The sequence below is a fragment of the Nocardia sp. NPDC057440 genome, from assembly GCF_042802915.1.
Classification (GTDB): Bacteria; Actinomycetota; Actinomycetes; order Mycobacteriales; family Mycobacteriaceae; genus Nocardia.
Genome location: NZ_JBHVDF010000014.1, coordinates 158,788 through 252,524, shown reverse-complemented (window position 1 = coordinate 252,524; position 93,737 = coordinate 158,788). Strand labels below are relative to the sequence as shown.

Sequence of the window (93,737 nt, the reverse complement as noted above, 5' to 3'; positions counted from 1 at the left end):
CTCAGCCCCTGCGCATCGGGGTGTGCATAATGCCGTCTTCGTCGAACTCTTCGCCGTCGGGCTTGAAACCGAACTTTGTGTACATATCGACCAGATAGGTCTGGGCGCTCAGGCGCACGGTGGCGGAGCCGGCTTCGGCCAGGGCGGCTTGGACCAGCCTGGTGGTGTAACCGTGGCCGCGGGCGGGGACCGCGGTGCAGAGGCGGCCGATACGGAAGGACTTCACGCCATCTTCGTGCTCCTCGAGCAATCGCAGCGTCGAGATGACCTCACCTTCGTCGTCGAGCCAGAAGTGCCGGGTCTCCGGCAGCAGATCCAGGCCGTCCAGTTCCGGATATGCGCACTTCTGCTCGACCACAAAGACTTCTACGCGGAGTTTCAACAGCTGATAAAGGGTGGCGGTGTCGAGATCCTGCGCCCATGACCGTTTCAGTGCAACCGTTGACATCATCGCGTTTTGGTACCACACCTAGGCCGTCGGTGCGACCCGCTCGTACTTCGGCGTGTTGTCCGACACGCCGGTGAGGTTCAACGTCTTGGAGGTCCAGTCCCACACTTCGCGGTACAAAGCCTGGTTCTCCGAGAGCTTCACGCCCAGCGAGGGGACCATTTCCTTCAGCTTCGGCGTCCAGTCCGCGTACTCGCGCGGGAAGCACCGCTCCAGCACATCGACCATGGCGCTCACACAGGTCGACGCGCCGGGCGATGCGCCGAGCAGACCGGCGATGGATCCGTCCTCGGCCGCGATCACGGCGGTGCCGAGTTCGAGCACGCCGCCCGCGCCCTTGCGACGGATGATCTGCACACGCTGCCCCGCGGTGATCAATTCCCAGTCGTGGCCGTCGGCCCGCGGGACGAACTCCTGCAGTGTGTACACCTTGCCCGCCTCGGACTTCAGCAGCTCGCTGACAAGGTACTTGACCAAGCCCAATTCGGTGACGCCGACGCCGAGCATCGAGAACAGGTTGCCCGGGCGCACCGACTTGAACAGATCGGTCAGCTTGCCGTCCTTGAGGAACTTGGGCGTCCAGCCCGCGTACGGGCCGAACAGCAGGCCCGGCCGCCCGTCGATGACGCGAGTATCCAAGTGCGGCACCGACATCGGCGGCGCGCCGACGGCGGCCTTGCCGTACACCTTGGCTTCGTGCTGCTTGATCAGCTCAGGGTTGGTGCAGCGGAAGAACTGGCCGCTCACCGGGAATCCTCCGAAGCCCGCGATCTCCTTGATGCCCGCCTTCTGCAGCAGCGGCAGCGCGCCGCCGCCTGCACCGACGAAGACGAATTTGCTGATGAGCGTGCGCGTTTCGCGGGTCCGCAGGTTGCGCACCCGCACCAGCCAGGTGCCGTCGGACTGCTTGGTCAGGTTGCGCACCTCGTGGCCGAAGGCCAGGTTCGCGCCGGACTTGCCGAGGTAAGCGAGCAATTCCTTGGTGAGCGAACCGAAGTCGATGTCGGTGCCGGCGTCGGTCCAGTTCAGCGCGACCGGGTCGGAGAAGTCGCGGCCCTTGGCCATCAGCGGCAGTCGCCTGCTGAATTCTTCGGGGGTGTCGATGTACTCCATGCCCTCGAACAGCGGGTGGCGCGACAGCGCCTCGTAGCGCTTGCGCAGGTACTGGACGTCGTCGGCGCCGTGCACGAAGCTCACGTGCGGGATGGGGTTGATGAAGCCCGACGGATCACTGAGCAGGCCGTTCTCCACACCGTAGGCCCAGAATTGCCGCGAGACCTGGAAGCGCTCGTTGATGTCGATCGCCTTGGAGACATCGACGGAGCCATCCGGCTTCTGCGGGCTGTAGTTCAACTCACACAGCGCCGAGTGGCCGGTGCCCGCGTTGTTCCACGGGTCGCTGCTCTCCGCTGCGACGGCGTCGAGCCGTTCGAACAGGGAGATCGACCAATCCGGCTGCAGCTGACGAAGCAGCGCGCCGAGGGTGGCACTCATGATGCCGGCACCGATGAGTACCACATCGGTCTTTTCAGTCATGGCAGCGTTCGGCACGGGTAGATCGACTTCCTTGTCACTTCTGCGGCTGCCACCCTCTTGGTGGTTAGCCTTGGCACGGGCGCTATATGGATTTTTACGAGCCTGGCGTGACTCGGCGGTGAGTAGGTTACCCGCCGTTCACCTATTGCCAATTGTGCACCTCACCGGTTCGATCACCGGCAACGAACCTGCCGAATGTGACATAGATTCCTCCCCTGCCCTCGGCGACGCTGGAACTTCAATCCGAAGCAAACGTCGCCTAGATTGGTTGTCGTGACGAACGAAACCTCGCTAGGCGTGTCGGACATCACGACCGGCGCGAAGTGGCTACCGGACGTTCTCGGCGCGGGCTACGAGCAGCGGACCCTGACGTTCGGCCCCGATCCCGACGGCGAGGGTGACGCGGTGGCCACACTGGTCAGGTACACGCCGGATTCCGGCGCCGCGGCCACCGAGCTCGCGGTGCTGTATGTGCACGGCTTCACCGACTATTTCTTCCAGCAGCATCTCGCCGAGCACTTCGCCGGTCGCGGGCACCGGTTCTATGCCCTGGATCTGCGCAAGTGCGGACGTTCGCTCCGCGACGGGCAGACACCGCACTACGTCACCGATCTGGCGCTCTATGACGCCGAGCTCGACGAGTCGCTGCGCATCGTGCGCGAGGAGACCGGTGGCGAGGTGCTGCTCGTCGCGCACTCCACCGGTGGGCTGATCGTGCCGCTGTGGCTGGACCGGCTCAATCGGGCCGCTGGCGTCGTCGCGTCCGGTATCACCGGTTTGGTGCTCAACAGCCCGTGGTTCGACCTGCAGGGCCCCTCGTACTACCGGACCATCGGCACGCCCGTGATCAAGGCGCTCGGCAAGTTCCGGTCGATGATCGAGCTACCCGGCGGGAAGATCAGCTCCTACGGCGACAGCCTGCACCACAGTGTCGCGGGCGAATGGGACTACAACCTCGATTGGAAGCCGCTGAGCGGCTTCCCGGTCCGCTTCGGCTGGTTACGGGCTATTCGCAATGGTCATGCCCAGCTGCAGGCGGGTCTCGATATCGGGGTGCCCGCGTTGATCCTGCGTTCCCGGATCACCAAGTTCGCGCGCAAGTACGGACCCACGGTCGACGTGGCGGACGCGGTGCTCGACGTCAGGCAGATCCAGCGCTGGTCGGGCTGCCTCGGCGATCGCACCAACATCGTCCCGATCGACGGCGCACGGCACGATGTATTCCTGTCCTCGGCCGAGCCGCTGGCGAAGGCGTTCACCGAGCTCGACAACTGGCTGGACTGGTTGGCGATCTACGTGCGCAAGTCCGCCTCACCAGAGGCTGGTGCGTAACACGATCTCGGTCGCCAGCTCGTGGTCGGCCTCGGTCGCCACATTCTCGACGTCGATCTCCACCACCCGGAATTCGCCGTAGACGTAACGTCCGGACGTGTCCGCGACCGCACGCGGCAGGTTCTTGGTCACCAGCACGGTGACGGCGAGCTCGACCGGCCGGCACGCCGCATCCAGCACAGTCCCGTCCGCGGCGGGTACGGCGGGGTGGCCGCGATCGGCGACCACCAGGCTGATGAACCGGCCGAAACCGCCCGCGCACAGCTGCCAGGCCAGTTCCGCGCCCGACCCGCGCCCGGCGACATTCACCCATGGCACGCCGAGCTCGTCGAGAATGCCGTGCACACCGGCGGTGTCCAGGTCCGCTATCGATTCCACCGCGATGGTGCGCAGGTCCGAATTGTGCAGTCGAGCACAGACCTGGTCGTAAACGTCGACCGGATCACCCGCGTCGGGCAGCAGCAGCACACTGTGCCGAGATTCGGGCCCGTCGACCCGCACAGTCCAAGCCCGGTCACCGACCGTGATCCGCCGAGATTTCATGCCGGAGTACGGTACACGGCCCAGTTGAACAGAGCCGCGTGTCGAACCTCACCTGCGGGTCAGACGTGGGGATCGCCACTATCCTCCGATCCGGTGTACAGCTGTCAGCCCAGCTCAGCGGCTTGCCGATCCCGCCACGGCGGTGAGGACGGGGAGATCGCTGGGCGCACCGTCGACGATCAAGCGTTCCAGCTGTGGGAAGTCGAGGTGCTCCTCGACCAGATCGGCGAGCAGATCCAGCTGGGCGGATCTGCGCGCGGCGACCGAAACATCTTCGGCGACAACGAAACCCGCGCGGCCAGCGGCAACGGCGATCTGCCGCAACCACATTCGACGGAACTCGTCGGATTCCAGCAGGCCGTGCAGGTGGGTGCCCCAGACCGCACCATTGACGCTGCCCTCCGGTGTGCCGTCAAGCTCCAGCCAGGCGGGGTCGGTGCTGCGGCGCACCCTTCCGTGGTGAATTTCGTAGCCGTGCAGAGGGATTGCCTCCGCTCCTGACATCAGGCCGCGCCCGGAGACACTGCGCAGCACCTTCACATCGGCGAACTCGATGTCGAGGTCGAGCAGCCCGAGACCGTCGACGACGCCCGCGCCGGATTCGACGGTGTCGCAGATCCGGCGGCCCAGCATCTGGTAGCCGCCGCAGATGCCGAGGATGGGTTTGCCCGCAGCGGCGCGGGCGCTCAACGCGTCGGCGAGTCCGCTGCGACGCAGCCAGGCCAGGTCGTCGACCGTCGCCTTGCTGCCCGGCAGCACCACCAGATCGGCGTCGGACAGCCGGGACGGCTCGCTGACCCAGCGCACCGCGACGCCTGGCTCGCAGGCCAGCGCTTCGACGTCGGTGGAGTTGGAGATGCGCGGCAGCCTGATGGCGGCGACGGTCAGCCATTCGGTGCCGACGGGCGGGCGTGGCCGCCCGACCGGCGCGTCGGCGACCGTACCGAGCGAGTCCTCGGCGTCGATCCAGAGATCCTCGGCGAAGGGAATCACACCGAGCGTCGGCCTGCCCGTGAGTTCGGTGAGTCGTTCGAGGCCAGGGCGAAGCAGTTCCACATCGCCGCGGAACTTGTTGATCACGAAGCCCGAAATCAGTTGCTGGTCTTCGGGATCGAGCACGGCGACGGTACCGAAAAGGTGAGCGAGCACACCGCCGCGATCGATGTCGCCGACAACGAGCACCGGCAGCCGAGCCGCCTGCGCGAGTCCCATATTCGCCAGATCGGTGGTACGCAGGTTGATCTCGGCGGGCGAACCCGCGCCTTCGCAAATGACCACGTCGAATTCCGCACGCAGGGAGGCGAGTTCGGCGGCAACGACTTCCCTCAGTTCCTGTCGGTGGCGGAAATAGTCGCGCGCACCGACCGTGCCGACCGCCCGTCCGCGCACCACCAGCTGGGAGCGGCGGTCACTGCCCGGCTTGAGCAGCACCGGATTGAACCGCACGCTCGGCGCCAACCCGCACGCCTGCGCCTGCAGCGCCTGTGCGCGCCCGATCTCCCCGCCGTCGAGCGTGACGACAGAGTTGTTCGACATGTTCTGCGCCTTGAACGGCGCGACCCGCACGCCGCGCCGCGCCAGCATCCGGCACAGCCCGGCCACCACCACGCTTTTGCCCGCGTCGGACGTGGTGCCCGCGATGAGCAGCGCGCCCTTCACGCGGCCGCCGCCATGCGAAGTACATGCCCACCTGTCACGGCAAGGTCAGGATTTCCGCACCGGTGTCCGTTACTACCCACGAGCGCAAGCCTCGAACTGCGCGGCCCCGATGTCACGGCAAGGTCAGGATTTCGGCACCGGTGTCGGTCACTACGAGGGTGTGCTCGAACTGCGCGGTCCACTTGCGGTCCTTGGTGACCACGGTCCAGTGGTCGTCCCAGATCTCGTAGTCGATGCCGCCGAGATTGATCATCGGCTCGATGGTGAAGGTCATGCCCGGTTCGAGGATCGAGTCGACGGCGGGCTGGTCATAGTGCAGGATGACGAGGCCGCTATGGAAGGTGGGGCCGACGCCGTGGCCGGTGAAGTCACGGACGACGCCGTAGCCGAAGCGGTTGGCGTAGGACTCGATCACCCTGCCGATGACATTGAGGGCGCGGCCGGGACGGACGGCTTTGATGGCCCGCACGGTGGCTTCCTCGGTCCGCTCGACAAGTAGCCGGACCTCCTCGTCTACGTCGCCTGCGAGGAAGGTCTTGTTGGTGTCGCCGTGTACACCGTTGAGGTAGGCGGTGACGTCGATATTCACGATGTCACCGTCCTCGATCACGGTCGAGTCCGGAATCCCGTGGCAGATAACCTCGTTGAGCGAAGTGCAGCACGACTTCGGGAAGCCTTTGTAGCCGAGGGTCGACGGGTATGCCCCGTGGTCGCACATGTACTCGTGTGCGATCCGGTCCAATTCGTCGGTTGTGACGCCGGGCGCGACCGCCTTGCCCGCCTCTTCGAGGGCCTGCGCCGCGATCTTGCCCGCGATCCGCATCTTCTCGATGGTTTCGGCCGTCTGCACCCAGGGCTCGCTGCCCTCGTTGACGGTCTTTTTCCACGCATACTCCGGACGCTCGATCGAGCGCGGAACTTCCCGAGTCGGCGAAAGGGTCCCGGGAACAAGCGGCTGACGGGTGCGCACTGACATGGGAACAAGACTATCTGCACCTCCGATGCCCCACCCTCCGACGTCCACAGGAAGGAATATCACCGGACCGTGGTCCGTTTACGCTGATAGTTGACATCGCCACTACTCATGGACGGGACTCCAGCCGTGGAATTGGGACTTACGACGTTTGCCGAGTTGTACGCGGTCGGCGATCGCCCCGCGCCGAGCGCGGGGGAACGGCTGCGCGAGGTGGTCGAGGAAGCAGTCGCGGCCGAAGCATCGGGCCTCGACGTCTATGGCGTCGGCGAGCATCACCGCAAGGATTTCGCGGCATCCGCACCCGCGGTGGTACTGGCCGCGATCGCCGGGCGGACCGAGCGAATTCAATTGACCAGCGCGGTCACCGTGCTGAGTTCGGATGATCCGGTTCGGGTGTATCAGGATTTCGCGACGCTCGACGGCCTGTCCAATGGCCGCGCCGAGCTGATGGCGGGTCGCGGCTCGTTCACCGAGTCGTTCCCCCTGTTCGGCTACGACCTCGCCGACTACGACGAACTGTTCGAGGAGAAGTTGGCACTGCTGCTGCACCTGCGCGACGAAGCGCCGGTGAACTGGGCGGGCAAGTTCCGCGCTCCGCTGCGCGACACGGTGGTGTATCCGCGCACCGAAAACCGGCCGTTGCCGGTATGGATCGCGGTGGGCGGCAGCCCCGAATCGGTGATCAGGGCCGGACTGCTCGGACTGCCGCTGGCGATCGCGATCATCGGCGGTCAGCCCGCACGGTTCAAGCCACTCGTCGATCTGTACCACCGCGCACTGGAGGAAGGCGGCCACGACAAGCAACCGGTGGCAGTACACGCACACGGCTACCTCGCCGATACCGACGAACAAGCCGTCGCGGACTTCTATGAGCCGTACGCACTCGCGATGAGCACCATCGGCCGCGAACGCGGCTGGGGTCCGATGACACAGGCCCAATTCGACGGACTACGCGCACCAGGCGGCTCACTGTTCGTCGGTACACCGGACTTTGTGGCAGAGAAGGTCGCCGACGTGCGCGACACCCTCGGCCTCGACCGTTTCATGCTGCACACCAGCGTCGGCACGCTGCCGCACGAGAAGGTGCTGCACAACATCGAACTGCTCGGCAATAAGGTCGCGCCCCAGGTTCACTGACGGTTCAGGTCGGAGGGTCCGCATGACAACCGGCCAGCCGGTGTCGCAGCCACCCGGCTATCCACCCAAACCCTGCGATCACGGACACATCGAATGGCTCGGATGAGCTCACAAGTAAGCTCGCAGTCCGTAACAAGTTGCAGGAGAGGACCACTGAATCGCGGGGTCGGTGAACCACATGGTTGCCGGAGACCCAGTAGGTAGGAGAGTCGGATGGCGCCCGAGCCGTTGATCGGGTTGGTGAGGACGCTGCGGGATCTCACGGATCGCCTCCTTCATAAGGCAGTTGGCGGGATAGTCGATGACAACTATCGACCCGCAATCGGCAAAGTGAAATCCTCAGTCGGCAACACTGAAATGGCTGATTGGCGATCCGGTCAGGCTGTGCTGGTTTCAGGCGTGCATAGCGGGCTGCATGACAGCGACATTCCGGAAATTCCTGGCGAGATAATGCTCGGTCCGTGGCCAGGCGAAATTGTGCACACCGAAAATGTGTCATTCGATGTCGATGGCCAACGAGTACCGCTGACCCTCGAGGGTGACGACCTCGGGCGGTGGCGAGTGCAACAACCAGATCGATCGGTCGAACCGCAGCCAACCCTTCATTACAATATGACGTACTACCTCAAATATTTAGTGGAGGACAGTCCGGAACAGTTGGTCCGCGAGATTTCGGCAAAGCTGCCCGCGTTGCCCGACGTACCCGCTGCACGACTCGACCTGGCACGGCTGCTGGAGCAGGCGAGCGCGGCACCCGGTGGTATCAAGTTGGTCGTGGGAGGAGGTCATTCTTTTCGCAGCCCGAAGCCCGGAGAGGTGTTCGTAAACAACGATCCGGGAGCCTTTCCTGACCTACTCGCCGATGTTGGCAATCTTTGGATGATTCCCGATGCGTCAGTGGACCAGGTCTTCTTCGATCGCGTAGGCCCCTACGACGCGCTCGCGAAGGATGAGGCGAGTGCACCTGCTGAGATTTCCCGCATCTTGAAACCCGAGGGACTTCTGACGGTTCGCGGGGGCTTTCCCGCATACAACGCTGCCAAGGAAGTAATCGAAACCAACCTCACAGAGGCTGGTTTGCAGAATGTCAAGCTCCGCCATCCGTGGTCCAATCGTTCAGCAGCGATATTGACTGCGAACAAGCCTATGGACGAAATATAATCGCAGCATTATAAGGAGCACACCGGACGACGCATTACAGGCCGCAGCCACTACCGCGACAGCTGGGCCTCGAAGGCGATCCGGTCACCGCGATAGAGCGACCGAACTCGCTCGATGGGCTGGCCGGCACGGTCGACACTGCGGCGGTTCAGCAGCAAGAGCGGTAGGGCCGTGGTGCATTCGAGCAAGGCGGCTTCACGTGGCGAGGCGAGCACCGTCTCGATACGTTCGGTCGCCTTGCCAAGCTCGACACCCGAGGCCCGCACTGCCGCATACAGCGACGTGGTCGGGTCATAGGTGTCGTAGAGCGCACCGAAGCGGGCGAGCGGCAGGAAGGTGCTCTCCAATCCGATGCGTTCGCCATCGGCGAGCAGCACTCGTTCGAGGTGCATCACCGGAGTACCGAGCGCGAGCGCGAGCACGCCTGCGGTGTCCGCATCGGCGGGCACATCCTCCCAATTGACCAGCAGCCGACCGGGCACGCGGCCGAAGCTGATCGCGCCTTCGGTATAGGACCGCAACGACAGCGGCTGCACCATTTTGGGGCGCGAGACCACAGTGCCGCGGCCCTGTCGCCGAATCCTGCCCTCCACCAACAGATCTCGCAGTGCCTGTCGGACGGTTTCGCGCGCAACCTCGAAGCGGACAGCCAGATCGCGTTCGGAGGGCACGGAATCACCTTCGGACATGCCGCTCAGGATCGCCTCGAGTTCGGTGCGCACCAGATACGACTTCGGCATGCGGCTCGGCTGCGCCGAATCGATACGCCCGCCACGGCTTTCGTCGCCGCCGAACGTCACCGCCGACTCGGCGGTGAGTCCCGCCACCTCCGCTCTGTTCATGCCGACAGCCTACCCGCTATTGGTCTATACCAATTATTAACCTAGCGTTCGCACAGGAAACACCCATCGGTCTAGACCATTGCTCACTATGTGTTCATGCGATTGGTCATCATCGGAGGTGGAATCCTCGGCACCGCTCACGCCCTGACCGCGATCGGCCGTGGGCACGAGGTCGTGCAGTTGGAGCGGGAGCCGGAGGCCCGCGGCGCAACGGTGCGCAATTTCGGTCTGGTGTGGGTCTCCGGCCGCTCGGCGACCGAGCTCGATCTCACGCTGCGCTCCCGGCAGCTGTGGGAGGAGATCGGCGGCCGCGTCCCCGGTGTCGGATTCCGTCCTGCCGGGTCGATCACCCTGGTGCGCACCCCCGCCGAGCTCGCCGTCGCCGCGGCCGCCGCGGCCGACCCGAGCGCGCAGGCCCGCGGCTTCGAACTCCTGGAGCCGGAGCAGGTGCGCGCGGTCAATCCGGCGCTGCGCGGCAAATTCCTTGCCGGACTGCATTGTTCGACCGACGCCGCGGTGGAGTCGCGCCAGGCGCTGCCCGCGCTGCGCGCCTACCTGGCGGCCTCGGGCCGCTACACCTTCCACGCGAGCACCGAGGCCAGGTCGGTCACCGACACCGGTACCGGCGCGACCGTCATCGACGACCGGGGCCGCAGCCACGACGCGGACGTGGTGCTCGACTGCCCGGGCGCGGCGCACACCGGCCTGACCCGCGAGCTGGTCGGGACCATCCCGGTCCGCCGGGTCCGGCTGCAGATGATGCAGACCGCGCCGCTCGGCGAGCCGCTCACCACCGCCATCGCCGACGGCGACAGCTTCAGGTACTACCCCGGCTTCGCGGGCGCCGAAACCGACGCGCTGAACCTGGAACAGTCGCAGACCGCGACCGCCGCCGAGCACAAGATGCAGCTGCTGTGCGTGCAGCGGCTACACGGCGGCCTGACCATCGGCGACACCCATGAATACGAAGAGCCGTTCGCCTTCGATGTGGACGAGGCGCCCTACGAGCACCTCACCGCTGTCACCGAGGAACTACTCGGACGCAAACTGCCGCAGGTCGTTCGGCGCTGGTCCGGGGTCTACAGCCAGAGCATCGACCCGACCGCGATCGTCACCCGCGCCAAGGCCGACGAGCACGTTTGGGTGATCACCGGTCCCGGCGGCCGCGGCATGACCCTCGGCCCCGTCCTCGGCGAGCAGACTGCCGACCTACTCAATCTGTGAGGAACACCGTGTCGGACAAGAACATCCAGCTGGCAGTGCTCGACATGGCCGGAACCACGGTCGCCGACGGCGGACTCGTGCTGCGCGCCTTCGATGCCGCCGCCACCGCCGTCGGCATCGAATCCGAAGGCCCCGAACGCGAGAGGGCCCGTCAGTACGTCCTCGACACCATGGGCCAGTCGAAGATCGCGGTGTTCCGCGCATTGGTCGGTGACGAGGACCGCGCCGAGCAGGCCAACCTGGCCTTCGAAGCCGCCTACGAGGCACTGATCGACGAGGTCGACATCACGCCGATTCCCGGTGCCGCCGAGGCGATCGGCCTGCTGCGTGCCGCGGGCGTCAAGGTCGCGCTCACCACCGGCTTCAGCCGCAGCACCCAGGACCGACTGCTCGATGCCCTGGGCTGGAACGACATTGCCGATCTGACCCTGGCGCCGTCGGATGCCGGACGCGGACGCCCCTATCCCGACATGGTCCTCACCGCGCTGCTGCGCCTCGGCGTCGACGCCGTCGATCAGGTGGCGGTGCTCGGCGATACGACCAGCGATATCGGCACCGGCCGCGCCGCGGGCGCCCGAATCGTGGCGGGAACCCTGACCGGCGCGCACGACGAAAACCAGCTGCGTGCTGCCGGCGCGACCCACGTGGTGGCATCGGTCACCGAATTCGCGGATCTGATCCTCGCCGACCGCACCTGAGCCTCGTCGCCTCGCGGCGGAGATCCCTGACCCCTTCGACACCTCACTCGACACGAACCGAAAGTTGCAGCAATCGTGCGTACTTCGAACACGCGGGGCCGCCTGGCACGCACCGCGCTGATCATCGCGTCCGTCTCCGCCGTCGCGCTCACCGCGGCCTGCGGTGGCACCGGCGCTGATAGCGGCGACGGCAAGACCGTCACCGTCTACTCCGCCGATGGCGTCGGCAGCTGGTACACCAACCAGTTCGCCGAATTCACCAAGCAGACCGGCATTTCGGTCAATCTGGTCGAGGCAGGCTCCGGCGAGGTGGTCAACCGCGTGGACAAGGAACAGTCCAACCCGCAGGCCGATGTGCTCGTCACCTTGCCGCCATTCATCCAGAAGGCGAAAAGCGCTGGGCTGCTGCAGGACAGCGGTGTCGACACCGCCCCAGTCGCGGCCGCTGACAAGGATGCCGACGGCAAGTACGTCACCCTGGCGGGCAACTACCTGAACTTCATCGCCAACCCGTCGGTCGCCGTCACCGGCATCACCTGGGACGACCTGCTGAAGCCGGAGTACAAAGGCAAGCTGCAGTACTCGACCCCCGGCCAGGCGGGCGACGGCACCGCCGTGCTGATCCTGCTGCAGCACCTGCTCGGCAAGCAGGGTGCGCTGGACTACCTCGGCAAGCTACAGGCCAACAATGTCGGCCCGTCGTCGTCCACCGGCAAGCTGCAGGCCAAGGTCGACAAGGGTGAGCTGATCGTCGCCAACGGCGATATCCAGATGAACCTGGCCAATATCAAGGACAAGGGCTCCAAGTTCACCCTGTTCTTCCCCGCCGCCGCCGACGGCAAGCGCTCCACCGTGGCCGTGCCGTACGTGATGGGCATGGCCAAGGGCGCTCCGCACAAGCCGGAGGCCGAGAAGCTGATGGAGTTCCTGTTGTCGGCCGATGCGCAGAAGTCGCTTCCCGACGCGTTCGCGGTGCCCGCCCGCACGGACCTGCGTAATGCTCCGGCGACAGGAGCTGGGCCATCGGCCGCCGCGACGCTCGAGGGTGTCGAGATCGTGCCGGTCGATTGGAACAAGGTGCTTCAGGAACTGGACGGCGACGTTGCCGCCTACCAGAAGGCCACCGGTAGCTAATTCGCCAGAAGTGAGGACCCGCACCATGTCCGACAGTGACGCGCCCCCGAAGTCATCACCGGCGACCACCATTGTCACCGCGACCACACGGGCCACTGTGCCCACCGACATCGAACCCGCCATCGTGTTCGACCGCGTCGGGGTCAGCTACGGCCGCGGCCGCAAAACCACGGTCGCACTATCCGATTTCACGGTGCGCGTCGCTGCCGGGGAGACGGTCGCGCTCCTCGGACCGAGCGGCTCGGGCAAGTCGACCGCGCTCAAGGCACTGGCCGGATTCGTCCGGCCCACCTCGGGTGCGGTGCGACTGTCCGGCCGCGACGTCACCGATCTTTCCCCCGCCAAACGCGGGATCGGCGTCGTAGTGCAGTCCTACGCACTGTTTCCGCATATGAGCGTGCACAGCAATGTCGCCTTCGGCTTGAAGTCACATCGCGTACCGCGCAAAGACATTGACGGGCGGGTCGCCGAGGCGCTCGCCATGGTCGGCATGGCCGCCTACGCCGAGCGCCTGCCCCGTGAGCTGTCCGGTGGCCAGCAGCAGCGCGTCGCGATCGCCCGTGCGCTGGCGATCCGTCCGAAGGTGCTCCTGCTGGACGAACCGCTGGCCGCACTCGACGCCCAGCTACGGCAATCGATGCTCGGCGAGCTCCAGGAGTTGCGAAAAGCATTGCCGGACACGGCGATGCTCTATGTCACCCACGATCAGTCCGAGGCGCTGGCGCTGGCGGATCGGATCGCGGTGATGCGCGAGGCGCGGCTTGTCGATATCGACACCGCCGAAAACCTGTGGCAGCGCCCGCCGACCCGGTTCACCGCCGGCTTCCTCGGCGGCGCAAACCTGGTGCCCTGCACCGTCAATCGAGTGTCCGGCACCTCGGCTCTCGTCACGGTCGGCACACACACGCTGCGCGCCGATGCACCGCAGCCGGGTGTCGGACGCCCCGGTTGGGCAGTGGATTCGGCAGCACTGCTGTGCATCCGGCCGCACACGGTGCAGATCGGCGCGACCTCGGAGCGCAATGCCGTGCGCGGCACCGTGGTTTCCAGCGTCTGGCGCGGTGCGGCCACGCGCGTGAATCTGACGATCGACGGACTCACCGACGAGATCAGCGTCGACGTACCCGGCCACCTCGACACCGCGGCCGGAGCGGTGCTCGGCGTCCGGTTCCCGGACCCCGCCGGCGTGCTGATCCCGCCCACGCTCGGAACCGAATCCGGGAGTGCCGCAACTACTTTCGTTGCGGATGAGCTGGGAGCGCAAGTATGAGGGGCTGTGCGCTCCAGGACCGGCCGGTCGGCGCGCCCGCGTCCGACCCGGCCGGTGCCCCGACTCTCCCAGGACCGAGCTCGGACTCGGGCCGACGCAGTGGACCGGATCTCGGACTCGCGAGCCCTGCCGCCATGACCGGTGTCACCGCGAGCGGCGGGTGGCGACCATGAGCGCCTCCGCGGTCCTCGAATCCCCCGCCGAGACCGTCCCCGTACCGTCGCCCATAGGGCGGCGCACCTGGCAGCCGGTGCTCTGGAGTCTGCCGCCGCTGCTGGTGGTCCTGGTCATCGCGGTCTACCCGATCGCGCGGGTGCTCGCCGAATCCACAGTGACCCAGGAAGGTCGCGGCACGGCCGTCTGGTCGCAGGTGCTCGGCTCGGAGTCGTTCCGTGATGCCCTGTGGCACACCATTTCCATCGCGGTCTCCTCGACGGCAGGGTGCCTGGTCCTGGGCACCTTCCTGGCGATCGTGCTGGCGTTCGTCCCCTTCCCTGGTTCCGCGCTGGTCGGCCGTCTGATCGACACGATCCTGACGATGCCGTCATTCCTCATCACGCTGGCCTTCACCTTCCTGTACGGCACGGCGGGCGCGGTGAACGCACTCGTTACCGAGCTCACCGGCCGCACAACACCGCTGCTGGATTTCCTGAGCACCCCACTCGGGGTGATCCTCGCCGAAATCACCTTCTTCACACCGTTCGTGGTGCGGCCGCTGCTGGCCGGTTTCGCCCAGCTGCCGCGCGAGCAACTGGATGTCGCTGCCAGTCTCGGTGCATCGCCGTGGCGAGTGTTGCGTCAGGTGGTCATGCCCGAGGCGCGGCCGGCGCTGGCCGCTGGCGGCAGCCTCGTACTCCTGCTGACGCTCAACGAGTTCGGCATCGTGCTGTTCACCGGCGCGAAGGGCGTGACAACGCTGCCCGCCTTGATCTACACCCGCGGCATCGTGACCTTCGATCTGCCGAGCGCGGCGGTGCTCGCCACCGTGCAGGTGCTGCTGTCGCTGAGTCTGTACATCGGATATCGGTTGATCTTCGTCCGGGTCGCCGGACCGGTCAGAAAGGAACGCTGACCCATGTTGGTGTGGACACGACGCGGACGGGCCGCGGTGCTCACGGTCTTCGCACTCATCGTGCTCGTGGTGTTCGTCGCCCCGATTGCCACCGTGGTCGCCGCGGCGCTGGCCGGTAGCTGGACCGGTCCGCTGCCCGCTGATCTGGGTCTGTCGAACTTCCGGCAGGCCTTGTCGGGCCAGGAAGCGGCCAGCTTGTCGGTGAGCCTGCAGACCGCACTGCTGGCGGGCGGACTCGCCCTCGTGCTCGGCACCTGGGCGGCACTCGCCGTGCGCGAGGCGCCCGGCTGGTGGCGAAATTTCACCGATGCGGTGTTCCATCTACCGGTCGCGGTGCCCTCTGTCGCCATCGGTCTCGGGGTGCTTATCGCGTTCAACGAGCGGCCGCTGCTGTTGGGTGGCACCAAATGGATTGTCATCGTGGCCCATTCGGTGCTCGTGCTCGCCTATACCTTCAGCGCTGTCACCGCGGCGCTCGACCGCCTCGATCCCGCCTACCGACAGGCCGCGGAGTCGCTCGGCGCGGGACCGTTCCGGGTGCTATCGCTGGTGACGCTGCCCTTGTTGCTCCCGGCCCTCGGCGCGGCGGCCGGTCTGGCAGTCGCCCTGTCCATGGGCGAGCTGGGCGCGACGATCATGGTCTACCCCGCGACCTGGAAGACATTGCCGGTCACCATCTTCGGGCTCACCGACCGCGGCGAAGTATTCGACGCGGCCGCCAGCACCTGTCTGCTCTTGCTGGTGACGCTGGTCGCCCTGGTCACCCTCGGTCGCTTGAAGGGCCGTGCCGCGCTGCGTTGAGTGTGAGCCACAGTGGGTTCTTTCCGAGCTGCACGGCGTCGAGCCCAGACCGGCACGACGTTGTGCGAGAGCTGCGCGGCATCGCGCTCGGGCCGCAGCGACGGCACGTGAGCCCGTAATGCGCAGTGTCGGCCGAGCTGCGCGGCATCGGCCGAGGCTGCGCCGCATCACGCTCGAATCGCCCTACGATGACCAGGTGGAAGCACTTCCTCTGATCTTTACCGCAGGCTGGGCGAGCGGCGTCAATGCCTATGCCGTGGTCTTCCTTTTGGGCATATTCGGCGCAACCGGCCTGTCCGACGACGTGCCGGAGGCGCTGCAGCGGACCGATGTGCTCATCGCCGCGGCTGTCCTGTTCCTCATCGAGGCTGTCGCCGACAAGATCCCGTACCTGGACACCTTCTGGGACGCGGTGCACACCATCGTGCGGCCCGCATCGGGCGCTGTCGTTGCCGCGCTGCTGGCCGGCCAGGACGGCTCGCTCTCCCAGCTCGCCGCGGGCGCGGTGGGTGGAACCACCGCGCTGGTAAGCCATTTGGTCAAGGCAGGCACGCGAATGGCGATCAATACCTCACCGGAGCCCGCGAGCAATATCGTGATGAGCGTGGCCGAGGACACCACCGTCGCCGGCATCATCACCCTCGCCATCTTCTACCCGATCGCGGCTGCTGTCTGTGCGGGCATACTGCTGCTGATCGGCGTGATTCTGGTGGTCTTGCTCGCCAGTCGAATCCGTCGCTACCTCGTTCGCCGCAGGCAACGCCGAGCCGCGAGGCAAGCGGCGGCGGCCTGAGCACAGGTAGCGCCGCGACGAGCGTGGCCGCAGCGGGCGTGCCGCGCCAGTCGACCACGCGGCACGCCGGGCGGGGCGCCCCGTTGCGCCCGCCGTCACCACCGACGACGTAAACATCCGAATGGACGCACTGGTCGGATGAATCGACATCCGGGACGTCGCCTTTATGTCAGTGACGCTGTTGGGGCAGTGTCACCAATTCGCTGTGTCGCAAGAACGAGACCGTTGGTCGCGCGGTTCACTGTTCGGGCAAACGGCGGCGGCCCCCGGCCACGTCGGTCACGAGATCAGTGTACCCGTCAACTAGTTCGGCCAGGTGGTACCACTGTTTATGGGTATTGTCGCTGCGCGCGCCGTCGACATCGATGGCCTGGTTCGCATCCACCCAGCTGCGAGCCATCCTGTCGACCACCGCACCCAGACTCTCGGTATGCAGTGATGCGCCGTTGCGATGCTGCGGGATCTCCTGCGCGATCCAATCATTGATGTCGTCAACGAGTTCGCTTCGACGACAATCGATTTCGAATATCAGATGCTCGTCACGCACTTGCCCGCGCCGCGCGTGCAACTCCGCGAGCGCATGCGCGGAGCGCAGCAATTCACGATCTTGGAAACGGCGCCCTTGGAAGGCACACAATATTTGCGGAGCGGTCGGCAGCACCCCTACCGTCGGCGCGCTCATCCCCATACCCCGAATTCACCCGACACCAACGCGCTTTGTACCAACATAATTGGCTCTCGATTCGGTTATCCCGGTCATCGGATCGGTTGTTCAAAACTAGGCTAGCTGGATCATGCTCTTACAGATGCAAGAACGCAAGAGTGCGTCCTCATTGCTGCGAAGCTTGTGTTCCTACACCCTGTAGATGCCCACTTCCGCAGCGAGACAACGACTTCACCCTCCACGAATGGGGTGTGTGACCAGTGCAGTCAGGCGAAGCGAAACCCCTGGTCTCGCGGCCAGTTACTCCTCAGCGGCTCCAGGCGCCAGCTCGTTCCCCCAGTGGCGATCCCATTATCGGGACCGACCAGTCCGAAAAGTGCACCGAGGTCCGTCGACGACCTCCACGCGCTTGTCGACCGAGGGCGCGTAGTCAATGCGACGCTTGTAGACACCGTGGGATGGGCACCTGGCACGCGAGCGACGGATCACCTTGCGGCAGTCCGAGAACGGTGCGGTGCGGATCGGCACCGACGGGTTCTCGCTTCCCGCGCACGCACGCGATCTCGCCGGACTCACCGTCGGCGGCCAAGTACTACTCGCCGCGGACACCACGCGCGCGTCTTGACGGTGTTCGGCCGCAACACACTCGATGCGTTGGCTCAACGTTTGCTACGCATCCGCCACGACAACCGAAAGGGCTGGGAAGCAATGCCGTTCACCAGCGACGACGAATCGACCGCGATCAGCCAATCCCGTTCCACGTGCTAGAACGCCGGCATACGTCAGACCAACTGAACCGCTACCGCTCGGCCGGGTCGGTGTGGAGATTTGCGGCTCGTGCTCAGGGGCTGTCGGCGATCCTGGTGGTGATCCAGGTCGTGAAGTTGCTGACGCGGGTGAACAACGGGGAGCTCGGATTCGGGGCATCGAGGCCGCAACTGGAGCCGAGGGAGTAGACCCCGACCAACACGCCCTCGACGGCGAGCGGGGAGCCGCTGTCGTCGGGGCAGGCGTCCTTGACGCTCTCGGGGTCCCCGGCGCACATCATATTGCTGGTGAGCTCGGGTTTCATGGTTAGGCACGCGGGGAGGGAGTAAGTGACGATGTGGGCTTGCTGCAGATAGTCGGACAGGGTGTATGCGGAGTCGACAGCGCCGAAGCCGGTGATGACGCCGAGCGTGTCGGCAGCGGGATAGCCGCTGTCGGCAGCGGGGATTGGGATCGGCGCTATCGACGGACCTGCGGTCAGAGCGCTGCTCAGCGTGAGCACGGCGATGTCACTGTCATAAGTGTGCTTGTTGTAATTGGGGTGTACGGAGATCGTGGCCACCTTCGCGGTGACACCCCCGGTGTAGTAGCGGTTGGAACCGGCGTGGACCGTCACCTGGGACGGGAACAACCCGTCGACGCAGGCCGCGGAGGTGACGACGTGCTCGAGGTCGACCAGCGCGCCCCCGCACATGATGCGCGGCAACAGCACGGCCACCATGTAGGGGAACTGCGAGTTGTCCGTCACCGAAGTACCGCCGGTGATTGCCTGCGCCGGTGCTACCGGCAAAGCGACCAGGGTCGTCACCGCGACCGCGCCCGCCCACCGCGATCGCCGAGACCCCGCGGACCCTAGACGATTCCACACTGATTTCATCACCCATACCTCTCATCAGTCAGAACACCCGACCAGCAACGACCTGTGACGCCGCGATATGTCTTGCGTCAACCTCGGCAGGATCTGAACGGCCGCAAGGTAGGCAGCTGGTACAGCGACGAACCATGATCTGGTTCGGGGTAGATCGGCACGATCAAGACGCATAGCGGTTGCCCATCCGCAGAGCTGGTCCAGCCAGTCCGGTTCACCGCTCTTCCCGGTATTCGGACCCATGAGCAGCTCGGATAGGCGGGGTGTCGGGCATAGCCGCCCGGCGCGCCGAACGCATGCTCATGCCGCTGCGCGCGCTGTCCGAATTGGCCAGTTCGGTGGGAGTGGAGCGCTTCGACGTGTGGGGGACGATCGTGACGTCACGATTCGCCGACCAGGGCCGGTGGGCAGACCGCCGTCGGTGAGCCGACGACTCGGCTGGCTATAGCCCCCCGTTGGATGTTCGCGGGTTGCCGCCGAGAATCGGCGGCCAGGGCGGGTGAGCAATCCCGGCTTTCCTGGGCTGGGCTGGATTGTTCACACGCGTTGAAATCGAGTCGCGCCGAGGCGCAGGTGTTCGCGCACCCATTGTTCGAGCTCGCTGGGCAGGTGCCGATGAGGCTCGTCGTGGTAGACCTTGGCGATGAGATCGACCCCGACAGCCATGTGATGGGCAAGGTCACGGACCCCAGAGTCATGGGCAGGGTCGCTTCCGACGGCGGCCAGCAACCCGTAGATCCGCAGCGCGGTAGCGTGAGCGGCTCGGCGCAGCTCGGTGGCGGCGTGATCGTCGAGATCGGTCGGGGTCAGGAATTCATACAGCATCTCGCCACGGTCGGTAATGACATTGACGGTCCGTTCACCGGCGGCGTCGGTCAGCCACATTTCGGCGTCAGCGGTGATTTCGTAGACCAGGTCATGCTCACGAACACAATCGGGTCCGCGCGCTGTGGTGAGCAAGGCCAGGCTGGCTCGCCCGACCGCAAGAAAACCGCTCAGCGCGTGGGCCAGCAACTGCTCAGCAGGACCGGATGATCGGCACGGAAGTCGTTGCCCGACCATGGAAACCCAGCAGGTCAGATACTCGGCGCCAGTGTCTGTCGCCCGGAATGGCGTCATACCCGGCATGCTACCTCTGACCTACACCGCAATCCGGCAGCAAAACGCGCCGATGTTCCAGGATCACCGCTCCCTCGAACGCGGCAATGACGCCCTCCCCTCAGCAGCGGGCTCGCCATCGGCGAACCATTGCGGTGAAAGCCAGTGCCCCCTTGACGAATTCGACCCGCACGCCGGGTCCGCCCGGACGACTCGGGGCCATCGCCGATACGGGTGAGCTCACGCGCCCAGCCGACACCCCCGACGCGCCGATCGCGGCCGGACAGCGAGGCAGAAGGTATTCGTCGACGCCATGAGACTGCGACGCGGCAACTCGCGTGCGCGACCGAATTCGAGGCGATCGTGCGGATGCCGCCGCAACTGGGCCGCCACTCGGTCGCGGTCAGGGAGTCAGAAGGGTGTTCAGTTCGTCAGCGAACAGTAAGGCGGGGTCGAACTCCATTCCGGTGAAGTGGCCGGCGAGTTCGAGTGAGAGGACACCGTGGAGGCGGGTCCAGAAGGACACGGCGCGGTGGAGGGTCGTGGCCGACACCGAGTGGCCGTTGGCCCATCGGCGGTGGTTCTCGAGGTGGGCGTCGAACGGCGTCGCCTGCTTTTCCAGGGACAACGCGGAGAAAGCCTCGATCAGCACCGTCATGATTTCGGATGAGATCTCGGTGGTGTCCTCAGGTGCGCGGTAGCCGGGGACAGGCGTGCCGTAAATGAGGAAGTACCGCTGCGGGTCGTGCAGGGCCCATTCCCGCACCGCGCAGGCCAGCCCTGCCACGTCGGCACCGGAGTCGAGCGCTGCCTGGAGACTGTCAGCAAGGCTTCGGTAGGCGTCGCGGATGAGCTCGGTGATCAACTCGTCGCGACTGGCGAAGTACCGGTACAAGGCAGGGCCACTCATGCCGACGCGTTTGGCGATCGCGTTGAGCGACAGCGCAGATACGCCTGCCGTGGCGATTTGCTCCCACGCGTGCTGCTTGATCTCCTCGCGCACTTGGATCCGATAACGCTCCCGCGAACCCGTCCCCTTGGTTCCCATCGTCAACCGCATCTCCTGCGCCACAGCATCATTGTTAGACCCTATCACTTTCTCTATTGACACTCACGACTATTGGTTATAGCTTCTAACTAAATCGAGCAACCCTAACTAGATGGACAGTCGGCTCGAGGCCCTGAACGAGGAGAGCAACCATGTCGAACCCGAAAATCCGCCGCCGGACCGGCGCGCGCACTGCCCATTTCCTGATCCCGCTGGCCGCGGTCGCGCTAACCGCCACCACCGCGTGCAGCGGCGACAACAACGACATCAGTAGCGGCGGGACCGGTCAGGTCACCACGACCGCCGCCCCCGCCACGGCTTCGCTGACCTGTCAAGGAGCAGGCATCGATGATGCCGCCCAGATCAGGTACCGCACCGAGACCTTGATCAACGCACCGCTGAGCACCATCTGGGAACTGCACACCGACGTGGAGCACTGGCCCTCCTGGCAGCAGCCCGTAACAAGCATCAAGCGCGTGGACCAGGGAGTGCTACGGGAAGGCTCGCAGTTTCAATGGACAACTCCGGCGCCCGCTACGCCCACGACCCCTGCCACCACTCTGGTCATCACTTCCTCCGTCCAGCAACTGCAGCCGAACAATTGCATCCGATGGAGCGGTCCCGCGATCGGCGACGGCTTGCGCATCGACAACGGCGTCCACGTCTGGAACTTCACCGAGGTCGACGGTGGCGTCCTGGTGCGCACCGAAGAGAACTGGACCGGCGCACAGGTCGAGGCCGACATACCCACCTCCACGGCCTTCCTCGGAGCCGGGCTCGAAGCCTGGTTGAAGGACCTGAAGGCCACCGCCGAAGCTGGCCGCTGAAGCCCCGGTACTCCGATGAACCCCTCTGCACGCCACCTTGATCCGACGATTCTGGCCTAGACTGTGGGTGCTCCACAGCAATTCCAGTGCCGAGTCCCTCTATCGCAGAAACGGATTCACCAGGACCAGCAATCGGAAGCAGTGCATCGACCGGCCTGAACAGTTCGAGATCGAGATGTCGCGCGCGCTGGAGCCCGAGACCCCTGAACCACAGCACTGACAACTCAGGAGCGATGCCGAGGCCAGCTCGACTGACCGGGTAGTCCCTCTGGAACCACTCGAGTGGTGATCACTGACCCATGGCCTTCGGGGCGGCATGGTCAACGCCGACGTTCAGCGATCACGCCAAGTGGTGAAGTCGAAATCGAGGTATTGCTCGGCAACGGACGGAATATGGGCGAGTGTCATCGCCGCCAGGTTGCCTTGATCGGTACGCACACAGATCGTGTCGCCCACGTGCAGAGAATACAGATTGGCCAGGGTTTTGGTCCAAGAGCCTGCGGCGATTTCGCGGCACCGGTCGTGCGCGCTGGAACCTGCCGCACGGGTGCCGAGCACAGCGAAACGTGGCGTGCCATTGCTCATGGCATTGAGACCGTCAGCGCTCTTCGACGGGCTTACATCGACCCCGGGCTGGTCTTGGTCATGGATCTGTCCTGTGTCCAGGTCCAGGCCTTGAACGTTTTCCAGCTTCTGACGTCCCTGATTGAGTATCGCTGGCATCAGCGGGACGGTCGATCCGAGAATGGTCGTGCCCGTCGGAGTTTCGGACCTGGCGGGAATCGTTGCCGGGGAAGAGTCCGACGAGCACTGCGTGATTCCGAAGATGACGGTAGCGACGACGCCGAGAGCCCCAGCGGCGCCACCGACTTTCGTCCACGTGCCTTCGCTTCGACTCCCTTCACGCTGGTGATCGTTCTCGTCACGACTAGTGCTGGGACCCGCGTTCTGCATCCGTTCCCCTGTACGTCCGGCGACACTGGCCACTTCGTGAAGAGACTAGCTCGAAATGCACTGGCACATTGGGATGTTGACCGTTCCGCGGAGTACGCTCCTGGCCGCACATCTACTGGCGTGCCCACGAGTCAGTCGATGTCGAGCGACCCCGGGCTCTGGAACGCGATGTCGGCGACAGTTCGGGGTTACCTCTCAATCGGCCACTCATCAGGCTGCCCTGCCGGCAGCCCCCACTGCCGCCGCTGCCCGGCTGAGCCTGCCCCTGCGGCGCACCCAGCACCGATACCGCATAGAGAATCGCCGCCACCGGCACAGCTCGACGAGCAGACACGGCAACACCTTCCCCGCGACAGGGACAGCAACCCGATACGGCCAGGGACGGACGCCGATGACCTCGCGGCGCGCAGTACTGCTGACTTGATCAGCAGTTTAGGCTTTGCTATAGAATTGCCAGATTCGAGAGTAGGCCGAATTGACGGCGATTTCGCGCCCGGTGTGTCGATGGTGCGGCCACTGGTGTGCGGCGGCACGGCGGCCAGACGCAGAACTTCAACACGAGGACGGCGCTCCATGACAGACGTCGACTATTGCGTGGTTGGTGGGGGATTCGCGGGATTGACGGCCGCCCTGCGGCTGAAACAGGCGGGTCGATCGGTGGCGGTGCTGGAAGCCCGGGACCGACTGGGCGGGCGCACGTTCACTGAGGTGCGCGAGGACGGGTCCTGGATCGATCGTGGCGGCGCCTGGATAGGGCCGGGGCAGGACCGGATCTACGCATTGATGAATGAGTTCGGGGTGCCGAGTTACAAGCAGTACACCGACGGTGAGGCCATGATGGTGGTCGATGGCAAGCAGTTCCGCTACACAGGCACGATCCCCTGGACGATGAGCCCCTGGGCAGCGCTGAACCTCGGTGCGGTGTTTCTCGAGCTGGGACATATGTGCAAGTCGATTCCCCTCGAAGCTCCATGGACTGCGAAGAACGCCGACAAGTGGGATCAGATCACCCTGGCGCATTGGCTGGACAGCAACATCCTGTCCAAACCCGCCCATGAGCTGCTCGAGACCGCCATCGCCGGCTGCTACACCTCGGCCGCCTCGGAGGTATCGCTGCTCTTCGTGCTGTACCAGATGGCGTCGGGGGGTGGGCCGAGCTTCGTCCTCGGCGTCAAGGACGCGGCCGAGGATGCTCGACCAGTCGGGGGCATGGGTGCCATCTACCGGCCGATGGCGGCCGAGATCGGCGACTCGATCCACCTATCGCAGCCGGTGCGGGACATCGATCAGGATGCCGACGGGGTGACAGTGCGCTCCGACGAATTGACCGTGCGCGCACGCCGGGCGATCGTGGCGGTTCCCTTGGCGATCGCGAGCCAGATCCGGTACAAGCCGATGCTGCCGGTCGATCGATCGTTCCTGCATCAGCGAATGCCGAGCGGCGCGATCTTCAAGATTGCCGCCGTGTACGACGAGCCGTTCTGGCGTCACGACGGGTTGTCGGGGCAGTCGGCCGCACCGGGATCGCCCGCGACCGTCACCATCGATGCCTGCACCGACACCGGGCGACCCGGGGTCATGTGCGTCATCACCGAGGGGCCCATCGCGCGGCAGATCGGGCAACTCGATGATGCCGAGCGCAGGGCGGCGATCCTCGGCGCCCTCGCCGAGCGGTTCGGCGACAAGGCCCGCTCCCCCGTCGACTACATCGAGCAGAACTGGGGTGGCGAGCGTTATTCCGGTGGCGGGATGCTCAGTCACGCACCAACCGGTGTCCTTACACAGTTCGGTCATGCCCTGCGCGAACCTTGCGGCCGCGTTCACTGGGCCGGAACCGAGAGCTCTGCGGTCATGTGCGGTTGGGTCGACGGAGCCATTCGCTCGGGCGAACGGGCGGCGAGCGAAGTGCTGGAACACGAAACTGTGACCGCGCTCAGAGGCAGGCCAACTCATCTTTGAGCGACCGGTGCGCGACCCGCCTGGCTGACCTCGACCCGAGCACCGGGCAATTCGGCGACAAGTCCGGTCTCGACCGGCGTGTTCGATGCCGCTTCGACTGCGGCGGGCCCCACTGCGTCATACCGGCGATGCGGAAACCGATATCTGGTCGAATTACCTTGCCGCACTGGCGGATCGCGAGTTGTCCGGCATCCTTATCGATGAGCTGCGTGATGCGCTGATCGAGGCCGCCACAGCGCTCGAGCCGGACTGGGACCGGTCCGCCACGACGGGAAGGCGGGCGGAAGACCTTCATCGAGCGGCTGCACGGCGCGTTCGCGGCAATACCCGCCAGCCTGGAACTGTCGGCACGCGGCTAGCAGGATCGGTGGCGGTAAGCTCGGCCGAAATGACCACGTTCTCGGTGTGGATCTGCTGGACTGGGTGGACTCTTACCGATGTGCGAACGCAGTAGTGCGTTCCGTGTAGGACGCCCGGCGAAGGGGTAAATGTCATGGCAGGCAAGCGGACGGTCCTGACCGCGGGACTGCGCCGACTCTCGGTGCTGCTGTTCGACATGCGCGAACAGTCCGGTCTCAGCAAAGAGGAAGTCAGTAGCAAGACCGGGATCAACATCACCACGCTCTACCGCATCGAGACCGCTCAGGCTCGCCCGCAGCGACGCACCCTGATGGCGATGCTCGACCTATACGGCGTCACCGAGCAGCAGCGCGAGGACGCGCTGGAGTTGCTGTCGGACGCCCTGAAGCCCGGCATGTCGCGACCGTACGAGGCCAGCCTGACCGATGTGTACGCCGCCTATATCAACTTCGAATCCGAGGCGCTCTCGGCCAGGCACTACCAAACCTCGTTCATCCCAGGGCTGTTGCAGACCGAGCAATACGCCATCGCGGTCATCGATACCTCCATGCCGAAGCTGGAGGCATCGGCTTTGGAACGCCGCGCCAGGGCCAGGCTGGACCGGGCCGCCGTACTGAGCAAGACCGATCCGCTCGAACTATGGGTGGTGCTCGACGAAGCCGCCATCCGCCGGATGGTCGGTGGACCCGAGGTCATGAACGGGCAGCTCACGCGACTGCTCGAGGAGATCAAGAAGAAGAACGTGATCTTGCAGATCCTGCCGTTCGGAGCGGGCGCGCACCCCGGCATGGCCGGATCCTTCACACTGCTGGACTTCCCCAACCCGGCCGACCCGGAACTGGTGTACGTGGAAGGCATCGCGGGCGACGAACTGATCGAGGGTCACACCGAAATCCGCCGCTTCGGCGTGATCTTCGACCAGTTGCGCGCCATGGCCCTGAGCCCGCGCGACTCCGTCAGCCTCATCAACGAGGCCGCGGCGCACATGCGCTAGGCGCGGCTGGCGCGCCGGTAGCCGAGAGCGGCGGGGATCGCGAACACCACGATCGCGCCGACCGACCAGGCAATGGTCGCCAGTAAGGGCGTGCGCACGGGGCCGCCGAGCGACAGTCCGCGCATCGCATCGATGGCGTAGGTCATCGGTTGATGCTTCACGATCGGTTGTGCCCACGCCGGATAGGCGATCAGCGGCACGAACCCGGTGCAGAAGAACATCAGGAGCGATGATCCCAGCGAAACTGCCTCCACCAGAGCGGCTTTCGCAGAGAACACCGCAACGGCGGTAACCATCGTCGCGAACGCGAGCCCGAACAGCATCGGCACACCGAGCAGCGCGATACCGGCCGCCGCCCCGCGCTCGAACCGGAACCCGAGCGCCACTCCGACCGCGAACAACACCAGCGTGCATGCCAGGATGCGCACCCCCTCGGCCACGATCCGTGCCGCAAGCCCCGAGGCGCGGTGCACCGGCAGCACCCAGAACCTGGCCAGCAGTCCCTGGTCTCGTTCACTGCCGAGGGTGACGGCGCCGGCCACCGACCCCGCCATCACACCGACCAGCGAGACCATCGGCACCGACCCGTACAGCGCATTGGAGCCGGCGAACGACGAAATCTGACGACCGAGAATAGTGTTGAGCATGATCAGCAACAGCGCGGGGAAGGCAAGCGACTGAATGATCGTCAGCGGATCCCGCCACCATCGCATCAGCAGCCGCTTGGTTTGAATCATCGTCTGCGGCAGAAACAGTCGCCAGGTCTCGGTGGCGCCTGCCACCTTCGTCAAGGCCACCACCTGCGTCGGCGCCGAGGTCATGCCGACCTCCGGATCGCCACGATCGTGGCCGCGCCACCGAACACCGTGGCAAGACCGAGCGCCCACGCCAGCGGCGGCCAGAGCGACGACCAGTCCACCGCGCCCGCATTGGGTGTCGAATCACCCGCCAGCGCGCGCAACCCGTTCACGAATTGCGACACCGGCTGGTTACGCGCGAAACCCTGTATCCAGGCCGGGAATTGGGAGGCAGGCGCAAAGCCCGTCGATACCATGCCGAAGATGAGCTGCGGCAGGATCAGCGACTGGGCGGTCACCTCGGGACGCTTGGCGAGGCTGCCGAGCAGGTCGGCGCCGAGGCACAACGCCAAGGAGATCAAGAACGCATAGCCGAGGAAACCCAGTGTGTGCCACCAGCCTCCATAGAATCTGAACCCGATGACATGCCCGGAGACCAGCGCCGCCGACAAAGCGACCAACGCCCGATACAGCGCCGCGGTGACGCGCGCGGCCAGCGGCATCACCGCCGGCATCGGCATCGACCCGAACCGCTGGTCGAGGCCGTCCTTGGCATCGGTGGCCGAGCGGAAGGCGGCCGAGATCGCACAGAAGGCAGCCGCCTGCATCACGATCATCGGCATCAGGAACTGCGCATAGCTGCTCAGCCCGTGGCCGTAGACGGACATCACAAGATTCAGCGGCGTGTAGAAGCCGAGGGTGAACAGCGTCGGCGCCAGCACAGCGGTGAACAGTTCACCGTTGCGCCACGAGGGCCGGATCAGCCGCCGCGCCAGCACCCACCACTGCGCCACCGGTGCGGTATGCGGTCGCCGCGCGGCGACCAACCGATCGCTGCTCATCTGCACACGTCCATCGTGCGTGACACTCGCGCCCCGCGGCGGCCAACACGACACATAACCGCCGACTAATTTGCACGCCCAACGGGTACATATCAAACATGTCCAGTACCGACGCCGAATCCGGCACTACGCAGGAACCAAGCCTGAAGCGGGTGATGGGACCGGGATTGCTACTGCTGTTCGTCGTCGGAGACATCCTCGGCACCGGGATCTACGCGCTCACCGGCAAGGTCGCGAACGAGGTCGGCGGCGCGGTGTGGGTGCCGTTCCTCGTCGCCTTCCTGATCGCGCTCCTGACCGGCATGAGCTACCTGGAGCTGGTCACCAAATATCCGCACGCCGCGGGCGCCGCGCTCTACACCCACAAGGCCTTCGGCATCCAGTTCCTCACCTTCATGGTCGCGTTCACCGTGATGAGTTCCGGAATCACCTCGGCCGCCACCGCCTCGCGCGCCTTCGCCGCCAACTTCGCCGAAGCCTTCGAACTCGACCTCGGCACCGGTATCGGCATCACCCTGATAGCACTGGCCTTCATGGCCGTGGTCGCGGCCATCAATCTGCGTGGTGTGAGCGAGAGCGTGAAACTGAACGTCCTGCTCACCTGCGTCGAACTGACCGGGCTGTTGATCGTTATCGGCATCGGACTATGGGCCCTCGGGTTCGGCAACGGCGACTTCGGGCGCATCACCGAGTTCGAGACCGGCAATCGCACCGCACTCGGCGGCGTCATCGTGGCCACTACGCTGGCCTTCTACGCGATGGTCGGCTTCGAGGACTCGGTGAATATGGCCGAGGAGTGCAAGGAGCCGAGCCGCATCTTCCCGAAGGTCCTGCTCAGCGGTCTGATCATGACCGGGACGATCTACGTGCTCGTCTCGATCACGGCGGTCGCGCTGGTCCCCACCGATCAACTCGGCGCGGGCGATACTCCGCTGCTGCAGGTCGTCGAGATGGGCGCGCCAGGCTTCCCCACCGACATCTTCGCGTTCATCACGATGTTCGCGGTCGCCAATTCGGCGCTGATCAATATGTTGATGGCCAGCCGTCTGCTCTACGGGATGGCCCGGCAGGGCGTGCTGCCGCGTCCGCTCGGCCGGGTACACCAACGGCGGCGAACCCCCTACATCGCCATCGCTTTCACCACCGTGCTCGCCCTCGGGCTGATCGCGTTCGTCGGCGAGGTGCCCGAACTCGGCGGCACCACAGCGCTGTTGCTGCTCGCCGTTTTCACGGTGGTCAATGTGGCGGTGCTGGTGTTGCGCCGAGACACTGTGTCGCACAAACATTTCCACACACCCACCGTGCTGCCTGTCATTGGTGTGGTGGCCTGCGGATTCCTGGTCACCCCATGGACCGATCGCAACCCGCAGCAGTACACGATCGCCGGCGTACTGCTCGCCATCGGCGTCGGACTGTGGGCGCTCAACCACTTTGCGATCCGGCGCCTGCCCACCGAACTCCCGGCCGAGGAAACGCCGAGGCCCGACGACGATCGAATTGTGTGACGTTCGAGTCGATCACGACGGGTCTGTCCGAAATCGTAAGATGACGACCGACCAGGGTATCGGTAATGTGAGCCGCGATGACCAGCATGGAAGCCCGATTCCGCGACGCTGCCCGGACCGTGCCCCTCCCCAGCCCATGGAACCTGTCGGCCTACCTGGCGAGTGTCGCCGCACATCGCGGCCGCTCGATCTCGCTCCACCCCGTCCCGGCCGGGATACTCGCGGAGACCGGCTGCCGCGGCAGCGGACTGTGGGTCGCGCGCAAACACGACGACATCATCGTTTACGACGCCGACACCTCCCAGCGCGATGCCGACCACATCGTCCTGCACGAGGTGGGGCACATGCTGTTCGGACACGGCAAGGACGACTCCGATCCCGCGACACCGCTGCCACCGACCCTGGCCGCGCTGCTGCCCTCGCTGTCGCCGGTATCGATCCGGCATATCCTCGGCCGCAGCGACTTCGGCACCGAACGCGAACGCGAAGCGGAGGTGTTCGCCGATATGACAATGGTGTACGCGACGCTGCCACAGCGAAAGAGTCGGTCTTTCCGGCTGTTCGGCCGCAACCGCTGAGCGGCGGCCTCGCCCGCGCTCGGGCCGAATGCCGAACCCGCGCCTCCCGACCACACCCCACCCTCGGTCATCCTCCCCCATCCCCGATACCCACACTGAACTGGACACTTCTGCAGCAAACATCGAGTAACCGCAACCGTGTCACATTCGCCGAAGCTCTCAGCGGGTGGCCGGGATACGACGAAGGCGGCTCCCGTCGATGGTCGGGAGCCGCCTAGTTTGTGCTGGGCTACTTCAGGCGGAGTTTGCCGAAGAGACCATCTTTTTCGTCGTCGGGGCCTGCGGTGAAGTACAGGGAGTTGGCGTCGCCGAGGCTTTCACCGTTACCGAACATCAGGGCCCACAGACCCTCGATTTCGACGGGCTTGCCGCTGTCGTCGCGCAGGTAGTCGACGAACTTGCCGGTGGTGTCGTCGTAGGCGAGGACGTAGCCCGCGCCGCCGAAATTGCCGACGAGGAGCTTGCCGCTGAGCGGGCCGAAGTCGGCGGGGGCCACGGTGACAGCCCATGGGGCGTTGAGGCGGCTGCCGTCGTCGAGGATGCGGACCAGCTTGCCGGTCTCGTCGAACTCGGCGACCTTGCCCTTGGCCGGCTTGCCCTTGGCGTCCTTCTCCTGGTCCTTGTCGAGGGAATCCTCTTCGCCCGCATCGAACTTCGTCGCGTCCTGCTCGTCGGGCTTGGTGGCGGCGTAGGAGACGAACACCCGCTTGCCGACGGTGGTCACATTGAATGGGGCCGGGTCGCCCGGCTTGGCCTTCTTGCCCTGGTCAGGGGCGGCCGGGTCGATCTGGTCGCCGGTGGCGAACGGGTTGGCGAAACCTGCGGTCGGGATCAGCTGCCAGTTCTGGTCGAACGTGCGGACCTGCGGGTCGGCGCCGAAATCGGCGGCGAGCAGCTTGTCACCCGAGGGTGCGAGCGCGATGCCGAAGAACTGCATGCCCTGCGGCTGGCCGTCGAACATCAGGCTGGCCGGGCCGTCGGCTCGGACGATCTGGCCCTCCGGGCCGAGTTCGGTCCAGGCCGCGATCTTGCCGGAGTCGGTGGCGAAGATGAACCGCGACGAACCGGTCAGCAGCTGCGGTGCGCCGTCCACCTCGACCGGCTGATCGCGCACGACGAACAGGTCGGAGGTGATCGGAGCGCCGTTGAAGACGACACCGGTGGTCTTGCCGATGCTGTTGTCGGAAGTGTCGGAATCGGCGCCGGGAATGGTGACGATCTTCAGCGGATCCTGGAACAGTTTCTGCACTTTGGGGTCCGAGGATGCTGTCACATCGCCGACGAACTGGAACGATTTACCGCCGCCACCGACCCAGAAGTGACCGCCTGCGCCCTTCGGGCGGTCGGCAAGGCCCCACGCGTTCACCATGTCGGGGAAGGTGAACTCGGCCTTGTACTCGGCGTTGCTGGCGGCGAGGTTGGTCTGCGTGTAGTGATTGCCATCGAGGGCAGGCACTTCGTCGTTCGACTTCGAATCCGAGCATGCGGCCGCGACGACCAGCGCCGCGCCGAGTACGGATACGCGCAACAGACCATCTCGGGTCCCCGATCGCCACGCACCGTTTCGGCGCAATTCACTCCAGCGTCCGTTCAACTCATTGTCCTTTCAGCCGCCCGCCACCCTCTTGGCGATTAGGCGATGCTAACCTTAGCCTGACGAAATTTAGGGAGTATTGGAACACCCCACCATTCGCGGGTTTAGGCTGTCCGCCGTGGTCGAACCCCAAACCCCCGTTGCTCCTCATCCCGATATCGCACCATTGGCGCCGCTGCTCGGCACGTGGCGCGGCCCAGGGCACGGTGAATATCCGACCATCGAGCCGTTCGACTATGTGGAGGAAATCAAATTCGGCCATCTCGGCCGGCCATTCCTCACGTATCGCCAACGCACCCGCTCCGCCGACGGCAGCAGGCCGATGCACGCCGAAACAGGTTATCTGCGCTGTCCGCAACCGGACCGGGTGGAGCTGATCCTCGCCCACCCGACCGGCATTACCGAAATCTGTGAGGGCGCGCTGTCGGTCACCGACGGCGAGGTGCACATGGAGCTGGACTCGACGAGCATCGGCCGCAGCAGCACCGCGAAACTGGTGACCGCGCTCGGCCGCTCGATCCGGCTGTCCGGCAACACCATCGACTACACGCTGCGGATGGCCGCCGTCGGCCAAGACTTCCAGCACCACCTGGCCGCAACGCTGCACCGGGCCTGAGGCGCGGGCCGGTTCCGGGTGGGATCCGGCCGCGAGCCGATCACGAATTCTTCCTGGTTCAGTACTTAACATGATTGGCACACAACAGATTTCGGATGCACGAGTACCGTTTCCGGGTCAATGCGTATGCTGGGACCGATCGCACGGCGCTCGATGCGTGCGAAACAGCTCCGCGCACTGAGTGATTCGGAGGCGAGAACGTGGCGGCTGCGGGTATCGGACGAGTGGCACTCGATCTACGGGTGCTCGGACCGGTGCGCCTGCTCTTCGACGGTCGCGCGATTGCGCTACGTGGCGCCAAACTTCGCGCCCTGCTCGCGATGCTGGTCATCAATCGACGCAACGCCGTGGCGAAAACAACTCTGGCCAAGGGAATTTGGGACGAAGGTCCGCCGAGCCGATCGGTCGAAGGCCTCTACGCCTATGTCTCGAATCTACGCACCGTGCTGCGCGCGGCCGGGGTGGACGACCGGACCATCCTGCGCACGGTCGGCGACGGATACCTCCTCGACATCAGCGAAGACCAGTGTGATGTCGGCCGATTCGAACGCGCGCGCAACCAAGGGACACTGGCCCTGCGCACCGGCGACCTGGAGACTGCGGCGGAGTGTTTCGCACACGCGTTGTCGGAATGGAGCGGCGAAGCCGTCGCCGGACTTCGCATGCTGCGCTTCGCCGACAATTTCGCGACCGATATGGACGAGCGCAGGCTGAATGCAGTGGCCGACCGCTTCGACGCCGACATCGGTTGCGGGCGTGAGGGCGCGATACTGGGCGAGCTCGCCGCGCTGACCGCCGAACACACCGTGAACGAACGACTATGGCGGCTATTGATCACCGCGCTGTACCGCAGCGGACGTCAGGCCGACGCGCTGACCGCTTGCCTGCGCATTCGCCGCAATCTCGCCGACCAGCAGGGCATCGACCCCGACCCGAAAACCGTCGCACTGGAGGAGGCGGTCCGCAGCCAGCAGACGCTGCCGACGCTCTCCTCGTCGCCGGGCGCGACGACAAGGGACCTGCCCGACCTCCGCCGCCAGGCGTGGCTACGGGTCGGTGACGACGAGCCGATCGCCGTCCCAGCAGCGGGGCTGCGCATCGGCCGCGATCCCGACAACGACGTCGTGCTCGACGACTCATGGGTCAGCCGCAAACACGCACGCATCCTGGCCAGGCCGGACGGCATGTTCATCAGGGACCGGGATTCGGCCAACGGGGTCTACCTGAACGGGTCCCCGATCGGCGCCGACACCGCCCTGTGCGACGGCGATGTGATCAGGATCGGGTCCACCGTGATCCAGTACGAGATGCCCGATCGCAGGAACCCGAAACCACCTCGATAAAATGTGAGCTACGGCACATATCGAAGCCCTGATGTGGGGCGGGGAACTTCGACCTTGCCCGCCCGGCTGATTTCGGTCTACCGTTCACAGGGCAGCAAACAATCAGACAACTCTTCGCGAAACACCCTTCGCGGGACCGCTCGTTCCCTTCTCCGTCGATTGCCCCTGACCCGAAGGAGCCGAACATGAAGCGTTCCACCACCATTCTCGCCACCGCCGGTCTCATCCTGGGCGGCGCTGCCACGATCCAGGCACTCGACAGCGGCGACGCCGGGCGGGCCGCACCGATCGTGGATGAGCGCGGCGACCGGGTAAAGCTATCGGTGTCGGCCGACGAGTGTCAGTACCCCGAGGGCAGCACCGTGAACATATCGCGGGTGACCGCTACCGCATGGTCGGAGCTGCCGCCCCTGACCAGCAGCGTGGCGAACGCGATATCGCCTCGGTAGCCGACGAACCACGAGTGCGACCCACCGTCGACCTCGGCCTCTCCCGTCTTGCCGAACACCTCGCCCTGGTCGGCGATGCGTTCGGCGGTGCCGCCGGTGACCACCTTGCGCATCATCGTCCGCAGCCCGTCGATCACCTCGGGTGCGATGGCCGGGCGTTCGCCCTCGATCGCGGTGGTGCGACCGGAGATCAAAAACGGCACCGGCGCCGACCCGTGCGCGATCGTCGCCGCCATCACCGCCATCCCGAACGGGCTCACCACCACCTTGCCCTGGCCGATTCCGTCCTCGGTGCGCTGGATCAGGTCATCCGACAGCGGCACCGAACCCGACGTGGCCGGCAGCCCGGCGATCGTGTAGCCGGGTCCGACGCCCAGTTTCGCGGCCGTCGCGTGCAGCGCGTCACCCGGCAGCTGGCTGGCCATCTTCGCGAACGAGGTGTTGCAGGAGCGCTCGTACGCGGTCGCCATCGGCACCTCGCCGAGGGTGAACAGGTTGTAGTTGGGAATCGTGCGCTCCCCGATCACAATTCGGCTCGGGCAGGGCAGCAGTGTGTCCGGCGTGGCCATTCCGCGCGACATCGCGGCGGCCGCGGTGACCGTCTTGAAAATCGAGCCGGGCGGATACTGTCCGATGGTCGCGACCGGGCCGTCCCGGTCGGCAGCCTTGTTCTGCGCGACCGCGAGAATCGCGCCGGTGGAGGGGCGCAGCACCACCATCATGGTCTGCTCGGTGCGCGCATCCACGGCGCGCTGCGCGGCATTCTGCACGAACCGGTCCACGCTCAGCGAGAACGACGGCGCCGGCTGCGAGGCCACCTCGGTGAGCACGTCGGTGTCGGCACCGTTGGCGTTCATCGTGACAACGCTCCACCCCGCCTTGCCGTCCACCTCGGCGATCACCGTCTTGCGGACCTGAGCGAGCAGATCCGGCGCGAAATTCCGGTCGGTGGCGACCATGTCCCATTGCTGGCTCAGCGTCACGCCGGGCAAGCCGATAAGGTCCGCGCTCACCTCGTCGAATTCGTTCTCGCTCAACAGCGCGACGGTATAGGCGCCGTCGGCGGATCGCGCCGCGCCCAGGATGACCTCCGGTGTCAGCCGTTCGTCGAACCGCCGCAGCGCCGCGGCCAGTGACGTCGCCACGAAGCGCTGGTCGGAGGCGGCCGTCGCGGTGAACGCTATACGGGAGACTTTGCCGGGCACCAGCACGTCGCTGCCGGACTGCTCGTTGACCCTGGCGCGGGGCGCGGGGTTGGCGCGCAGCGCCATCGTCTGGGTGTTGCCGAGCTTCGGATGGATATCCGAGGAAGTCCAGCGCACCATCCAGCGTCCGTCGCTGCGCCCCATCTGCAGTTGGCCGGTGTAGCGCCAAGTCCGGTTCTTGGGCAGCCGCCACTCGTAGGTGTAGTCGACAGTCGCGGTGTCGCCGGTAACCCTGGCCGCGCCGGTGTGCGCGATCAACTGTTCGGCTTGGAGCTGATCCCATGCGGAACCCAAAGCGGCGGTTGCCTTCTCGGGTTGACTGGTGAGCTGCGCCGCCGTGTCGAGATCGCGGTCCGCGAAGGCCGAGACGAAAGCATCGGCCGAGGGGACCGGCCCCTGCGGGCGCGCCGAACAGCCGCTCCCCGCCGTGGCGGCGAGCACCGCGACAGCCAGCGGGATGAGCATGCGAGTCGACATCGGCACCGATGTTAATAGCCAATCGCGAGCAAATGCCTGTGGCGCACCGATGTTCGGTCGAAGTTCAATCGAGCAGGACCGTGGCGAAGGTGGCGATCTGGCGGAAGCCGACCCGGCTGTAGGCCCGGCGGGCAATGTTGTTGTAGTCGTTCACATACAGGCTCGCGGTCCGTCCGGAGGCGACCACCGCATTGGCGACCGTTGCCGTGCCGCCGGTGCCGAGGCCCGCGCCGCGGCGTTCCGGATGCACCCATACGCCCTGGATCTGGCCGGTGCGCCGAGACAGCGAACCGACCTCGGCCTTGAATACGACCTCGCCGTCCTCGAACCGAGCCCAAGCCCGCCCGGAGCCGATCAGACTCGCGATCCGACGACGGTAGCCACGACCGCCATCGCCCGCGCGCGGGTCGACCCCGACCTCCTCGATGAACATGGCGATGGCCGCGTTGAGGTAGCGGTCCAATTCGTCGGGGCGGACCCGGCGGACCTCGAGATCAGCGGTCGCGAGCGCGGGCTGGCCGAGTGCGAGCAGCGGCTGCTCACCACGCACCTCCCGCTCCGGTCCCCAATGCGAGGCGAGCATCTCCCACAGCGGCAGCGCCAGCTCTCGACGCCCGACCACCGAGGAGCACACGCGTGGCCAGCGCACCGCCCGATCGGCGAAGGCGCGCAACGCGTCCTGATCGCCGAGCAGCGGCACCATGTTCGCGCCGGAGAAGCACAGCGACTCCGACGGGCCGCCACGGCTCCAGAGCTCGCCCTGCCCGCTACCGGTTTCCAGCCCGAACTCCTGCAGCCGCGCGGCGACCATGCAGGAGGCGACCGGATCGGTATCGAGCACTCTCAGGACCTGTGCCAGATCCCGGTTCGCGAGCTGACGCGCGGGGGCAAACTTCGCCCGTCGCGCCGGCTCCAGCAGACTCCGCACGAATGACAGCCTGCCACGAATCGCGCAGATGTGATATGCCGATGCCGAATAGCAACACCTAGCCGACCGTGACGACCGGTTCCCCCGCACCCGCGTCCTCGCCCATCTGCTCGGCCAAGCGCATGGCCTCCTCGATCAGCGTCTCCACGATCAATGCCTCCGGCACCGTCTTGATGACCTCGCCCTTGACGAAGATCTGGCCCTTGCCGTTGCCGGACGCGACGCCGAGGTCGGCTTCACGGGCCTCACCGGGACCGTTCACCACACAGCCCATCACCGCGACGCGCAGCGGCACCTCCATGCCCTCCAGCCCGGCGGTGACCTCGTTGGCCAGGGTGTACACATCCACTTGGGCGCGGCCGCAGGACGGGCAGGACACGATCTCCAGCTTGCGCGGGCGCAGGTTCAGCGACTGCAGGATCTGCCCGCCGACCTTGACCTCTTCCGCGGGCGGCGCGGACAGCGACACCCGGATCGTGTCACCGATGCCGTCGGCCAGCAGCGCACCGAACGCCACCGCCGACTTGATCGTGCCCTGGAACGCCGGGCCCGCCTCGGTCACACCGAGGTGCAGCGGATAGTCGGACTGCGCGGCGAGCTGCCGGTATGCCTCGACCATGATCACCGGGTCGTTGTGCTTGACCGAGATCTTGATATCGCCGAAGCCGTGCTCCTCGAACAGGCTCGCTTCCCACAGCGCCGACTCGACGAGCGCCTCGGGAGTCGCCTTGCCATACTTCTCCAGCATCCGCTTGTCCAGCGAACCGGCATTCACCCCGATGCGAATCGGAATGCCCGCGGCGCCTGCGGCTTTCGCGACCTCGCCGACGCGACCGTCGAACTCCTTGATGTTGCCGGGATTGACGCGCACCGCCGCACAGCCCGCGTCGATCGCGGCGAAGATGTAGCGCGGCTGGAAGTGGATATCGGCGATGACCGGGATCTGGCTCTTGCGGGCGATGGTGGCGAGCGCGTCGGCGTCCTCCTGGCGGGGACAGGCCACACGCACGATGTCGCACCCGGAGGCGGTCAGTTCCGCGATCTGCTGGAGGGTCGCGTTGATGTCGTGGGTCTTGGTGGTGGTCATCGACTGCACCGAGATCGGATGATCGCTGCCGACGCCGACACCGCCGACCATCAGCTGGCGGGTCTTGCGACGTGGCGCGAGAACGGCCGCAGGTGCGGTCGGCATCCCCAATCCGATTGTGCTGGTCACTTCCGGCTGCCTACTTTCGTGCGTTCTGGTGAGCCGTTCGCCTACCGAGCTTAGTCGCGCGGCAGCCGCTGACCCTGTGACGACCATGACATGTTGCTATCCCCCGGTGCCCGCGACAGGGTACCGCGTCAGGGCGAACAGCTGAAGTGGGCGACCGATGTCGGCGTCAGGGGAACAGTTTGATGGGGTTGATGATGTCGGCGACCAGCGTGAGCACCATGTACGCACCGCCGATCACCACCGCGACGTAGGTCACCGGTAGCAGCTTCAGGTAGTCGACAGGGGCGCCTGGCGCGAGGCCCTTCAAGCCGCGGATGGAATTGCGCAGCTTCTCGTAGAGCACCACGGCGATGTGCCCGCCGTCCAGCGGCAGCAGCGGCAGGATGTTGAATGCGCCGAGGAAGAAATTCAGACTGGCCAAGACCAGGATGAACAGGTTCCAGAGCCCACGCTCGGCGGTCTCGCCGCCGATCTTGCTCGCACCGTAGACGCTGACCGGGGTTTCCGGGTCACGCTCGCCGCCGGTCACCGCGGTCCACAGCGCCGTCACCTTCTGCGGCATCTGAGCCAGCGACTGGAACGTGCGCACGAACATGTCACCGGTGAATGCGCCTGCGGCCGGAATCGCCGCCAGCACATTGTATTTCACGGGTTCGTAGTACTCGGAGCCGACGCCGACGGCGCTCACCTCACGGCCGGGCCCACCATCGGCCGGATAGCGCACCACCCGGTCCGGATTGACCGGAATTGTGAGAGTCTGCCCGTCGCGTTCGACCGTGTAGGCGAACGGTCCGTTCTGCTTCTGGGTTTCGGCCTGGAACTCCGGCCAGGTCTTCACCTTCACCCCGTTGACCGCGGTCACCACGTCGCCGGTCTGCAGCCCGGCCTGCTGTGCCGGGCCGGCGCCGCTGCATGCCTGCAGCGTGCCGTCCGCATTCTGCTGCGCGACACAGCTCATCTTGCCGATGGAGGTGGCGGGCGGCTGATCGAAGCGCGGCAGCCCCCAGCCGATCGCGAGGATGACCACCAGGATGAAGCCGAGCAGGAAGTTCATCGCAATGCCGCCGGACATCACCACCAGGCGCTTCCAGGTGGCCTGCCGGTACATCGCCCGGTCGAGATCTTCCGGCGCCAGCTCGTCCAGCGCGGTCATGCCCGCGATATCGCAGAAACCACCGAGCGGCAGCGCCTTGAGCCCGTACTCGGTCTCACCGCGCCGGAAGGAGAAGATCTTCGGGCCGAAGCCTACGAAGTAGCGGCGCACCTTCATGCCGGTCGCCTGCGCGGCCCACATGTGCCCACATTCGTGCAACGCGACCGATATCGTGATGCAGAGGGCGAACAGCACGAACCCCAACGCGAACACCATGTGGTTTACAGCCCTCCTGCATTGCGCAGCTCGCCTCGATGAAATGCGACCACAGTCGCGAGTACCGCACGCACGCGTCCGGTCATGGTCGCGAGCACTCCGACAACAGTAACCGGACCTCGGCCGACTCTCTCGGCTCAGTCTGCCAGGCCGCCGTAAAACGGCGCGCCCGATCCCTTCGAACCCGCGCCCATTGCGGTCGCACCGACCTCCCGCGCATCCCGAGTTGCCGGGCGGCGGCCTGCTCGGCGCGGAGCGCGTCGGCGATTCCCTGGAAGTGTGCCGGTCAGGCGTGAACGAGCGCCCTGGCGTAGTCCCGCGCCCAGGTGTCGGCAGCGAGCACCTCGTGCAGCGTTTCCGGGTCGGCGCGCCACTGTTGCGCCGCGTCGACCGCGCGCGCGACGGTGCGCACGATGTCGGGGAACCGAATGGCGCCGTCCAGGAAGGCTTGCACCGCAACCTCATTGGCCGCGTTGTAGACCGCCGTGACACTGCCGCCCGCCATGCCCGCCTGCCTGGCCAGCTCGACAGCGGGGAACACCGCGTTGTCGACCGGCTCGAACTCCCACGTCGATGCTGTGCTGAAATCGCAGGCCGCAGCGGCGCCCGGCACCCGATCCGGCCAGCCGAGCGCCAGCGCGATGGGCAGCTTCATATCCGGCGGGCTGGCCTGCGCCAGGGTTGAGCCGTCGGTGAAGGTGACCATGGAGTGCACGATCGACTGCGGGTGCACAGTGACGTCGATCCGGTCGTAGGCAATGCCGAACAGCAGATGGGTTTCGATCAGTTCCAGACCCTTGTTCATCAGCGACGCCGAATTCAACGTATTCATCAAACCCATCGACCAGGTCGGATGCGCCTTCGCCTCGGCGGGGTTCACCGATTCGAGCATTTCGGCGGTCCAGCCGCGGAACGGACCGCCCGACGCGGTCAAGATCAGGCGGTCGACCTCGTCGGCCCGACCCCCGCGCAGGCACTGCGCGAGCGCCGAATGCTCCGAATCGACCGGAACGATCTGGCCGGGGGCCGCGGCACGCGTCACCAGCGATCCGCCCGCGACCAGCGACTCCTTGTTCGCCAACGCGAGCCTGGTGCCCGACTGCAGCGTGGCGAGGGTCGGTTCGAGGCCGAGCGAGCCGACCAGTGCGTTGAGCACCACATCAGCCTCGGTGCGGCGCACCAGCTCGGTCACCGCACCCGGACCACCGAGAGCGAGGTCGAGCTGTTGTGCCGCGGCCGGGTCGGCGACAGCGACATTGCGAGTGCCGGTCGCGGCCATCTGCGCGGCAAGCAACTCGGTGTTACCACCGCGGGCCGCCAAGCCGACCACCTCGAACTTGTCGGGATTGGCCGCAATCACCTCGAGCGCTTGGGTCCCGATGGAACCGGTGCTGCCGAGCAGTAGGACTCTCACAATGTCGGACACGGCCCCATTGTGGCAGGGCCTGCTGGCTACGACGACCGGTCGTATGCCACGATATCGACAAGTATTCGACCCACCAAGGAGCGATCGTGGCCGCCACGGAACTCGAAACCACCCACAGTGACAGCGGCGTCCTCACCCGTGTGGACACCGCCGAGGTTCCGTCCGCCGCCTGGGGCTGGAGCGGCGAGTCCCGCCGGACCTTCCGTGCCGCGGGCTGGATCGTCGCGTTCATCCTGCTGGCCATGACCATCGGCAACCACAAGGGCCGGGTCGAAGACGTCTTCCTCGTCGGCTTCGCCCTTGCCATCGCGGGCATTCTGATCCGCGACTCGATTCTGCGTCGCAAGCCGAGGTAACTGGGCTGATCTCGCCACGATCGCCCGCCGCGCATCCGCCACGCGGGTGCGCGGCAGCAACGCGCCCGTGATCCCGAGACCCGGTGCGCTACAGCGCAAGACGCGCCGCAGCGCCGCCTCGGTGGGGTACGGTCTCCGGCCATGAACCGAATCCTGGCGACCACCATGCTCAGCGCAACCACCGTAGGAACGCTGTTGTTCCTGCCCGCCGGACCCGCGCAAGCGCAGTCGACGGCGTGCAGCACCGCCATCGATCTGATCAATGCTGCGATCACCGAGTCCGGCGGGAATCTGGATCCCGAGACAGCGAACTCACTGTCCACAAAACTCTTGGCTGTCAACGCCAGCGGCACCGACAAAGACGCGATCGCCGCATACGCACGCGCGCTGGTCGATGACAAGGTCCCCGATATGGCAGCCGCGACGGTCGACTTCAACCGATCCTGCGCAGGCTGATCAGCCGCAGAGGTGGCGGCCCGGATTCGGCCGCCGGCGGCAGCTCGGTGACACAGCTGGGGCCGGTTACGCAATCCGCTTCAGCCAGGCCCTGGCTGCCGGCCACCCCACCGGGGAGATCGGGCCGGCCGACAGCGGCCGTCCGCTTCAACCAGACCCTGCCGCCACACGATCCGGGAACTGGTGTCCATCAGTGGCACGGCCGTTCAGGCCGGACCCATTTCAACCAGCCCGTTCCCCGCCGCTGCCCACCCCGGAAGCCGTGACCGTCAGCTGACAGCGACCATCTACACACGACCGCCGCAGACGACCCCTCGAAATGGTTTGGGCCAACCCGATCGCCCAACAGGTCGGACAACCACGGAGAACAACCAGACCGACCGGTGCCAACAGCACGCTCAACGGCCCGGTCACCGGCAGCAACGCCACCGAACTCACCAAGGCGCCGAACCCTATTGCGCCACGGACCAAGTGACGTGGGACAGACTTGCTCGCAAAGCTGGACTCACCATTCATTCCCCAGCTCCGAACGCCGAATACCACTGCACCGCAATCCAAGTGGTGACGAATGGGCCTGCCGGCACTGCCTGCCCCTCAGTCATCGGTGCCTCCGTACATCGGATCCTGCAAGGTGTGGTGCACGGCCGACCTGGCTCGATGCAGCCGTGACTTCATCGCCGCGGTGCTGAGCCCGAGCAGATCCGCGACCATACGACCGCTGTAGCCCTGAACGTCCCGCATGATCAGCACTCGCCGCTGATCACCGGGCAATGCCGCAATCGCCGCCGCGACCCGCTCGGCTTCCAGGCGATGCATCGCCGCGTCCTCCGCCGACACCGCGCCTTCGTCGAAGACCGGTTCGGAGCGGCGCGACATCAGGCGCAACTGGCGCAGACATTCGTTGCGAACGATCCGGAACATCCACGACGCCAGCGCACCCGACGCGCGCAATGTCCCGATCTTGCGATACAGGATGATCAGCGCCTCCTGCGCAGCATCCTCGGCGTCCTCCGGCGTGGCACACAGCGAGTAGGCGAACCGTCGGACATGCGGATGCGCCCCCGATACCAGGGCGGCAATCGATTCGGTATCCCCCGACTGCGCCGCAGCCACCAGATGCTCATCCGGCCAGCGCACGTCAGCCACGGGACCCCCGCTTCCGCAGCACGGCAACACTGCACGCACAGACGGCAAGCACACCAACGACAATCGCGGCAATGATCACAACAACCTCCCGATCTCGTGCCGACGGTGTTGCCGACACAAGTATGAGAGACATGAGCGATCCGAAAGGATTCGCATCCGATGACGGGCCCGACTGCCCATCGAGTCCAGTGCTCGTCCTCATTGGCCGAAACATGCCGTGCTCGGCCGCACTGTAGGAACCCGCTGGGCGACCTCGTACTCCGCAGCCGAATGTGCCGAACGCCGTCAGCGTCCCCGGCGCTTGGCGGGCTTCTTCTTGGACGGTGTGGGGCGCCCGGTGGCTCGTTTGGGTGGGGTCTTCTTCGGCTGCTGAACGGGCTTACTGCGCGCGGCGGGTGATCGCGAGCTTCGTTCCGAGCGGCCGCGAACGACCCCAACGAACTCTTCGACCAGTTCAGTTGTCCCATCGGTCGGCCAGGCCAGCACGATCTCGGTGTCGGGAACGTCGGTGACGGTTCGGTAGACGAGGTCACGGCGGGCATGCAGGCGGGCGATCGAATGCGGGACGATGGCGAAGCCACCCACTGCCGCAACCAGTTCGATGGTGCTTCCCGCCGCATCGATATCGGTGGCGTCGTGCTGCTGTTCGTCGGCCAGGTCCGGCGTGCTCACCTGCTCGAACACCGAGAGCGGGTGGTCTTTGGACACCACGGCGACGGGGAGCTCGCGGTAGAGCGGAATCGCACTCATGCCGTCGCTGTCGAAGGGCAGGCGAACGAAGCAGAGATCGACGCGCCCGTCACGCAACGCCGCCGACTGCTCGGCCGCCGCGATCGCGACCACGTCGAGCGGAGTATCCGGGAATCGCTCACCCCAGATCCGGGTCCATTTGGACACAGTGACGCCGGGCACGAAACCGACACGCAGCCCAGGGGTATCCGTGGCGACCGGCGCTGCGGCGCGCTCATCGGCGCGAGCGATCAGCTCCCGCGCCTTCCGCAGCAGTTCATGTCCGTCGTCGGTCAGCTGCGTCGGCTGCGCCCCCGGCACGAACAGCCTGGTCCCGAGTTCGTGCTCCAGATCGATCACCGTCTGGCTCAACTTCTGGCGCGCGATGTTCAGCGACTTGGCCGCCCGCGCGAAGTGCAGTTCCTCGGCAACCGCAACAAACCAGCGCAGCCGCGCTACGTCGATGGACTCGAACCGGCTCATTCGGTCAAGAGTATTGCCCGGACTGGTCACGACCTGCGAGCGGGGCAGACACGCAGCTGTCCCGCCCACCCTCCCGCGCACCGCGGACTCCGGACGAACCGCTCCCAAGTGCTCCCATCGGGCGATGGCCGAGGGACCAGCGCAGGTTCCAGACCAACCGCACCTGGTGCCGACCAGCAAACCTCACCCTCACCCTCACCCAGAGCAGACTCCGGACGAACTACCTCCGACGACGCCCATTAGGCTGTATCGGTGAGCCCGGACAAGAAACCGCAGACCATGAAGCCGCTGACCGCGGCAAACAAGCTCGGCATCTACCTTCCGGCGGCGCCCGAAGAATTCCGGAACTCGCCGATCTCACGTGCCGACCTCGAAGAGCTCCGCACCAACCCCCCGGAATGGTTGACCGAACTCCGCCGCACCGGTCCCTTCCCCCGCGACGTGGTCGCCCGTAAACTCGGCGTCTCCAACACCGGCCTGGCCCGCGCCGACGTATCCGACGCCCTCACCACCGAAGAAATCACCGCCCTGCTCGCTGACCCGCCGGAGTGGTTGATCCGCGAGCGCGAAAGCTACGCCACGGTGTTGAAGGAGAACGAGCGCATCAAGGAGCAGCAGGCCGAGCGGCGTGCGGCGACGAACCGGCCTGCGAAGAATTACCGCTAGAGCGTCGGTCAGGCCTGCCTGTCAGTACGAATGTGCTGTCGGAAAGCACGTGCATCCGTATCTGGGCCGCCACCGATGTACTGGCCGAACTCGACGTACTGGCCGAACTCGACGCGTTGAGCGCCGCGATCGGCAAACGAACCGCCGAGAGCCTTCAGCTGCACCCGGATCCGCAGATATGACCGACTCAGCGACCGTCACCTGCCAGCACCTATCGCCTCGGTTGCCGACCGGCCCTCCGGTGTTCTGGCGAGGTCGACCTACATCGCGAATGTCATCGCTTGAACGTCCCGAGTCCGTCCTCGTCGAAATACTCGAGCGTGAGCGCGTCGGCCGTGAATGTCGCCTTGGAGATGGTCCCCGGCGGGGCGTTCTCGTCGCTCAGCGTGAAGACAAACGTATCTCCGTCCCAGTGTTTCAATGGATACGTCTGTCCGGCAGGACCCAGTGCGAGCACCAGTGTGCCGCCGACATCCGACACCGCAGCGGGTCCCCAATAGTCGTTCGCATAGGTTCCGGCATAGGACGCGAGTGGTTGCGGCGCAGTCGGATTCGCAGGCGGCTGTTTGCCGGCCAACTCCCCCTCGGGCTTACCCATCCCCGCGAGCGCATGCCGGTAGAGCGCACGCCAGTCTTCGCGCACCTTGCCGTATTGCACGAGGTCGGCGAACTCGGCGGTCAGGGTTTCCGGAACTCCGATCGGCGCGGTGTTGGTCAGCGCGACAATGGCCACGTCGGCCGACGGTATGACCAGAAAGTTGGTAGCCGCCCCCAACGCGAAAGCGCCCGAGTGACTATAGGTGACGCGACCAGCCGAGGTACTGGACACATTGAACCCATACCCATAGAAACCGGCCCGCGCGGCGGGCGCGGTCGGCGGGCCAGAGACCACTTGCGGTGTGATCGCAGGCAATAGCGCCGACTCGGGCGCGATCACCTTCCCTCCGACCTCACCCGTGCCGAGCATCATGGCAAGCCACTGCGCCATATCGCGCACCGAAGAACTGGCCCCGCCCGCAGGTGCCTGCGCATCCGGATTCCGTACCGCCTGCGCGACCCAGTTCCCATCGACCGACATATGCCCAACCGCACGGTTGGATCTCGCCTTGTAGTCATCGAATCGTGAACTGGTGGAGCTCATTCCGAGCGGGGTGTAGAGCACGTCGGCCGACAGCTGGGCCCACTCGGCGCCTGCGGCTTCGGCGACCGCCTCGGCTGCGGCAGTCAGTCCGAAGTTGGTGTAGTGGTAGGTAATTCGAAATGGATCAAGCGGGTCCATACGCAGTTTGTCGAGCACTTGCCTGCGGTCGTAACCCAGATCCTCCAATCGATCACCCGCATGGTCGGGCAGCCCGCTGCGATGCGCGAAGAGGTCACCGATCGTGACATTCGCTGTCACATACGGTTCACGCAACGCGAACCAAGGCAGCTTCGACACGACCGGCATCTCCCACCCGACCGATCCCGCCCCCACCTGATGCGCCACCACGGTCGCCGCAAGCGACTTGGACACGGAAGCAAGCTGAAACACCGTGTCGGAATCCACCTTATCGTCGCGCCCGACTTCACGAACGCCGAAACCCTTGCTGTACACCGTCTTCCCGCCATGCACCACAGCGACCGCCATACCTGGAATCTTGGTGTCCGCCATCAACGACGCGACAAGGCCATCCAGTTTCTCCACGGCAACCTCTACGGCCCGGTCGGGCAATGCGAGGCCGGAGACCTGGTCGGGCGGAAGTTGCGCTGTCGTCGCCGTGGCGCTACCCGACCCGCTTGTCGTCGATGAACTGCAGCTCACAGGCAGCACGGCGACGACAGCGACTATCGCTGAGAACCAACGTCCACGACGAGTCATGGATCATGACGGTAGTCCGTGAACGGCTCTGCCGTGCGTCGTTCAGTGATGTATCGGCACTGAGCCAGCAAACGCATCCCAACTCACGCTGACACTGCGCGAGTGATCCCAGCGCCAGCGAATGCCAGCTCCTCCGAGGCACTCGGCTGCCTGCGAGCACCAGCAGCGATACTGGCCGAGACCGGCCTCACCGCATCTGCGCCCGGCACCTACCGCGCTCACCCCCAGTGCTCCTCCTTGTACCGCTCCATATCCTCTCCATGAAGCTGAACGGTCGCGTTTCCCCGTCGAACCCAGAACTCCGATCCACCTCGCCCACCCAATTTCTGTGTGGGTGTGACGAAGACTGACCGAGCGGCCGCAGCCACGTGTATCTGGCACACCATCGTGCCCTTCACCTGGGGAAACGAGATACGCACGGTCGCCGCTGTGGTGGCGGAGAGATTGAGCTCGATCATCTCGCGCAGTCGCAGCTCGTACTTGTCGGGGTTCGGTGCAGTCCCGAGCACCGCCATGTCGTCCGCGATTCCCAGCGGGCTACCGCTGTCGTGCACGCCGATGAACAACGACCCGCCTTCGGCGTTGAGCAGACCGCATACCGTCTTGACGATCACGTACTGCCTCTGGGGATCGAGTTCTCGGGTCTGCATGTTGAGGAAGCCAGTCGACTTGAATTCGACGGTCTGCGATTCACCTGCCTCGATCAGCTCTGCGGCAGTCAATGGTTGAGGTACGGTGCGCTCGCCCCACAAGGTGGCGAAGCCCTTACGGACCACCGCGGCAATCAACGCTCGGCGACGTTCGAGGAAGCTTTGGTAGTCCAGCTGCTCCCAACCGATAGGCAGGGCATGCAGTTTGGTTTGCCGGACCAGCTGCTCGGGCGGAAGATTCGCTGTCAGTCGCGGCCAGTAATCGGTGGGTGCGGCATCTCTGATCGCTCTGCCATCAGGCCAGTCGATGAAGGCCATATTCGCGATCGCGTTGACAAGTTTGGCGCCGGCGACGCCGCTTCGCTCGAGATGTCGGCGTGGAAACAGATGCCAGCGCTCGATGGCGCGCGGTGGGGTATAGCCGGGGTCGAGAAGGTCCCGCACACGGACCGTACTGAGCAACGCTTCCGCGTCCAGCAGATCCAGTGTGGCGAGGTACGCGAACAGAGCAGGCGACCGTGACGCCGAGGTGTCGAGCTTATTGGGAAGCGAGATTTCCCAGTAGTCGTTGGTGAAGTTCGCCCGCACAATACGGTCGAGTTCGGCGACAAACGCGGACCCATCGGAGGGTGCCAGTCCAGCGATCCGGCCGAGATCCGACTCGAGTTGGGACTCAGGCGATGATGTGTAGCGGCCGGTGGTGTGCGCCATGAAGAACCAACGCGCGATGACAGGTCTGAGCGATTGCAGGTCAAGGCCGAAGTCGAACCGGCCGATCAGCCACAGCGCATAGGAGAAGAGCAACGCGTTCTCCGAGGTGATCATCTTCTTGCTACGGAAACCGGCCGACTTCAGGCACTTCAGGAACTCGAACCAGTTGCCGAGGTCCAAAGCCCGTTCCTGTGCGGCGGCCAGCCGACCGAACTGTTCGTCGCGGCGCTCGGCGCCCACCGCGCCGCTTTCGAGGTCCTTGCCTTGCAGGATGTTGTACACGTACTGGAGGCGAGCCCGTCGGAAGGCGAAAGCGACTGCGACGCGCAGCATCTGGTCGGGACTCGGATCTATGAACGGGTTACGGGGACCGGCGCCGCGAACCGATGGGTCCACTGACGCGCGACTGAACTCCTCGAGATCGCGTCGCCCCTTCTCCCAGTGCACCGACATCAGTGTGAGGATGAAGTCTGCCTGATTGAGTTTGACGCCCTGTGAGTTGATGCGGACGAAGATCTCCGCGACCTGTTCACCACCCGCACCAGCCGCCAGTTCGACTACCTGAAAGGGAAAGTCGCGCAGGTCGTGCACGCGGTTGATCCGGTCCTCGAGCGAATCCTCCTCGGCCTCGGTCAATTGCACTTTGCCAGCGTCGCGGAGGCGTCGGAGGAAGTTACGGGCGGTGGCGCGGTACCCGTCGGTCCAGAGCGCGGTGATGTCCGGGATGAACTGTGGGTCTTGTTCGATCGCAGCATCGGTGACCTCGAAGGCCTGGTCTTCCGGACGAAACGCGATCCGAATGCGTTTCTCCTCGAAACCTTTCGTGATCACGCTACGACCGGTCAGTACCGCGAACAAGGACGTCAGCCGCTGCTGACCATCGACGATGAGCAGTTGGGGTGCGCGTTCGGCGTCCGTCAGCCCGATCTGCCGACTACCGACCTCGGCACCGGTTTCCCAGAACATCAACGTACCAATGGGGTAGCCGCGGTACATCGAGTCGAACAGGTCGCGCGCCTTCACCGACGGCCATACGAACGGTCGCTGAATGTCGGGCAGCGCGACCCGTCCGGACTTGATGTCTTCGATGAGTTGAAAGAGCGTGTAGCCGGTGTTCCGATAGAGAGTCGGAGACAACTGCACTCCTGACCGAGTTGCATGCGGACCGACTACGCAACAATGCGGCCTGGCCCCGCTGTCCGAAATCCCCTGGGCGACCGCATAATCCCCCGTCGGCTGTGGTAACCAACGTTCTATCCCTTCGCGGTGCGGTTGGCAAGCATCAACAGCACATTCGGGTAGCAGACCGACAACATTCCGGCACTCAGTTCGCAAGTGCAAGTAACTGTTCCATCCGAAAGTGACGAACTCTCCTCGCTCCCCGGTCCTCGTCCCTACCGTCGAAGGTTCGGCGTAGTTCGATACAAGGGGGATCGATGCTCGGCGATGCTTCTCGAAGGTGGCAGGCCAAGGTAGCGAAGGCAGCCTGCGCGAACTCGCGGTATCCGACTACAGCGATGTCATCAGCCTCGCATTGGCCGAGATTCAGAACAAACCCGCAGATCCGTATGAGATGGCCGTTGTCGACGAGGTACAGGATATGACTCTCGCCGGCCTACGGCTGGCACACGCCATCGCCGGCGGCGACAGCGCGGGTTCGCTGCTGCTACTCGGCGACGGCCAGCAACAGGTCTACGCCGGCGGCTGGCGGATGCTGGCACCAGCCTGCGCGGCCGGGGCGCGGTGATGCGAGTGAATTATCGTAACCGGCAACGTATTTGGGCACACGCCGCACAGATAGACGCGGTGAACTCGCTCGGTGACTTCGACAACGAGCCCGTCGTCCTCCTGCGTGATGCCGAAGCCACTCTGCCGGACGGGGAGGTTGTCACCTGGCGTGGGCCGAATAACTACCTCGAAGCCGGGCTCGTCGACGCCGTCCGCACCTGCGGCAAACAGTTGTCGGACATTGCCGTACTGACCATTACGCGCACGATGGCCGAACGACTGGCCGGGGCGCTGGAAGCAGTCGGGATTCCCATCTGCCTGCTGGAGAACTACGACGGAACATCCTGCGATGCAGTGAAAGTCGGCACGATTCATCGGGCGAAGGGCCTCGATTTCGCCGCCGTATTACACCCCGCGGAACCCCGCCCGCCAGAACCGCTCACCGGGCCTGAGCGCGATCGCGCCGCGATCGCCGCACGCCGGCAACTGGTCGCGATCACCCGCGCCAGGGACTACGTGTGGATCGGCATCAGGGAAGCCTGACACGGTTAACTGCTAACGCTCGGGACGGACGGTGAAGGCAGACGGCTCGTAAGCCTTTGCGCGCCGATCTATCTCGTCAGCCTGCGCACCTTGGCGTGCGGCGGTTTGCTGGATCTCGAAGAAGTGGTCGCGCAGCTCCTCCATCGATGTGACGGAGCCGCGAGCTCGGCCCGCAGGAAAGCGCACGGTCACAGTGCCGTCGACGACGACGAGCTCGCCGCTCGCCCCGCAGGTAGCGCACTCGGCTTCCTGGCCGCGTAGAACGAAAACATCCAGATGGCACGACGGGCACAGGCCGGGCGGGTCCCCGAGGTATTTCGCGTCCTCGAAACGCGCGCCGACCTGTCCCGTCACGTTGCGGCCAAGCTGTGTCGCTCGCGCGATGGCGCTGTCGTCGAGCACGATGGATCGAGGCATGCCCGCGCCCGCGAACTGCACCTGATCGACGACGGCGATCCGCATGGAGAAGGTCAGGGTGTGCAGGAGCGGCAGCGCGAAGGTAGTCCAGCGCGGCGTCAAAGACCCTCCGACAGCGATGAATCCGGCTACCCGCGGCCTGAGGACCCGTTCGTCCACCCGGAAGGACACCGCGGGAGTGACGCCGGAGGCCTGCAGGCGCAGCAACTCGGTGGTGATGGCGGCGTCGGCGTTGGGGCCGAGGATGCGGTCGGCCAGAAGTTTCAGGCGGCCGGGGATGGTCCTGGTCAGCACCGGGACCGCGACGATCAGCGCATCACACTCGATGAGCTGTTCCCAGAACCATGCGGTGTCGTCGGCTGTTCCGGTGTTCGGACCGGGTGCGATCTCCAGGTCGTCGAGCCTGACGAGCCGCGCGTCCATGCCGCCGTCCCTGGCGGCGGACAGCGCTGCTGTCAGCAGGAGCTCCGCGCTGCCGCCGGGCTGTCCGCAAGACAGCCCGAGCACGGTTCCACCATCCGACCGGGTCGAGAGCGTCATGGCGGGAGCGTAACCGGAAATCGGAAACGTCGCCTGTCCACAGCGGTGGAGGAGCCCCACCTGTCCGTCGGGTCAACCAGCTCGGTCGCACAGAATTGGTGCCGCACCGATCTCACCGGCGGCGAAACCGACCTTGACCTTGCCCGATGACTTGGCGTCCTGGTAGGTCACCGCCGCCGCGGCGCAGCCCAACTGCCCGACACACCAACGCTGTTGACCGCGAACGACACAACGCTTGGCCCGGCCATGGCAGGTGGTGCTTCGCGGCAACGACGAAGCGCATCTCACCGTGACCGCATTCCGACTGTCGTGTGGCGATCACCGCGCCTCTACCGCCTCGCGGCGGGCAGCCGTCAACTCGGCCGCACGGCGCGCGATGGCGCTACCGAGATCGCCGGTCGTCGCAGTGCCGCCGAGGTCGGGCGTGCGGACACGACCCTCGCGCAGAACGTCGCAGACCGCGCGGTCCACCGCGGCGGCGGCGGCGTGTTCGCCAAGGTGGTCGAGCAGCATGGCTCCAGCAAGGATCTGCGCGACCGGGTTGGCGATGCCCTGCCCAGCAATATCGGGCGCGCTGCCGTGCACTGCCTCGAACATGGACGGCGCTGTGCGGTCGGGATTGATATTGCCCGAGGGGGCGAGGCCGAGCCCACCGGTCACGGCGGCGGCAAGGTCGGACAGGATGTCGCCGAACAGATTCGACCCGACGATCACATCCAGCCGATCGGGGTGCAGCACGATTTCGGCGGCCAGCGCGTCGACATGCAGCTGCCGGGTCGCCACCTGCGGGTACTCCGCGGCGATTCGCTCGAACACGCTGTCCCAGTACGGCATCGAGTGGAGCAGGCCGTTCGACTTGGTGGCCGAGCACAACCGGCCGTCGCGTTCAGTGGCCCGTTCGAAGGCGTAGCGGATGATCCGTTCGCAGCCGACCCGCGTGAACACCGATTCCTGCAGCACGAATTCGTCCGGGCGGCCGGGGTTGCGCACGCCGCCGATCGCGGAGTATTCGCCCTCCGAGTTCTCCCGCACAATCAGGATGTCCAGGTCGTCGGCGGTGCGGTCGCGCAACGCCGATTCGGTGCCGGGCAGCAACCGGACCGGACGCAAGTTCACGTACTGGCCGAAGGCCCGGCGCAGCGGAATCAGCAACCCCCACAACGACACATGGTCGGGGACACCGGGGAATCCCACCGCACCGAGCAGGATCGCGTCGCACCCGGCCAGGAGGTCGGGCGCGTCGGCGGGCATCATCGCTCCGGTGCGCAGGTAGTTCTCACACGACCAGTCGAATTCGGTCCATTCGATCCCGGGCAGCACCGCGTCGAGGACCCTGACGGCCTCGGCGGTCACGTCGACGCCGATGCCGTCGCCGGGAATGGTTGCGATGTGATGTGTGTTCACAGCTCCGCCTCTCTGTCACTCGGCTCCGCTGCGCAGACAGGCGTCGCTATGTCGTCGGGTCGCTCGCTCACAACCGCACTCCTATGTACTTGGTCTCCAGAAACTCATCGATGCCGGTCAGGCCGCCTTCCCTGCCCAGCCCGGATTCCTTCACCCCGCCGAACGGCGCGGCGGGATTCGACACGACTCCTTGATTCAGGCCCACCATGCCGGTCTCCAGTGCCTCGCACACCCGCAATCCGCGCCGCAGACTCTCGGTGAAGACGTAACCCACCAATCCGTACGGCGTGTCGTTGGCGCGCGCGACGACCTCGGCTTCGGTGTCGAACGTGCCGATCGCCGCGACCGGTCCGAAGATCTCGGTGTGGCACATCTCGGCCTCGTCCGGCACACCGGTCAGCACGGTCGCGGGATAGAAGTTCCCTGGCCCGTCCACCGCCGCTCCGCCGGTGCGCACGGTCGCGCCGCGGCCGACAGCATCGGCGACCAGGCTCTCCACCTTCGTCACCGCCGCGGCGTCGATGAGCGGACCGACGACGACTCCCGGCTCGGTGCCACAACCCATCGGCAGGGCCGCCAGCCGGGCGGTGAGCCGGTCGGCGAACTCCTCGGCGACGTCGCGCTGCACGAGGATTCGGTTCGCGGCGGTGCACGCCTGCCCGATATTGCGCATCTTCGCCGCGACCGCACCCTCGACGGCCTCGTCGAGATTCGCATCGTCGAACACGATGAACGGCGCGTTGCCACCAAGCTCCATCGAGGTGCGCATCACGGTCCGCGCGCACTGTTCGAGCAGTACCTTGCCGACGGCGGTCGAACCCGTGAACGACAGCTTGCGGGAGCGGCTGTCCAGAATGAGCGGCGTCATCACCGCACTCGGGTCGGACGTGGTGATGACATTCACGACACCCGCGGGGACGCCGACCCGAGCCAGGATGTCGGCGAGCGCCAGCATCGAGAGTGGCGTCTGTTCAGCGGGTTTCACCACGCAGGTGCACCCCGCGGCCAGTGCCGGACCGATCTTGCGGGTGCCCATGGCCAGCGGGAAATTCCACGGCGTGATGAGCAGGCTGGGGCCGACCGGCTGCCTGGTCACCAGAAAGCGCGATCCGCCCGCCGGAGCAGGGAGGTATCCGCCGTCGAGGCGGACGGCTTCCTCGGCGAACCAGCGGAAGAACTCCGCCGCATAGGCGATTTCCCCGCGGGCTTCGGCCAACGGCTTGCCCATTTCCAGGGTCATGATCAGCGCGAGTCGTTCGGTATCGGCGAGTAACTCCCGGTGGGCGTCCATGAGGATGTCGCTGCGCTGCCTCGGCGGCGTCCTCGCCCACTCCGCCTGCGCCTGGTCGGCCGCGGCCAGGGCGTTGCGCCCGGCGCCCGGTTCGGCGTCGGCCACCTCGCACAGCAGCTGCCCGGTCGCCGGATCGGTGACCGGCAGCGTGCCGGAGGTGCCACACCACTGTCCGCCGATGTACAGACCTGTCGGCACACTGTCGATCGCGGCACGTTCCGCCGCGGTCAGGGTGGTCTCGGTGAGCATGGCGCAGGGCTCCTTTCATTGCTGACGCGGCCTCCGTCTGATGGAAGCAGCAGGACGAAGTCCGCCTGCGGACCGCGCCGGGCCGAGCACCGGCTAGGCAACCACCCATTGCTGCGACCCCCGCGCCCATGTTATGCATATTGTCGACAATCCGACAATAGACAATCTGCGGATATGCGTTCCACCCACGCCCCGGGAGGCGGATCACCATGACCGAGCTATCCCCCGTCCTCAAGCAGGCCACCCCGATAACCGTCGACCACGGCGCGGGCTGCTACCTGTACGGCACCGACGGACGCCGCTACCTCGACTTCACCGCGGGCATCGGCGTGACCAGCACCGGGCACTGCCACCCGCACGTGGTCGCGGCGGCGCAGGCCCAGGTCGCCAGCCTGATCCACGGCCAATACACCACCGTCATGCATCGGCCACTGCTCGAGCTCACCGAGCGGCTCGGCGCGATACTGCCGGACGGCCTGGACACGCTGTTCTTCGCCAACTCCGGCAGCGAGGCGATCGAGGCAGCGCTGCGCCTGGCCCGCCAGGCGACCGGACGGCCGAACATCATCGTCTTCCACGGCGGATTTCATGGCCGCACTGTCGCCGCGGCGACCATGACGACCTCGGGCACCCGCTTCTCCGCCGGGTTCAGCCCGCTCATGTCCGGCGTGCACGTGGCACCATTCCCCACCGCGTTCCGCTACGGCTGGACCGAAGCGGAGGCCACCGCCTTCGCGCTGCGCGAGTTGGACTATCTCTTCGCGACCGTCACCTCCCCCGCCGAGACCGCCGCTTTCGTGGTCGAGCCGATGCTGGGCGAGGGCGGATACATCCCGGGCAATAGTGAGTTCTTCCGCGGGCTGCGCGAACGCGCGGACCGGCACGGCATCCTGCTCGTCTTCGACGAGATCCAGACCGGTTTCGGCCGGACCGGAAAGTTCTTCGGGCATCAGCACTTCGGGGTCCGCCCCGATGTCATCACCATCGCGAAGGGGCTGGCCAGCGGGTTCCCGCTGTCGGGGATCGCGGCGTCACGCGAGCTGATGGCCAAGGCGTGGCCGGGATCCCAAGGCGGAACCTATGGCGGCAACGCCGTGGCCTGCGCGGCAGCGGTCGCCACACTCGACGTGATCGAATCGGAGCGCCTGGTGGACAACGCCGCCGCCCGCGGCGCACAGCTGCTGGCCGGTCTGCGGGACAGCGCCACCAAGGCGATCGGCGATGTGCGTGGCCTCGGACTACTGGCCGGCGCCGAATTCACCACTGCGACAGGCGAACCCGACCCTGCCACCGCCGCCGCCGCCCAGCGGTCGGCGGTGGAGAAAGGGCTGCTGCTGCTCACCTGCGGTGCGCATATGAACGTGGTGCGAATGATCCCGCCGCTGATCGTGACCGATACTCAGATCGACGACGCGCTCGCGATCTGGGCGGCAGTTCTCGCCACGCTGTGAACCGACCGCATGCGCACCGTCCGCTAGCGACTGCTTGCAGGTCGCTCGAAAGGACCCGCTAGTGGCTGCCCCGTACCCGCCGAGCTCGCCTCGGAGCGATGACCAGGAAGCAGGACCGATGGCCCGCTACATCACCATCACGCTGACGAAGGCGGGCGTGACCTGCCGCGCCCGACTGCTGGACGCGGAAGCACCCCGAACGTGCGACGCGGTGTGGGATGCGCTGCCGCAGGAGGGCGATGCGTTCCACGCCAAGTACGCCCGCAACGAGGTGTACACCCTCGTGCCACGGATCGGCGCGGCGCCGCACCGGGAGAACCCGACCGTCACCCCCATCCCCGGCGACGTGTGCCTGTTCGATTTCGAACCGTGGGAGATCGGCAACCCGGCCTACGGCTACGAGCCGGGCTCGGCAGCGCACCACGACCAGGGCGCCACCGATCTGGCTATCTTCTACGGCCGCAACAACCTGCTCATCAATGGCGATATGGGCTGGGTTCCCGGCAATGTCTTCGCCACCATCGACGATGGCCTGACCGACATCGCGACTGCCTGCAACGCCCTCTGGCTACACGGCGTCCAGGGCGAAACTCTGGCGTTCGCCCGCGCGTAATCGCCTGCGGGCTCCTACGATCCGATCCCAGCGGTCAGGCAGCCAACACCTGCTCGGCGTAGCGCGCGACGGCGAGGATCAGATCGTCGGAGTGGCGCGGCCCGATAATTTGCAGGCCGACCGGCAGCCCCGCGCGAGTGGTGCCCGCGGGGATGCTGATCGCGGGCTGCTGGGTGAGGTTGAACGGGTAGGTGAACGGTGTCCACTGTGGCCAGCCATCAAGCCCGCTGCCGGGTGGGACATCGTGACCCGCCTCGAATGCGGTGATCGGCATCGTCGGGGTGATCAGCACGTCGTAGGTGGCGTGGAAAGCGCCCATGGCGATACCGAGTTGGGCGGCCACATCGCGCGCGCCGAGATAGTCGACGGCACCGATGGATTCGCCACGTTCCCAGACCGCGCGCAGGCCCGGGTCCACTTGTTCGCGCGCGCCGTCCGGGAACTTCGCCAGCATGGTCGCCGCGCCGGCGGCCCACAGCAGTTCGAATGCCTCACGCGGGTCGCCGAAGTCCGGGTCTGCCGCGATGACCCGCAGCTCGGCCTCGGCCAACTGCCGCACCGCCGCGTCAACGATCGCGGCGACCTCCGGATCGACCTCGGCATAACCGAGGGTCGGCGAGTAGGCGACGGTGAGCCCGCGCACGTCGCGCAGCATCTGGCCACGGAAGGTCGTCACCGTGGGCGGCAGTGCGGTCGGATCGCGAGGATCGGGCAGCGACAGGATGTCCATCAGTAGCGCCGCATCCTCGACTGTCCGGGTCATCGGGCCCGCGTGCGCCAGCGGACCGAAAGGGCTCGCCGGATACAGCGGGATCCTGCCGTGCGTCGGTTTGAAGCCGACGATGCCGCAGAATGCGGCCGGAATGCGGATGCTGCCGCCGCCGTCGGTGCCGACCGACACCGGGCCCATACCTGCCGCCACCGCGGCGGCGCTGCCACCGGAGGAGCCGCCTGCCGTCGTCGCCGGATCGGCCGGGTTGCGGGTGATACCGGTCAGCGGGCTGTCGGTGACCGCCTTCCAGGCGATCTCGGGCGTCGTCGTCTTTCCGAGAAACACCATGCCGTCCTCGCGCAGCCGGGCCGCGACAGGGCTGTCCACCAGCCAGGGACCGCTCGGATCGACCGCAGTGGAGCCGCGCCGGGTGGGCCAGCCCTCGGTCAGGAAGATGTCCTTGATCGAGATCGGCACACCGTCGAGCAGCCCACGGGCATAGCCGGAATGCCAGCGCGCCTCCGAATCCTTGGCCTGCACCAGCGCACGATCGGGATCGACCAGGCAGAAGGCGTTCAACTCGCCGTCACGGGCCGCGATGGCCTCCAGGATTGCTTCGGTCGCCTCGACCGGCGAGAGGGCTCCGGCCGCGTAGGCCGAGACCAACTCCACGGCGCTCATCGCATCCGGTTGAGTGGCGCTGTTGATGTCGGGGTAGCTCATGCCTGCGCTCCTTCAGCCGGGAACGTAGCCCAGCTCCTTGTCGACCACGTTGTCCAATGGCCGGCCGGCGATCCAATTGTCGAAGTTCTCGGTGAACGCTCTGACGATCTCGGTTCGCCAGCCGATGAAGTCACCCGAATTGTGTGGAGTGATACGGACATTCGGCATATCCCACAGCGGATGTCGCATCGGCAGCGGCTCCGGATCCACCACATCGAGCGCCGCTCCGGCAATCGATCCCGTAGTGAGCGCGGCGAGAAGGTCGTCGGTAACAACGAGTTCCCCGCGTCCGACATTGACAAACCTGGCATGCGGTTTCATCGCGCCGAATGCCCTGGCATCGAACATTGCCCGGGTCTGCGGCGTCAACGGCGCGACCGCAACGACGTAGTCTGCCGCGGGCAGCTCGGCATGCAGATCGGTGCCGACGGCGCCGAAATCGGGATCGGTCGCGCGCGCCTGCCTGCCCACCGCGCGCACGGTCATCCCGGCCGCGCGCAGCAGCCGCGCGATGGCGCGGCCGATCGTGCCGGTTCCAACGATCAGAACGCTGGCGCCCGCGATCCGCTCGGACTCACGGTGGCGCCATTCGTGCTGTTGCTGCAAGCGCAGCGATCCGGGCAGATCCTTGGCGAAACCGAGGATCTGACCCAGCACGTATTCCGCTATAGCAGTGTCGAATACGCCGCGCGTGTTGGTGACCATCACTTCGCTTTCCCGTAGCTCGGGGAACATCACCGGATCCACTCCGGTCGACCCCATGTGCAGCCAGCTCAGCCGATCGGCCGCGTCCCAGGCGCCGGGAACCGCGCGAGTCGAGAAGTCGTAGACGAACAAGATGTCGGCGCCACGCACCGCATCAGCGAGCCCGGGCGCCGTGGTGTAGCGCACTTCGGCCCGTCCGGCCACCGGGGCCATGAGGTCCGCGCCGGGCACACTGTCACTGTGCAGGACGGTGACAATCGGGCCCTGTTCCACATTGACACACTAAAATCACATCGTATGATTGTCAACAATCCGATCGTTCTCGGAGGTCTATCCGGCTGAGCGCGAGAGGGGCCGCATTGCATCTGAGCATTCCCGATATCGAAGGGCCCGTCGCACAGCGAGGTATCGGGATCATCGCACCGTTCGACCTCGCGCTCGAACGCGAGCTCTGGCGCTGGGCGCCCCTGGACGTCAGCCTGCACCTCGCCCGCACACCCTACGAACCGGTCCCGGTTTCACTGGCAATGGCCGAACTGGTATCCAACGCCACGCACCTGACCGCCGCGACCCGCGACGTGCTGCACGTGGAGCCGGAAGTGGTTGCCTACCTGTGCACCTCGGGCAGTTTCATCAGGGGGTTGTCGTACGAGAAGTCACTGCGCGACACGATCTGCCTGGCCGGGGCGCAAGACGCCGTCACCACCTCCGGTGCACTCGTGGAGGCGATCGGGCATCTGGATATCAGCAGAGTCTCGGTGATCACCCCCTACGACGAGATCCTCACGCACAAGCTGCACGACTTCCTCGCCGAGGCCGGCTGCACCGTCATCCGTTCCGACCACCTCGGATTGGGCGGCGGCATCTGGAAGGTCAACTACCGCACCATCGCCGAACGCATCGTCGGCGCCGATGACCCTCGCGCCCAGGCCATTTTCGTCAGCTGTACCAACCTGCCCACTTACGACGTCATCGAGCCACTCGAACAAGCCCTCGGCAAGCCCGTGCTCACCGCGAACCAGCTCACCATGTGGGCCTGCCTGGGCCGGATGAAGCTGCCGATGACGGGTCCGGGAAAGTGGCTACTCAACGTTTTCTGACTGGAAGAACAGCGCATGCAGGCACCCACCGTCGGTTTCATCTACCCCGACCACGCGGCCGAGGACGACTACCCGCTGGCCGCGGCGGTCCTCGGCGCACGGCTACCGGTGGCCCACATCTACGGCACGGATCTGCACGCCATTCCCGAACTGCTCGATCTGGGCAGCCCGGACAAGCTGCGCCACGGCGCCGAACTGCTCGCACCACAACGGCCCGCCGCGGTCGTCTGGGCCTGCACCTCGGGCAGTTTCGTGTACGGACCGCAGGGCGCCCGTGACCAGGTGCGCGCACTGTCAGCGACCGCGGGCGTGCCGGCGTCCAGCACCAGCCTCGCCTTCATCGCGGCCGCACACGCGCTCGGCGTACGCCGCGTCGCCATCGCCGCCAGCTACCCCGATGAGGTCGCACGACTGTTCGTGGAGTTCCTGGCCGACGCCGGAATTCAGGTGGTTTCGCTGTCGAGCGCAGGCATCGACACCGCCGCCGAGGTCGGGACCATGACCCCCGCGCAGGTGCGCGAACTCGCGGTGGCCAACGATCACCCCGACGCGCAAGCTCTGCTGATTCCCGACACCGCCATGCACACCCTTGCGGTGCTCCCGGAACTGGAGGCCACCGTGGGCAAGACGGTGCTGACCGCCAACCAGGTCACCATTTGGGAGGGCCTGCGACTGGCCGGCGGCGACACTGCGACAGCCGCGGCACTCGGCACTCTCTTCTCGGAAAGGCACACCTATGTCGGCCGTTGATTTCGAGCCGGTGAACCTGCAGTCGACCGCCGGAATGATCGCCGACCGGCTGCGGGAGGCCATCATGCGAGGCAATCTCGTGCCCGGCGCCCAGCTCGGGGAAGCCGATCTCGCGGCACGGTTCGGAGTGTCACGTGGTCCGGTGCGCGAAGCGATGCAGCGACTGCTCTCCGAAGGTCTGCTCTACAGCATCCGCAATCGCGGCATCTTCGTCATCGAACTGACTCTCGACGATGTCATCGACATCTATCGGGCCAGGACCGCCATCGAGGGCGGAGCGCTCGCGCTCATCCTCGACGGCCGCCGGGACGTCGCCTATACCGCCCTCGGTCCCAGCGTGACCGACATGTGCGCGCGCGCCGAAAGCGGCGACGCCGTCGGGGTGTCCGATGCCGACCAAGCCTTCCACGAGGCCCTGGTCGACAGCGCGGGCAGCCCGCGACTGGTCCGCGCGGCCCGCACGCTGCTGATCGAAACACGAATGTGCTTGGGCGCCTTACAGACAGCTTATCCAGACCTGCGCGAGCAGGCCCGAGAACACGTCGAGTTGCGGGAGGCGATCGGGGCCGGACCGGCATCCCGTGCCCGCACCCTGTTGGTCGAGCACATGGACGACGCGGTTCAGCGGCTACGCCGCTGAATCACCGGGAAGGCCCTAGCCCTCCGCGGCCAACTGCCCGCACGCCGCGGCGATTTCTTGGCCACGGGTGTCGCGGACGGTGCAGGGGACGCCCTGCGCGTTGACGCGCCGAACAAATTCCTGCTCAACAGGTTTGGGGCTGGCGTCCCACTTGCTGCCGGGGGTCGGGTTCAAGGGGATCACGTTGACATGGACCCGGGAGCCCAGCGCCTTGTGCAGCTTCTGACCGAGCATGTCCGCGCGCCAGGGCTGGTCGTTGATATCGCGGATCAACGCGTACTCGATGGAGACCCGGCGGCCGCTCTTGTCGGCGTAGTAGCGGGCGGCGTCGAGGACCTCGGACACCGGCCAGCGGTTGTTCACCGGGACCAGGGTGTCGCGCAGCTCGTCGTCGGGGGTGTGCAGTGAGACAGCGAGGGTCACCGAGAGATCCTCGTCGGCAAGCTTGCGGATCGCAGGGGCCAGGCCGACGGTGGAGACCACCACGTTGCGCTGGGAGATGCCGAAGCCGTCGGGGGCGGGTGAGGTGATGCGGCGGACTGCGGCGACGACGCGCTTGTAGTTGGCCAACGGTTCGCCCATACCCATGAAGACGATGTTGGAGAGTCGACCGGGTCCACCCGCAACCTCGCCGTCGCGCATGGCGGCGGCCGCGGCGCGCACCTGGTCGACGATCTCGGCGGTGGACAGATTGCGGTTCAGGCCGCCCTGGCCGGTGGCGCAGAACGGGCAGGCCATGCCGCAACCCGCTTGGCTGGAGATGCAGAGGGTGGCGCGATCCGGGTAACGCATGAGGACGCTCTCGAGGAGGGTGCCGTCGCCTGCTCGCCACAAGGTCTTTCGCGTCTCACCCGCATCACACGCCACGTGCTTCACGACCGACATCAGCGGCGGGAAGAGTGCCTCGCCGATTTTCTCGCGCACCGGTGCGGGCAGATCCGTCATCTGCTCGGGGTCGGCTTGCAGGCGACCGTAGTACTGCCTGGCGATCTGGTCCGCTCGGAACTTCGGCAGTCCCAGTTCCTCGACCGCCGCGCGACGGCCGTCGGCATCGAGGTCGGCGAGGTGCCGAGGGGGCATACCACGGCGCGGAGCATCGAAGACAAGCGGAAGGGAGACGGTCATAGTTTCTCCAGTGTCCCATCCCCTCGGCGCGCTGCCGACCTAAGGTGACGATCGCGACGCCCGAGGCGACGAAGGTCACTGCTCGAGGCTCGGATCACAGTGCCGAAAGGCAGGCAGATTCCGATCCGGCGACATCCGGATCCCCCGCGCGCAAATACGTGCGCGGGTCATAGCGATCGGCAATGATCGGACCATGACGAGCCACGCCGAGGAGTCGTCCGAACCGCAGCCCGGTCGGCCGACTGAACCTGTTGTCCCTCCCACGCCGCCGAAGCCCGTCGCCAAGACTTTGCAGAAGTCCAGGACCGGAGACACCTGGATCGCTCTCATCGTCGCGGCCCTGATCGGCATACTGGTGCTGATCTTCATCCTGCAGAACCTCGAACAGCAACGGGTGGATCTGCTGTTCTGGAATTTCTCGCTGCCGGTCGGAATTCTGGTGCTCTTGTCGGCGATCGCGGGCGCTCTGGTGATGGCACTCGTCGGCGGCGTCCGCATCGTGCAGCTCAGGCGGGTTGCCAAGCGCCCGTGAGCGGCTAGTCGCCGACCATGCGCTCCAGCACCTCGTGGAACTCTTCGTCGACGACGATGGCCAGACCTTCGTCGTCGATCCGGGTGAGCTGGGTCCATCGTCCCCGACGCCACCAGAACACGTAGGGGCTGATCGCGCCGGGCTGGTCCGCGTATTCGGCTGCGGCGAATCCGGCCATGGCGTTCAGTGACGGGATCAGCTCCGGACCCTCGATGGCGTGGAAGGCGACCAGATGCCGGAAGGGCACCGCCACCAGCGCGCCGTCGTCGCCGAGCGGCGCACCGACGAGCTTCGCCACCAGTTCATCCAGCAGTAGCGCCCAGGATGCGGTCAGGTACGAGTCGCCCGCGACCACATCGAATCGCGTGCCGTCCTGGTCTTCGATGACATCGTGCTGCTCGATGGGCAACTCGCGCAGGTTGTCCATCGCCCGTGCTCGCAGCTGATCCAGATCGCCGAGGTCGGTCAGCGACTGCCACGGCAAGGTCTGGACGCTGTCGGGCAGATCGAGTGCGAGCGCCGCGTGCAGACCCGGAGCCAGCTCGGCGGCGTAGCCGTAGTCCCCGCCGGTGGCCAGTTGATGCTCGCCCGCCACTTTGGGATAGAGCAGCGACCACACCTCGGCGGTCGGCATCGCGGGCGTGTCGGGCGCCCCGTCGATGCCGCGCAGTACGAGGTCGACGTGGCGTTCGATCAGCGCGGGCCAGATCTCGGGACCTTCGGCGGCGTTGTGGCATGCGGCCGCGATGTTGTAGAGACCGAACTCGTTGCCCGAGTCATCGGTGACGTGTGTGCCGAAAACTGTTACCTCGAAGCCACGTTCGGCGAAGGCTCGGTACACCGTCTCGCGTAACCTGCCGCCCTCGCCTGCCGACAAGAACTCGAACTCGGCATCACGCGGCATATCTGCCGAATCACGCTGGGGCACATGACGAAACAATCCCACTGCAGCCACTCCGTCCGAAGATCAACGCGCCGAGCGTATCCGGACGCTCCCGGCACGCACGCGTCGGGCGTCAGAGGAACGTGGAAAGCACCAGCCAGGAAACGAAAGCCGAGGGCAGCATCGAATCGAGGCGGTCCATGATGCCGCCGTGGCCGGGCAGCAGGGTGCCCATGTCCTTGATGCCGAGTTCCCGCTTGATCTGCGACTCGATGAGGTCACCGACCGTCGCGACAAGGACGAGGCCGATGCCGAGCACCACACCGATCATCGAATTGGCATCCAGCAGCAGGGTGACCGTCAGCAGACCGCCGATGACGCTGAAGACCAGTGAGCCGCCGAAGCCTTCCCACGACTTCTTCGGGCTGATCGACGGCACCATCGGATGGCGGCCGAACAGCACGCCCGCCACGTAGCCGCCGACGTCGGAGCACACCACCAGGATCATGAAGGTCAGCACCCGCAGGTTGCCGTCCGGTTCCAGCAGCAGCAGGGTGGCGAAGGAGGCGAGCAGCGGGATCCACGCCAGGGTGAAGATCGCGATCGCGGTGTCGCGCAGGAAGTTTCGCGGCGCGGTCTGTAGTCCGTGATCGAAGAGCCGCCACACCATGCAGACCAGAGCGGTGGCGGCGAAGGCGCCCGCGACACCGCTGGCGCCCCACGGCCAGCCGAGCCAGAACACCGCCTGGCCGCCGAAGATCAGCGGGATCCTCGGCACCAGCACGTCGGCCTCGCGCAGCCGCTTGGCGACCTCCCAGGTGGCGACGCCGACGCCGGCGGCGGCAACTCCGATGAACACCTTCGGCACGAAGAGCAGGATCGCGATGAGCGATAAACCGAGGCCGAATCCGACGGCCAGCGCGGCGGGCAGGTTCCGGCCTGCCCGCGACTTCACCGCCGCCGGAACGGCCTCCGGAGTCGTCGCGTCGGCCGCACCGGCATCCTGGTCGATGGACACACCATCGGAGGCATTGTCGGCGGTCGCGGCGTCACGCACGTCCCCGTGCTTTGCATCAGGTGTGCCGTTCGCCGGCGGCGGCGTTCCGGCCGCACCGGTCGCGGCGCCGTTCTCGGCCACGATTGTCCCGTCGCTCACTCGTCGTTCCGTTCGTTCCCCGCCCGGGGCGGGCGCTCGGCTGTGTCCGATGACATCGGCATACGCCGAGGGCGTCAGACCTCGAGCAGTTCAGATTCCTTGTGCTTGACCAGCTCGTCGATCTGGCCGACGTACTTGGCGGTGGTCTTGTCGAGCTCCTTTTCGGCGCGCCCGACCTCGTCCTCACCCGCCTCGCCATCTTTCTGGATGCGCGACAGTTCGTCCATGGCCTTGCGGCGGACATTTCGGATCGACACCTTGGCGTCTTCACCCTTGCTCTTGGCCTGCTTGGCCAGTTCCCTGCGGCGCTCCTCGGTGAGCTGCGGGATCGAGATGCGGATGATGTCACCGTTGTTGGTCGGGTTCACCCCGAGGTCGGAATTGCGGATCGCGGTCTCGATCGGGCCCATCTGCGCCTGCTCATAGGGCTTGATCACCACCATCCGCGGCTCCGGCACCGTGATGCTCGACATCTGGGTGATCGGGGTCAGCGACCCGTAGTAGTCGACGACGATCCGGGAGAACATGCCCGGGTTCGCGCGACCGGTCCGGATGGAACCTAGATCGTCCTTCGCAACCGAGACAGCCTTCTCCATTTTCTCCTCGGCATCGAAGAGCGCTTCATCAATCACGACCGTTTCCTCCACAGCGTCGTCAGCGTCATGATCCGCAGGTCGCGGGGTCAGGACCGAACCAATGTGCCGATCTTCTCACCGGCGACCGCCCGGGCAATATTGCCCTTCGTCAATAAATTGAACACCAGGATGGGCATCTGGTTATCCATACACAAGCTGAAAGCCGTCGCGTCCGCGACCTTCAGATCACGCTCGATGACTTCCTTATGGGTGATCTCGGTGTACATGGTGGCGCTCGTGTCCACCCGAGGGTCGGCGGTGAATACCCCGTCGACCGCCTTCGCCATCAGCACCACATCGGCGCCGATCTCCAAGGCACGCTGGGCGGCGGTGGTGTCGGTGGAGAAATACGGCATGCCCATCCCCGCGCCGAAGATGACCACGCGCCCCTTCTCCAGATGCCGCTTGGCCCGCAACGGCAGGTACGGCTCGGCGACCTGACCCATGGTGATCGCGGTCTGCACCCGGGTGTCGACCCCCTGCTGCTGCAGAAAGTCTTGCAGCGCAAGGCTGTTCATCACGGTGCCGAGCATGCCCATGTAGTCCGAACGGGCCCGCTCCATACCGCGCTCCTCGAGCTCGGCGCCGCGAAAGAAGTTGCCGCCGCCGATAACCACGGCCACCTGAACACCGGAGCCGACAACCTCGGCGATCTGCTCGGCGACCGCCTGCACGACGTCGGGATCGAGCCCGACCTTGCCGCCGCCGAACATCTCCCCGCCTAGTTTGAGCAGCACCCGGCGATATCCTGGGCGGTCGATCCCCGGGTCCGTCATGGGTGTACTTCTCCTTCGGCGATGGATTCGGTCTCACGGCAAGCAGGTCGGCCGGACAGCAACGTAGAGCGAACCTATCCTGCCTTATTCGGATTCCCCGGCGGCAAAAGGCCCCCTCCGAACCGCCGGGCTCGCCCGGTCGGACCATGGAATCGGGGGCAAGCGAGCCCGGACAGCCGAAACCCCTCGCACACCGATGCGGAGCGCGAGGGGTCTCGAAGGGTGATCAGGCCTGTCCGACCTCGAAGCGGGCGAAGCGGGTCACGGTGACACCGGCCTCTTCCAGCAGGGCCTTGACGGTCTTCTTGGAGTCGGTGACCGACGACTGCTCGAGCAGCACGACATCCTTGAAGAAGCCGTTGACGCGGCCCTCGGTGATCTTCGGCAGCGCGGCCTCGGGCTTGCCCTCTTCGCGGGCGGTCTCCTCGGCGATGCGACGCTCGTTGTCCACGACCTCGGCCGGAACATCGTCGCGGGTCAAGTACTTGGCCTTGAGCGCGGCGACCTGCATGCCGACAGCACGCGCGGCCTCGGCGGCAGCATCGCCCTCGCCCTGGTACTCGACCAGCACGCCAACGGCGGGCGGCAGGTCGGTGGCCCGCTTGTGCAGGTAGGTGGCGACCGGGCCGTCGAAGGAAGCGACGCGACGCAGCTCGAGCTTCTCGCCGATCTTGGCGGCCAGCCCCTGCAGGGCGTCGTCGGCGGTCTGGCCACCGAGGTCGAGGGCCTTGAGTGCGTCCAGGTCGGCAGGCTTCGCGGCCGCGGCAGCGGTCACGATCTTGTCGGCAAGACCCTGGAACTCGTCGTTCTTGGCGACGAAGTCGGTCTCGGAGTTGATCTCGACCAGCACGCCGCCCTTGGCGGCGATCAGGCCTTCGGCGGTGGCGCGCTCGGCACGCTTGCCAACGTCCTTGGCGCCCTTGATGCGCAGCACCTCGACGGCCTTGTCGAAATCACCCTCGGTCTCGACCAGCGCGTTCTTGCAGTCCATCATCCCGGAGCCGGTGAGCTCCCGCAGCCGCTTCACGTCAGCGGCGGTGTAGTTCGCCATCGGTGGCGATCCTCCTGTGTGTTGTCAATGGGTGGTAACACCACCTTGCCGACCTCTCCCGTACAGGAAGAGGCCGGCAAGGTGAACAAAAGCCGTCGAGAGGCTCAGAAGTCGGCCGGAGTGGTGGCCGGCGGAACCTCGGCGACCGCGGCGTCAGCGGCGGTCTCGACCTCGGCAGGGGCCTCGGTCTCGGCAGCGGCAGGGGCCTCGGCCTCGGCAGCGGCGGGGGCAGCCTGCGCGAGCAGCTCCTGCTCCCACTCGGCGAGCGGCTCGCCCGCGCCGGCTTCCGGCTTGTCGTCACCGGAGGAGATGCCGGCCCGCGCCTGCACGCCCTCGGCCACCGCGGAGGCGACGACCTTGGTGAGCAGAGCGGCGGAACGGATCGCGTCGTCGTTACCCGGGATCGGGTAGTCGACCAGGTCGGGATCGCAGTTGGTGTCCAGGATCGCGATGACCGGGATGTTCAGCTTGCGGGCCTCGCCGACGGCGATGTGCTCCTTGTTGGTGTCGACGACCCAGATGGCCGAAGGCACCTTGGCCATGTCACGGATACCACCGAGGGTGCGCTCGAGCTTGTTCATCTCACGCGTGAGCATGAGGATTTCCTTCTTGGTGCGACCCTCGAAGCCACCGGTCTGCTCCATGGCCTCGAGCTCCTTGAGGCGCTGCAGGCGCTTGTGCACGGTGGAGAAGTTGGTGAGCATGCCACCCAGCCAGCGCTGGTTGACGTAGGGCATCCCGACCCGAGTCGCCTCGGCCGCGATCGACTCCTGGGCCTGCTTCTTGGTGCCGACGAAGAGAACGGTGCCACCGTGGGCGACGGTCTCCTTGACGAACTCGTAGGCCTTGTCGATGTAGGTCAGCGTCTGCTGCAGGTCGATGATGTAGATGCCGTTGCGGTCGGTGAAGATGAACCGCTTCATCTTCGGGTTCCAGCGTCGAGTCTGGTGTCCGAAGTGCGCGCCGCTATCGAGCAGCTGCTTCATTGTTACGACAGCCATAGCTCCCGTATCTCTCTTTCATTGCCGGTTGACGCAGCAGATCGGCGATCTACTGCCCTGGCGCCTCCGAATCGTCGGACCCGACCACGAAGATCAGGACCAGCCGACGATTCCCTGCTCCGCACATGCACTGCCGCGAACGGATTGAGCTCCGGTTCGAACAGCGCCGTTGCGAACAAGCACTGGGTAGCGCGCGAAGTCGGCCCATGCACGCACAGACCGCTCGATCAGTCTACGTCTTGGGCGGCCCACGGCTAAATCGGCCTCGAAGGAAGCTTCCTGCAGGGTTCCTGTGCAGGCGAAACGCGTGATCTCCACAGTTGCGAATGTTGTCCACAATCGGCGGATCGGGGTACTGCCGAGGAGGCGGGCGGATGAGGGTTGAGGAATGAATCGCATCAGCATTTTCCTGACAATGTTCATTCCACTGTTGTTCGCGGGCTCGCTGGTCATGGCGCCGAGCGCTGCCGCAGCGCCACCGGAATCGCCCTGGCCTGTTGGGCCTGTTTCCTCCGATATCCACGCCGCTTTGCCGCCACGCCCTGCGCCGAGCAGTTGGGAGGCCGGGCTCGCCGCTGGCACGGGCTCGATGGGCGGCGTCTTGGTTCAGCCGGTCCCCGGCCTGGGGACTTCGCCTGGCTTGTTGCGTCCCGATCCGTCGCGGTCGGGAGCTCTGCTCGGAGTCGGGACCGGTTCGGCGGGCGACTTGCCGCGAAGGGCCGGTGATCTGCTCCGGCTGCTGGATCTTGTCCGGCAGGTTCCGCTTCCGCTGCCTCCGCACTGAATCTCGGATGAATCGCATCAGCAGGGCGGGCACGGGTAGCGCGGGACAGTGCGCGCAAGCCGGTCGACGCGGCGGCGGGCGGCGGGCGGTGTTCGTCGTCATCGGGGTGGCCGCTCTGCTTGGTGCGGTGCAGCGGCCGGTCGCCGCGGCTCCGGCCGGGCAGTTCGGGTGGCCGTTGCAGCCGCGGCCACCGATCGAGAGGCGGTTCGACAAGCTCGAACACGATTGGTTACCCGGGCACCGCGGAGTCGATCTGGCAGGTATGGCCGGGCAGGTGGTGTTGGCGGCCGGGGACGGGATCGTCGTGTTCGCCGGGAAGGTTGCGGACAAGCCGGTGGTGTCGATCGACCATCCCGGTGGGTTGCGGACCACCTATGAGCCGGTCGAGGCAACGGTCTCGGTGGGAAGCCGGGTCGGGCGTGGGACGCCGATCGGGAAGCTGGAGGCCGGTCACGAGGGCTGCACCGCGGCGGCGTGCCTGCATTGGGGCGCCCGACGGGAGGCCGGCGGACGCAACCGGCGTGAGTATGTGGATCCGCTCGGGTTGTTGCATGCGGTTCCGCTTCGGCTCAAGCCTGTGCTCAACAATGGCTGAGCCGTCATCAACCAGCACCCAGCGGTTGACGACGGTGCGTTTGTCGACGATCGCTTCCGAACCTTGGTTCCGACGGCGAAGATCGACGTATGGACAACGCGCTCGGTGACCCTTCGTTCACCTACTCCGAGGTCGGTGCCACCAAGGGGCCGCTGCCGGATGGTTATCACCGTTTCCGGCTGCGGCGACGGATCGGGCACGGACGAACACTGTTCGAGCACGCGGGCGCGGAGATCCTGGCATATCGAATGCAGAAGGGCACCGGCATCTTTCGACAGGCGACCACACCGACCGCCCAGCCCGGCACTCGGCTGACAGTGCGACTGGGCTTCGGCCCCTTGGCAATAACGGCGCCCTGCCGCGTGGTGTACGTGCTCGACGAGTCCGACCGGCGCGGCTTCGCCTATGGCACGCTGCCCGGCCACCCGGAAATCGGCGAGGAACTCTTCGCCGTGGAGTACGACCCCGCCGATGACACCGTGTACGGGTTGGTTACCGCGTTCTCCCGCAATGCAGCCTGGTACGCGCGCATCGGCGGGCCGGTGGTCCGGCTCGTCCAGCGCTTCATCGCCGGCAAGTACATCGGCGCGCTACCGACCAAGGCGCCGACCGAGCGATAGTTGTAGGCGCTCGGTCGCAGCAGGGCGTCCAGCGCGGCGGCCGGGTACGCGCCTCGGCTGCACATCCATGCGCCGACCGGTCATGGTTGCCTCTCGAGTCGCCGTGGTTACAGCAGAGCGTCCAAGGTCGCGGCCTCGGCGCGCAGCGAGTCGCCATGGTCGGTGCGACCCAGGCTGTCGTATTCGTCTGCGGCGGTATGTCGGTCGGCGATTTCCACGCGGACGATCTGTTCGATATCGGCTTCGGTGAGGTCGCGGCGACGGGCCTCGGCGGCACCGAGGCCGACGGCGCTGTACTCGACGGTGCCTGCGCGGACGTCGACGGTGTCGATGGCCTCGGCATGACGGCTGCGCACCGCCCACTAACGACGTCACAGACCACTACTGAGCGACAGTCGTGCCTCGTACCCAGCGACCATCCCACCCCGCCACGAACGATGATCGCGCGGTTGAGGTGGCGTCGCTCGCGGTCACGGGGTGACGATGGCGAAGTTCGGGTCGGGATTGTCGATGACGCCCACGATGTCGGTGAGCTTGGTGGGGTCACCGCTCAGGCTGATGTCGCCTGCGGCGACGGCGGCGCCGAAATCCCCGCCCGCCACCAGGACCCGGATGAGGGTTGCGCGGGACAGGGTGAACGAGGCGGATGCGTCGGGCATGGTTACGCCGGTGGGCAGGTCGTAGTGGGTGAGCAGTCCGTTGCGCAACTCCAGGCGGTGGATCCGGTTCTCGTCGCTGATATGCCAGTCGATGACCGCACGCCGGTCCCATGCCCTCGGCCCGTTCACACGTAAAGCCATGACGTCGAAGATCTGCTCGACGGTCAACGCGGCGATGACGCTCGGCGAGTCGGGCTTGGTCGGGGTGCCGAAGGTGCCGTTGCGCAGTTCGTAGGCGCCGCTGAGGTAGAAGTTCCGCCAGGTGGCGTTTTCCGCGCCATAGCCGAGTTGTTCGAAGGTGTCGGCCTGCAAGGTCTTCGCGGCCGCATTGGTGGGATCGGCGAAGATGACGTAGTTGACCACCTGCGCGACCCAGCGGTAGTCGCCCGCATCGTAGGAAACCCGCGCCTTGCGCAGCACCTCCTCGGCACCGCCCATGAATTCCACATGGCGCTGAGCGGATTCGACCGGCGAGTGTTCCCAGAGATGGGCCGGATTGCCATCGAACCAGCCCATGTACCGCTGATAGATGGCCTTCACGTTGTGGCTGACCGAACCGTAGTACCCGCGCGTGTGCCAGGCATTCTCGATGGCCGGTGGCAGCGCGATCATCTCGGCGATCTCGTTGCCGACATAACCCTGGTTCAGTAGCCGCAGCGTCTGATCGTGCAGGTAACCGTACAGATCACGTTGCAGCGCAAGGAATTCCACGAGGCGCTCAGTGCCCCAGGTCGGCCAGTGATGCGAGGCGAACACGACATCGGAATCGCGGGCGAACATGTTGATCGCCTCGGTGAGGTACTTCGCCCAGATGTGCGGATCACGCACCAGCGCACCGCGCAGGGTGAGCAGATTGTGCAGTGTGTGGGTGGCGTTTTCGGCCATGCACAGCGCCCGATGATCGGGGAAGTAGAAGTTCATTTCGGCGGGCGCCTCGGTGCCCGGAGTCATCTGGAAGACGATCCGAACTCCGTCGACTGCCTCCTCCTGACCGGTGGCGATGATGTCGATGGTGGGTGGGATCAGGGTCACGGTGCCGAGGGAGGTGGTCTGGCCGAGTCCGGCGCCGACCTGTCCGAGCGGACCGCGCGGCAGCGCGGCACCATACATGTAGGCAGCCCGGCGCGCCATGGCGGTGCCCGCGTAGACATTCTCGGCCACCGCGTGCTCCAGGAATCCGGCGGGAGCCACCACTGGACAACGCCCTGCCGCAACATCTTCGGTGGTCGTCACGCCGAGCGCGCCGCCGAAATGGTCGGCGTGGGAGTGGGTGTAGATGAGCCCGGTCACCGGCCGGTCACCGCGATGCGTGCGATACAGCGCCAGCCCGGCGGCGGCGGTTTCCGCGGAGATCAGCGGATCGATGACGATCACACCGGTGTCGCCTTCGACCAGTGTCATGTTCGACAGATCGAGGCCGCGGATCTGGTAGATCCCCTCGGTGACTTCGTATAGACCCTGCCTGATGACCAACCCGGACTGCCGCCACAGGCTCGGATTGACCGAGGCGGGGCACGGCTCACGCAGGAAGCCATAGGAGTCGTTGTCCCACACCACAGTTCCGTCCGAGGTAGTGACCACACCCGGCTCCAGCGCCGCGATGAACCCGCGATCGACATCCGCGAGATCGGCCGTGTCCGCGAGTGGTAGCGCCGCGGCCGCGCGCCGCTGCTCGGCGATGATGAAGTCGCTCGGCTCTGTTGCTGCGCTCATATTCATCCTCCTGTGTGGTTGCGGAATCACCTGGGCCGGAACGCATTAGGATTGCGGATCCGTCATCTCGATCGCCGCCGCTACACAGGCGACGGCCACGACCGCCAGCGCCGTCGCGGCGACAACGCCTTTCCCGTGACCGAAGCGACCTTCGTGCAGACTGCGATTGCGGGAGTAGCAGACCCCCGCCAGCACGGCCAGCGTGATGGCCGCACCGAGCGGTGCGATTGCGGCCGCGCGCCAGCCATTGGTCGCCGCATGATTGAGGAACAACGCGGCGATGACCATCGCGGCGATCGCGGTGCGCCGCCATGCCAATGCGGTGCGCTCCACGGCAAGGCTCGCCGAGCTCATCGCAGCAACACCGCCACACACGCCAGCACCGACACCAGCGCGATGCCCACCGACAGAATCGGCACCATGATGGTGACGGGCAGCGGATCGCCGCGGCGCATCGCGGCGCCGACGCGTCGCCAGTGTGTATACGCGCCGATCGCGATGATCACCGCGAGCACGATGCAGCTCAGCGCGATCGCTCGTCGAAACCCGGACATCCGGAACGGCTGGACCAGAGTGTGCACGGCGACACCGCCTGCGAGCAGACCGAGCGAGGTGCGTATCCAGGCCAGAAAGGTGCGCTCGTTCGCGAGAGTGAAGCGGTAGTCGATTTCCTCTTCATCGTCGCCGGACTCTTCGGCCGGGCTCGGTAGCGTCACGCCGCCTCGGCTCGGCTGGTCGGCTCACCCGATTTCTCGCGGACCCACAGCCAGGTAACGGCGAGCATGACGACCAGCGCGGGTTTGCCGAGGATGAGAGCAACAGTGCTGTCGGCCAGGTAGAGCGGCAACATCACCAAGACGTGCGCCGCCCAGAATACGAACCAGGCCACTGTGATTCGCCGATGCAGTCGCAGCCGCGTGGCCGGATCGGCGAGCACGGCGGGCTCGAGCCGGATCCGGCGGCAGATGGTGTAGCTGAGGGGCTTGCCGGTGAGCAGGGTCGCACCGAACAGCACGGTCATCACCACGCACAGCGCGACTTCGGGGAGGTAGAAGCCGCGACCCTGGCCCGTGATGTCGACGAACAACGAGAACACCAGGATGACCAGCACCGACACCGCGACGACACGCACCGAATCGCCGTGGACGAGCCGGACGGCGGCCAGGGCGACAACGATCAGAATGGCGACGAAAACACCGACCTCAGCACCGGCGACGGAATAGCCGAGAAGAAACCCGCTGGCGGGCGCCGCGCCATCGAGGAGGTGCCTGGGACCGTGTATCGCCCGGAACTTCCCCCACATCTCGGCGTCGACACCGTGATGCTCCTCCAGCTCACGAGGTCTTTCTGCGGTGCGATGCCGATCGTCGGGGTTCACGGGCGCCACTCCATCTCTGGTCAGGTTTCGTGCCGTAAGCAAACAATCCGCAACGTCAGCGTAACCGTCACCAGGATGACCGTCCACGAACCTCGCTGCGCGACAGCGAACCCGGGACGGCTCGATTGCCTCACACGGGCACGGCGTCCTGGAAGGTCATGGCGAGGTGATCGACGACAGAAGTCATGAGCGCACGCTTGGGCAATCCCACCGAGCTCAGCTCGGCCGCCCAGGCATGGTCGCCGAGGGTGAGGTCGGCCCCGCCTACACGGGCGCGCATGCCGACAGGTGCCATTTGCCACGGTGTGCAGCGCGTGACGCCGTCGATGTGCGAGTAGGCGTCGAACGACGTTGCGGTATTGCGCCACGAAGGCAGCGCGATGCCAGGACGGACCGCCAGGTCGACGACGAGCTTGCCGTCCTGGTGCAGCACACCGCGGCGCGAACCACTGTCGCGATGCACGGTGAAGTCGGCGAGTTCCTTAGGGAATCCCCAGATTCCGCGGCCTGCCGCGAGGGTGAACTCGCCGTCGACAGGGAGCCGGTGGATGAAGACACCGGCGCCACCGGTCAGCACGGCACGCAGGTCACCGAACCGGGTGGTGGCGGCGCGATGGTGACGGACCATGAAGGAGACGCCGAATTCGTTGTAGGGGCCGAGATCGCCGTCGAGGTAGTCGACGAAGACGAGCGTGCAGACGGCACGGCCGCCGGGCAGGCGCAGGATATCCAGACCCGAGTAGTCGATGAGCCGCTGCGCGGCGTCGGCGGGCACCGCGTAGGTAGTCATGAAGGTGCGCGCAAGCCGGATCCGCACCGGCATGTGGATGTCTTTGCCGAGAATGGTGTGAGTGGTCATCAACGCACCAGCTCGCACGAGCCGGTACCGGCTCCCGGACATGGGGCGACCGGCTGCCGATCACCCGATGATGCGGCGTCCACGAATCCTCCAAAACTAGAACTCGTGTCAGAATAGCGGCTTTCAATGTCTACGACATGGCTTCCAAGCATAAGAACACGTTCCAGAAAAGATCGCCGTTGATGGGGGCGCGGCAGCCTAGGCCCGCGGATGAGCTTGGTCGTGCACCTTCTTCAGCCGCTCGATGGAAACGTGTGTGTACAACTGGGTCGTGGCCATGCTGGCGTGGCCGAGCAGTTCCTGCACCACCCGCAGGTCGGCGCCGCCCTCCAGCAGATGCGTGGCAGCCGAATGACGCAACCCATGCGGACCCATGTCGGGCGCGCCGGGTATCGCCGAAACCACCTCGTGCACAACAGTTCTGGCCTGGCGCTGATCGAGGCGCTTGCCGCGGCGGCCCAGCAGCAGCGCACGCCCCGAGTCCGTGGTGGCCAACGCAGGCCGGCCGTACCGCAGCCAATTCCCGATGGCGTCGTCGGCAGGCACACCGAACGGCACCGATCGTTCCTTGTTTCCCTTGCCCAGGACCCGGACCAGATGTCGCTCCCGATCGATGTCGTCGATGTCGAGCCCGCACAGCTCGCTCACTCGAATCCCGGTCGAGTACAACAGCTCCACGATCAGCCGATCGCGCAGCGCCATGGGATCACGTTGCACGGCACCGGATTCCGCCGCGTCCATGGCCGCGACGGCCTGCTGGGCGCCGAGCACCGCAGGCAGCACCCGATGCGCCTTCGGCGACCCCAGCCGCAACCCCGGATCGGTTTCCAACCGGCCGGTGCTGGTCAGCCAGGCGGTGAAGGTCCGAGCCGACGACGCGCGCCGTGCCATCGTCGTGCGCGCGACGCCCGCACTCGCCTGTTGCGCGAGCCAGGATCGCAGCAATGCCAGATCCAGTTCCCGCACCGCGGAATCCGCCGACCGCTCATACAGATGCGCCAACAGCGACCGCGCATCACCCAGATAAGCACGCGCGGTATGCGCCGACCGGTTCCGCCCGAGCCGCAGGTGCCGTCCGAACTCCCCCAGCAACGCCTCGAGATCCTCCGGCAACTCCATCCACCCACCGTCGCCCGCATCAGCCCGCTTGGCAAGCCAGCGCGCCGATCGGCACCCGGTCACCCCTCCCCTCGAGCGACCGAACCGTCGCCCGGTCCAACTCCATTCAGCCCACCGAGTGGCCCCCGGCGGACCCCTCGCCCTCATTGCTCTACGAGTGACACGTGGTAGCGAGGCCTATTCGATATTTGCCTTTGAGCCCTCAAGATTTCGGTGGCCTTGCTATTCGGTACCAGCCGTTTCCATCCGTGCCGACCAGCCCCGACAGCTCGAGTGCTGGTAGGACGGCCCGGACGATGGCCAGTGCCAGACCGGACTGGTCGGCGAGGTCTCGTGGTAGGCGGGAACCGATCTTCGGTAGGGCGGCGAAGACCGCGGATTCGGCGCCGGACAGACGATCTCCCGGATCAGGTCGCCGATCGGTCGACAGGGATAGTCGCAGCGGGCCTGCCTCGTCGATCACCTCCTCGGAGCGGGTGACGAGTACCGCCTCTCCTTCTCGGATCATCCGATGGCAGCCGATGGAGGACGCGGAGGTGATCGGGCCGGGGACCGCCAATGCCGGGCGGCCGAGGCGGCGAGCCCATTTCGCGGTATTGCGAGAGCCGCTGCGCAGACCCGCTTCCACCACGAGAACGCCATCGGCCAATGCGGCGATCAGACGATTGCGAGCCAGAAACTGGTGCTTGTGCGCGACCGTGCCAGGCGGATATTCGCTGACAACCAGTCCGCACTCGGCGATCTCCGCGAGCAGCCGGGCGTGCTGAGCCGGGTACGGCCGGTCGACGCCACAGGCGAGAACCGCGATAGTCGCACCACCGACCGCCAGCGCTGCGCGGTGCGCCATACCGTCGATCCCGAACGCCGCACCCGACACGATCGTCCACCCCTGTGCCGCGAGGTCGCCGGCGATCTCCCCGGTGACACGATCGCCGTAGCCACTACTACATCGAGCTCCGACCACCGCCAGCGCACGCTCACTCGACTCCAACAGCGAGCGCGGCCCACGCACCCACAACGCCAGCGGCGCCGCACCATCCCGGTCGCGCCCAGGGTCGAGCTGACTCAGCCCCAACATCCGCCAGGCAGGCCACTCCGGATCATCGGGTGTCACCAACCGCCCACCGATCCGGTGCATCAGATCCAAATCCTTTGCGGCACTGTCAATTCCACGCCGCTGCTCGGTCGGCCCCCGCAATGACTCCGGCAGCGCGCACCCCCGCACAGCATGCGCCGCCTCGACCGCCCCCACGGACTCGATCAATGCCGACAGTGCCGCACAAGGCCCCTGGACGACCCGAGACAAATAGGCCCAAGCCAACCTCCGCTCCTCGACCTCGCCACCGCGCGCGCCCCCGACAACAGCCCACACAGCCCCGCTCTCACCCCCACTCACGACCGACGGCCCCGAATACTCCTGCCCAGGGCCGATCGACGTCCCCCCGCCGCCCACCCTCGGCTCGGCACCGGACGCGTCATATCGTCCACCAACCAGCACCGCACTCTGCGCCACAACCACGCCGCAACCTGAATCCCCTGACACACAGGCGGCCCCCGAACCCTCGACTGCCGCCTCATCACCACCCACAGCCACCGGACCGGACGTAGATGTCTCGCCTCGGCCACCGCGCACACCCGGCGGCTCGCCCGCCATCACCTCGCTCACTGTGCGCCGCGCTGGCGAAAGTTCAATGCGGACATGACGTCTTGGGCGGTAGGTTGGCCGGCGCCGCGCAGGTCGCTGATGGTCCACGCGACTCGCATGGCGCGATCCGCGCCGCGGGCGGACAGTCGGCCGAGACGTAGGGCGGCTTCTACCGGGGCCACCGCCTCGCGCGGTAGGCGGAATTGCTGGCGTAGTACGTGCCCGGGGACTTCGGCATTGGTGGCCCAGCCGTATTCGCGCCATCGTTGCGCAGCCACTCCGCGGGCCGCGGCCACGCGGTCACGGACGGTGGCACTGCTTTCGGCGGCCTCGGTGCTGAAGCCTGCCCCGACGTGACCGTGCATCTGCACCCAGATGTCGATGCGGTCCATCAGCGGACCGGAGAGTTTGCCGAGGTATCTGCGGCGTGCGAGGGGAGCGCAGATGCAGTCGATGTCGCGGGCCGGTGCGCACGGGCACGGGTTCGCCGCGAGGATGAGCTGGAAGCGGGCCGGATAGCGGGCGACGCCGTCGCGGCGAGCGATGCGCACTTCGCCTTCCTCCAGCGGAGTTCGCATCGCTTCGAGCACCTTCGTGCCGATCTCGGCGCATTCGTCGAGGAACAGCACACCGCGATGGGCGCGGCTCACCGCGCCGGGCCGGGCCGAGCCCGAGCCGCCGCCGATCATCGCGGCCGCCGAGGTGGAGTGGTGGGGTGCGACGAAGGGTGGCATCGTGATCAATGGCTGGTCGCAGGACAGCGCGCCCGCCACCGAGTGGATGGCCGTCACTTCGAGTGCCTCGGTTTCCGACAGTGGCGGCAGCAGGCTCGGAAGGCGTTGCGCCAGCATTGTTTTACCGATGCCAGGTGGACCGGTCAGCAAGAGGTGGTGGCCACCTGCCGCGGCTACCTCCAACGCCCACCTGGCTTCTTCCTGGCCGACGACTTCGCTCAGATCGCCACCGGAACGTACGACATCGGGCAGCACACCGTCTGGCTCTGCCAGCGTCCCTTCACCGCGCAGCCACGCGACGAGGGTGCGCAGGCTTGCCGCTCCGTACACCGTGATCCCATCCACCAAACCCGCCTCGGCCATGGCGGATTCGGGCACGATCACCGTCTGCCTGCCCGCGTTGCGTGCGGCGATCACCGCAGGCAGGATGCCCCGCACCCCTCGAACCCGACCGTCGAGCGCGAGTTCACCGAGCAGGACGGTCTTTGCGAGCCGCTCCGACGGGATCACACCCGCCGCATCCAAAACGGCTGTGGCCAAGGCAATGTCGTACACACTGCCGACCTTCGGCAGGGTCGCGGGTGACAACGCCAGGATGACGCGGCCGTCGGGCCACTTCTCTCCCGAGTTGGCGACGGCGGAGCGCACCCGGTCGCGGGATTCCTGCAGCGCGGTGTCCGGCAGCCCGACCAGATGCACCGAGGGCAGCCCCTGTCCGATATCCGCCTCGATCTCTACCAGCAGGCCGTCCACCCCGGTCACGGCGACGGAATGCGCTCTGCCCAGAGCCATCAGAAGACCGCCTTCAGATGGTCGATGACGGGGCCGTGCTCGCGAGTCACCAACACCGACACGACATCGAACCGAATGTGTCGCCACGGGCCGTCTTGTTCGGCGAGCCAGATCAGGGCCAGCCGCCGGATCCGCTGCCGTTTGGTGAAGGTGACCGCTTCCGCGGGTGTGCCGAACTGCAGTCCGGATCGGGTCTTCACTTCGATGAAGGCGGTGATGCGAGCGTCCTGGGCGATCAGATCGAGTTCGCCGTACCTGCATCGCCAGTTCCTGCCGACGATTTCCATCCCGGCGGCCTGCAGGAACCGTGCCGCCAGTTCTTCCCCGTGCGCGCCGAGCGCCTGTTTATCAGTCACCGAGCCAGCGTGCGCCGAGCCGTCCCCGGCGCCGCCGAGCCGACCTGCGCGCACTGCGTCCCTGTTGATAGCCGCTCAGCTGTGGACAACCTCGCGCGATATCGGCTGGTCCGGCCCCGGACGGTCAGTGCGACGTGCTACTCGGGCAGGCGCAGGTCCGGCTTCTCCAGCTCTTCGATATTGACGTCCTTGAAGGTGATCACTCGAACGTGCTTCACGAAGCGGGCGGGTCGGTACATGTCCCAGACCCACGCGTCGCTCATACGCACCTCGAAGTACACCTCGCCGTCGGCGTTCTGCGGCCGCAGCTCTACGGAGTTGGCCAGGTAGAAGCGGCGCTCGGTCTCCACCACGTACGAGAACTGACCGACGATGTCCTTGTACTCGCGATATAGCGAGAGCTCCATCTCGGTTTCGTACTTCTCGAGGTCCTCGGCACTCATCGGGTGGGACGTCCTCCTTCTCGCCGCACTGCGTGTGCTGACATCATCGCGCATGGGCAGCGTCGGTAGCCACTCGGCTATCCCCACCCAAGGCCTGGGGAACTTCGGAAGCCATGTCGCCGCCGCCGGCAGCGAGCACCGCATCGGCGTACGCAGGCGCGCTGACGGCGGGGCGAAGGCCGGCGGCCTCGCGCACATTGCGCCACGACCGCCGGTGCTCGTTGCTCGGTCCGAGCCGCTCGAGCGCGGCCGTGTGCTCGGGCGTGTTGTAACCCTTGTGCGCCGCGAAACCGTACCCGGGTAGTCGCTCGTCCAGTTCGACCATCATTCGGTCCCTGGTGACTTTGGCCAGGATGCTCGCCGCCGCGATGCAGGCCGCGGCGGCATCGCCGCCGATCACCGGAAGTGACGGCACCGGAATGCCCGGCACCCGGAATCCGTCGGTCAGCACGTATCCGGGCGTCTGCCCGAGCCCGGCGACGGCCCGGCGCATGCCCTCGATATTGGCGACGTGGATGCCGATCGAGTCGATCTCCCAAGCCGGGATGACAACGACCTTCCACGCCAGCGCCAGCCGGGTGATCACCGGATAGAGCTCCTCGCGCACCGGCTCAGCGAGCTTCTTGGAATCGTCGAGCCCGGCCAGCTTGTCGTAGGCCTTGGGCGCGAGCAGGCACGCGGCGACCACCAGCGGTCCCGCGCACGGCCCGCGGCCCGCCTCGTCGACGCCGGCGACCGGACCGAGTCCGCTGCGGATCAATGCCGCCTCGAGCGTGCGCAATCCACCTGCCCGGCGCATCACGACACGCGGCGGCCAACCATTGGTCGGCGTCCCGCCGTTAGCCTGTGCCACTCGACCTTGCCCCACCGTTCAATTATCCTGCGGCCGCGCGAATCGCCTCGCCTCGGCCCGTCAATTCGTCTGGGGATCCTCAGCGCGCACCGGACCGATCCGTCCGGGCGGCCAGATCTTGAACACGGCCTTGCCACGGATGTTGTCCACCGGGACGGTGCCCTGCAGCTCGTCGGCAACGTGGGCGCGCGAGTCGGAGGAATGGTTGCGGTTGTCGCCCATCACCCACACATTGCCGTCCGGCACCTTGATCGGGCCGAACACCCGGCCCGAAGGGTAGGTCGCGTTCTGCTGGCCGGGCACCCAGGCGAAGTCGCTCTTGACGTACGGCTCGTCCAACGGCTTTCCGTCCACCAGGATGCGTCCCTGGGCATCACAGCACTGCACGGTCTGACCGCCGACCGCGATCACCCGCTTCACCAGATCGTTCTCATCCGGCGGCACCAACCCGAAGAAGGAGAAGAAGTTCTGCACACCGCGGACAACGGTATTGCCCGAGCGGATCGACTGGTATCGGGTGTTCCAGGACGGCGGACCGACGAACACCACGACATCGCCCGGCGTCGGATCGCCCCAGTAGTAACTCAGCTTCTCCACATAGATGCGGTCGCCGGTGCAACCGCTGCAGCCGTGCAGCGTGGGCTCCATCGACTCCGACGGGATCACATACGGCCGCCCGACGAAACTGACCGTCAAGGCCGCGATCACCGCCGCGATCACGATGAGGATCGGTAGCTCCTGCCAGAACGGGCGCTGCTTTTTCTTGGCGCGCCGCTTACCGCGGCGGCGACCCGATCCTTCGTCGTCCGACTCCGAAACCGTCATCGACCCACTTTCGTCTGCCACGCGGAACAGATTAGCCCGGCATCGCGACGAACCGCGTAGTGCCGGGCTAACCGAGTATTCAATTCGATTCGCGGCTAACTGCGACCGCGAACCCGCCGTGCCGAGGGCCCGGTGGAAAGATTCAGCGCTTTTCCTTGATCTTGGCAGCCTTGCCACGCAGATCGCGCAGGTAGTACAGCTTGGCGCGGCGAACGTCACCGCGGGTCACGACCTCGATGTGGTCGATGTTCGGGGTGTGCACCGGGAAGGTGCGCTCCACGCCGACACCGAACGACACCTTGCGGACGGTGAAGGTCTCGCGGATGCCACCGCCCTGGCGCCGAATAACGACGCCCTTGAAGACCTGGATGCGCTCCTTCGAGCCTTCGATGACCTTCACGTGCACATTGAGGGTGTCACCCGGCCGGAAGTCGGGGACGTCGCTGCGCAGCGACTTTTCGTCGACGAAGTCAAGGGTGTTCATGTCCATCCTTCTGATGTTTGCGCGAACAGAGGACCCTGGCGGCACTGCACGTGCTCGACCGGTTCATGCTCCGAATAAGGGGGTGCACCGGGTCGACAAACACCCAGGGCAACCTGAGCATTGTGCCAGATCAGCGGGTCGCGACGAAAATCGGCCCCTGCTGGCGGCTGTTCGGTGCACCGTCGACAACGAAATCGGACCGCGGTCTCCGGAGCTGCCGCCGTCGATCTTACTCGCCGGCGCAGCGCAGCAATATCGCCGCCCGAAGTGCCCAGGAGGCGAGGCGCAGGCCGGCGAAACCGAGCGGTGCCAGCCGGGCCTTCGGCTCGTCGCCCACCGCGATGCGCGAGGCGGCAGCGCCGCCGTAAACGAAGGTCAGGCCCGCGTAAGCCCATTCCTCGGCGCGCGGTTCGCTGACCGAGGCCGACGATGCGGTGCAGGAAGCCTGGCTGCGGCTGGGCCGCGTCATCCCGGTGGAATCGACAATCTCGGTGGCTGGCTGACCACAGCGGTCAGCCGGGTGTGCCTGGACATGTTGCGCGCCCGCAAGTCCCGCCGCGAGGACGCCTTCGAGACCCATCCGCCCTGTTGTCGGACCCGGCCCGCCTGCCCCGCCTCGACACCATCTCCCAGGACAACCAGTAGATCCGAACGCGGCCTCGGCGGGCGGCGTCTGACCGCGACACAGCGCCGACGGTCGCCGTGGTGCGCCGCCCACTCGTCGTGACAGCGCTCAGCGAGGGGTGTCGTGCTCCGATGACCACGGGAGGTGGTGGCGGTGGGGATGGTGCGGTGCAGGCGGGGCGGGGACGACCGTTCTGGTCAGCTCCGCCTCGGCGGCGGTACGGACGTGCTCTACGTCGGGTTTGCCCGCTATCAGGTCTTGCACGAAGATCTTGGCTCGGATCATCGGGCGTCGATAACGCCGTTCTCGCACGATCGATCGGTACATCATCCGGCGTCGGTCGCCATAGCGCCAGCGTGCCCACGGCGCGCCCGGCCTGCTCAGCCGGAACGCACCGACGAAGAGCAACGGCAGGAAGAACATGCCGAACAGGCCGGTCCAGATCTTGCCCTTGGCAATGACGATGGCCGCGAGCGCCAGGTTCACCACCGAGAACGCGACGACGAAGACCCGCATCTCGATGCTGGGATCGCGGCGAAAGTCGTTGATGTCCAACAACCACAGCGGGTGGAAGCCGAGCAGGAGCAGCCCGGTCACCGCCAGCGCGACGAACACCGCGTCCACCGAGGTGCGGCCCTGCTCCTCCCAGTACACGTCGCGCAGGTAGAAGATCAGCGCGAATTCGTCGAGGGTCAGGGCCGCACCGACGCCGAAGGCGGCCGCGAGCAGGCTTGCGGTGAGCGTGTCCGCGTTCTGGTACATGGTGACCATCCCGATGCCCGACAGCAGCACCAGGATGACCCCGAACACCATGTGGTGGATGTGCACCCCACCGGAGCGCAGATTGCCCGGCCACCAGCGCACCCGCTTACGGATCAGCCGGACACTGAGCCTGATCAACAGGAACCCGACGATGAACCCGAGCAAAAAGCACAGCAGCGGAAGTCTGCCCTGCGCGATCACATCGTCTTCGAGCCACCGTCGCATGGCCGCCTACATACCTCCGCCTGTGGTCCTACTGTCCGAAACCGGCCCGGCGCAGGGCATCGGCCATCGAGCCGGTCGGCGCGGGCGCGTTTCGGCGCTGGTTGCCACCCTGCCCCTGGTTGCCACCCTGCCCCTGGCCACGGCCCTGTCCCTGCGACCGACCCTGACCATTCTGCCGCTGTCCACCGGCGGCGGACCCGCCACGGCCGGGACTACCAGGACCGCGCTCGCCCTGACCACGGCCGCGACCCTCACCGCGCTCGCCCTTGACCGGGGTGCCAGGCTCGTCGTCCAGGCGCAATGACAGCCCGATGCGCTGGCGTGCGACATCGACCTCCAGCACCTTCACCTTGACCACGTCACCGGACTTGACCACCTCGCGCGGGTCCTTGACGAAGTTGTGCGACATCGCCGACACGTGCACGAGACCGTCCTGGTGCACGCCGACATCGACGAACGCGCCGAACGCGGCCACATTGGTGACCACGCCCTCCAGCACCATGCCCGGCTTCAGATCCGCGACCTTCTCCACACCCGCCGCGAATTCGGCTGTCTTGAACTCGGGGCGCGGGTCACGGCCGGGCTTCTCGAGCTCGGCGATGATGTCGGTGACGGTGGGCACGCCGAACTTCTCGTCGGTGAACTCGGCGGCCCGCAGCGCGCGCAGCGTCCCGGTGTTACCGATCAGTTCGGTGACGCCCTTACCGGTCGATTCCAGGATGCGCCGGACCACCGGGTACGCCTCGGGGTGCACCGCGGAGGTGTCGAGCGGGTCCTCGCCGCCGCGGATGCGCAGGAAGCCCGCGCACTGTTCGAACGCCTTCGGCCCGAGCCGCGGCACCTCGAGCAGCGCGGTGCGGCTGCGGAACGGGCCGTTCTGATCCCGGTGCGCCACAATGCTTTCCGCGACCGAACCGGCAATGCCGGAAACGCGCGCCAACAGCGGCACCGACGCGGTGTTGACGTCGACGCCGACCGCGTTCACCGCGTCCTCGACCACCGCGCCCAGCGAGCGGGCCAGCAGGGTCTCGGACACGTCGTGCTGGTACTGACCGACGCCGATGGACTTCGGGTCGATCTTCACCAGTTCCGCGAGCGGGTCCTGCAGGCGGCGCGCGATCGACACCGCACCGCGCAGCGACACGTCCATATCCGGTAGTTCCTGCGTGGCGTAGGCCGAGGCGGAGTAGACCGAGGCGCCCGCCTCGGACACCACGATCTTGGTCGGCTTGTTCTCCGGAATTCGCGAAATCAGTTCGACGGCGAGCGCATCCGTCTCGCGGGAGGCGGTGCCGTTGCCGATGGCGATCAGCTCGATGCCGAACCGGGCGACCAGCGCACCCAGCACGGCGAGCGATTTCTCGGTCTGGCCTTGCGGCTTGTGCGGGTAGATGACCTCGGTGGCGACAGCCTTTCCGGTGGCGTCGACGACGGCGACCTTCACACCGGTGCGGTAGCCAGGATCGAGGCCCATGGTGGTCCTGGTGCCCGCGGGCGCGGCGAGCAGCAGGTCGCGCAGGTTGGCGGCGAACACGTCGACGGCATCCTTCTCAGCCGCCTGTCGCAACCGCATCCTGGTGTCGATGCCAAGGCTCACTTGCAGTTTGGTGCGCCATGCCCAGCGCACGGTGTCCAGCAGCCAGCTGTCGGCCGCGCGACCGCGGTCGGCGATATCGAACTGCACGGCGATGCGGCCCTCGAAGATGCTGCGCTCGCCCGGCGCGAGTTCCTCGGTGTCCGGCTCCAGCTGCAGCGAAAGCACGTCTTCCTTCTCGCCGCGCAGCAGCGCGAGAATCCGGTGCGAGGGCAGCTTGGTGAACGGCTCGCTGAACTCGAAGTAGTCGGCGAACTTGGCGCCCGCCTCCTCCTTGCCCGGGCGCACCGCCGAGCTGATCTGACCGCGGTTCCACATCAGCTCACGCAGCTCACCGACCAGGTCGGCGTCCTCGGCGAATCGTTCGACCAGGATGGCGCGGGCGCCGTCGAGCTGCTCGGCGGTGTACTGGGCGGGATCGGTGCCGGGATCGGTGATCAGCGCGTCGGCGACCGGTTCGTGGCCCGCCTCGCGCGCGATCTGCGCCTTGGTGCGGCGCTTCGGCTTGAACGGCAGGTAGATGTCCTCGAGCCTGGCCTTGGTCTCGGCGAGCATGATCTGCTGGTGCAGTGCGGGCTCGAGCTTGCCCTGACTTCGGATCGACTCGACGATCGCGGCCCGGCGCTCATCGAGTTCGCGCAGGTAGTGCAGGCGTTCGTCGAGCTGGCGCAGCTGCGCATCGTCGAGACCGCCGGTCACCTCCTTGCGGTAACGCGCGATGAAGGGCACGGTCGAGCCTGCGTCGATCAGCTCGACGGCCGCGCGGACCTGGCTCTCGCGCACCGCCAGCTCGTCGGCGATGCGACGGTTGACGCTGGCTTGGTTCGCACTGTCGGAACTGGGGCTGGACTCTGCACTGGCGGTCTCGGGCGCTGTCGTCACGTCCGCAGACACTACCGTCGTCCGCTGACAACGAGGCCGCACCCAGGTGAACCGACGTGTATGTGGCGTCGCCCCGGTCGGTTCGACACGGTTGTCATCACCCCAGCAAGTCCTTCGCCAGCTCCCGCATCTCGGCCTTGCGCACCTTCCCGGTGACGGTCATCGGGAACTCGTCGACGATGTGCACGTACCGCGGAATCTTGAAGTGCGCCAACCTGCCTGTGCAGTACGCGCGCACCGCGTCGGCGTCCAACGGCGCCGCGCCCGCACGCATCCTGATCCAGACCATCAGCTCCTCACCGTATTTCGGGTCGGGCACGCCGATCACCTGGGCGTCCAGAATGTCGGGATGGGCGTAGAGGAACTCCTCGATTTCCCGGGGATAGATGTTCTCGCCACCGCGGATCACCATGTCCTTGATCCGGCCGGTGATCGCGAGATAACCGTCGGAGTCCATCACGCCGATATCGCCGGTGTGCATCCAGCGGGCGGCGTCGATCACCTCGGCGGTCTTCTCGGCCTGCTCCCAATAGCCGAGCATCACCGAGTAACCGCGGGTGCACAACTCGCCGGGTTCGCCGCGCGGCACCGTCAGACCTGTTGCCGGATCGACGATCTTGACCTCCAGGTGCGGCCCGACCCGGCCGACAGTCGCGGTCCGCCGCTCGATGCTGTCGTCGCGGCGGGTCTGGGTGGACACCGGCGAGGTTTCCGTCATGCCGTAACAGATGCAGACCTCACGCATGCCCAAGCGGTCGATCACCCGCTTCATCACCTCGACGGGGCACGGCGAGCCGGCCATGATGCCGGTGCGCAGACTCGAGAGGTCCGGCGCGGCGTCGGCGGGCGCACTGTCCAGTGTGGTGAGCAGGTCGATGAACATGGTCGGCACCCCGTACAGGGAGGTGCAACGCTCCGCCGCCACCGCCGCCAGGGTCTCGATCGGGTCGAACGACGGCGCCGGAATCACCACTGCCGCACCGTGGCTCGTGCTCGCCAGATTGCCCATGACCATGCCGAAGCAGTGATAGAACGGGACCGGAACACAGATCCGGTCCTGCTCGGTGTAGCCGCAGAGCTCCCCGACGGAGTAGCCGTTGTTCAGGATGTTGTGATGACTGAGCGTCGCACCCTTTGGGAATCCTGTCGTGCCGGAGGTGTATTGAATGTTTATCGGGTCGTCGGTGGACAATGTCGCCGCGATCCGGGCAAGCCCATCGACGTCGATATCCCCCTGCGCCAACGCATCCCATTCCGGTGCGCCGAGCACGAGCACCTGCTCCAGTCCTTCGCATCCCGGCCGGACCTGCTCGATCATCGCGACGTAGTCCGACGATTTGAAGGCGCGCGCGACAATCAGCATCCGCACCCCGGCCTGGCGCAGCACGTACTCCAATTCGCTGGTGCGGTATGCCGGATTGATATTCACCAGGATCGCGCCGAGCTTCGCCGTCGCGTACTGCACCATGAACCATTCCGGGCAGTTGGGCGCCCAGATACCGACTCGGTCACCCTTACCGATTCCGCGCGCGGCCAGGCCGGTGGCCAGCGTGTCGATCGCGTCGGCGAGCAGGCGATAGGTCCAGCGGCGACCGGATAGGCAGTCCACCAACGCTTCCCGGTCGGGATGAGCGGCCACCGTCCGATCGAAATCGGCGCCGATGGTGTCGCCGAGCAGGGGCGTGTCCGAGATGCCCGACGCGTAGCTGGGCAGCGGTGCCGACAGCATCACTTGCTCCCCTGCTGCCGCAGCACGAACCGCTGCACCTTGCCGCTCGGCGTTTTGGGCAACTCTGCCACGAAATGCACTCGGCGCGGATACGCGTGCGCGGCGAACTTCTCCTTGACCAGCCGCTGCAGTTCCTCGGCGAGATCCTCGTCGCCCGCGGAGCCGTTGCGCAGCACCACGAATGCCTCGAGCACCTCACCCCGCAGCTCGTCCGGCATGCCGACCACCGCCGCCTCCGCGACCTGCTCGTGCAACACGAGCACGCTCTCCACCTCGAACGGGCCGATGCGGTAGCCCGCCATGATGATCACGTCGTCGTCGCGGGAGGAGAAGCGGAAGAAGCCATCGGCGTCCCGCGAGCCCGCATCGCCGGTGAGATACCAGCGCCCGTCCGCGGTGTAGCGCTGCGCAGTGCGTTCGGGGGCATCGAGGTAGCCGAGGAACCACAGCAGCGGGCTGCTTTCGGTGTCGATGGCGACCCGGCCGAGCTGTCCCGGCTCCGCCTCGATGTCGGCGTCGTCCGCGAGCACCGCGCAGGTCCAGCCTGGCAGCTGCCTGCCCATCGAGCCGATCGGCACCGTGGTGTCCAGTTCGTCGTGCCAGGCGTTGCAGATGACCATGCCGTGCTCGGTCTGCCCGTAGTGGTCGCGCACGGCCACCCCGAGATGCTGCGCGGACCATGCGACGACCTCGGGGGTGAGCGGCTCACCGGCCGAAGAGGCCCGGCGCAGCGACACGCCCGCGGGCACCGGGGTGTCGTCGGCTCGCAGTGCCCGATACACCGTCGGTGCGGCGGCGAAGTTGGTAACGCCGAAGCGTGCGAGCACCTGCCAGGTGAGCGCGGGCGAGAAGCTCGCGTGCAGCAGCAGACTGCGCATGCCCGCGGCCAGGGGGCCGAGGATCGCGTAATAGAGCCCATAGGCCCAGCCCGGATCAGCGGCATTCCAGAACACGTCCTCCGCACGGACATCCAGCGCGAACTCTTGATAGGCGTGGAAGGAGGCCAGCGCGCGGACCGGAATCGGGACGCCCTTCGGCGTACCGGTGGTGCCACTGGTGAACAGCTGCACGAGCAGACCGTCGCCGCCGACGGCGACCGCCGCGGCCCGTGGATCATCGGCGGAGTGCGCGGCGAGCAGATCGGCGAACCGCAGCTGCGCGGTCGCCTCGTCGCCGGCGACCACGACCGTCCACGGCGCAGCGGCCGGAATGTCCGCACCTGGGGCCAGCTTTCCCGCTTGATCGGCATCGGCGATAACGAGCACCGCGCCGCTGGCAGCCAACCGGAATGCGATGGCGGGCGGCGCGAACGCGGTGAACAGCGGTACGTGCACCGCACCGCGCCGCCAGATACCGAGCAGGGCAACCACCAGATCCACCGACTTGGCCATCAGCGTCGCGACCCGATCCCCCGGCCCGACGCCCTGCTCGGCCAGCGCCGCGGCGAACCGCGCCGAGCGCTCGCGAAGTTCACCGTAGGTGAGGTCGATCGCGCCGAGGTCGGCATCGACAACGGTGAACGCGACCTTGGCCTCCGAATGCCGGTCGCACAACAGCTCCGCCGCACACGCGCCGGGCCCGTCGTAGCGCTCCAGCAGCTCGCGCACCCGCGCATTCAGGTCCGTGCTCATGTCGCCTCTCCTCATCCGTGATCCACCTCACCCCTCGTCGAATAGGATGTGGGTCACATCATGTTCGCCACTACCCCCGAAAAGGGGTGAGTCGTTTGACCCACACCACCCCCCTGCTGCGCCCGCGCGACGGTGACGCGTTGCGCGCAGAGATCCGCTGGGTGGCGAACAAGGCCGGGGTCCCGGTGGTGTTCGGCGGCGAGGTGCACGACGACGCATTGTTGTTGACGGAATTCGTCGGCACCATGACCAACGGACTGCGCGGACTGTCGGTGCTGCGCACCTCCGGGCTCGGCGGCCGGGTCATGGACATGCGACGACCGGCGTCGGTCGCCGATTACCGCAACGCGTCCTCGATCACCCATCACTACGACGGGCCGGTCTCCGGCGAGCGCATCCGCTCCGTTGTCGCGGTCCCGGTTGTCGTGGACGACCACTCCCGCGCGGTCATCTACGCTGCCAATCGCGGCGGCTCACCGCTCGGCGACCGGACCGCCGATCTCATGGTCGAGGCAGGTCGGCGGCTCGCCGCCGAGATCGCCATCCGCGACGAGGTGGATCGGCGCATCCGACTGCTCGAGCTGGCCGCGCCGACCCCGGACACCGCGCCCGCGGTCACCGAGGAATTGCGCGATATCCATGCCGAACTGCGCGGCATGGCGCGCTCGGCCGAGGACGAGAAGCTGCGCACGCGTCTGCATGATGTGTGCGAACGGCTGACCCGCGTCATGACCGGGGCGCCGACGCCGGATGCGCCGCGACTATCGCGCCGTGAGCTTGACGTGTTGTCTCAGATCGCGCTCGGATGCACCAATCAGGAAGCCGCACAACGCCTTTCCCTCGGCCCGGAAACGGTGAAGAGCTACCTCCGCAATGCGATGAGCAAGCTCGATACCCATTCACGGCACGAGGCCGTCGTGATCGCCCGCCGCCATGGCCTGCTGCCCTAGATCGTCCGGGCGAACCGGTCGACAGTGACCGAACCGGATCACCAGCACCTGCGGTAGTCGACCTGTCGCCGGATCGACGAACCCCGCGAGTGGCGCGAAATCAGTCCGGCGGCAGCAGGTCCGGGCGCCGGGCGCGCGTTCGTTCGAGTGACTGCTCATGGCGCCATGCCGCGACCTTGGCATGGTCGCCGGACAGCAGGATCGGCGGGACTTCCAACTCGCGCCAATTCACCGGGCGGGTGTAGCTCGGGCCTTCCAGGAGGCCGTCGGAGAACGAATCCTCTTGGTGGGATTGCTGATTGCCCAGGACGCCGGGCAGCAAACGCACAACCGCCTCGGTCATGACGAGGACGGCGGCCTCGCCGCCGATCAAGACGTAGTCGCCGATGCTGACCTCCTCGACACGCACCCGGCGGGCCGCGTCATCGAAGACGCGTTGGTCGATGCCTTCGTAGCGGCCACAAGCGAAGACGAGGTGCTGCTCGGTGGCCCAGCGCTGCGCGGTCGCCTGGGTGAAAGGGACGCCGGCGGGGGTCGGCACGACCAGCAGCGCGTCGTCGGGGCAGACTTCGTCCAGGGCGTCGCCCCAGATGGTCGGCTTCATGACCATGCCGGGCCCACCACCATAGGGGGAATCGTCGACGGACTTGTGCACGTCATGCGTCCAGCGGCGCAGATCGTGCACATCGAGGGAGATCAGGCCCTTGTCGATCGCCTTGCCGAGCAACGCGGTGCGCAATGGCTCCAGATACTCCGGAAAGATCGTGACGACATCGAGTTTCATGCCGACCCCACGGCCCGGGAGTTCCCACACCTCGGCGGCACAAGCACTGGGTGACTGTGTCTCATCCCGCCTTCATTCCGGATCGAGGAGACCTTCGGGTGGATCGATGACGACGAGACCGTCGGCCAGCGACACCGTGGGCACGATGGCATTGACGAACGGGATCAGGATCTCCCTGCCGTCTTCGGCGGCGCGCACCGAAAGCAGTTCTCCCGCAGCGGAATGCAGCACATCGGTGACCTTGCCGACGACGGTGCCGTCGGTGAGCTGGACGGTCAGCCCCTCCAGCTCGTGATCGTAGTATTCGTCCGGATCCTCCGACGGCGGCAGGTCGGCGCTGTCGACGAAGAACAACGTGCCGCGCAGCGCGTCGGCGGCGGTGCGGTCGGCGACGCCTGCGACATGCACGAGAAGTCGGCCCGAGTGCTCTCGGGCCGAATCCACGGTGAAGTCACGGACTTCTTTGGATCGCGCCAGGCGGCCACGCAGTGTGGCGCCCGGCGCGAAACGTGCCTCGGGTTCGTCGGTGCGGACCTCGACGACGAGTTCGCCACGCACACCGTGCGACTTGGCGACCCGCCCTACGACGAGTTCCATCTAGGCGTCGGTGTCGACCACGTCGACCCGGATGCCCCGCCCGCCGATACCGGCGACAAGGGTGCGCAGCGCGGTCGCGGTACGACCGCCGCGCCCGATCACCTTGCCGAGATCCTCGGGATGGACATGCACCTCGACGGTGCGTCCGCGACGGCCGGTGATCAGCTCGACGCGGACGTCATCGGGATTGGCGACAATGCCGCGAACCAGATGTTCGACGGCATCGGCGACGACTGCACTCATTACTCGGCGGCCTCGGCGGCGGGCGCCTCAGCGGCCTCGTCCTTCTTGGCGGCCTTCTTCTTGGGGGTGACGGCGTCGGCGACCGGCGCGTTGTCGGCAGCGGCCAGCGCGGCGTTGAACAGGTCCAGCTTGGAGGTCTTCGGAGCCTTGACCTTCAGCGTGCCCTCGGCGCCCGGCAGGCCCTTGAACTTCTGCCAGTCACCGGTGATCTCCAGCAGACGCTGCACGGCCTCGGTCGGCTGCGCGCCGACACCGAGCCAGTACTGCACACGCTCGGAGTCGATCTCGATCAGCGACGGCTCTTCCTTCGGGTGGTACTTGCCGACGTTCTCGATGGCGCGACCGTCACGACGGGTGCGGGCGTCCGCGATGACCACGCGGTACTGCGGGTTGCGGATCTTGCCGAGACGGGTGAGCTTGATGCGAACAGCCATGTGCTGATTGCCTTTCATAGTGTGGTCACGGCGCAATTCAGCGACCCGCATGGTCTGCGAGCCCGGTTTTGCGCATGGAGTGTGTGACCGCCGCGCGGTGCGTAACCGGAGACGGGCTGACACTGTCCAGGAAGGACGGTGGTCCATTGTGCCAGACACCCCCGCCTCCCCTGAAATCGCCTCCCGAGCCCTGACACCTCGGTGTGCGGCGCACGACGGAGCGCCGGTCTGAGCATTTGCCGCGGTCAGGTGCCACTGACGGGCGGTTCTTCCGGCATTCCGCTCGGCGCTAGGTCTGTGGATGTAGACGCGGCCTGCCGCCGGAATTCGTCGCCGGGTCAGCTGCGGGCGGTGGCGGTGACAGCACGTGTGGACATCCACGGGCCGCCCCACCACATTCGCCATCCGAGCGGCGCGACAGCGACCCGCACGGCGCCGAGGTCGGTCAGTACCGCCGCGTATTCGCGGGTCTTGGCGATGTCGGCGATGACGAGGCGGCCGCCGGGGCGCAGGACCCGGAGCGCCTCCCGAACCGCGGCGGCACGGCCTGCCGCGGTCTTGATGTTGTGGATGGCCAGGCTGGAGACCACCACGTCGAAGTCGCCGTCCGCGAACGGTAGCTCGGTCATGTCACCGGTGTGCAGCTGTATGCGATCGGCGACGCCTTCGGCAGCCGCATTCCATTCGGTGGTCGCCGCACTGTTGCCGGACTGGTCGACCGATCGCCACAGGTCGACGCCGACGGCGTGACCGTCGGGCAGTCGGCGGGCCCCGGCGAGCAGCACCGCGCCGCGGCCGCAGCCCATATCGAGCAGCAACTCGTCACCACGTAGGTCGAGCTCGTCGAGCAGCCGATCCCAGACCTGGAATTTGCCGCGTCGAGTCGCGTGCAGATACAGCGCGAATTGCGCGGCCATCGCGGCGGTGATCAGCAGCCAGACCCAGATCCAGCCCACATGCTGGGCGTATCCGACAACGACCGTCGTGACGGCGTACACACCCGCGATCGCGGCGAGCATGAACAACACAAACGGCGCATCGACACCGTAGGACGCTCGCTTCACCGCCACCGACCAATCCTTTCGAGACGCATCACCATTGATGACCCGAGGGATACGCGGCAGCGATCCGCGGGATCGCGAGGGCCGGGAACACACCACATCGTCACGCGCCGAGGGTATTCCCGCGACGCGCTGGTCGGCCGTCGTTCGCGTCGATCGGCGCGTCGACTGCCGACGCCGAGTTGGTCAGCCGACCAGTGGCGCCAAAGTGCGCCCGGCGAGATCGACCGCGCCGGGCTCGTGGCCGTTGGTGACCATGTTGACGATCAGTCCCTGGACACCGTGATCGAGCACCCGTGATTGCAGTTGTTCGGCGACTTCGGCTGGCGTGCCCACGAATTGGCGGTCGGCGGGAGTTTGCCTGCGCTCCTGCTCAGAGAGGGTCGAGAGGTCGACACCCATGCCGCGCATCATGTCCTGCTGCTGCTTGCGCACCCGGTCGCCGTCCTCATCGATCATCAGGAAGCACAGGTAGCTGACCTCCAACGTCTTTGGGTCACGCCCGATTTCGGCGCAGCGCTCGTTCAGTGCCGCAATCTTGCGGGGCAGCTCGGAGGCATTGCAGATGATGTTGAGGTGATCGGCGTAGCGAGCGGCGAGACCAAAGGTCTTCTTCTCACCGCCGCCACCGAGCAGGATCGGCAGATCGTCGCGAATCCTTGGCTCGTTCATGGCCTTCTCGGTGTGGTACCACTTGCCCGCGAAGCTCGGGTGTTCGCCGCGCAGCATCGGGTGGATGATCTGCAGCGCTTCATCGAGCCGCTCGAACC

The 93,737-nt window shown here is 66.3% G+C and carries 95 protein-coding genes and 1 pseudogene (1 of these 96 running past the window's edge); 37 read left to right on the top strand and 59 right to left on the bottom strand.

The features are described from left to right. Position 1: 1 nt before the first annotated feature. Positions 2-451 carry a GNAT family N-acetyltransferase gene (locus tag ACFU4Z_RS27030; RefSeq protein WP_379067823.1) on the bottom strand — a complete coding sequence of 150 codons (450 nt, stop codon included), beginning with the start codon at positions 449-451 and terminating at the stop codon, positions 2-4. A gap of 18 nt (positions 452-469) precedes the next feature. After that, entirely contained in the window at positions 470-1,984 is a 1,515-nt protein-coding gene (mqo, locus tag ACFU4Z_RS27025; RefSeq protein ID WP_379067820.1) for a malate dehydrogenase (quinone), read from the bottom strand. A gap of 273 nt (positions 1,985-2,257) precedes the next feature. Between mqo and ACFU4Z_RS27020 the strand changes: the two genes are divergently transcribed. Continuing rightward, on the top strand, positions 2,258-3,316 hold the full coding sequence (locus ACFU4Z_RS27020) for an alpha/beta hydrolase (RefSeq protein WP_379067817.1): 1,059 nt from the start codon (positions 2,258-2,260) through the stop codon (positions 3,314-3,316). On the opposite strand, the gene ACFU4Z_RS27015 is transcribed toward ACFU4Z_RS27020, so the two are convergent. The 3 genes from ACFU4Z_RS27015 to map form a co-directional block, all read right to left on the bottom strand. Then, positions 3,296-3,859, bottom strand: coding sequence for an alpha/beta hydrolase (locus tag ACFU4Z_RS27015; protein WP_379067814.1), 564 nt, complete (start codon positions 3,857-3,859; stop codon positions 3,296-3,298). The genes ACFU4Z_RS27020 and ACFU4Z_RS27015 overlap by 21 nt on opposite strands. A 114-nt stretch (positions 3,860-3,973) precedes the next feature. Beyond that, the gene (locus ACFU4Z_RS27010) at positions 3,974-5,518 is read right to left on the bottom strand and encodes a cobyric acid synthase (RefSeq protein ID WP_379067811.1); all 1,545 of its coding nucleotides are present in this window, start codon (positions 5,516-5,518) and stop codon (positions 3,974-3,976) included. A gap of 112 nt (positions 5,519-5,630) precedes the next feature. Further along, complete coding sequence (map, locus tag ACFU4Z_RS27005) at positions 5,631-6,494, bottom strand: type I methionyl aminopeptidase (RefSeq protein WP_379067808.1); 864 nt, start codon at positions 6,492-6,494, stop codon at positions 5,631-5,633. A 126-nt stretch (positions 6,495-6,620) separates the two neighbouring features. Here map and ACFU4Z_RS27000 point away from each other — a divergent pair, with 126 nt between their 5' ends. Together ACFU4Z_RS27000 and ACFU4Z_RS26995 are read left to right on the top strand one after the other, a co-directional pair. Then, complete coding sequence (locus ACFU4Z_RS27000; RefSeq protein WP_379067805.1) at positions 6,621-7,631, top strand: LLM class flavin-dependent oxidoreductase; 1,011 nt, start codon at positions 6,621-6,623, stop codon at positions 7,629-7,631. Between the two features lie 213 nt (positions 7,632-7,844). Then, the gene (locus ACFU4Z_RS26995; protein ID WP_379067802.1) at positions 7,845-8,792 is read left to right on the top strand and encodes a hypothetical protein; all 948 of its coding nucleotides are present in this window, start codon (positions 7,845-7,847) and stop codon (positions 8,790-8,792) included. A gap of 50 nt (positions 8,793-8,842) precedes the next feature. Here the strand turns inward: ACFU4Z_RS26995 and ACFU4Z_RS26990 are convergent, their stop codons facing one another. Next, a complete protein-coding gene (locus tag ACFU4Z_RS26990) occupies positions 8,843-9,532 on the bottom strand; it encodes a GntR family transcriptional regulator (RefSeq protein WP_379067877.1) in 690 nt (229 codons plus the stop codon). 198 nt (positions 9,533-9,730) lie between these two features. Here ACFU4Z_RS26990 and ACFU4Z_RS26985 point away from each other — a divergent pair, with 198 nt between their 5' ends. The 7 genes from ACFU4Z_RS26985 to ACFU4Z_RS26955 all read left to right on the top strand — a co-directional run bounded on the left by ACFU4Z_RS26985 (position 9,731) and on the right by ACFU4Z_RS26955 (position 16,626). Next, complete coding sequence (locus ACFU4Z_RS26985; protein ID WP_379067799.1) at positions 9,731-10,858, top strand: TIGR03364 family FAD-dependent oxidoreductase; 1,128 nt, start codon at positions 9,731-9,733, stop codon at positions 10,856-10,858. Positions 10,859-10,866: 8 nt separating this feature from the next. Continuing rightward, a complete protein-coding gene (locus ACFU4Z_RS26980; protein WP_379067797.1) occupies positions 10,867-11,556 on the top strand; it encodes a phosphonatase-like hydrolase in 690 nt (229 codons plus the stop codon). A 75-nt stretch (positions 11,557-11,631) separates the two neighbouring features. Continuing rightward, positions 11,632-12,690 carry a 2-aminoethylphosphonate ABC transporter substrate-binding protein gene (locus ACFU4Z_RS26975; RefSeq protein ID WP_379067794.1) on the top strand — a complete coding sequence of 353 codons (1,059 nt, stop codon included), beginning with the start codon at positions 11,632-11,634 and terminating at the stop codon, positions 12,688-12,690. A 25-nt stretch (positions 12,691-12,715) separates the two neighbouring features. Then, complete coding sequence (locus tag ACFU4Z_RS26970) at positions 12,716-13,960, top strand: ABC transporter ATP-binding protein (protein ID WP_379067791.1); 1,245 nt, start codon at positions 12,716-12,718, stop codon at positions 13,958-13,960. A 169-nt stretch (positions 13,961-14,129) separates the two neighbouring features. Next, complete coding sequence (locus tag ACFU4Z_RS26965) at positions 14,130-15,032, top strand: 2-aminoethylphosphonate ABC transporter permease subunit (RefSeq protein ID WP_379067789.1); 903 nt, start codon at positions 14,130-14,132, stop codon at positions 15,030-15,032. Between the two features lie 3 nt (positions 15,033-15,035). Further along, the gene (locus tag ACFU4Z_RS26960; protein WP_379067786.1) at positions 15,036-15,833 is read left to right on the top strand and encodes an ABC transporter permease; all 798 of its coding nucleotides are present in this window, start codon (positions 15,036-15,038) and stop codon (positions 15,831-15,833) included. Between the two features lie 196 nt (positions 15,834-16,029). Beyond that, a complete protein-coding gene (locus ACFU4Z_RS26955; protein ID WP_379067783.1) occupies positions 16,030-16,626 on the top strand; it encodes a DUF4126 domain-containing protein in 597 nt (198 codons plus the stop codon). A gap of 238 nt (positions 16,627-16,864) precedes the next feature. On the opposite strand, the gene ACFU4Z_RS26950 is transcribed toward ACFU4Z_RS26955, so the two are convergent. Continuing rightward, positions 16,865-17,224 carry a DUF4254 domain-containing protein gene (locus ACFU4Z_RS26950; RefSeq protein ID WP_379067874.1) on the bottom strand — a complete coding sequence of 120 codons (360 nt, stop codon included), beginning with the start codon at positions 17,222-17,224 and terminating at the stop codon, positions 16,865-16,867. 556 nt (positions 17,225-17,780) lie between these two features. Between ACFU4Z_RS26950 and ACFU4Z_RS26945 the strand changes: the two genes are divergently transcribed. Then, positions 17,781-17,915, top strand: coding sequence for a hypothetical protein (locus ACFU4Z_RS26945; RefSeq protein ID WP_379067781.1), 135 nt, complete (start codon positions 17,781-17,783; stop codon positions 17,913-17,915). 216 nt (positions 17,916-18,131) lie between these two features. Here the strand turns inward: ACFU4Z_RS26945 and ACFU4Z_RS26940 are convergent, their stop codons facing one another. Beyond that, positions 18,132-18,848 carry a serine protease gene (locus ACFU4Z_RS26940; protein ID WP_379067779.1) on the bottom strand — a complete coding sequence of 239 codons (717 nt, stop codon included), beginning with the start codon at positions 18,846-18,848 and terminating at the stop codon, positions 18,132-18,134. Positions 18,849-19,189: 341 nt separating this feature from the next. Between ACFU4Z_RS26940 and ACFU4Z_RS26935 the strand changes: the two genes are divergently transcribed. Continuing rightward, positions 19,190-19,351 (top strand): hypothetical protein, encoded by a 162-nt coding sequence (locus ACFU4Z_RS26935; RefSeq protein ID WP_379067777.1) that lies wholly within the window; start codon positions 19,190-19,192, stop codon positions 19,349-19,351. A 112-nt stretch (positions 19,352-19,463) separates the two neighbouring features. On the opposite strand, the gene ACFU4Z_RS26930 is transcribed toward ACFU4Z_RS26935, so the two are convergent. Then, positions 19,464-20,045 (bottom strand): hypothetical protein, encoded by a 582-nt coding sequence (locus tag ACFU4Z_RS26930; RefSeq protein ID WP_379067775.1) that lies wholly within the window; start codon positions 20,043-20,045, stop codon positions 19,464-19,466. A gap of 382 nt (positions 20,046-20,427) precedes the next feature. After that, a complete protein-coding gene (locus tag ACFU4Z_RS26925) occupies positions 20,428-21,096 on the bottom strand; it encodes a TetR/AcrR family transcriptional regulator (protein WP_379067773.1) in 669 nt (222 codons plus the stop codon). Between the two features lie 128 nt (positions 21,097-21,224). On the opposite strand from ACFU4Z_RS26925, the gene ACFU4Z_RS26920 reads away from it, so the two are divergent. Next, positions 21,225-21,899 carry an SRPBCC family protein gene (locus tag ACFU4Z_RS26920; RefSeq protein ID WP_379067771.1) on the top strand — a complete coding sequence of 225 codons (675 nt, stop codon included), beginning with the start codon at positions 21,225-21,227 and terminating at the stop codon, positions 21,897-21,899. Between the two features lie 333 nt (positions 21,900-22,232). Here ACFU4Z_RS26920 and ACFU4Z_RS26915 read toward each other — a convergent pair whose 3' ends face one another. Continuing rightward, a complete protein-coding gene (locus ACFU4Z_RS26915) occupies positions 22,233-22,853 on the bottom strand; it encodes a hypothetical protein (RefSeq protein WP_379067769.1) in 621 nt (206 codons plus the stop codon). 573 nt (positions 22,854-23,426) lie between these two features. Between ACFU4Z_RS26915 and ACFU4Z_RS26910 the strand changes: the two genes are divergently transcribed. The 3 genes from ACFU4Z_RS26910 to ACFU4Z_RS26900 all read left to right on the top strand — a co-directional run bounded on the left by ACFU4Z_RS26910 (position 23,427) and on the right by ACFU4Z_RS26900 (position 26,166). Further along, positions 23,427-24,812 (top strand): flavin monoamine oxidase family protein, encoded by a 1,386-nt coding sequence (locus tag ACFU4Z_RS26910; protein WP_379067767.1) that lies wholly within the window; start codon positions 23,427-23,429, stop codon positions 24,810-24,812. 85 nt (positions 24,813-24,897) lie between these two features. Further along, positions 24,898-25,266 carry a hypothetical protein gene (locus tag ACFU4Z_RS26905; RefSeq protein ID WP_379067764.1) on the top strand — a complete coding sequence of 123 codons (369 nt, stop codon included), beginning with the start codon at positions 24,898-24,900 and terminating at the stop codon, positions 25,264-25,266. Between the two features lie 39 nt (positions 25,267-25,305). Next, positions 25,306-26,166 carry a helix-turn-helix domain-containing protein gene (locus tag ACFU4Z_RS26900; protein WP_379067761.1) on the top strand — a complete coding sequence of 287 codons (861 nt, stop codon included), beginning with the start codon at positions 25,306-25,308 and terminating at the stop codon, positions 26,164-26,166. Here ACFU4Z_RS26900 and ACFU4Z_RS26895 read toward each other — a convergent pair. Next, positions 26,163-26,987: an ABC transporter permease gene (locus ACFU4Z_RS26895; protein ID WP_379067758.1), complete on the bottom strand. Its 825-nt coding sequence runs from the start codon at positions 26,985-26,987 to the stop codon at positions 26,163-26,165. The genes ACFU4Z_RS26900 and ACFU4Z_RS26895 overlap by 4 nt on opposite strands. Continuing rightward, positions 26,984-27,805 carry an ABC transporter permease gene (locus tag ACFU4Z_RS26890; RefSeq protein ID WP_379067755.1) on the bottom strand — a complete coding sequence of 274 codons (822 nt, stop codon included), beginning with the start codon at positions 27,803-27,805 and terminating at the stop codon, positions 26,984-26,986. Before ACFU4Z_RS26890 ends, ACFU4Z_RS26895 begins: the two co-directional genes overlap by 4 nt. A gap of 98 nt (positions 27,806-27,903) precedes the next feature. Here ACFU4Z_RS26890 and ACFU4Z_RS26885 point away from each other — a divergent pair, with 98 nt between their 5' ends. Beyond that, positions 27,904-29,310, top strand: a complete 1,407-nt coding sequence (locus ACFU4Z_RS26885; protein ID WP_379067753.1) for an APC family permease — start codon at positions 27,904-27,906, stop codon at positions 29,308-29,310. A 77-nt stretch (positions 29,311-29,387) separates the two neighbouring features. Beyond that, positions 29,388-29,888, top strand: coding sequence for a hypothetical protein (locus ACFU4Z_RS26880; RefSeq protein WP_379067750.1), 501 nt, complete (start codon positions 29,388-29,390; stop codon positions 29,886-29,888). A gap of 229 nt (positions 29,889-30,117) precedes the next feature. Here the strand turns inward: ACFU4Z_RS26880 and ACFU4Z_RS26875 are convergent, their stop codons facing one another. Then, positions 30,118-31,419, bottom strand: coding sequence for a TIGR03118 family protein (locus tag ACFU4Z_RS26875; RefSeq protein WP_379067870.1), 1,302 nt, complete (start codon positions 31,417-31,419; stop codon positions 30,118-30,120). A 181-nt stretch (positions 31,420-31,600) separates the two neighbouring features. Between ACFU4Z_RS26875 and ACFU4Z_RS26870 the strand changes: the two genes are divergently transcribed. Together ACFU4Z_RS26870 and ACFU4Z_RS26865 are read left to right on the top strand one after the other, a co-directional pair. Then, positions 31,601-32,098 carry a peroxynitrite isomerase gene (locus tag ACFU4Z_RS26870; protein WP_379067747.1) on the top strand — a complete coding sequence of 166 codons (498 nt, stop codon included), beginning with the start codon at positions 31,601-31,603 and terminating at the stop codon, positions 32,096-32,098. Positions 32,099-32,298: 200 nt separating this feature from the next. Next, a complete protein-coding gene (locus tag ACFU4Z_RS26865) occupies positions 32,299-33,441 on the top strand; it encodes a BTAD domain-containing putative transcriptional regulator (RefSeq protein WP_379067744.1) in 1,143 nt (380 codons plus the stop codon). Between the two features lie 340 nt (positions 33,442-33,781). On the opposite strand, the gene ACFU4Z_RS26860 is transcribed toward ACFU4Z_RS26865, so the two are convergent. From ACFU4Z_RS26860 to dxr, 5 genes are all read right to left on the bottom strand, one after another. Continuing rightward, positions 33,782-35,572 carry a penicillin-binding transpeptidase domain-containing protein gene (locus ACFU4Z_RS26860; protein ID WP_379067742.1) on the bottom strand — a complete coding sequence of 597 codons (1,791 nt, stop codon included), beginning with the start codon at positions 35,570-35,572 and terminating at the stop codon, positions 33,782-33,784. A gap of 64 nt (positions 35,573-35,636) precedes the next feature. After that, entirely contained in the window at positions 35,637-36,500 is an 864-nt protein-coding gene (locus tag ACFU4Z_RS26855) for a GNAT family N-acetyltransferase (RefSeq protein WP_379067739.1), read from the bottom strand. A 58-nt stretch (positions 36,501-36,558) separates the two neighbouring features. Beyond that, entirely contained in the window at positions 36,559-37,716 is a 1,158-nt protein-coding gene (ispG, locus tag ACFU4Z_RS26850) for a flavodoxin-dependent (E)-4-hydroxy-3-methylbut-2-enyl-diphosphate synthase (protein ID WP_379067737.1), read from the bottom strand. Between the two features lie 166 nt (positions 37,717-37,882). Continuing rightward, positions 37,883-39,085 carry a M50 family metallopeptidase gene (locus tag ACFU4Z_RS26845; RefSeq protein ID WP_379067734.1) on the bottom strand — a complete coding sequence of 401 codons (1,203 nt, stop codon included), beginning with the start codon at positions 39,083-39,085 and terminating at the stop codon, positions 37,883-37,885. 286 nt (positions 39,086-39,371) lie between these two features. Continuing rightward, the gene (dxr, locus tag ACFU4Z_RS26840) at positions 39,372-40,511 is read right to left on the bottom strand and encodes a 1-deoxy-D-xylulose-5-phosphate reductoisomerase (RefSeq protein ID WP_379067731.1); all 1,140 of its coding nucleotides are present in this window, start codon (positions 40,509-40,511) and stop codon (positions 39,372-39,374) included. Positions 40,512-40,597: 86 nt separating this feature from the next. Between dxr and ACFU4Z_RS26835 the strand changes: the two genes are divergently transcribed. Next, positions 40,598-40,867, top strand: coding sequence for a DUF2631 domain-containing protein (locus tag ACFU4Z_RS26835; RefSeq protein ID WP_379067729.1), 270 nt, complete (start codon positions 40,598-40,600; stop codon positions 40,865-40,867). Positions 40,868-41,008: 141 nt separating this feature from the next. Further along, the gene (locus ACFU4Z_RS26830) at positions 41,009-41,323 is read left to right on the top strand and encodes a hypothetical protein (protein ID WP_379067726.1); all 315 of its coding nucleotides are present in this window, start codon (positions 41,009-41,011) and stop codon (positions 41,321-41,323) included. Positions 41,324-41,917: 594 nt separating this feature from the next. On the opposite strand, the gene ACFU4Z_RS26825 is transcribed toward ACFU4Z_RS26830, so the two are convergent. Together ACFU4Z_RS26825 and ACFU4Z_RS26820 are read right to left on the bottom strand one after the other, a co-directional pair. After that, positions 41,918-42,460: an RNA polymerase sigma factor gene (locus ACFU4Z_RS26825; protein WP_379067723.1), complete on the bottom strand. Its 543-nt coding sequence runs from the start codon at positions 42,458-42,460 to the stop codon at positions 41,918-41,920. 294 nt (positions 42,461-42,754) lie between these two features. Continuing rightward, positions 42,755-43,681 carry a LysR family transcriptional regulator gene (locus ACFU4Z_RS26820; RefSeq protein ID WP_379067720.1) on the bottom strand — a complete coding sequence of 309 codons (927 nt, stop codon included), beginning with the start codon at positions 43,679-43,681 and terminating at the stop codon, positions 42,755-42,757. A 252-nt stretch (positions 43,682-43,933) separates the two neighbouring features. Between ACFU4Z_RS26820 and ACFU4Z_RS26815 the strand changes: the two genes are divergently transcribed. Together ACFU4Z_RS26815 and ACFU4Z_RS26810 are read left to right on the top strand one after the other, a co-directional pair. Continuing rightward, complete coding sequence (locus tag ACFU4Z_RS26815) at positions 43,934-44,347, top strand: DUF5997 family protein (RefSeq protein WP_379067717.1); 414 nt, start codon at positions 43,934-43,936, stop codon at positions 44,345-44,347. 32 nt (positions 44,348-44,379) lie between these two features. Next, complete coding sequence (locus tag ACFU4Z_RS26810; protein ID WP_379067714.1) at positions 44,380-44,529, top strand: hypothetical protein; 150 nt, start codon at positions 44,380-44,382, stop codon at positions 44,527-44,529. 92 nt (positions 44,530-44,621) lie between these two features. On the opposite strand, the gene ACFU4Z_RS26805 is transcribed toward ACFU4Z_RS26810, so the two are convergent. Together ACFU4Z_RS26805 and ACFU4Z_RS26800 are read right to left on the bottom strand one after the other, a co-directional pair. Continuing rightward, a complete protein-coding gene (locus ACFU4Z_RS26805) occupies positions 44,622-46,205 on the bottom strand; it encodes a serine hydrolase (protein ID WP_379067711.1) in 1,584 nt (527 codons plus the stop codon). A 218-nt stretch (positions 46,206-46,423) separates the two neighbouring features. After that, positions 46,424-48,703, bottom strand: coding sequence for a DUF262 domain-containing protein (locus ACFU4Z_RS26800; protein WP_379067709.1), 2,280 nt, complete (start codon positions 48,701-48,703; stop codon positions 46,424-46,426). A 322-nt stretch (positions 48,704-49,025) separates the two neighbouring features. Here ACFU4Z_RS26800 and ACFU4Z_RS26795 point away from each other — a divergent pair, with 322 nt between their 5' ends. After that, positions 49,026-49,313 (top strand): UvrD-helicase domain-containing protein, encoded by a 288-nt coding sequence (locus ACFU4Z_RS26795; RefSeq protein WP_379067706.1) that lies wholly within the window; start codon positions 49,026-49,028, stop codon positions 49,311-49,313. 5 nt (positions 49,314-49,318) lie between these two features. Beyond that, positions 49,319-49,837, top strand: coding sequence for a hypothetical protein (locus ACFU4Z_RS26790; protein WP_379067703.1), 519 nt, complete (start codon positions 49,319-49,321; stop codon positions 49,835-49,837). Between the two features lie 12 nt (positions 49,838-49,849). On the opposite strand, the gene ACFU4Z_RS26785 is transcribed toward ACFU4Z_RS26790, so the two are convergent. From ACFU4Z_RS26785 to ACFU4Z_RS26775, 3 genes are all read right to left on the bottom strand, one after another. Beyond that, positions 49,850-50,794 carry a flavodoxin family protein gene (locus tag ACFU4Z_RS26785; RefSeq protein ID WP_379067700.1) on the bottom strand — a complete coding sequence of 315 codons (945 nt, stop codon included), beginning with the start codon at positions 50,792-50,794 and terminating at the stop codon, positions 49,850-49,852. Positions 50,795-51,112: 318 nt separating this feature from the next. Further along, positions 51,113-52,198 carry a tartrate dehydrogenase gene (locus tag ACFU4Z_RS26780; protein WP_379067697.1) on the bottom strand — a complete coding sequence of 362 codons (1,086 nt, stop codon included), beginning with the start codon at positions 52,196-52,198 and terminating at the stop codon, positions 51,113-51,115. 67 nt (positions 52,199-52,265) lie between these two features. Beyond that, positions 52,266-53,738 (bottom strand): NAD-dependent succinate-semialdehyde dehydrogenase, encoded by a 1,473-nt coding sequence (locus ACFU4Z_RS26775; RefSeq protein ID WP_379067694.1) that lies wholly within the window; start codon positions 53,736-53,738, stop codon positions 52,266-52,268. A gap of 209 nt (positions 53,739-53,947) precedes the next feature. Between ACFU4Z_RS26775 and ACFU4Z_RS26770 the strand changes: the two genes are divergently transcribed. Both ACFU4Z_RS26770 and ACFU4Z_RS26765 read left to right on the top strand, forming a co-directional pair. Continuing rightward, complete coding sequence (locus tag ACFU4Z_RS26770; protein ID WP_379067692.1) at positions 53,948-55,189, top strand: aspartate aminotransferase family protein; 1,242 nt, start codon at positions 53,948-53,950, stop codon at positions 55,187-55,189. Positions 55,190-55,307: 118 nt separating this feature from the next. Then, positions 55,308-55,802 carry a DUF3830 family protein gene (locus ACFU4Z_RS26765; RefSeq protein ID WP_379067690.1) on the top strand — a complete coding sequence of 165 codons (495 nt, stop codon included), beginning with the start codon at positions 55,308-55,310 and terminating at the stop codon, positions 55,800-55,802. Between the two features lie 34 nt (positions 55,803-55,836). On the opposite strand, the gene ACFU4Z_RS26760 is transcribed toward ACFU4Z_RS26765, so the two are convergent. After that, on the bottom strand, positions 55,837-57,237 hold the full coding sequence (locus tag ACFU4Z_RS26760) for an amidase (RefSeq protein ID WP_379067688.1): 1,401 nt from the start codon (positions 57,235-57,237) through the stop codon (positions 55,837-55,839). Positions 57,238-57,249: 12 nt separating this feature from the next. Continuing rightward, positions 57,250-58,215 carry a D-2-hydroxyacid dehydrogenase gene (locus ACFU4Z_RS26755; protein WP_379067686.1) on the bottom strand — a complete coding sequence of 322 codons (966 nt, stop codon included), beginning with the start codon at positions 58,213-58,215 and terminating at the stop codon, positions 57,250-57,252. An 86-nt stretch (positions 58,216-58,301) separates the two neighbouring features. On the opposite strand from ACFU4Z_RS26755, the gene ACFU4Z_RS26750 reads away from it, so the two are divergent. The 3 genes from ACFU4Z_RS26750 to ACFU4Z_RS26740 are packed head-to-tail and all read left to right on the top strand — an operon-like array spanning position 58,302 to position 60,432. Next, complete coding sequence (locus ACFU4Z_RS26750; protein ID WP_379067684.1) at positions 58,302-59,042, top strand: Asp/Glu/hydantoin racemase; 741 nt, start codon at positions 58,302-58,304, stop codon at positions 59,040-59,042. A 15-nt stretch (positions 59,043-59,057) separates the two neighbouring features. Next, positions 59,058-59,792, top strand: coding sequence for a maleate cis-trans isomerase (locus ACFU4Z_RS26745; protein ID WP_379067682.1), 735 nt, complete (start codon positions 59,058-59,060; stop codon positions 59,790-59,792). After that, positions 59,779-60,432 (top strand): GntR family transcriptional regulator, encoded by a 654-nt coding sequence (locus ACFU4Z_RS26740; RefSeq protein ID WP_379067680.1) that lies wholly within the window; start codon positions 59,779-59,781, stop codon positions 60,430-60,432. The genes ACFU4Z_RS26745 and ACFU4Z_RS26740 overlap by 14 nt, the downstream gene beginning before the upstream one ends. Before the next feature lie 15 nt (positions 60,433-60,447). Here ACFU4Z_RS26740 and rlmN read toward each other — a convergent pair whose 3' ends face one another. Then, positions 60,448-61,557 (bottom strand): 23S rRNA (adenine(2503)-C(2))-methyltransferase RlmN, encoded by a 1,110-nt coding sequence (gene rlmN, locus ACFU4Z_RS26735; RefSeq protein WP_379067678.1) that lies wholly within the window; start codon positions 61,555-61,557, stop codon positions 60,448-60,450. Positions 61,558-61,750: 193 nt separating this feature from the next. On the opposite strand from rlmN, the gene ACFU4Z_RS26730 reads away from it, so the two are divergent. After that, positions 61,751-62,089, top strand: coding sequence for a lipopolysaccharide assembly LapA domain-containing protein (locus ACFU4Z_RS26730; RefSeq protein ID WP_379067676.1), 339 nt, complete (start codon positions 61,751-61,753; stop codon positions 62,087-62,089). A gap of 4 nt (positions 62,090-62,093) precedes the next feature. Here the strand turns inward: ACFU4Z_RS26730 and ACFU4Z_RS26725 are convergent, their stop codons facing one another. The 6 genes from ACFU4Z_RS26725 to rpsB form a co-directional block, all read right to left on the bottom strand. Continuing rightward, entirely contained in the window at positions 62,094-63,035 is a 942-nt protein-coding gene (locus tag ACFU4Z_RS26725; protein ID WP_379067674.1) for a hypothetical protein, read from the bottom strand. 70 nt (positions 63,036-63,105) lie between these two features. Further along, the gene (locus tag ACFU4Z_RS26720) at positions 63,106-63,990 is read right to left on the bottom strand and encodes a phosphatidate cytidylyltransferase (RefSeq protein ID WP_379067867.1); all 885 of its coding nucleotides are present in this window, start codon (positions 63,988-63,990) and stop codon (positions 63,106-63,108) included. A gap of 212 nt (positions 63,991-64,202) precedes the next feature. Further along, a complete protein-coding gene (frr, locus tag ACFU4Z_RS26715) occupies positions 64,203-64,760 on the bottom strand; it encodes a ribosome recycling factor (RefSeq protein ID WP_379067672.1) in 558 nt (185 codons plus the stop codon). Positions 64,761-64,810: 50 nt separating this feature from the next. Then, positions 64,811-65,539, bottom strand: a complete 729-nt coding sequence (pyrH, locus tag ACFU4Z_RS26710) for a UMP kinase (protein ID WP_379067670.1) — start codon at positions 65,537-65,539, stop codon at positions 64,811-64,813. A 226-nt stretch (positions 65,540-65,765) separates the two neighbouring features. After that, positions 65,766-66,590: a translation elongation factor Ts gene (gene tsf, locus ACFU4Z_RS26705; protein ID WP_379067668.1), complete on the bottom strand. Its 825-nt coding sequence runs from the start codon at positions 66,588-66,590 to the stop codon at positions 65,766-65,768. 104 nt (positions 66,591-66,694) lie between these two features. Continuing rightward, positions 66,695-67,591: a 30S ribosomal protein S2 gene (gene rpsB / locus ACFU4Z_RS26700; protein ID WP_379067666.1), complete on the bottom strand. Its 897-nt coding sequence runs from the start codon at positions 67,589-67,591 to the stop codon at positions 66,695-66,697. A 388-nt stretch (positions 67,592-67,979) separates the two neighbouring features. Here rpsB and ACFU4Z_RS26695 point away from each other — a divergent pair, with 388 nt between their 5' ends. The 3 genes from ACFU4Z_RS26695 to ACFU4Z_RS26685 all read left to right on the top strand — a co-directional run bounded on the left by ACFU4Z_RS26695 (position 67,980) and on the right by ACFU4Z_RS26685 (position 69,590). Beyond that, positions 67,980-68,375: a hypothetical protein gene (locus ACFU4Z_RS26695; RefSeq protein WP_379067664.1), complete on the top strand. Its 396-nt coding sequence runs from the start codon at positions 67,980-67,982 to the stop codon at positions 68,373-68,375. A 7-nt stretch (positions 68,376-68,382) separates the two neighbouring features. Continuing rightward, on the top strand, positions 68,383-68,970 hold the full coding sequence (locus tag ACFU4Z_RS26690; protein ID WP_379067662.1) for a M23 family metallopeptidase: 588 nt from the start codon (positions 68,383-68,385) through the stop codon (positions 68,968-68,970). Between the two features lie 89 nt (positions 68,971-69,059). After that, positions 69,060-69,590 carry a DUF1990 domain-containing protein gene (locus ACFU4Z_RS26685; protein ID WP_379067660.1) on the top strand — a complete coding sequence of 177 codons (531 nt, stop codon included), beginning with the start codon at positions 69,060-69,062 and terminating at the stop codon, positions 69,588-69,590. Between the two features lie 107 nt (positions 69,591-69,697). Here ACFU4Z_RS26685 and ACFU4Z_RS26680 read toward each other — a convergent pair whose 3' ends face one another. The 14 genes from ACFU4Z_RS26680 to rplS form a co-directional block, all read right to left on the bottom strand. After that, on the bottom strand, positions 69,698-69,946 hold the full coding sequence (locus ACFU4Z_RS26680; protein WP_379067658.1) for a hypothetical protein: 249 nt from the start codon (positions 69,944-69,946) through the stop codon (positions 69,698-69,700). Between the two features lie 114 nt (positions 69,947-70,060). Next, positions 70,061-71,962, bottom strand: a complete 1,902-nt coding sequence (locus ACFU4Z_RS26675; RefSeq protein WP_379067656.1) for an alkyl/aryl-sulfatase — start codon at positions 71,960-71,962, stop codon at positions 70,061-70,063. Between the two features lie 45 nt (positions 71,963-72,007). After that, positions 72,008-72,316: a DUF202 domain-containing protein gene (locus tag ACFU4Z_RS26670; RefSeq protein ID WP_379067654.1), complete on the bottom strand. Its 309-nt coding sequence runs from the start codon at positions 72,314-72,316 to the stop codon at positions 72,008-72,010. Next, positions 72,313-72,678 (bottom strand): YidH family protein, encoded by a 366-nt coding sequence (locus tag ACFU4Z_RS26665; protein ID WP_379067652.1) that lies wholly within the window; start codon positions 72,676-72,678, stop codon positions 72,313-72,315. Before ACFU4Z_RS26665 ends, ACFU4Z_RS26670 begins: the two co-directional genes overlap by 4 nt. Beyond that, the gene (locus tag ACFU4Z_RS26660) at positions 72,675-73,340 is read right to left on the bottom strand and encodes a DUF3159 domain-containing protein (RefSeq protein WP_379067650.1); all 666 of its coding nucleotides are present in this window, start codon (positions 73,338-73,340) and stop codon (positions 72,675-72,677) included. The genes ACFU4Z_RS26665 and ACFU4Z_RS26660 overlap by 4 nt, the downstream gene beginning before the upstream one ends. A gap of 130 nt (positions 73,341-73,470) precedes the next feature. Next, the gene (locus tag ACFU4Z_RS26655; RefSeq protein WP_379067648.1) at positions 73,471-74,199 is read right to left on the bottom strand and encodes an acetoacetate decarboxylase family protein; all 729 of its coding nucleotides are present in this window, start codon (positions 74,197-74,199) and stop codon (positions 73,471-73,473) included. Between the two features lie 198 nt (positions 74,200-74,397). Next, entirely contained in the window at positions 74,398-75,318 is a 921-nt protein-coding gene (locus tag ACFU4Z_RS26650) for a tyrosine recombinase XerC (RefSeq protein WP_379067646.1), read from the bottom strand. 202 nt (positions 75,319-75,520) lie between these two features. After that, complete coding sequence (gene dprA, locus ACFU4Z_RS26645) at positions 75,521-76,639, bottom strand: DNA-processing protein DprA (RefSeq protein WP_379067644.1); 1,119 nt, start codon at positions 76,637-76,639, stop codon at positions 75,521-75,523. Between the two features lie 341 nt (positions 76,640-76,980). Then, positions 76,981-78,489, bottom strand: a complete 1,509-nt coding sequence (locus tag ACFU4Z_RS26640) for a YifB family Mg chelatase-like AAA ATPase (RefSeq protein ID WP_379067642.1) — start codon at positions 78,487-78,489, stop codon at positions 76,981-76,983. Beyond that, positions 78,489-78,845: a YraN family protein gene (locus ACFU4Z_RS26635; RefSeq protein ID WP_379067640.1), complete on the bottom strand. Its 357-nt coding sequence runs from the start codon at positions 78,843-78,845 to the stop codon at positions 78,489-78,491. Before ACFU4Z_RS26635 ends, ACFU4Z_RS26640 begins: the two co-directional genes overlap by 1 nt. A 137-nt stretch (positions 78,846-78,982) precedes the next feature. After that, positions 78,983-79,288 carry a DUF2469 domain-containing protein gene (locus ACFU4Z_RS26630; RefSeq protein WP_011210678.1) on the bottom strand — a complete coding sequence of 102 codons (306 nt, stop codon included), beginning with the start codon at positions 79,286-79,288 and terminating at the stop codon, positions 78,983-78,985. Between the two features lie 43 nt (positions 79,289-79,331). Further along, entirely contained in the window at positions 79,332-80,141 is an 810-nt protein-coding gene (locus ACFU4Z_RS26625; RefSeq protein ID WP_379067638.1) for a ribonuclease HII, read from the bottom strand. A 60-nt stretch (positions 80,142-80,201) separates the two neighbouring features. Beyond that, positions 80,202-80,966, bottom strand: a complete 765-nt coding sequence (lepB, locus tag ACFU4Z_RS26620; RefSeq protein WP_379067636.1) for a signal peptidase I — start codon at positions 80,964-80,966, stop codon at positions 80,202-80,204. A 142-nt stretch (positions 80,967-81,108) separates the two neighbouring features. Then, entirely contained in the window at positions 81,109-81,450 is a 342-nt protein-coding gene (rplS, locus tag ACFU4Z_RS26615) for a 50S ribosomal protein L19 (protein ID WP_029893064.1), read from the bottom strand. Between the two features lie 413 nt (positions 81,451-81,863). Here rplS and ACFU4Z_RS26610 point away from each other — a divergent pair. Then, positions 81,864-82,036 (top strand): annotated as a pseudogene (locus ACFU4Z_RS26610) (sigma factor); the annotation flags it as partial. A 147-nt stretch (positions 82,037-82,183) separates the two neighbouring features. On the opposite strand, the gene ACFU4Z_RS26605 reads toward ACFU4Z_RS26610, so the two are convergent. From ACFU4Z_RS26605 to ACFU4Z_RS26590, 4 genes are all read right to left on the bottom strand, one after another. Next, positions 82,184-83,062 carry a hypothetical protein gene (locus ACFU4Z_RS26605; protein ID WP_379067634.1) on the bottom strand — a complete coding sequence of 293 codons (879 nt, stop codon included), beginning with the start codon at positions 83,060-83,062 and terminating at the stop codon, positions 82,184-82,186. Positions 83,063-83,090: 28 nt separating this feature from the next. Further along, positions 83,091-85,538: a Tex family protein gene (locus tag ACFU4Z_RS26600; protein ID WP_379067632.1), complete on the bottom strand. Its 2,448-nt coding sequence runs from the start codon at positions 85,536-85,538 to the stop codon at positions 83,091-83,093. Positions 85,539-85,635: 97 nt separating this feature from the next. Then, positions 85,636-87,267, bottom strand: coding sequence for an AMP-binding protein (locus tag ACFU4Z_RS26595; RefSeq protein WP_379067630.1), 1,632 nt, complete (start codon positions 87,265-87,267; stop codon positions 85,636-85,638). Beyond that, entirely contained in the window at positions 87,267-88,898 is a 1,632-nt protein-coding gene (locus ACFU4Z_RS26590) for an AMP-binding protein (RefSeq protein ID WP_379067628.1), read from the bottom strand. The genes ACFU4Z_RS26595 and ACFU4Z_RS26590 overlap by 1 nt, the downstream gene beginning before the upstream one ends. A gap of 95 nt (positions 88,899-88,993) precedes the next feature. Between ACFU4Z_RS26590 and ACFU4Z_RS26585 the strand changes: the two genes are divergently transcribed. After that, entirely contained in the window at positions 88,994-89,848 is an 855-nt protein-coding gene (locus tag ACFU4Z_RS26585) for a response regulator transcription factor (protein ID WP_379067626.1), read from the top strand. A gap of 100 nt (positions 89,849-89,948) precedes the next feature. Here ACFU4Z_RS26585 and trmD read toward each other — a convergent pair whose 3' ends face one another. The 6 genes from trmD to ACFU4Z_RS26555 all read right to left on the bottom strand — a co-directional run. Next, the gene (trmD, locus tag ACFU4Z_RS26580) at positions 89,949-90,632 is read right to left on the bottom strand and encodes a tRNA (guanosine(37)-N1)-methyltransferase TrmD (RefSeq protein ID WP_379067624.1); all 684 of its coding nucleotides are present in this window, start codon (positions 90,630-90,632) and stop codon (positions 89,949-89,951) included. Positions 90,633-90,704: 72 nt separating this feature from the next. Beyond that, a complete protein-coding gene (gene rimM / locus ACFU4Z_RS26575) occupies positions 90,705-91,229 on the bottom strand; it encodes a ribosome maturation factor RimM (RefSeq protein WP_379067622.1) in 525 nt (174 codons plus the stop codon). Continuing rightward, complete coding sequence (locus ACFU4Z_RS26570) at positions 91,230-91,472, bottom strand: RNA-binding protein (RefSeq protein WP_163822793.1); 243 nt, start codon at positions 91,470-91,472, stop codon at positions 91,230-91,232. Continuing rightward, positions 91,472-91,906 carry a 30S ribosomal protein S16 gene (gene rpsP, locus ACFU4Z_RS26565; RefSeq protein WP_379067620.1) on the bottom strand — a complete coding sequence of 145 codons (435 nt, stop codon included), beginning with the start codon at positions 91,904-91,906 and terminating at the stop codon, positions 91,472-91,474. The genes ACFU4Z_RS26570 and rpsP overlap by 1 nt, the downstream gene beginning before the upstream one ends. Positions 91,907-92,244: 338 nt before the next feature. Continuing rightward, complete coding sequence (locus tag ACFU4Z_RS26560; protein WP_379067864.1) at positions 92,245-92,925, bottom strand: class I SAM-dependent methyltransferase; 681 nt, start codon at positions 92,923-92,925, stop codon at positions 92,245-92,247. Positions 92,926-93,153: 228 nt separating this feature from the next. Beyond that, positions 93,154-93,737: the 3' portion of an LLM class F420-dependent oxidoreductase gene (locus tag ACFU4Z_RS26555; protein ID WP_379067618.1), read on the bottom strand. 400 nt of this gene lie beyond the right edge of the window; 584 of the gene's 984 nt are visible here — the last part of the coding sequence; its start codon lies beyond the right edge, outside the window — the gene reads right to left on this strand; its stop codon occupies positions 93,154-93,156.

Bases quoted from the DNA above. Each gene is read 5' to 3' on its own strand.
- ACFU4Z_RS26845 (WP_379067734.1), bottom strand. From the start codon at position 39,085: ATGGTGTTCGCGTTGGGGTTCGTGCTGTTCGCCCTCTGCATCACGATA.
- map (WP_379067808.1), bottom strand. From the start codon at position 6,494: ATGTCAGTGCGCACCCGTCAGCCGCTTGTTCCCGGGACCCTTTCGCCG.
- ACFU4Z_RS26605 (WP_379067634.1), bottom strand. From the start codon at position 83,062: ATGCGACGGTGGCTCGAAGACGATGTGATCGCGCAGGGCAGACTTCCG.
- ACFU4Z_RS26670 (WP_379067654.1), bottom strand. From the start codon at position 72,316: ATGAGCTCGGCGAGCCTTGCCGTGGAGCGCACCGCATTGGCATGGCGG.
- ACFU4Z_RS26775 (WP_379067694.1), bottom strand. From the start codon at position 53,738: ATGCTCACCGAGACCACCCTGACCGCGGCGGAACGTGCCGCGATCGAC.
- mqo (WP_379067820.1), bottom strand. From the start codon at position 1,984: ATGACTGAAAAGACCGATGTGGTACTCATCGGTGCCGGCATCATGAGT.
- lepB (WP_379067636.1), bottom strand. From the start codon at position 80,966: ATGACGGTTTCGGAGTCGGACGACGAAGGATCGGGTCGCCGCCGCGGT.
- rplS (WP_029893064.1), bottom strand. From the start codon at position 81,450: ATGAACACCCTTGACTTCGTCGACGAAAAGTCGCTGCGCAGCGACGTC.
- ACFU4Z_RS26860 (WP_379067742.1), bottom strand. From the start codon at position 35,572: ATGTCGACTCGCATGCTCATCCCGCTGGCTGTCGCGGTGCTCGCCGCC.
- ACFU4Z_RS26995 (WP_379067802.1), top strand. From the start codon at position 7,845: ATGGCGCCCGAGCCGTTGATCGGGTTGGTGAGGACGCTGCGGGATCTC.
- ACFU4Z_RS26920 (WP_379067771.1), top strand. From the start codon at position 21,225: ATGTCGAACCCGAAAATCCGCCGCCGGACCGGCGCGCGCACTGCCCAT.
- ACFU4Z_RS26910 (WP_379067767.1), top strand. From the start codon at position 23,427: ATGACAGACGTCGACTATTGCGTGGTTGGTGGGGGATTCGCGGGATTG.
- ACFU4Z_RS26745 (WP_379067682.1), top strand. From the start codon at position 59,058: ATGCAGGCACCCACCGTCGGTTTCATCTACCCCGACCACGCGGCCGAG.
- ACFU4Z_RS26990 (WP_379067877.1), bottom strand. From the start codon at position 9,532: ATGCCGAAGTCGTATCTGGTGCGCACCGAACTCGAGGCGATCCTGAGC.
- pyrH (WP_379067670.1), bottom strand. From the start codon at position 65,539: ATGACGGACCCGGGGATCGACCGCCCAGGATATCGCCGGGTGCTGCTC.
- trmD (WP_379067624.1), bottom strand. From the start codon at position 90,632: ATGAAACTCGATGTCGTCACGATCTTTCCGGAGTATCTGGAGCCATTG.
- ACFU4Z_RS26930 (WP_379067775.1), bottom strand. From the start codon at position 20,045: ATGACGCCATTCCGGGCGACAGACACTGGCGCCGAGTATCTGACCTGC.
- ACFU4Z_RS26970 (WP_379067791.1), top strand. From the start codon at position 12,716: ATGTCCGACAGTGACGCGCCCCCGAAGTCATCACCGGCGACCACCATT.
- ACFU4Z_RS26890 (WP_379067755.1), bottom strand. From the start codon at position 27,805: ATGAGCAGCGATCGGTTGGTCGCCGCGCGGCGACCGCATACCGCACCG.
- ACFU4Z_RS26965 (WP_379067789.1), top strand. From the start codon at position 14,130: ATGAGCGCCTCCGCGGTCCTCGAATCCCCCGCCGAGACCGTCCCCGTA.
- ACFU4Z_RS26895 (WP_379067758.1), bottom strand. From the start codon at position 26,987: ATGACCTCGGCGCCGACGCAGGTGGTGGCCTTGACGAAGGTGGCAGGC.
- ACFU4Z_RS27030 (WP_379067823.1), bottom strand. From the start codon at position 451: ATGATGTCAACGGTTGCACTGAAACGGTCATGGGCGCAGGATCTCGAC.
- ACFU4Z_RS26570 (WP_163822793.1), bottom strand. From the start codon at position 91,472: ATGAGTGCAGTCGTCGCCGATGCCGTCGAACATCTGGTTCGCGGCATT.
- ACFU4Z_RS26805 (WP_379067711.1), bottom strand. From the start codon at position 46,205: ATGACTCGTCGTGGACGTTGGTTCTCAGCGATAGTCGCTGTCGTCGCC.
- ACFU4Z_RS26760 (WP_379067688.1), bottom strand. From the start codon at position 57,237: ATGAGCTACCCCGACATCAACAGCGCCACTCAACCGGATGCGATGAGC.
- ACFU4Z_RS26655 (WP_379067648.1), bottom strand. From the start codon at position 74,199: ATGACCACTCACACCATTCTCGGCAAAGACATCCACATGCCGGTGCGG.
- ACFU4Z_RS26900 (WP_379067761.1), top strand. From the start codon at position 25,306: ATGGCAGGCAAGCGGACGGTCCTGACCGCGGGACTGCGCCGACTCTCG.
- ACFU4Z_RS26560 (WP_379067864.1), bottom strand. From the start codon at position 92,925: ATGCTCGCCGCGATCGCGGGTGTGTACGCCGTCACGACGGTCGTTGTC.
- ACFU4Z_RS26915 (WP_379067769.1), bottom strand. From the start codon at position 22,853: ATGCAGAACGCGGGTCCCAGCACTAGTCGTGACGAGAACGATCACCAG.
- ACFU4Z_RS26985 (WP_379067799.1), top strand. From the start codon at position 9,731: ATGCGATTGGTCATCATCGGAGGTGGAATCCTCGGCACCGCTCACGCC.
- ACFU4Z_RS26960 (WP_379067786.1), top strand. From the start codon at position 15,036: ATGTTGGTGTGGACACGACGCGGACGGGCCGCGGTGCTCACGGTCTTC.
- ACFU4Z_RS27015 (WP_379067814.1), bottom strand. From the start codon at position 3,859: ATGAAATCTCGGCGGATCACGGTCGGTGACCGGGCTTGGACTGTGCGG.
- ACFU4Z_RS26830 (WP_379067726.1), top strand. From the start codon at position 41,009: ATGAACCGAATCCTGGCGACCACCATGCTCAGCGCAACCACCGTAGGA.
- ACFU4Z_RS26880 (WP_379067750.1), top strand. From the start codon at position 29,388: ATGACCAGCATGGAAGCCCGATTCCGCGACGCTGCCCGGACCGTGCCC.
- rimM (WP_379067622.1), bottom strand. From the start codon at position 91,229: ATGGAACTCGTCGTAGGGCGGGTCGCCAAGTCGCACGGTGTGCGTGGC.
- rpsP (WP_379067620.1), bottom strand. From the start codon at position 91,906: ATGGCTGTTCGCATCAAGCTCACCCGTCTCGGCAAGATCCGCAACCCG.
- ACFU4Z_RS26590 (WP_379067628.1), bottom strand. From the start codon at position 88,898: ATGAGCACGGACCTGAATGCGCGGGTGCGCGAGCTGCTGGAGCGCTAC.
- ACFU4Z_RS26785 (WP_379067700.1), bottom strand. From the start codon at position 50,794: ATGACGCTCTCGACCCGGTCGGATGGTGGAACCGTGCTCGGGCTGTCT.
- ACFU4Z_RS26690 (WP_379067662.1), top strand. From the start codon at position 68,383: ATGAATCGCATCAGCAGGGCGGGCACGGGTAGCGCGGGACAGTGCGCG.
- ACFU4Z_RS26630 (WP_011210678.1), bottom strand. From the start codon at position 79,288: ATGAGTGCCGAGGACCTCGAGAAGTACGAAACCGAGATGGAGCTCTCG.
- ACFU4Z_RS26675 (WP_379067656.1), bottom strand. From the start codon at position 71,962: ATGAGCGCAGCAACAGAGCCGAGCGACTTCATCATCGCCGAGCAGCGG.
- ACFU4Z_RS26685 (WP_379067660.1), top strand. From the start codon at position 69,060: ATGGACAACGCGCTCGGTGACCCTTCGTTCACCTACTCCGAGGTCGGT.
- ACFU4Z_RS26885 (WP_379067753.1), top strand. From the start codon at position 27,904: ATGTCCAGTACCGACGCCGAATCCGGCACTACGCAGGAACCAAGCCTG.
- ACFU4Z_RS26740 (WP_379067680.1), top strand. From the start codon at position 59,779: ATGTCGGCCGTTGATTTCGAGCCGGTGAACCTGCAGTCGACCGCCGGA.
- ACFU4Z_RS26595 (WP_379067630.1), bottom strand. From the start codon at position 87,267: ATGCTGTCGGCACCGCTGCCCAGCTACGCGTCGGGCATCTCGGACACG.
- rlmN (WP_379067678.1), bottom strand. From the start codon at position 61,557: ATGACCGTCTCCCTTCCGCTTGTCTTCGATGCTCCGCGCCGTGGTATG.
- ACFU4Z_RS26695 (WP_379067664.1), top strand. From the start codon at position 67,980: ATGAATCGCATCAGCATTTTCCTGACAATGTTCATTCCACTGTTGTTC.
- ACFU4Z_RS26640 (WP_379067642.1), bottom strand. From the start codon at position 78,489: ATGGCTCTGGGCAGAGCGCATTCCGTCGCCGTGACCGGGGTGGACGGC.
- ACFU4Z_RS26765 (WP_379067690.1), top strand. From the start codon at position 55,308: ATGGCCCGCTACATCACCATCACGCTGACGAAGGCGGGCGTGACCTGC.
- ACFU4Z_RS26770 (WP_379067692.1), top strand. From the start codon at position 53,948: ATGACCGAGCTATCCCCCGTCCTCAAGCAGGCCACCCCGATAACCGTC.
- ACFU4Z_RS26730 (WP_379067676.1), top strand. From the start codon at position 61,751: ATGACGAGCCACGCCGAGGAGTCGTCCGAACCGCAGCCCGGTCGGCCG.
- rpsB (WP_379067666.1), bottom strand. From the start codon at position 67,591: ATGGCTGTCGTAACAATGAAGCAGCTGCTCGATAGCGGCGCGCACTTC.
- tsf (WP_379067668.1), bottom strand. From the start codon at position 66,590: ATGGCGAACTACACCGCCGCTGACGTGAAGCGGCTGCGGGAGCTCACC.
- ACFU4Z_RS26905 (WP_379067764.1), top strand. From the start codon at position 24,898: ATGCCGCTTCGACTGCGGCGGGCCCCACTGCGTCATACCGGCGATGCG.
- ACFU4Z_RS26650 (WP_379067646.1), bottom strand. From the start codon at position 75,318: ATGGAGTTGCCGGAGGATCTCGAGGCGTTGCTGGGGGAGTTCGGACGG.
- ACFU4Z_RS26820 (WP_379067720.1), bottom strand. From the start codon at position 43,681: ATGAGCCGGTTCGAGTCCATCGACGTAGCGCGGCTGCGCTGGTTTGTT.